This window comes from Amycolatopsis sp. NPDC023774 (assembly GCF_040639695.1).
Taxonomy (GTDB): Bacteria; Actinomycetota; Actinomycetes; order Mycobacteriales; family Pseudonocardiaceae; genus Amycolatopsis.
The window spans coordinates 110285-220492 of sequence record NZ_JBFAAJ010000009.1 but is presented as its reverse complement, the minus strand read 5'-3'; the positions used below and the strand labels follow the sequence as shown (position 1 = coordinate 220492).

The 110208-nt window shown below is 70.5% G+C and carries 116 protein-coding genes and 11 pseudogenes (1 of these 127 running past the window's edge); 46 read left to right on the top strand and 81 right to left on the bottom strand.

What is annotated here, in order from left to right; all coding sequences use genetic code 11:
* The 5 genes from AB0F91_RS21480 to AB0F91_RS21460 form a co-directional block, all read right to left on the bottom strand.
* On the bottom strand, window positions 1-1668 hold the 5' portion of the coding sequence (locus tag AB0F91_RS21480; RefSeq protein WP_360599690.1) for a molybdopterin cofactor-binding domain-containing protein. 663 nt of this gene lie to the left of the window's left edge; the window shows 1668 of its 2331 coding nt (coding positions 1-1668); its start codon is at window positions 1666-1668; its stop codon lies off the left edge, out of view.
* A 165-nt stretch (window positions 1669-1833) separates the two neighbouring features.
* Window positions 1834-3033: a helix-turn-helix domain-containing protein gene (locus AB0F91_RS21475; protein ID WP_360599688.1), complete on the bottom strand. Its 1200-nt coding sequence runs from the start codon at window positions 3031-3033 to the stop codon at window positions 1834-1836.
* A 372-nt stretch (window positions 3034-3405) separates the two neighbouring features.
* Window positions 3406-4734, bottom strand: coding sequence for a protein kinase (locus AB0F91_RS21470; protein ID WP_360599686.1), 1329 nt, complete (start codon window positions 4732-4734; stop codon window positions 3406-3408).
* Window positions 4718-5110, bottom strand: a complete 393-nt coding sequence (locus tag AB0F91_RS21465) for a CocE/NonD family hydrolase (protein WP_360599751.1) — start codon at window positions 5108-5110, stop codon at window positions 4718-4720. The genes AB0F91_RS21470 and AB0F91_RS21465 overlap by 17 nt, the downstream gene beginning before the upstream one ends.
* 333 nt (window positions 5111-5443) lie before the next feature.
* Window positions 5444-6052 (bottom strand): TetR/AcrR family transcriptional regulator, encoded by a 609-nt coding sequence (locus AB0F91_RS21460; RefSeq protein WP_360599684.1) that lies wholly within the window; start codon window positions 6050-6052, stop codon window positions 5444-5446.
* 168 nt (window positions 6053-6220) lie between these two features.
* Here AB0F91_RS21460 and AB0F91_RS21455 point away from each other — a divergent pair, with 168 nt between their 5' ends.
* Window positions 6221-6763 (top strand): hypothetical protein, encoded by a 543-nt coding sequence (locus AB0F91_RS21455; protein ID WP_360599682.1) that lies wholly within the window; start codon window positions 6221-6223, stop codon window positions 6761-6763.
* A 30-nt stretch (window positions 6764-6793) separates the two neighbouring features.
* Window positions 6794-8254: an amidase family protein gene (locus AB0F91_RS21450; RefSeq protein WP_360599680.1), complete on the top strand. Its 1461-nt coding sequence runs from the start codon at window positions 6794-6796 to the stop codon at window positions 8252-8254.
* Window positions 8255-8879: 625 nt separating this feature from the next.
* On the opposite strand, the gene AB0F91_RS21445 is transcribed toward AB0F91_RS21450, so the two are convergent.
* The 4 genes from AB0F91_RS21445 to AB0F91_RS21430 all read right to left on the bottom strand — a co-directional run bounded on the left by AB0F91_RS21445 (window position 8880) and on the right by AB0F91_RS21430 (window position 11839).
* Window positions 8880-9179, bottom strand: coding sequence for a hypothetical protein (locus AB0F91_RS21445; RefSeq protein ID WP_360599678.1), 300 nt, complete (start codon window positions 9177-9179; stop codon window positions 8880-8882).
* A gap of 147 nt (window positions 9180-9326) precedes the next feature.
* A complete protein-coding gene (locus tag AB0F91_RS21440) occupies window positions 9327-10313 on the bottom strand; it encodes a zinc-binding alcohol dehydrogenase family protein (RefSeq protein WP_360599676.1) in 987 nt (328 codons plus the stop codon).
* A 522-nt stretch (window positions 10314-10835) separates the two neighbouring features.
* A complete protein-coding gene (locus tag AB0F91_RS21435) occupies window positions 10836-11282 on the bottom strand; it encodes a DUF5994 family protein (RefSeq protein ID WP_360599674.1) in 447 nt (148 codons plus the stop codon).
* A 77-nt stretch (window positions 11283-11359) separates the two neighbouring features.
* The gene (locus AB0F91_RS21430; RefSeq protein ID WP_360599672.1) at window positions 11360-11839 is read right to left on the bottom strand and encodes a DUF5994 family protein; all 480 of its coding nucleotides are present in this window, start codon (window positions 11837-11839) and stop codon (window positions 11360-11362) included.
* Between the two features lie 250 nt (window positions 11840-12089).
* Between AB0F91_RS21430 and AB0F91_RS21425 the strand changes: the two genes are divergently transcribed.
* The 5 genes from AB0F91_RS21425 (at window position 12090) to AB0F91_RS21405 (ending at window position 16517) form a co-directional block, all read left to right on the top strand.
* The gene (locus AB0F91_RS21425) at window positions 12090-12530 is read left to right on the top strand and encodes a DUF5994 family protein (protein ID WP_360599670.1); all 441 of its coding nucleotides are present in this window, start codon (window positions 12090-12092) and stop codon (window positions 12528-12530) included.
* A gap of 156 nt (window positions 12531-12686) precedes the next feature.
* Entirely contained in the window at window positions 12687-13541 is an 855-nt protein-coding gene (locus AB0F91_RS21420; RefSeq protein WP_360599668.1) for an SDR family oxidoreductase, read from the top strand.
* Window positions 13542-13576: 35 nt separating this feature from the next.
* Window positions 13577-14545: an acyl-CoA dehydrogenase family protein gene (locus AB0F91_RS21415; RefSeq protein WP_360599666.1), complete on the top strand. Its 969-nt coding sequence runs from the start codon at window positions 13577-13579 to the stop codon at window positions 14543-14545.
* A complete protein-coding gene (locus AB0F91_RS21410; protein WP_360599664.1) occupies window positions 14542-15819 on the top strand; it encodes a bifunctional PIG-L family deacetylase/class I SAM-dependent methyltransferase in 1278 nt (425 codons plus the stop codon). The genes AB0F91_RS21415 and AB0F91_RS21410 overlap by 4 nt, the downstream gene beginning before the upstream one ends.
* Window positions 15816-16517, top strand: a complete 702-nt coding sequence (locus AB0F91_RS21405) for a glycosyltransferase family 2 protein (protein ID WP_360599661.1) — start codon at window positions 15816-15818, stop codon at window positions 16515-16517. Before AB0F91_RS21410 ends, AB0F91_RS21405 begins: the two co-directional genes overlap by 4 nt.
* 61 nt (window positions 16518-16578) lie before the next feature.
* Here AB0F91_RS21405 and AB0F91_RS21400 read toward each other — a convergent pair whose 3' ends face one another.
* From AB0F91_RS21400 to AB0F91_RS21370, 7 genes are all read right to left on the bottom strand, one after another.
* On the bottom strand, window positions 16579-17730 hold the full coding sequence (locus AB0F91_RS21400; protein ID WP_360599659.1) for a N(5)-(carboxyethyl)ornithine synthase: 1152 nt from the start codon (window positions 17728-17730) through the stop codon (window positions 16579-16581).
* A 428-nt stretch (window positions 17731-18158) separates the two neighbouring features.
* On the bottom strand, window positions 18159-19148 hold the full coding sequence (locus AB0F91_RS21395; RefSeq protein ID WP_360599657.1) for an acyl-CoA desaturase: 990 nt from the start codon (window positions 19146-19148) through the stop codon (window positions 18159-18161).
* A 324-nt stretch (window positions 19149-19472) separates the two neighbouring features.
* Window positions 19473-19901: an ATP-binding protein gene (locus AB0F91_RS21390; protein ID WP_360599655.1), complete on the bottom strand. Its 429-nt coding sequence runs from the start codon at window positions 19899-19901 to the stop codon at window positions 19473-19475.
* An 88-nt stretch (window positions 19902-19989) separates the two neighbouring features.
* Window positions 19990-20370: an STAS domain-containing protein gene (locus tag AB0F91_RS21385; protein WP_360599653.1), complete on the bottom strand. Its 381-nt coding sequence runs from the start codon at window positions 20368-20370 to the stop codon at window positions 19990-19992.
* 82 nt (window positions 20371-20452) lie between these two features.
* Window positions 20453-20818, bottom strand: coding sequence for an STAS domain-containing protein (locus AB0F91_RS21380; RefSeq protein WP_360599651.1), 366 nt, complete (start codon window positions 20816-20818; stop codon window positions 20453-20455).
* A complete protein-coding gene (locus tag AB0F91_RS21375; RefSeq protein ID WP_360599649.1) occupies window positions 20815-22062 on the bottom strand; it encodes a SpoIIE family protein phosphatase in 1248 nt (415 codons plus the stop codon). The genes AB0F91_RS21380 and AB0F91_RS21375 overlap by 4 nt, the downstream gene beginning before the upstream one ends.
* Complete coding sequence (locus tag AB0F91_RS21370) at window positions 22062-22859, bottom strand: alpha/beta hydrolase (protein ID WP_360599647.1); 798 nt, start codon at window positions 22857-22859, stop codon at window positions 22062-22064. The genes AB0F91_RS21375 and AB0F91_RS21370 overlap by 1 nt, the downstream gene beginning before the upstream one ends.
* A 622-nt stretch (window positions 22860-23481) precedes the next feature.
* Here AB0F91_RS21370 and AB0F91_RS21365 point away from each other — a divergent pair.
* Window positions 23482-23691, top strand: coding sequence for a hypothetical protein (locus AB0F91_RS21365; RefSeq protein ID WP_360599645.1), 210 nt, complete (start codon window positions 23482-23484; stop codon window positions 23689-23691).
* Window positions 23692-24135: 444 nt separating this feature from the next.
* Window positions 24136-24354 (top strand): annotated as a pseudogene (locus AB0F91_RS21360) (choline dehydrogenase); the annotation flags it as partial.
* 252 nt (window positions 24355-24606) lie between these two features.
* Here AB0F91_RS21360 and AB0F91_RS21355 read toward each other — a convergent pair.
* On the bottom strand, window positions 24607-25812 hold the full coding sequence (locus AB0F91_RS21355; protein ID WP_360599643.1) for a beta-ketoacyl-[acyl-carrier-protein] synthase family protein: 1206 nt from the start codon (window positions 25810-25812) through the stop codon (window positions 24607-24609).
* Window positions 25813-26002: 190 nt separating this feature from the next.
* Between AB0F91_RS21355 and AB0F91_RS21350 the strand changes: the two genes are divergently transcribed.
* Window positions 26003-27055, top strand: a complete 1053-nt coding sequence (locus tag AB0F91_RS21350) for an LLM class F420-dependent oxidoreductase (protein WP_360599641.1) — start codon at window positions 26003-26005, stop codon at window positions 27053-27055.
* A gap of 120 nt (window positions 27056-27175) precedes the next feature.
* On the opposite strand, the gene AB0F91_RS21345 is transcribed toward AB0F91_RS21350, so the two are convergent.
* Complete coding sequence (locus AB0F91_RS21345) at window positions 27176-27727, bottom strand: AMP-binding protein (protein ID WP_360599638.1); 552 nt, start codon at window positions 27725-27727, stop codon at window positions 27176-27178.
* 105 nt (window positions 27728-27832) lie between these two features.
* Between AB0F91_RS21345 and AB0F91_RS21340 the strand changes: the two genes are divergently transcribed.
* The gene (locus AB0F91_RS21340) at window positions 27833-28357 is read left to right on the top strand and encodes a helix-turn-helix domain-containing protein (RefSeq protein ID WP_360599636.1); all 525 of its coding nucleotides are present in this window, start codon (window positions 27833-27835) and stop codon (window positions 28355-28357) included.
* 126 nt (window positions 28358-28483) lie between these two features.
* Here the strand turns inward: AB0F91_RS21340 and AB0F91_RS21335 are convergent, their stop codons facing one another.
* Window positions 28484-29164 carry an alpha/beta hydrolase fold domain-containing protein gene (locus AB0F91_RS21335; RefSeq protein WP_360599633.1) on the bottom strand — a complete coding sequence of 227 codons (681 nt, stop codon included), beginning with the start codon at window positions 29162-29164 and terminating at the stop codon, window positions 28484-28486.
* Window positions 29165-29298: 134 nt separating this feature from the next.
* Between AB0F91_RS21335 and AB0F91_RS21330 the strand changes: the two genes are divergently transcribed.
* Together AB0F91_RS21330 and AB0F91_RS21325 are read left to right on the top strand one after the other, a co-directional pair.
* Window positions 29299-29526, top strand: a complete 228-nt coding sequence (locus AB0F91_RS21330; protein ID WP_360599631.1) for a hypothetical protein — start codon at window positions 29299-29301, stop codon at window positions 29524-29526.
* Complete coding sequence (locus AB0F91_RS21325) at window positions 29526-29693, top strand: hypothetical protein (RefSeq protein WP_360599629.1); 168 nt, start codon at window positions 29526-29528, stop codon at window positions 29691-29693. The genes AB0F91_RS21330 and AB0F91_RS21325 overlap by 1 nt, the downstream gene beginning before the upstream one ends.
* Here AB0F91_RS21325 and AB0F91_RS21320 read toward each other — a convergent pair.
* The 7 genes from AB0F91_RS21320 to AB0F91_RS21290 are packed head-to-tail and all read right to left on the bottom strand — an operon-like array spanning window position 29665 to window position 35903.
* Window positions 29665-30552: an alpha/beta fold hydrolase gene (locus AB0F91_RS21320; protein WP_360599626.1), complete on the bottom strand. Its 888-nt coding sequence runs from the start codon at window positions 30550-30552 to the stop codon at window positions 29665-29667. The genes AB0F91_RS21325 and AB0F91_RS21320 overlap by 29 nt on opposite strands.
* A complete protein-coding gene (locus AB0F91_RS21315) occupies window positions 30549-31265 on the bottom strand; it encodes an alpha/beta hydrolase (RefSeq protein ID WP_360599624.1) in 717 nt (238 codons plus the stop codon). Before AB0F91_RS21315 ends, AB0F91_RS21320 begins: the two co-directional genes overlap by 4 nt.
* 34 nt (window positions 31266-31299) lie before the next feature.
* The gene (locus tag AB0F91_RS21310) at window positions 31300-32082 is read right to left on the bottom strand and encodes an ABC transporter ATP-binding protein (RefSeq protein ID WP_360599622.1); all 783 of its coding nucleotides are present in this window, start codon (window positions 32080-32082) and stop codon (window positions 31300-31302) included.
* A complete protein-coding gene (locus AB0F91_RS21305; protein ID WP_360599620.1) occupies window positions 32079-32852 on the bottom strand; it encodes an ABC transporter ATP-binding protein in 774 nt (257 codons plus the stop codon). Before AB0F91_RS21305 ends, AB0F91_RS21310 begins: the two co-directional genes overlap by 4 nt.
* Window positions 32849-33832 (bottom strand): branched-chain amino acid ABC transporter permease, encoded by a 984-nt coding sequence (locus AB0F91_RS21300; RefSeq protein ID WP_360599618.1) that lies wholly within the window; start codon window positions 33830-33832, stop codon window positions 32849-32851. Before AB0F91_RS21300 ends, AB0F91_RS21305 begins: the two co-directional genes overlap by 4 nt.
* Window positions 33829-34707: a branched-chain amino acid ABC transporter permease gene (locus AB0F91_RS21295; RefSeq protein ID WP_360599616.1), complete on the bottom strand. Its 879-nt coding sequence runs from the start codon at window positions 34705-34707 to the stop codon at window positions 33829-33831. Before AB0F91_RS21295 ends, AB0F91_RS21300 begins: the two co-directional genes overlap by 4 nt.
* 8 nt (window positions 34708-34715) lie before the next feature.
* Complete coding sequence (locus AB0F91_RS21290) at window positions 34716-35903, bottom strand: ABC transporter substrate-binding protein (protein WP_360599613.1); 1188 nt, start codon at window positions 35901-35903, stop codon at window positions 34716-34718.
* Window positions 35904-36149: 246 nt separating this feature from the next.
* Between AB0F91_RS21290 and AB0F91_RS21285 the strand changes: the two genes are divergently transcribed.
* Window positions 36150-36944, top strand: coding sequence for an IclR family transcriptional regulator (locus tag AB0F91_RS21285; RefSeq protein ID WP_360599611.1), 795 nt, complete (start codon window positions 36150-36152; stop codon window positions 36942-36944).
* Here AB0F91_RS21285 and AB0F91_RS21280 read toward each other — a convergent pair.
* From AB0F91_RS21280 to AB0F91_RS21235, 10 genes are all read right to left on the bottom strand, one after another.
* Entirely contained in the window at window positions 36941-37657 is a 717-nt protein-coding gene (locus AB0F91_RS21280; protein WP_360599609.1) for a class II aldolase/adducin family protein, read from the bottom strand. The genes AB0F91_RS21285 and AB0F91_RS21280 overlap by 4 nt on opposite strands.
* Entirely contained in the window at window positions 37654-38880 is a 1227-nt protein-coding gene (locus AB0F91_RS21275) for an FAD-dependent oxidoreductase (protein ID WP_360599607.1), read from the bottom strand. The genes AB0F91_RS21280 and AB0F91_RS21275 overlap by 4 nt, the downstream gene beginning before the upstream one ends.
* Window positions 38877-39074 (bottom strand): ferredoxin, encoded by a 198-nt coding sequence (locus AB0F91_RS21270; protein WP_360599605.1) that lies wholly within the window; start codon window positions 39072-39074, stop codon window positions 38877-38879. Before AB0F91_RS21270 ends, AB0F91_RS21275 begins: the two co-directional genes overlap by 4 nt.
* A gap of 20 nt (window positions 39075-39094) precedes the next feature.
* A complete protein-coding gene (hcaB, locus tag AB0F91_RS21265) occupies window positions 39095-39898 on the bottom strand; it encodes a 3-(cis-5,6-dihydroxycyclohexa-1,3-dien-1-yl)propanoate dehydrogenase (protein WP_360599603.1) in 804 nt (267 codons plus the stop codon).
* Complete coding sequence (locus AB0F91_RS21260; protein ID WP_360599601.1) at window positions 39895-40221, bottom strand: hypothetical protein; 327 nt, start codon at window positions 40219-40221, stop codon at window positions 39895-39897. The genes hcaB and AB0F91_RS21260 overlap by 4 nt, the downstream gene beginning before the upstream one ends.
* On the bottom strand, window positions 40218-40799 hold the full coding sequence (locus AB0F91_RS21255) for a 3-phenylpropionate/cinnamic acid dioxygenase subunit beta (RefSeq protein WP_360599598.1): 582 nt from the start codon (window positions 40797-40799) through the stop codon (window positions 40218-40220). Before AB0F91_RS21255 ends, AB0F91_RS21260 begins: the two co-directional genes overlap by 4 nt.
* Window positions 40796-42187: a Rieske 2Fe-2S domain-containing protein gene (locus AB0F91_RS21250; protein WP_360599596.1), complete on the bottom strand. Its 1392-nt coding sequence runs from the start codon at window positions 42185-42187 to the stop codon at window positions 40796-40798. The genes AB0F91_RS21255 and AB0F91_RS21250 overlap by 4 nt, the downstream gene beginning before the upstream one ends.
* 1376 nt (window positions 42188-43563) lie before the next feature.
* The gene (locus AB0F91_RS21245) at window positions 43564-44412 is read right to left on the bottom strand and encodes an NAD-dependent epimerase/dehydratase family protein (RefSeq protein ID WP_360599594.1); all 849 of its coding nucleotides are present in this window, start codon (window positions 44410-44412) and stop codon (window positions 43564-43566) included.
* A gap of 100 nt (window positions 44413-44512) precedes the next feature.
* On the bottom strand, window positions 44513-45424 hold the full coding sequence (locus tag AB0F91_RS21240; RefSeq protein ID WP_360599592.1) for an alpha/beta fold hydrolase: 912 nt from the start codon (window positions 45422-45424) through the stop codon (window positions 44513-44515).
* Between the two features lie 44 nt (window positions 45425-45468).
* Window positions 45469-46110, bottom strand: coding sequence for a hypothetical protein (locus AB0F91_RS21235; protein WP_360599590.1), 642 nt, complete (start codon window positions 46108-46110; stop codon window positions 45469-45471).
* A gap of 150 nt (window positions 46111-46260) precedes the next feature.
* Between AB0F91_RS21235 and AB0F91_RS21230 the strand changes: the two genes are divergently transcribed.
* Together AB0F91_RS21230 and AB0F91_RS21225 are read left to right on the top strand one after the other, a co-directional pair.
* Complete coding sequence (locus AB0F91_RS21230; RefSeq protein ID WP_360599587.1) at window positions 46261-47487, top strand: maleylpyruvate isomerase family mycothiol-dependent enzyme; 1227 nt, start codon at window positions 46261-46263, stop codon at window positions 47485-47487.
* 204 nt (window positions 47488-47691) lie between these two features.
* A complete protein-coding gene (locus AB0F91_RS21225) occupies window positions 47692-48030 on the top strand; it encodes a hypothetical protein (protein WP_360599585.1) in 339 nt (112 codons plus the stop codon).
* A gap of 12 nt (window positions 48031-48042) precedes the next feature.
* Here the strand turns inward: AB0F91_RS21225 and AB0F91_RS21220 are convergent, their stop codons facing one another.
* Complete coding sequence (locus AB0F91_RS21220) at window positions 48043-49257, bottom strand: MFS transporter (RefSeq protein WP_360599583.1); 1215 nt, start codon at window positions 49255-49257, stop codon at window positions 48043-48045.
* 211 nt (window positions 49258-49468) lie between these two features.
* Complete coding sequence (locus AB0F91_RS21215; protein WP_360599581.1) at window positions 49469-49825, bottom strand: hypothetical protein; 357 nt, start codon at window positions 49823-49825, stop codon at window positions 49469-49471.
* A 175-nt stretch (window positions 49826-50000) separates the two neighbouring features.
* Between AB0F91_RS21215 and AB0F91_RS21210 the strand changes: the two genes are divergently transcribed.
* Window positions 50001-50159 (top strand): hypothetical protein, encoded by a 159-nt coding sequence (locus tag AB0F91_RS21210; RefSeq protein WP_360599579.1) that lies wholly within the window; start codon window positions 50001-50003, stop codon window positions 50157-50159.
* Between the two features lie 8 nt (window positions 50160-50167).
* On the opposite strand, the gene AB0F91_RS21205 is transcribed toward AB0F91_RS21210, so the two are convergent.
* Entirely contained in the window at window positions 50168-50323 is a 156-nt protein-coding gene (locus AB0F91_RS21205) for a helix-turn-helix domain-containing protein (protein ID WP_360599577.1), read from the bottom strand.
* Window positions 50324-50474: 151 nt separating this feature from the next.
* On the opposite strand from AB0F91_RS21205, the gene AB0F91_RS21200 reads away from it, so the two are divergent.
* The gene (locus AB0F91_RS21200) at window positions 50475-50759 is read left to right on the top strand and encodes a hypothetical protein (protein WP_360599575.1); all 285 of its coding nucleotides are present in this window, start codon (window positions 50475-50477) and stop codon (window positions 50757-50759) included.
* A 123-nt stretch (window positions 50760-50882) separates the two neighbouring features.
* Here AB0F91_RS21200 and AB0F91_RS21195 read toward each other — a convergent pair whose 3' ends face one another.
* Together AB0F91_RS21195 and AB0F91_RS21190 are read right to left on the bottom strand one after the other, a co-directional pair.
* Complete coding sequence (locus tag AB0F91_RS21195) at window positions 50883-51017, bottom strand: hypothetical protein (RefSeq protein ID WP_360599573.1); 135 nt, start codon at window positions 51015-51017, stop codon at window positions 50883-50885.
* A 1458-nt stretch (window positions 51018-52475) separates the two neighbouring features.
* Window positions 52476-53343: pseudogene (locus tag AB0F91_RS21190) on the bottom strand (alpha/beta fold hydrolase).
* Window positions 53344-53427: 84 nt separating this feature from the next.
* On the opposite strand from AB0F91_RS21190, the gene AB0F91_RS21185 reads away from it, so the two are divergent.
* The 3 genes from AB0F91_RS21185 to AB0F91_RS21175 are packed head-to-tail and all read left to right on the top strand — an operon-like array spanning window position 53428 to window position 55342.
* On the top strand, window positions 53428-53928 hold the full coding sequence (locus AB0F91_RS21185) for a CGNR zinc finger domain-containing protein (protein WP_360599571.1): 501 nt from the start codon (window positions 53428-53430) through the stop codon (window positions 53926-53928).
* A 24-nt stretch (window positions 53929-53952) separates the two neighbouring features.
* Window positions 53953-54519: a cupin domain-containing protein gene (locus tag AB0F91_RS21180; RefSeq protein WP_360599569.1), complete on the top strand. Its 567-nt coding sequence runs from the start codon at window positions 53953-53955 to the stop codon at window positions 54517-54519.
* A 10-nt stretch (window positions 54520-54529) separates the two neighbouring features.
* Window positions 54530-55342 carry an MOSC N-terminal beta barrel domain-containing protein gene (locus AB0F91_RS21175; RefSeq protein WP_360599567.1) on the top strand — a complete coding sequence of 271 codons (813 nt, stop codon included), beginning with the start codon at window positions 54530-54532 and terminating at the stop codon, window positions 55340-55342.
* Here AB0F91_RS21175 and AB0F91_RS21170 read toward each other — a convergent pair.
* Window positions 55329-56033 carry a nitroreductase family protein gene (locus AB0F91_RS21170; RefSeq protein WP_360599565.1) on the bottom strand — a complete coding sequence of 235 codons (705 nt, stop codon included), beginning with the start codon at window positions 56031-56033 and terminating at the stop codon, window positions 55329-55331. The genes AB0F91_RS21175 and AB0F91_RS21170 overlap by 14 nt on opposite strands.
* A gap of 71 nt (window positions 56034-56104) precedes the next feature.
* On the opposite strand from AB0F91_RS21170, the gene AB0F91_RS21165 reads away from it, so the two are divergent.
* Window positions 56105-56884 (top strand): LysR family transcriptional regulator, encoded by a 780-nt coding sequence (locus AB0F91_RS21165; protein WP_360599563.1) that lies wholly within the window; start codon window positions 56105-56107, stop codon window positions 56882-56884.
* Window positions 56885-57465: 581 nt separating this feature from the next.
* Here AB0F91_RS21165 and AB0F91_RS21160 read toward each other — a convergent pair.
* Complete coding sequence (locus AB0F91_RS21160; RefSeq protein ID WP_360599561.1) at window positions 57466-58182, bottom strand: SDR family oxidoreductase; 717 nt, start codon at window positions 58180-58182, stop codon at window positions 57466-57468.
* A gap of 376 nt (window positions 58183-58558) precedes the next feature.
* Here AB0F91_RS21160 and AB0F91_RS21155 point away from each other — a divergent pair, with 376 nt between their 5' ends.
* Window positions 58559-59275 carry an SDR family oxidoreductase gene (locus AB0F91_RS21155; RefSeq protein WP_360599559.1) on the top strand — a complete coding sequence of 239 codons (717 nt, stop codon included), beginning with the start codon at window positions 58559-58561 and terminating at the stop codon, window positions 59273-59275.
* Window positions 59276-59340: 65 nt separating this feature from the next.
* On the opposite strand, the gene AB0F91_RS21150 is transcribed toward AB0F91_RS21155, so the two are convergent.
* Complete coding sequence (locus AB0F91_RS21150) at window positions 59341-60330, bottom strand: cytochrome P450 (protein WP_360599557.1); 990 nt, start codon at window positions 60328-60330, stop codon at window positions 59341-59343.
* A gap of 459 nt (window positions 60331-60789) precedes the next feature.
* Window positions 60790-61686: a LysR family transcriptional regulator gene (locus AB0F91_RS21145; protein WP_360599555.1), complete on the bottom strand. Its 897-nt coding sequence runs from the start codon at window positions 61684-61686 to the stop codon at window positions 60790-60792.
* A 136-nt stretch (window positions 61687-61822) separates the two neighbouring features.
* On the opposite strand from AB0F91_RS21145, the pseudogene AB0F91_RS21140 reads away from it, so the two are divergent.
* Together AB0F91_RS21140 and AB0F91_RS21135 are read left to right on the top strand one after the other, a co-directional pair.
* Window positions 61823-62113 (top strand): annotated as a pseudogene (locus tag AB0F91_RS21140) (hypothetical protein); the annotation flags it as partial.
* A 163-nt stretch (window positions 62114-62276) separates the two neighbouring features.
* Window positions 62277-62426 carry a hypothetical protein gene (locus tag AB0F91_RS21135; RefSeq protein WP_360599757.1) on the top strand — a complete coding sequence of 50 codons (150 nt, stop codon included), beginning with the start codon at window positions 62277-62279 and terminating at the stop codon, window positions 62424-62426.
* Window position 62427: 1 nt separating this feature from the next.
* Here AB0F91_RS21135 and AB0F91_RS21130 read toward each other — a convergent pair whose 3' ends face one another.
* From AB0F91_RS21130 to gcvH, 3 genes are all read right to left on the bottom strand, one after another.
* Window positions 62428-62646 (bottom strand): hypothetical protein, encoded by a 219-nt coding sequence (locus tag AB0F91_RS21130; protein WP_360599755.1) that lies wholly within the window; start codon window positions 62644-62646, stop codon window positions 62428-62430.
* 116 nt (window positions 62647-62762) lie between these two features.
* Window positions 62763-64109, bottom strand: a complete 1347-nt coding sequence (locus AB0F91_RS21125) for an MFS transporter (RefSeq protein WP_360599553.1) — start codon at window positions 64107-64109, stop codon at window positions 62763-62765.
* 468 nt (window positions 64110-64577) lie between these two features.
* The gene (gene gcvH / locus AB0F91_RS21120) at window positions 64578-64958 is read right to left on the bottom strand and encodes a glycine cleavage system protein GcvH (RefSeq protein WP_360599551.1); all 381 of its coding nucleotides are present in this window, start codon (window positions 64956-64958) and stop codon (window positions 64578-64580) included.
* 275 nt (window positions 64959-65233) lie between these two features.
* Here gcvH and AB0F91_RS21115 point away from each other — a divergent pair.
* Window positions 65234-65815 (top strand): annotated as a pseudogene (locus AB0F91_RS21115) (hypothetical protein); the annotation flags it as partial.
* Here AB0F91_RS21115 and AB0F91_RS21110 read toward each other — a convergent pair.
* From AB0F91_RS21110 to AB0F91_RS21100, 3 genes are all read right to left on the bottom strand, one after another.
* Window positions 65736-66335 (bottom strand): PQQ-binding-like beta-propeller repeat protein, encoded by a 600-nt coding sequence (locus AB0F91_RS21110; protein ID WP_360599749.1) that lies wholly within the window; start codon window positions 66333-66335, stop codon window positions 65736-65738. The pseudogene AB0F91_RS21115 and the gene AB0F91_RS21110 sit on opposite strands and share 80 nt — an antisense overlap.
* A 232-nt stretch (window positions 66336-66567) precedes the next feature.
* Entirely contained in the window at window positions 66568-66789 is a 222-nt protein-coding gene (locus AB0F91_RS21105) for a hypothetical protein (protein ID WP_360599549.1), read from the bottom strand.
* Window positions 66786-67388 (bottom strand): sigma-70 family RNA polymerase sigma factor, encoded by a 603-nt coding sequence (locus AB0F91_RS21100; protein ID WP_360599547.1) that lies wholly within the window; start codon window positions 67386-67388, stop codon window positions 66786-66788. Before AB0F91_RS21100 ends, AB0F91_RS21105 begins: the two co-directional genes overlap by 4 nt.
* A gap of 126 nt (window positions 67389-67514) precedes the next feature.
* On the opposite strand from AB0F91_RS21100, the gene AB0F91_RS21095 reads away from it, so the two are divergent.
* The 3 genes from AB0F91_RS21095 to AB0F91_RS21085 all read left to right on the top strand — a co-directional run bounded on the left by AB0F91_RS21095 (window position 67515) and on the right by AB0F91_RS21085 (window position 69191).
* The gene (locus AB0F91_RS21095) at window positions 67515-68264 is read left to right on the top strand and encodes an SDR family oxidoreductase (RefSeq protein ID WP_360599545.1); all 750 of its coding nucleotides are present in this window, start codon (window positions 67515-67517) and stop codon (window positions 68262-68264) included.
* Between the two features lie 37 nt (window positions 68265-68301).
* Window positions 68302-68775, top strand: coding sequence for a peroxiredoxin family protein (locus AB0F91_RS21090; protein ID WP_360599543.1), 474 nt, complete (start codon window positions 68302-68304; stop codon window positions 68773-68775).
* 89 nt (window positions 68776-68864) lie between these two features.
* Window positions 68865-69191: a hypothetical protein gene (locus AB0F91_RS21085; RefSeq protein WP_360599541.1), complete on the top strand. Its 327-nt coding sequence runs from the start codon at window positions 68865-68867 to the stop codon at window positions 69189-69191.
* 376 nt (window positions 69192-69567) lie between these two features.
* Here the strand turns inward: AB0F91_RS21085 and AB0F91_RS21080 are convergent, their stop codons facing one another.
* The 10 genes and pseudogenes from AB0F91_RS21080 to AB0F91_RS21035 form a co-directional block, all read right to left on the bottom strand.
* Window positions 69568-70596, bottom strand: a complete 1029-nt coding sequence (locus AB0F91_RS21080; protein WP_360599539.1) for a beta-propeller fold lactonase family protein — start codon at window positions 70594-70596, stop codon at window positions 69568-69570.
* A 170-nt stretch (window positions 70597-70766) separates the two neighbouring features.
* Window positions 70767-72536, bottom strand: a complete 1770-nt coding sequence (gene gcl, locus AB0F91_RS21075; RefSeq protein WP_360599747.1) for a glyoxylate carboligase — start codon at window positions 72534-72536, stop codon at window positions 70767-70769.
* Window positions 72524-73066, bottom strand: coding sequence for an NAD-binding protein (locus AB0F91_RS21070; protein WP_360599745.1), 543 nt, complete (start codon window positions 73064-73066; stop codon window positions 72524-72526). Before AB0F91_RS21070 ends, gcl begins: the two co-directional genes overlap by 13 nt.
* 43 nt (window positions 73067-73109) lie before the next feature.
* Window positions 73110-73412, bottom strand: a pseudogene (locus tag AB0F91_RS21065) (NAD(P)-binding domain-containing protein); the annotation flags it as partial.
* Window positions 73413-73555: 143 nt separating this feature from the next.
* Window positions 73556-73822: a hypothetical protein gene (locus tag AB0F91_RS21060; protein WP_360599537.1), complete on the bottom strand. Its 267-nt coding sequence runs from the start codon at window positions 73820-73822 to the stop codon at window positions 73556-73558.
* A pseudogene (locus AB0F91_RS21055) lies at window positions 73819-75220 on the bottom strand (FAD-linked oxidase C-terminal domain-containing protein). Before AB0F91_RS21055 ends, AB0F91_RS21060 begins: the two are co-directional and overlap by 4 nt.
* Before the next feature lie 226 nt (window positions 75221-75446).
* Window positions 75447-76193 carry a haloacid dehalogenase type II gene (locus tag AB0F91_RS21050; protein ID WP_360599535.1) on the bottom strand — a complete coding sequence of 249 codons (747 nt, stop codon included), beginning with the start codon at window positions 76191-76193 and terminating at the stop codon, window positions 75447-75449.
* 28 nt (window positions 76194-76221) lie between these two features.
* Window positions 76222-76710 (bottom strand): winged helix-turn-helix domain-containing protein, encoded by a 489-nt coding sequence (locus tag AB0F91_RS21045; protein WP_360599533.1) that lies wholly within the window; start codon window positions 76708-76710, stop codon window positions 76222-76224.
* A 55-nt stretch (window positions 76711-76765) separates the two neighbouring features.
* Window positions 76766-77434, bottom strand: coding sequence for a GntR family transcriptional regulator (locus AB0F91_RS21040; protein ID WP_360599531.1), 669 nt, complete (start codon window positions 77432-77434; stop codon window positions 76766-76768).
* A 49-nt stretch (window positions 77435-77483) separates the two neighbouring features.
* Window positions 77484-77702, bottom strand: a pseudogene (locus tag AB0F91_RS21035) (helix-turn-helix domain-containing protein); the annotation flags it as partial.
* Between the two features lie 95 nt (window positions 77703-77797).
* Between AB0F91_RS21035 and AB0F91_RS21030 the strand changes: the two are divergent.
* On the top strand, window positions 77798-78280 hold the full coding sequence (locus AB0F91_RS21030; RefSeq protein WP_360599529.1) for a hypothetical protein: 483 nt from the start codon (window positions 77798-77800) through the stop codon (window positions 78278-78280).
* A 237-nt stretch (window positions 78281-78517) separates the two neighbouring features.
* Here AB0F91_RS21030 and AB0F91_RS21025 read toward each other — a convergent pair whose 3' ends face one another.
* The 4 genes and pseudogenes from AB0F91_RS21025 to AB0F91_RS21010 all read right to left on the bottom strand — a co-directional run.
* Window positions 78518-78823, bottom strand: a complete 306-nt coding sequence (locus AB0F91_RS21025; RefSeq protein WP_360599527.1) for an ANTAR domain-containing protein — start codon at window positions 78821-78823, stop codon at window positions 78518-78520.
* A 59-nt stretch (window positions 78824-78882) separates the two neighbouring features.
* A complete protein-coding gene (locus AB0F91_RS21020) occupies window positions 78883-79329 on the bottom strand; it encodes an ATP-binding protein (RefSeq protein ID WP_360599525.1) in 447 nt (148 codons plus the stop codon).
* A gap of 549 nt (window positions 79330-79878) precedes the next feature.
* Window positions 79879-80010, bottom strand: a complete 132-nt coding sequence (locus AB0F91_RS21015; RefSeq protein WP_360599743.1) for a helix-turn-helix domain-containing protein — start codon at window positions 80008-80010, stop codon at window positions 79879-79881.
* Between the two features lie 943 nt (window positions 80011-80953).
* Window positions 80954-81316 (bottom strand): annotated as a pseudogene (locus tag AB0F91_RS21010) (PucR family transcriptional regulator ligand-binding domain-containing protein); the annotation flags it as partial.
* Window positions 81317-81412: 96 nt separating this feature from the next.
* Here AB0F91_RS21010 and AB0F91_RS21005 point away from each other — a divergent pair.
* The 6 genes and pseudogenes from AB0F91_RS21005 to AB0F91_RS20980 all read left to right on the top strand — a co-directional run bounded on the left by AB0F91_RS21005 (window position 81413) and on the right by AB0F91_RS20980 (window position 87560).
* The gene (locus AB0F91_RS21005) at window positions 81413-82273 is read left to right on the top strand and encodes a 5-oxoprolinase subunit PxpA (RefSeq protein ID WP_360599523.1); all 861 of its coding nucleotides are present in this window, start codon (window positions 81413-81415) and stop codon (window positions 82271-82273) included.
* Window positions 82180-82386: a biotin/lipoyl-containing protein gene (locus tag AB0F91_RS21000; protein ID WP_360599741.1), complete on the top strand. Its 207-nt coding sequence runs from the start codon at window positions 82180-82182 to the stop codon at window positions 82384-82386. The genes AB0F91_RS21005 and AB0F91_RS21000 overlap by 94 nt, the downstream gene beginning before the upstream one ends.
* Window positions 82386-83741: an acetyl-CoA carboxylase biotin carboxylase subunit gene (locus AB0F91_RS20995; protein ID WP_360599521.1), complete on the top strand. Its 1356-nt coding sequence runs from the start codon at window positions 82386-82388 to the stop codon at window positions 83739-83741. Before AB0F91_RS21000 ends, AB0F91_RS20995 begins: the two co-directional genes overlap by 1 nt.
* Entirely contained in the window at window positions 83738-84877 is a 1140-nt protein-coding gene (locus AB0F91_RS20990; protein WP_360599519.1) for a carboxyltransferase domain-containing protein, read from the top strand. The genes AB0F91_RS20995 and AB0F91_RS20990 overlap by 4 nt, the downstream gene beginning before the upstream one ends.
* A pseudogene (locus tag AB0F91_RS20985) lies at window positions 84763-85598 on the top strand (biotin-dependent carboxyltransferase family protein). Before AB0F91_RS20990 ends, AB0F91_RS20985 begins: the two are co-directional and overlap by 115 nt.
* 582 nt (window positions 85599-86180) lie before the next feature.
* Window positions 86181-87560, top strand: a complete 1380-nt coding sequence (locus AB0F91_RS20980) for an MFS transporter (RefSeq protein WP_360599517.1) — start codon at window positions 86181-86183, stop codon at window positions 87558-87560.
* Here the strand turns inward: AB0F91_RS20980 and AB0F91_RS20975 are convergent.
* Window positions 87532-88215 (bottom strand): TetR/AcrR family transcriptional regulator C-terminal domain-containing protein, encoded by a 684-nt coding sequence (locus AB0F91_RS20975; RefSeq protein WP_360599515.1) that lies wholly within the window; start codon window positions 88213-88215, stop codon window positions 87532-87534. The two genes, AB0F91_RS20980 and AB0F91_RS20975, sit on opposite strands and share 29 nt — an antisense overlap.
* A 74-nt stretch (window positions 88216-88289) precedes the next feature.
* Here AB0F91_RS20975 and AB0F91_RS20970 point away from each other — a divergent pair, with 74 nt between their 5' ends.
* Window positions 88290-89414 carry an NAD(P)/FAD-dependent oxidoreductase gene (locus tag AB0F91_RS20970; RefSeq protein WP_360599513.1) on the top strand — a complete coding sequence of 375 codons (1125 nt, stop codon included), beginning with the start codon at window positions 88290-88292 and terminating at the stop codon, window positions 89412-89414.
* 110 nt (window positions 89415-89524) lie between these two features.
* Window positions 89525-89620: pseudogene (locus AB0F91_RS20965) on the top strand (IS5/IS1182 family transposase); the annotation flags it as partial.
* 36 nt (window positions 89621-89656) lie between these two features.
* On the opposite strand, the gene AB0F91_RS20960 reads toward AB0F91_RS20965, so the two are convergent.
* The 5 genes from AB0F91_RS20960 to AB0F91_RS20940 form a co-directional block, all read right to left on the bottom strand.
* The gene (locus AB0F91_RS20960) at window positions 89657-90328 is read right to left on the bottom strand and encodes an NAD(P)-binding domain-containing protein (RefSeq protein WP_360599511.1); all 672 of its coding nucleotides are present in this window, start codon (window positions 90326-90328) and stop codon (window positions 89657-89659) included.
* Window positions 90325-91362 (bottom strand): LLM class flavin-dependent oxidoreductase, encoded by a 1038-nt coding sequence (locus AB0F91_RS20955; protein WP_360599509.1) that lies wholly within the window; start codon window positions 91360-91362, stop codon window positions 90325-90327. The genes AB0F91_RS20960 and AB0F91_RS20955 overlap by 4 nt, the downstream gene beginning before the upstream one ends.
* Window positions 91355-91969 (bottom strand): LLM class flavin-dependent oxidoreductase, encoded by a 615-nt coding sequence (locus AB0F91_RS20950; protein ID WP_360599507.1) that lies wholly within the window; start codon window positions 91967-91969, stop codon window positions 91355-91357. Before AB0F91_RS20950 ends, AB0F91_RS20955 begins: the two co-directional genes overlap by 8 nt.
* Window positions 91948-92205 carry an LLM class flavin-dependent oxidoreductase gene (locus tag AB0F91_RS20945; RefSeq protein WP_360599505.1) on the bottom strand — a complete coding sequence of 86 codons (258 nt, stop codon included), beginning with the start codon at window positions 92203-92205 and terminating at the stop codon, window positions 91948-91950. The genes AB0F91_RS20950 and AB0F91_RS20945 overlap by 22 nt, the downstream gene beginning before the upstream one ends.
* A gap of 609 nt (window positions 92206-92814) precedes the next feature.
* Window positions 92815-92943 (bottom strand): hypothetical protein, encoded by a 129-nt coding sequence (locus AB0F91_RS20940; RefSeq protein WP_360599503.1) that lies wholly within the window; start codon window positions 92941-92943, stop codon window positions 92815-92817.
* A gap of 191 nt (window positions 92944-93134) precedes the next feature.
* Here AB0F91_RS20940 and AB0F91_RS20935 point away from each other — a divergent pair, with 191 nt between their 5' ends.
* Window positions 93135-93974, top strand: a complete 840-nt coding sequence (locus AB0F91_RS20935; RefSeq protein ID WP_360599501.1) for an LLM class F420-dependent oxidoreductase — start codon at window positions 93135-93137, stop codon at window positions 93972-93974.
* A gap of 151 nt (window positions 93975-94125) precedes the next feature.
* Window positions 94126-94497, top strand: a complete 372-nt coding sequence (locus tag AB0F91_RS20930) for an ankyrin repeat domain-containing protein (RefSeq protein WP_360599499.1) — start codon at window positions 94126-94128, stop codon at window positions 94495-94497.
* A gap of 54 nt (window positions 94498-94551) precedes the next feature.
* On the opposite strand, the gene AB0F91_RS20925 is transcribed toward AB0F91_RS20930, so the two are convergent.
* Both AB0F91_RS20925 and AB0F91_RS20920 read right to left on the bottom strand, forming a co-directional pair.
* Window positions 94552-96018, bottom strand: coding sequence for a catalase (locus tag AB0F91_RS20925; RefSeq protein WP_360599497.1), 1467 nt, complete (start codon window positions 96016-96018; stop codon window positions 94552-94554).
* A gap of 25 nt (window positions 96019-96043) precedes the next feature.
* Window positions 96044-96463, bottom strand: a complete 420-nt coding sequence (locus AB0F91_RS20920) for a Fur family transcriptional regulator (protein ID WP_360599495.1) — start codon at window positions 96461-96463, stop codon at window positions 96044-96046.
* 511 nt (window positions 96464-96974) lie between these two features.
* On the opposite strand from AB0F91_RS20920, the gene AB0F91_RS20915 reads away from it, so the two are divergent.
* The 3 genes from AB0F91_RS20915 (at window position 96975) to AB0F91_RS20905 (ending at window position 100078) form a co-directional block, all read left to right on the top strand.
* Window positions 96975-97556, top strand: a complete 582-nt coding sequence (locus tag AB0F91_RS20915) for an SDR family NAD(P)-dependent oxidoreductase (RefSeq protein WP_360599493.1) — start codon at window positions 96975-96977, stop codon at window positions 97554-97556.
* Complete coding sequence (locus AB0F91_RS20910) at window positions 97553-98383, top strand: SDR family NAD(P)-dependent oxidoreductase (protein ID WP_360599491.1); 831 nt, start codon at window positions 97553-97555, stop codon at window positions 98381-98383. Before AB0F91_RS20915 ends, AB0F91_RS20910 begins: the two co-directional genes overlap by 4 nt.
* A gap of 198 nt (window positions 98384-98581) precedes the next feature.
* Window positions 98582-100078: a trypsin-like serine protease gene (locus AB0F91_RS20905; protein ID WP_360599489.1), complete on the top strand. Its 1497-nt coding sequence runs from the start codon at window positions 98582-98584 to the stop codon at window positions 100076-100078.
* A gap of 38 nt (window positions 100079-100116) precedes the next feature.
* Here the strand turns inward: AB0F91_RS20905 and AB0F91_RS20900 are convergent, their stop codons facing one another.
* From AB0F91_RS20900 to AB0F91_RS20890, 3 genes are all read right to left on the bottom strand, one after another.
* A complete protein-coding gene (locus AB0F91_RS20900; protein ID WP_360599487.1) occupies window positions 100117-100401 on the bottom strand; it encodes a hypothetical protein in 285 nt (94 codons plus the stop codon).
* Between the two features lie 812 nt (window positions 100402-101213).
* Window positions 101214-102068, bottom strand: a complete 855-nt coding sequence (locus AB0F91_RS20895) for an LLM class flavin-dependent oxidoreductase (protein ID WP_360599485.1) — start codon at window positions 102066-102068, stop codon at window positions 101214-101216.
* Window positions 102068-102964, bottom strand: coding sequence for an SDR family oxidoreductase (locus tag AB0F91_RS20890; RefSeq protein ID WP_360599483.1), 897 nt, complete (start codon window positions 102962-102964; stop codon window positions 102068-102070). Before AB0F91_RS20890 ends, AB0F91_RS20895 begins: the two co-directional genes overlap by 1 nt.
* A gap of 126 nt (window positions 102965-103090) precedes the next feature.
* Between AB0F91_RS20890 and AB0F91_RS20885 the strand changes: the two genes are divergently transcribed.
* Both AB0F91_RS20885 and AB0F91_RS20880 read left to right on the top strand, forming a co-directional pair.
* Window positions 103091-103978: a LysR family transcriptional regulator gene (locus AB0F91_RS20885; protein ID WP_360599480.1), complete on the top strand. Its 888-nt coding sequence runs from the start codon at window positions 103091-103093 to the stop codon at window positions 103976-103978.
* A gap of 94 nt (window positions 103979-104072) precedes the next feature.
* Window positions 104073-104360 (top strand): hypothetical protein, encoded by a 288-nt coding sequence (locus AB0F91_RS20880; RefSeq protein WP_360599478.1) that lies wholly within the window; start codon window positions 104073-104075, stop codon window positions 104358-104360.
* Between the two features lie 854 nt (window positions 104361-105214).
* Here the strand turns inward: AB0F91_RS20880 and AB0F91_RS20875 are convergent.
* The 5 genes from AB0F91_RS20875 to AB0F91_RS20855 all read right to left on the bottom strand — a co-directional run bounded on the left by AB0F91_RS20875 (window position 105215) and on the right by AB0F91_RS20855 (window position 109595).
* Window positions 105215-105637: a DUF5709 domain-containing protein gene (locus AB0F91_RS20875; RefSeq protein ID WP_360599476.1), complete on the bottom strand. Its 423-nt coding sequence runs from the start codon at window positions 105635-105637 to the stop codon at window positions 105215-105217.
* 77 nt (window positions 105638-105714) lie between these two features.
* Window positions 105715-107358, bottom strand: coding sequence for a RecQ family ATP-dependent DNA helicase (locus tag AB0F91_RS20870; protein WP_360599474.1), 1644 nt, complete (start codon window positions 107356-107358; stop codon window positions 105715-105717).
* 400 nt (window positions 107359-107758) lie between these two features.
* On the bottom strand, window positions 107759-108106 hold the full coding sequence (locus tag AB0F91_RS20865; RefSeq protein WP_360599472.1) for a UBP-type zinc finger domain-containing protein: 348 nt from the start codon (window positions 108104-108106) through the stop codon (window positions 107759-107761).
* Window positions 108107-108148: 42 nt separating this feature from the next.
* Complete coding sequence (locus AB0F91_RS20860) at window positions 108149-108790, bottom strand: DNA-3-methyladenine glycosylase 2 family protein (RefSeq protein ID WP_360599470.1); 642 nt, start codon at window positions 108788-108790, stop codon at window positions 108149-108151.
* A gap of 31 nt (window positions 108791-108821) precedes the next feature.
* Window positions 108822-109595, bottom strand: a complete 774-nt coding sequence (locus tag AB0F91_RS20855; protein WP_360599468.1) for an SDR family oxidoreductase — start codon at window positions 109593-109595, stop codon at window positions 108822-108824.
* Window positions 109596-109735: 140 nt separating this feature from the next.
* On the opposite strand from AB0F91_RS20855, the pseudogene AB0F91_RS20850 reads away from it, so the two are divergent.
* A pseudogene (locus tag AB0F91_RS20850) lies at window positions 109736-110054 on the top strand (hypothetical protein); the annotation flags it as partial.
* Window positions 110055-110208: the final 154 nt, after the last annotated feature.

Sequence of the window (110208 nt, the reverse complement as noted above, 5' to 3'; positions counted from 1 at the left end):
CTGGTCGACCACGAGCTCTTCAGCCGTGACCACGTTCGGCGAGTAGATGTTGCGCATGCTGCCGGTGTTGAACTTCAGCGGAATCTCGTTGAGCAATTGCGTGGTCACGCCGAAGTTGTAGGGAGAAGACTGCGTCAGCTCGAAGATCGACTCCGCGAAGCTCAGGTTGCCGGCGATCGGCAGCTTCGCCGCGGTCGAGGTGAGCATCTCGCCGAGACCGTGGCTGAACTCCGTCTGCACGCTGGTGTGCCGCTGTTCGAAACTGACCACGTTGCCGAGCGCGTAGGTGGCGCGCACCCGCGAAACGCACATCGGGTGCACGCGGCCCTGCCGAAAGTCGTCGGTGCGCGACCACATGAGCTTGACCGCTTTGCCCATCTTCTTCGACGCCTCGGCGGCTTCGAGCGCCGCGTCGTGGAACAGGTGCCGGCCGAACGAGCCACCGCCCTGGGTCACGTGCACGGTAACGGCGCTCTGGGGCAGACCCACCGCCTGCGCGATCTGCTGCTGCGCGACGATCGGCACCTTCAAGCACGACCAAATCTCGGCGCGGTCCGATCGGACGTCGGCGATGGCAGAACCGGTCTCGAGCGGGCTGTTGCTGGCGAACGCGAAGGTGAACTCCGCGTCGAGCGACTTCGTCAGCACGCCCGGCACAGCCAGCGGCAGCTGCGCGGCCTTGAGCTTCTTCAGCACGGTCGCGTCGGATTCACCGTCGACGGTGCCAGGACCCCACGTCACCTTCAACGCGCGGATGGCGTCGATGCACTGCCCGAACGTCTCGGCCCGCACGGCCACGCCGTGGGAGATCGCCGCGATGTCGGTGACGCCCGGCATCGCCTTGACGTCGGCCTCGTTCTGGATCGAGCGAACCGTGCCGTTGATCGTGGGCGGCCGGGCGACCATCGTCGGCAGCGCGCCGGGGACGTCGTGGTCGAGGGTGTACTTCTTGCGCCCGGTCACCGCCTCGTAGGCGTCGATGCGGTTCTGCGCGGTGCCGAGCACCTTGAAGTCCGCCCGCGACTTGAGCTTTGCCGTGGCGCTGGTGGTCCTCACGGCGGCAGCAGCCCTCGCGAGCGAGCCGTACGGCGCCTGCTTGCCGCTGGTGTGGTGGACCACCCCGTCGGCGGTGCGCAGCTCCGACTCGGGGACTCCCCACTGCGCGGCAGCCGCCGCGACCAGCCGAGCCCGGGCGATCGCCGAGACGGTGCGGACCGGGGTGAAGATGCTCCGCATCGAGTTGGAGCCGCCGGTGAGCTGGTTCATCAGCAGTTCCGGGCGGGCGTCGGCCAGCGTGACGTCGACCTTCGACAGCGGAATGTCGAGCTCTTCGGCCACCATCATCGCCACCGCGGTGGTCATGCCCTGACCCACCTCGGTCCGCGGCACCGCGAACGACGCGCGCCCGTCCGTCCCGATCTGGACGGTGATCAGGCCGGACGTGGGTGCGGCGGCGAGGTTCTGCAGGTCGCCGAGGTCGAAGAGGTCCTCGGGTTGCGGGAGGGAAGGGAGTGCGGCATCGGCCTCCTGCGGCGCCAGTCCGGTCTGGGCGATCTGCGCGGCGACGGCGAGCGTCGGCGCCGCCAGCACGAAGCCGAGGAAACGGCGCCGGTCGATGTGCCGCGGCGCATCCGGAGCGGGCCGGGCGTCGTGGTCCTGCTGTGCCATGGGCGGCGGGTTCCTCTCGAACGACAGTGTCAGAGAAGTGATCAGGGAATGCGGGGGGTGTTCGGATTGGGCCGCAGTGTTACACACCTTCCTTGGCCACAGCTATGACCTGCGTGCCTACTTTTGGCGTAGTGCCGTTGGGCGATGTGCACATCGAGCCTGGAGTCACGACCGCCTCCGCAGCGGCAGAACCGGGAGCGCGCGCACGACGAGGGCCAGCTCGATCGGGATTTCGCCACCCGGCAGGCAGCGCCCGGTCAGCGCTTCGATCCGGCGCACGCGGTTGAGCACCGTGTTGCGGTGGCAGTGCAGCACCTGCGCCGCTCGGGTGGCCGATCCGCCGGTCTCCACCCAGGAGGCGAGCGTCTGCACGAGGATCCGCCGCTCCTCATCGGGCAGGTCCAGCAGTCCGCACAGCCACTGCTGCATCAGGGAGCCGGTGAGCTCCGGAGAACTGAGCAGCAACGCTTCCGGCAACCGTTGGGCGAGGCAGACGACTGCCGGCTTGTCGTGCGGGACGGTCCGCAGCGCGAGCACCGCTTGCCGGTAGGCGGTGTGCACTTCAGCCAGTCCATCGACCACCAGCGAGACACCCGCCGACCCGCGGACGACGGTGAGGGTCTTCATCAGAACCGCGGTGTCACGCCCCGGCAGAGACACCAAGCCCACGAGTGCGTCCGCGCGAACCTGCCAGGCCGACCGGATGCCCGTTTCGTCGAGTTTGCGCCCGAGTGTCTCGGTGAGGTCGCTCGTCGCGAACCGACCCTCAGCCGCGACGGCCGCGTAGGGGCCCTCCACCGGCAGCCGGATGATCCGGCTCGCCTCATACGCGAACGCCGCGTCGGAAGCCCGGCCTTGCAGCAGGCCCTCCCACAGAGCGGCGCGGCGCTGTTCGTCGGCGCGGACCAGGGCCCGCTCGGCTGCGTGGTAGGCGGCCGCGACCTGGGACGAGATCGCGTCCACCAGCTCCCAGACGCGGGTCGCGAGGTCGAGCAGATCGTCGGTGTCCGCTTCGTCCTCCGCGCGGGCCTGCGCGATCAGCGCCTGCCAGACCATCCGTCCGCCGATGCGGAACGACCGCAGCAGGTCGTCCAGCGGCAGCCGCTGGTGCGCCCGCCGCTGCCCGGTCGCCCGTGCCGCGTCGTAGAACTGCGCGACGCGCTCCGCATCGTCGCCGTCCTGGCTGACCAGCTGCAGCACGCGCTCGAGGTTGTCGTGGCACGACTTCCACAGGTCGTCTTCGGGTACGACGTTGAGCTGCCGGTAGCCCGGGTTCTGCTCGTTGATGACGCGGACAAGTTCATCGGTCAGGTCGTCGACCCTGGCCAGCACACTGCTGGCCAGCATGTGCGCCGCAGCAGGCATGTCCGGCCGCCCCCTCCACACTGGATCCACCACTGCCACTGCTCGTGAACCGCTCGACGGCCCGACCCCGACACCCGCCGACAATCCCGGCGCCTGGGTTGCGGAGTCCGCGTCGACTGGTTCCCAGGGAGTATCGGCCAGCGGTTCCCCCGCCGCAGATCCGGTACCCCGTCAGCGGCGGTGTCCACGAACGCGACGGCGGGCGTAGAGCGCCAGGATTCCGGCGTCGGCGACCACGTGGTCGCGAGGGTGCGCCGCTCGGACAGGCCGTCTCCTCATTCGCCGCCGCGAAGTCGATCGCGCCGTCAGGAACGCCTGTCCGCGCGTCGATTTCGTCATGCGGGGGAGGTGGCGGACGGTTTGTCGGCGCGGTTAGCGGTGTCCGGGTGGCTTCGCCGGTCCGGCCGGCTCGTTCGGGTGGTGCTTTTCCTTCTTCGGCCCGGGGTTCGGCGGCCGGATCGGAGGCGGAGCGGCCGGTGCGTTGCGGGCGACCTGCGTGACGGGCTGTGCGGCCGCCCGCAAGGTGGCCGCGGCCGAGTGCGGCACGCTGACCGGGGCAGGAGGCGGTGTCTGGGAACCGGGAGCGGGCGGAGGCGTCGCCGCTTGCTGGGAACCGCCGAAGTGGAGGGGCACCACGATGGCGGCGGCGCCGACGACGAGAGCCGCCACCGCTGCCGCGCGTCGTCCCTGCCGGTGACGAGGCGGAGTCGTCGCCGGCGGATCGGGCACGTGCCGAGTCGATCCGGCGATGGACCCGCCGGGCCGGGTCTGCCCGGCGGTGGGCGCGTCGGAGACCGGCCAGATCGGCTCCGTGTCGCTGCGCCCTGTCCCGGTCGAACCCGTCGCGGCCACCGAAACCGCCGGCCGCGTCAGGTCTGAGTGGACCGCCGCCGCGGTAGGGCGGGCTCCCGGCTCGCGGGCGGTCATGCGGTCGAGCAGGTCCGACAGCCCGGCCGGCAGCCCGGCCGGAATGCGCGGCCGGCGGGTCAGCCGTGCCACCGCGGCCTCGACCATGGTGCCGGGGTACTCGAGCTTGCCGGTCAGGCATTCGAGGAGGATCAGGCCCAGCGCGTAGACGTCCGCCGCCGGCCCGACCGGGTCGCCCACCACCTGCTCGGGCGCCATGTAGGCAGCGGTGCCGACCACGGTGCCGGTCGCGGTGACTCGGGTGACGTCGAGCGCGTGGGCGATGCCGAAGTCGGCGATGAGCGGCCCGCGCTCGCCGAGCAGGATGTTCGCGGGTTTGAGGTCCCGATGGGTCACCCCCGCGGCGTGGAGGTGCACCAGCGCGTCGGCCAGCCGGATCGCCATCGCGGCCACCTCCTCGGCACCCAAGGGGCCGCCGAGGAGGCGCTGCGCGAGGTTCTCCCCTGCCACGAACTCCGTGACCAGGTACATCCGGCCCTCTTCGGATCCGCTGTCGAGTAGCGCGACGACCCCCGGGTGGTCCACGCCTGCGTGGATCCCGACCTCCCGCAGCCGCCGGCGCTGCTCCTCGGCGACGGCGTCGCGGTTGAAGACCTTGATGGCGACCTCGCGGCCGAGACGCCGGTCATGACCTCGGTAGACCCGGGCCGTCGCGCCGACGCCGAGGAGACCGCCGACCTCGTAGCGATCACCAAAGACCGGCCCGCTCTCGCCCGGCCGGTCATCCAGCGTGAACCGCGGACGTGTCGAGTGGTCGTCACGCAGTGGATCCACGATGGCTGCCCCCGTTCCTCGGTACTCGGGCCCGGGTACCCGGCAGTAGCCCTTCCCGAAACGGCAAAACAGCCTCTCGCCGCGGAGCAGCCTTGGGCACGGCCGGACGCCGCGGTCGCGATGTCCTCGAACTGGCCGCGGAGCATTCCACGGCTCCACGGGCCCACGACCATCCAGACGTTCTCGGGGCGGGCGCGGAAGTCTGCACCATGGCGTTGCGGTACTGGTCCAGCCAGCCGCCGACATCGAGAAGCGGGACATCCAGCCGGTCCCAGCGCACCCGCACGCTGCGCTCGCGCCAGTAGTCGTCGTAGAGCGGGTGCTGGGGGTAAGTCTCGAGGGTCGCCGGGGCCGTGTCCCTCTGCCAGCCGCGGATCCGGTTGTTGCCGGTCCCCGCCGCCGAGGTAGACCGTGTCCTCGTACCAGTCGCTCAGCGCCTGGGTCGCGATCACCGTGGTGAGGTGTTCCGGCTGGCGCACAGCGGCCCGGATGGTGGTGTGCGAGCCGAGCCAACCTGTGCCGGGGCTCTGATCGACAGCTCGGTGACCCCGCGCACGCGCAAACGTGCGGGCTGGCTGCTGCGCCCCGACGGCCGGCTCGACCCGGACACACCCCAGCCCACACCCCAGCCTGCCCAGTAAGGCCGACGTCGACCGGCCCGGACGACGCCGTGTGGCGAGAAGCCGACAACTTCAACCGTAGACCGACCTCAAGCGGGTCCGGCCGCCGCGTCGATCAGCGTTTTGGCGAGTTCCTGGGCGTCTTCGAACGGGCGGGTGTCGTTGAGCGAGGTCGAGAGCGCGCGAGCGCCCTCGAACAGCACGGCGAGCTGCCGGCCCAGGATTTCGGGCTCGCGCGCGCCCGCCTCGGCGGCGGCCTTGATCAGACGCGCGGCGAGTTCCCTCTTGTGACGCTCGACCAATGCCGCGGCTTCGGGCATCGTCCCGGCGGCTTCGACGGCGGCGTTGTGCAGCGGACAACCGCGCACGACTGTTGCCGAAGCAGGGCCGGCCGGACGTTCGGCGAACAGCTCCAGGAGCCGCTCGCGCGCGCCGAGGTCGCTGCGTTCCAGCGCGGTCTCGGCGAGGAGCTCCTCGTCTGACTCGATCCACTGCAAATACGCGCTGACCAGCGCTTCCTTGCTCGGAAAGTGCTGGTAGAACGTCCGCGTGGACACGTGCGCCACGTCTGTCAGCTTCGCGATGCCGGTGGCGTGTATGCCGTCGCTCGCGAACAGTTCGGCCGCAGCACGCAGGATGCGCTGACGCGCCCCACGCCCGCCCGCGGGGGCAGCGACCGTCACCTCACTGGTTCCCATGCCGCAAGTATAGCGATCGTTTTACATTTCGCCGACCGCCTGCTAGCTTCAAGTACAGCGGTCGCTTTACTTCGTGCATCCCGCACCGCTACGGACCGCGCACGGTCGGACGGACGCGACCCGAGTCCGCGCTTCTTCACTCGTAGCCAAGAGAGGAACGAAAACCCGATGTCCACTGAGCACTTCAGTTCGGTTCGCCACGAGGTCGTCCGGTGGTCGATCGACACCGGCGCATCCTTTGAGGACTTTCGTGACCGGTACGAAGCCGCGGTGCCGGCGCTGGACATGGACCGGATGGCGCAGCTGCGCGCCGGGCACGCGAGCTGGGACACCGTGCTCGCCGCCGCCGCGGAGAACGCACCGCACGGGTTCATGCGGTTCTGGGGCACCGATGTCGGCGAGCTCATGCAGCTCGCAGGCAATCCCGGGGCTTGTGTCACCTACCTGATGGGAAACCACACGATCGCCGAGCGCATGTACCGGCACGACCCGGCGGTGATGCTCTACGCCCCCCTGCGAACGACGATTCACCGAGATCAGCACTGCCGCACGCGGTTCTCCATCGACCAGCCCAGCACCCGGTTCGCCAGCTTCGACATCCCGGACATCACGTCCGTCGGACTGGAACTGGACCGCAAGGTCGCCGATCTCCTGCGAGTTCTTGATGTTCCGGTGCCTTCCACCCTCTCCCACACCCGGCCGGCGAACTGATGGTCGATTTCGAGGTCAAGAAAGGCAGTCATGCGAAACGATCAATTACCGGCCGACGCGGCGCCGGCATCAGAGACCCACGAGCTGGCCGAACTCGGCGTGGCGGCAGCGGCCGCGGCAATTCGCAACGGCGACATCACCGCCGAGTCATACGCGGCCGCACTTCTGCGGAACGCTCGACAGTACGCCGATCTCAATTCCTTCATCACGATCGATGAATCCGCTGTGCTGGCCGCGGCCGCAGACGCGGACGCGGCGCGGGCCGCGGGTGTGAGCACTCCCCTCCTCGGCGTCCCGCTCGGGGTAAAGGACAGCTACACCACACGTGGGGTTCGCACCACGCTCGGCGTGGGGACCCTGGCGGGTCACACGCCAACCGAAGACGCGGAGGTCGTCGCCACCCTCAAAGAAGCCGGCGGCATCGTCTTCGGCAAGAACAACCTCGTCGAAATGTCCTTCGGCCTGACCGGAAACAACAAGCCCTTCGGGCAGGTGAAGAACCCCTACGGCCGCGACCACGTGCCAGGAGGGTCTTCGAGTGGCGCCGGCGCGTCCGTCGCGGCTCGGATCGTCCCCGCGGCATTGGGCGGCGACACGGTCGGCTCCATCAGGGTTCCCGCCGCACTGTCCGGCGTGGTGGGTTTCAAGCCGACCACGGGCCGATGGCCAGGTGGCGGTGTCGCGCCGATTTCGCACACTCTCGACACGGCAGGCGTCCTTGCGCGCAACGTCGAGGACTGCGCGCTGGTCGATCAAATCGTCACCAAGAACGCAGCCGCTCCCCCGCCTGATCGCACCGACCTCAAAGGGGTGAGATTCGCCTACGCTCCCCGGCACTACCTGAGTTTGCTCGACCCCGACGTCGAAGCGCATTTCAGCCTGGCCCTCCAGCGCCTGCGGGACGCCGGCGCCGAGGTCACTGAAATCGACCTCGGCGAGGACTTCTCCCCGTTGGCGGATCGGCTGACGTGGAACCTCTTCTTCCGTGAGACGCGGCAAGCGGTTTCAGAATTCCTCCACCGGAACAACTTCCCGGTGTCGTTCGAGGAGATCTACCAAGAGCTCAAGCCGCAGCTCAAAGAAACGTGGCGCAATCTCGTCCTGCCGAGCGGGCCAGGCTACCTTTCCCAGGAGGCCTACGAGGCGACGCTGTCCGTCGACCGCCCGGAACTTCAGCGCCGCCTCGGCGAGGTGTTCACCCATCGCGGGTTCGACGCACTGCTCTTTCCGACAACGCCCTGCACCGCACCGCTGATCGAACACCGGTCGTTCACGATCTCGGGCGAGCAGGTCAACGAGCTGATCCTCGCGAAGAACACCGTTCCCACCAGCGGAGCAGGGTTACCGGGCATCAGCATCCCCATGGGCCTGGCCGAAAACGGCCTGCCCACCGGCCTCGAGATCGACGGCCCACACGGCCAGGACAGCAGAGTCCTCGACCTGGCAGGCCGCGTCGAGGCCATCGTCGGGACGCTGCCCGCGCCGGCGTGAAGCACCGCGCGGACGTGGCACCCGCGCCTGTCGCCGGGACAAACCGGCGAGCCGACCTGCCTTCCTCGGCCGCGGCTCGTGGAAAGCGCCTCGGACCGGCGCGGGCCGTGGCGCTGGAGCCAACGCTCGACCGCTGTGGTCAGCGGCAGCCGAGCGCGGTCTGGCGAACCGGCTGCCGCTGGGACCACGGGTTTGGTCCAGGGCTGCTCCACGCGCGGTCATCCGGAGCCACGGAGCGCGGACCCATTCGGTGTCCCCGGACAGGTGCGCGTCCGCGGCATCCAGCACCACGGGGTCGGGTCACCCGGACCAGCCTCGCCTTCGCGCGGGAGAGCGTTGTTTCCCGTGCCGGCCTCTCCCGCGACAAGGCAGGAGACTTGCTGGGAGCGAGGGCTTGTCGCCACGCGTGCACGGGGTTGACGACCTTCGCGTCGCCGGCGCTTCGGCCATTCCGTCCGTTTCGTCGGGCCGACACCATCGCGATGGGTCTACGTCATCGCGGGACGAGCCATGGAGCTCCTTCGGGTGGACCGCCCGTACCTCGTCGGCCTCGGGCCGTGGTGGCCGCGACGTCACGATTTCGTAAGAGGCGACGGCCCGGATGAAATAGCCAAAATAATTATGGTCATGTCGTCCGCTCAGTGACGACCTCAGGGACTTCGGTGAAACTCAGCTTCACGATTGCACCGGCCGGCATCTGCGCACTCGCCGCGACTTCCTTCCCTCCGCCGGTCAAGCAAGCCCTCCCCCGTTCACCGACCAGCAGCGGCAACAGATCGTCGGCCGGTTCACGACGGCGATCACCCACGACGACACCGGACACCACAACGGAAAGACCCTCGATCAGGACATCGTCAACGTGCTGACGATCAGCCGCGGCGGCAAGGTATCCGCCGTCGACGCCGACCTCGGTGACGGCAAGCAATTCGACGCCTACTTCTCCTGATCCCCACCCGGCTCTTCCAGCTCGATGCGATGCCGGGACCGGGAGCGTCCAGACGCTCCGATGCACCAAGGCGACGCCCCCGACGATCCTCAGAAGATCGTCGGGGGCGTCCCCACGAAAGCTCGATCAGATCGAGATCAGAACCCGACCGAACGGATCCCCTTCCATCAGGTGGCGCTGAGCCTCGGCCGCCTGCGCCAAGGGGAAGATCCTGTCGACGACGGGCGCGATCTCCTTGGCGGCGACCAGGTCGAGCAGGCGCGCGTTCGCGGTGTTGACCTGCGCCGGGCTGAACAGGGCGAACCGGAAGCCGTGCACGTGCGCGTTCTTCCAGATGAGGTCCGTGACGTCGATCGCAGCGCGGGTTCCGGCGGCGTAGCCGATGCTGATCAAGGTGCCGTCCACCGCGAGTGCGGAGAGCGCCTCACCGGTCACCGGCCCGGCCACGCCGTCGAGCACCACGTCCACGCCTTTGCCTTCGGTGATCCGGTGGACGCCGTCTCGCAGCGACTCCGTCGACAGGTCGATCACCTCGAACCCGGCTTCCCGCCCGCGCGCCGCCTTGGCGGAACTGGTGGCCGTGGTGATCGCCTTTCGCGCGCCGAGGACGCGGGCGACGTCGACGCCGCCCTGTCCGACCGCACCACCGACACCGGGGGCGAGCACGGTCTGCCCGGGCCGGAAGTTCGCGAGTTCGGTCAACGCGAGGTACGCGGTGAGGTGACCGGCACCGGCAGTCAGAGCGGCGGCGGCGACATCGTCGACTTGATCCGGCACCGGTACGAGGTGCTCCGGGGCCACGGCGACGTACTCGGCCCAGGACCCGTCCGCACCGACGCCGTAGCGGCCACCACTGAGCACCACCCGGCTCCCAGCGGGCAATGCCGCACCACCGGGCACCTCCAGTACCCCGACCCCGAAACAGCCAGGCCGCAGGGGCAAGGCCTTGACAGCAGCAGCCGGCAGTTTCCCTCGCCGAACCGTGTCGTCGAGCGGGTTCACCCCCGCGTACGTGATCCGGACGAGAGCCTGCCCGGGGCCGGGCTCCGGAGCGGGGACGTCGACCTGCTTCAGCACGTCGTAGTCACCGAAGCGGTCGAACTGCAGGGCCACGCATGGGCACCTCATTCGGTCGGGAAGTCGCCGTGCACCACAGCCATCGGCTGTCGACCCTCGCTGTGGTGGTCCGGCCACCGAGGCCGGCGACATAACCGTAACACTTTAACTTATTACGGAGCGAGTGGTCTGAAAGCCGGCCTCAGGTCACCACCGGGGGTGCTCCATGCGCGCCACGCCGGATGGGCCGTGGCGCCCGAGCGACGGTCGAGACCGGCGGACGCCGGTGCACCGAGGACGTCCGTCGCGCGCAGGCATTCGGCGAACTCTTCCGCTTGACGCTGCTGACCTCCCGGCGCCACGCCATGGAACAGGTCCTCGAACGTAGTCGGCGCCGAGGCGAGACCCCGCTCGGCCGCCATCGACGCCCTTACGGCGCGATGTACCACCGTCTGCCGATGGGCCCGGAGACGATCGACGGGCCGAACGTGCGGTCTCTTGTGGACACTGTTTTCGACGGCCTCACCACCGGCCGAGCCCCGCTGGACCGGCTCCGGGCGAGAGCGCGCCGGCACGTGTTCACACCGTGGAGCCACCTTCGGATTCCCAGCGGCGGATGTCGTTCTCGGCAAGGGGAGGAGCCAGGCCCGCGCCGTCCAGGATCGCCTCCGGGCGGGTTGCGTCGTTCTGGTCCGAGGCGGCCGACATCGCGCGCTCGACGATGGCCGGCGTCGTTCCGGCGGGAACGACGAGCAGGGTCAGGCGGCGCATCAGGCTGCCGGTCACGTGCACGATGTGGCGATCCTGCGACCGGAACCCCTCCAGCCGGATGATCATGCCGCGGTTCACCATTCTGGTTCGCGTCACCGTCCACGCCGACGAGGGGAACGCCACCCGCCACACCTGTCCGATCCGCTCGGCGAGCGCGGCCGCGAGTTCCGGGACCTCGGCTGCCAGATCCGTCGACCGCGGCCACCAGGCGCCGTCGACGCAGCCCGCGACGGAGAGCGCGGGCTTGAGCCGCACCCGGGGGCGGTCAGGCGGCCTGTGCGGTGGGTCGGACACGGGACCTCCGATCGTGCTCAGGACGGCCGGTGGGTACCTCAGGACAGGGTGGGGTCAACCAGGTCGATGACACCGGTGTCGCTCAAGATGAAGTGGGCGGAGCCCGTGCTGTCCGGGGCGGACGCCGCGATCAGCGCGCGTTCCGCGGCCGCGGGGTCGGCGTCCGGCGGGATCACCAACAGGGTCAGGTGGTGCAGGCGGGGTCCGACGACCACCACCGTGTGCTGCTGGAGCCCGAAGAATCCGGCGAGCCGCACCAGATCGGGGCCGTGGGCGAGCCGGGCGGGCGCGAGGTCCCACGCGGCCGGGTTGAACCCGATGCGTTCCACTCGACCGCGTCCGGCGGCGACCGCCGCGACGAGGGCACTGAACTCCCTCACCGGATCCCGCGACCGCGGCCACCAGGCGCCGTCGAAACAGCCCTTTGCCGCGCCCGGTTCCTTCAATCGCAGCCGATTTCCGGTCGCGAGCGAGCCGATCACCGTTCCCGCCGCACCGCGGTCCGATTCGAACTTCATGGTCGCACTCCTGTCCGGCTCGCTTCGTGCGATGGCCGCTGCCGCGGATTCCGGGCGGTGCGCCGTCCTAGGCCGACAGAATCGAATCGGTGATTTCGCGGGCCAGTACGTTCAGCGTACGCCGATTGCGCCGGCTTCCGGGTAGCCTGGTGATACCAGGGGCGAAACAGTATTCGGCCGTTCGCCGGTGCCACCTCTGGCGCACTGACGATCCCCGGCCCCGTCGAGGGCCGGAGGCGGGAGCGCCGGAATGGCGACCGTGATTCAGCGGGAAGCAGAACAACTCCACGAGCCCCGGCTGCGGGTGAAAAAGACCGGCGCCGAACGCGGCCAGGTCGACGGCGGCTGGTGGCCGCGGTCGACGGACCTGGAAGCGGAACTGCCCTCGCTGGCGGCGGCGCTCGAACTGTGGGTGGGACCGGTCACGCGGGTGTCCTACCACCTGGACACCTGGGGCCCGGCGACCCGCAAGGTCTATCTCGGCGACCGGATCGTGCCACTCGAGGGCTTTCGATTCACGAACCCGCACACGATCACAGCGATCGGCTCGAACGCACGCCAAGTCATCCTGCTGGTGGTGCCCCCGGAGACTCCGCGGGAAGCGGCCCATGCCGCGCTGCGCGCGGCCGCCGGCGAAGAGTCCCCCACCGCCACGTCGGAAATCCTGGCCGGCGAGGGTGTCCGACGGTAGGAGATCGCCTCTGGTGCAGGAGCACCCCGAAGTTGCGCAGACCATTGTACCGGTTACCCGCTTGCGGCCGGGCGAAACCCGCTGCGCCGGGCTTTGGAAGGGGGCGCGCGGGGGTAACCGGTGAGCGCAAGGACCCTGACCGCACAGGAGAAGCGCATGCCCGACGAACAGCGTCCGCCCCAGCAGCAGGAGCCGCCCGGGGTTACCGAGGAGATGGAGCCGCGCCCGCGTGACACGATGGACGGCTACGAGGGCAGCGGGCTCCTCGCGGGTAGGCGCGCCCTGGTCACCGGCGGCGACTCGGGCATCGGCCGGGCCGTGGCGATCGCGTTCGCCAAGGAGGGCGCGGACGTCGCCATCGCCTACCTCGAAGAGGACGACGACGCGAAGTACACCGCGAGCCGCGTCGAAGCCGAAGGACGCAAGTGCGTGCTGCTGCCCGGCGATCTGGCCGCCGCGCAGCATTGTCGCGACGTGGTGGCCCGCACCGTCGAGCAGCTCGGTGGTCTCGACCTGCTCGTGAACAACGCCGCCGTGCAGTGGCCCGTCGACGCGCCGGAGGACCTCACCGACGAGCAGTGGCTGCGCACGTTCGACGTCAACATGCACAGCTACTTTCGCGTGACCGCCGCCGCGCTGCCACACCTGGGCGAGGGCTCGTCGATCATCAACACCGGTTCGGTCAACGGCTTGCGCGGCAACAAGTCCCTCATCGACTACTCGGCCACCAAGGGTGCGATCCACGCGTGGACGTACTCGATGGCCCAGGCGCTGGCCGACCGCGGCGTGCGCGTGAACTGCGTCGCGCCGGGTCCGGTGTGGACACCGCTGATCCCGTCGACGTTCCCACCGGAGCAGGTGCAGGAGTTCGGCTCGCAGGCGCCGTTCGGCCGCGCCGCGCACCCCGACGAACTCGCCCCGTCCTACGTGCTCCTCGCCGCCGACCGGCTCTCCTCGTACTACAGCGGGGAAGTCCTCGCCGCGCTGGGCGGCGAGACGACCCCCGGCTGAGCCGAACCCGACCGATCGGCAGACAGGACCTCGTGATGACTTCCTTGCTGAGTGCTGAGCCGCTCCCGGAACCGCTCCCGGTGCCCCGGACCGTCGAGTGGGTGGCCGCTGAGCTGCGCGCGCTGCTGGCGAACGGCGCGCTGGAACTGCCCGTGCCCGGCCACGGCGGGCTCGCGCGGCGCTGGTCGGCTCTCGCCGCGTACGGGCGGCGCGACCTCGCCTTGGCGCGGCTGGCCGAAGGGCACACCGACGCCGTCGCGATCCTCGCCGAGGCGGGACGCAAGCCGGAACCCGGTGCGCTGTACGGGGTCTGGGCCGCGAAGTCCGGAGGAACCGGCGCGGCTCTCGACGGCGGCCGGCTCTCCGGGACGGTCCGGTTCTGCTCCGGGCTGACCACACTCGACCGGGCGCTCGTCGCCGCGGGGGACCGGCTCGTGGAGGTCGACCTCACCGCGGCAGGCGTGGCGCGCCACCCGGAAGCGTGGCAGGCACTGGGAATGGACGCCTCCGACAGCGGCGACGTCGTCTTCGGCTCGGTTCCCGTCGCGTCCGACTCGGTCATCGGGCCCCCGGGCTGGTACGTCGAGCGGCCCGGGTTCGTCTTCGGTGGCACGGGAGTCGCCGCCGTCTGGCTGGGCGGTGCGGCCGGTGTCCTCGACGTGGTCCGCGACGTGCTGCGGGAGAAAGCCGACGAACACCAGCTCGCGCATTTCGGCGCGCTGCACACCGCGATCGCGGCGGCCGACGCCCTGCTCACGGCGACCGCGGGTGTGCTCGAGGACGCGCCGGATCCCGCATTGCTCCACGACACCTGCCGCGCGAGCGTGGAGCACGCCGCCCGGGAGGTGCTCGACCGCGCGCCCCGCATCACCGGCCCCGCGCCGATGTGCCGCGACCGCGGGTTCGCCCAGCGCCTGGCCGACCTGCAGGTCTTCGTGCGCCAGCACCACGGCGAGCGGGACCTCGCCGCGCTGGGCCGCCGCGTGCTGGAGGTGACGCCGTGAAGCCGTTCGTACCGGAGAGCGAATGGACGCGGGAGTACGAGCCGTGGCCGGACGACGACTTCCGCCGCGTGCTCGTGGTCGCCGCGCACCCCGACGACGAAACGCTCGGCGCCGGTGGGCTGGTGCAGCACCTGCACACCGCCGGCGCGGCGGTGACGCTCGTCGTGGTCACCGACGGCGAAGCCGCGTTCCCCGCCGCCGACGCCGCCGAACGCCGCCGGCTGGCGAGCGTCCGCCGCAAGGAACTGGCGCGCGCGCTCGCGGCACAGGGACTGTCCGAAGTGGAACCGATCTGGCTCGGCCTGCCGGACTCGGGCCTGGCCGAGCGCACTGCGGAGCTCACGGATGCGCTGCGCGAGCACGCCGCCGACCGCGACCTGTGCCTGATGCCGTGGCCGGACGACCCGCACCCGGACCACCGGGCGGCGGGGCGGGCCGCGGTGGCCGCCGCGCCCGTGACCGCGCACTGCTGGGCCTACCCGATCTGGTTGTGGCACTGGGGCCGGCCGGACTCGCCGGACGTCCCGTGGCACCTCGCCCGCGCGTACTCGCTCAGCGTCGCCGAGCGGGCGGCCAAGGCCACCGCCGTCCGCGAGTTCGTCTCACAGCTGAAACCCGGCCCCCGTGGCGAAGACCCCATCCTGCCGCCCGAAGTGCTCGCCCATTTCGACCGGCCGCACGAGACCCTCTTGCGCGTGCCACCGGCCCGCTCGGCGCCCGTCGGCCGGTTCGCTGAGCTCTACGATCGGGCGGCCGACCCGTGGCAGGTCGCCACCAGCTGGTACGAACGCCGCAAACGCGGACTGCTGCTCGCCGCGCTGCCCCGCGAGCACTACGGCACCGTCGTCGAACCGGCCTGCGGCACCGGCGCCCTGACGCGCGAACTCGCGGACCGGTGCGACCGGCTGCTGGCCTCCGACCCGGTGCCGGAAGCCGTGCGGCGCACGCGGGAGGCCACAGCCGGGCTGTCCACAGCGGACGTCCACGAGGGCGCCGTGCCGGACGTGCTGCCCGCGGGGCCGGTCGACCTCGTCGTGTTCGGCGAGCTGCTGTACTACCTGGACGACGCCGACCTCACCGCCACGATCGACCGCGCCGTGGCCTCCCTCGCGCCCGGCGGCGAGATCGCGGCCGTGCACTGGCGACACTGGGCACCGGAAGCACCGCGCGACGGCCGGGAGGTCCACCGGCGGCTGGCGGGGCACCCGGGGCTCGAGACCGTGGTGGAGCACGTCGACGAGGAGTTCCTGCTGCACGTGCTGAGGCGCCGGTGATCGCCGCTGTCGCCGTGGTCGTCCCCGCCCGGGACGAAGCCACGACCCTGCCGCGCTGCCTCGACGCCGTCCACCGTGCCTTGGCGCAACTGCCGGCCGGGACGGCCCGTACCGTGGTCGTCGTCGCCGACCGCTGCACCGACGCCACCGCGGCGCTCGCCCGCCGCCACGGCGCCCACGTCACGACGAACACCCGGCTCACCACCATCGGCGCCGTGCGCGACCTCGGCTGCCGAACGGCCCTCCGAGCGCTGCCCGGCTACTCGGCCTCCGAGGTGCTGCTGCTCAACACCGACGCCGACACCGAGGTGACCCCGCTGTGGGCGGCCCGGCACCTCGACCGTGCCCGCCTCGGCTGGCACGCGTGCGCCGGCCCGGCGCACCTGTTCGCGCCGTTCCCCGGCACCAGCACGGCGGCGGCCCGCTACCGCGACGTCGTGGCGGGCGGCGAACCCAATGTCTACGGCGCCAACCTCGCCGTCCGCGCCGACGCCTACCGCGGCGTCGGCGGCTTCGGCCCGATCGCCACCGGCGAAGACCACGCGTTGTGGCACCGCCTCGGCGCGGCCGGGTATCAGCGGTGCCACGAACCGGCCGCACGCGTGTTCACCAGCCCCCGGTTGCACGGCCGCGCGCCTGGCGGGCTGGCCGCATTGCTCCACGCGCTCGCGCACGACACCGGTCGTCAGGCGCCGTGAAGGCCTGGCTTCGCCGCCCGGAGCGCTGGTTTCTCCGGGCGGTGAAGCCACGTCGCCGGGCTCAGAGGTGGTGGTGCGGGTATTCCGGTGACCGGTGCTGGAAGGACAGGATCGCGGGGTTTTCGACCGTGCCGTCGCGGATCTCGACGGCGCGCCGGACCGTGGGGTGGTCGTCCCACGTGGCGGGGCCCGAAAGGACCGAGCGCAGGTGCGGCAGCAGGGCTTCGCTGATCTCCCAGGTCGCCGAGTTCCACAGGTAGGACGGGCTGTGGTCGACGGAGTAATAGGTGATGCCGTCACCGACCGCGAAGGTCGGCGCGGCGAACGTCGTGGGCCGTGCCCAGCTGAAGCCCATGCCTTCGTCGCACGAAACGTCGACGATGAGGCTGCCCGCGGTGAACGCGGCGAGGTCGTCCTCGATGAGGAAGGTCAGCGGCGCGTCGGTGTCCTGCAGCACGCAGTTGACGACGATGTCGTGCTCGGCGAGGAACCCGGCGAGCGGCACCCGGCCCCTCGGGGTGAGCGCGTGGCTGCGGCGGAGATCGCCCGGGTTGGTCACGTCGTGGTCGATGTGCACCATCGTCGCGGAGTGGATCGGCGAGCCGACCGCGCTGAGGCCACGAGCGGTAAGGACGTCGACGTCGTGGACCCCGTGGGCGTTCAGCGCCGTCACCGAGCCGCGCGCCGTCGCGCCGAAACCGATCACCACCGCCCGCAGCCGCCGGCCGAAGTCGCCGGTCGACCCGATCAGCTGCAGGCCGTGCACCACCGAGCAGTAACCGGCCAGCTCGTTGTTCTTGTGGAACACGTGCAGGCCGAACGAGCCGTCACGGCGCCAGTGGTTCATCGCCTCGAAGGCGATCACCGTCAGCCGCCGGTCGATGGCCAGCTGGGTCAGCTCGGCGTCCTGCACGCAGTGGGGCCAGCCCCACAGCACCTGGCCGTCCCGCAGTTCGGCGACGTCGTCGGCCAGCGGCTTGGCCAGCAGGACGACGTCGCACTCGGCGATGAGCTGCTCGCGCGAGCGCAGCCCCGCGACGCTGCCGGCCAGTCGCTCGTCGGGCACGCCGAAGGGTTCGCCGTAGCCGTGTTCGAGGTAGATGGTTTTCCGGAGATCGGCGTCGATCCGGTCGAGGTGGTGCGGGTGGATCGGCAACCGACGTTCGTTCTCTTTCCGTGAACGCGCGATGACGCCGAGACTGAGCTGGTGCACCTGGAGCCCCTTTGCTAGGACCCAGTCCTAACACACTCGGCGCACGCGCCGTACCTCGCCAGGCTCGGTCGGTGCGCGGGTACAGGGTTTCGCGGACGATGAGCAGCGCCGCGGCGGCGATGGGAACGACGACGGTGATCGAAACCAGCGCCGCGCAGGGGACGCCGACGATCAGCAGCCACGCCGGCGTCAGCACCCGGCGATCACGGAGATGGCCAGATCGCCGAGCAGCACGTCGGGAAGCCACCGAGGGCCAGGAGCCGCACCGGCCCGTAGACCACCGCCGCAGCCGCCATGCCGAGCAGGAACAGCGACCGGCGGTGGAGTGGAGTTCCCTTGGCCCCCCACGGTTGTGCGGTAGTCCGAGCTCGGGCGGCTGCGAGGTCAACCCGAGCTGATGAAACCGGGGTTGGGTCCGGCAGGCAGGGTCATCGCGGGCCGGGCACTCCGCGTTCGAGCCCCGGCGCGTAGCCCGGGTTGAGCTTGCGGACCAGGCGTTCGGGCTTCGGCCAGCGGACGTCGGTGGCCCAGCCGGCCTTCTCGAACAGCCAGATGATCCGGGCCGAGATGTCCAGCTGGCCACGGCGGACACCGTGGCGGGCACCGGTCGGATCGGCGTGGTGGGAGTTGTGCCACGACTCGCCCATGGACGCGATGGCCAACGGCCAGAAGTTCGCCGACTTGTCACGCGCGGCGTAGGGCCGGTCGCCGATCAGGTGGCACAGCGAGTTCACCGACCAGGTCACGTGGTGCAGCACCGCGACGCGCACCAGGCTCGCCCAGAAGAACGCCGTCAGCGCGCCCCACCAGGACATCGTGGCGAGACCGCCGATGAGGGCGGGCGCCAGGAGCGTGAGCACGGTCAACGCCGGGAACCAGCGGTCCACGCGGGCGAGGTCGCGGTCGGCGAGCAGGTCGGGGGCGAAACGCCGGGCGTTGGTCCGCCGGCGGTCGAACAGCCAGCCCATGTGCGCGTACCAGAACCCCTTGGCGAGCGCGGCCGGTGTGGTGCCGTAGCGCCACGGGGAGTGCGGATCGCCTTCGCGGTCGGCGTAAGCGTGGTGGCGGCGGTGGTCGGCGACCCAGCCGATCACCGGCCCCTGCATCGCCATGCTCCCGGTCACCGCGAGCGCGATCCGCAGCGCGCGAACGGCCTTGAACGCGCCGTGCGTGAAGTACCGGTGGAACCCGATCGTCACGCCGAGACAGGTGAGCACGTAGAACCCGGCGGCCAGGCCGAGGTCGACCCAGCCCAGGCCCCACCCCCACGCGAACGGCACCGCCGCGGCCAGCGCCAGCAACGGCACGACGGCGAACAGCTTCACCAGGAAGTTCTCGGTCCGGGTCTTTTCTCCCGACAGCATCGGCTCCGCGGGTTTTCGCGTGTCGGGGCCAGGACGGGTGAGGGTATGGGTCATGCGATCGCTCACTTCTCGGAGACGGACGGTGGTCGCCGAGGTTCCGGGGCGATTACCACCAAGGTATCCCGGGTAGGGCGGGGCGAAACCGCCGGTTGGTCACACCTGCGTCACGGTCCGGGCCATGCCGCGGATTGTCCACATCGGATTGCCGGGGAAGCGGTACCGGAACTCGGCCAGGATCCTCATGAAGAACACCGCGGCGGCCTCACCGGGCCGCTCCTCACTCGACTGTCCAGTGTGGACTGAGCGGTATCGTGGACATCCGGTCGTATCGCTGGATGCACGCGGCCCGTCCTCACACAACGCCGCACCCGCGGTGATCTAAGTGGGGTCGGGGTGCAGGCGCCAGGTCATGGTCACGGTGGTGCCGGAGTCGGTGCGGACGATCGTGGCGTCGTCGGACAAGATCCGGATGAGAGCCAGCCCGCGGCCCCGCGACGGGTCGGGTGCGGCCGGCGAGCGCGCCCAGCGGCCGAAGTCGGTGACCGTGACGCGGATCAGCCCGGGCTGGTGCTGGGCGCGCAGCTCGACGTCGCCGGCAGCGCCGGCCGGGTAGGCGTGCTCGGCGGTGTTGATCAGTGCCTCGTAGGCGGCCAGTGCGATGTCGCCCACGAGGTCGGCCGGCGGGTGGTGCGCCGCGATCCACCGGGTGAGCTTGTGGCGCACCTTGGTCACGTCACCGGTGCGCGCCGGCGACGTGACCCGCAGCTCGGGGGTGACGGGCGCCCCGGAATCGCCGGCCGGAGCCATGTGCGCCACCTCGCCTTTTTCCTGATCGGGTTGGCCTGGACGTCATGGCTCGGGATACCCGCGCACGGCACTCTCAAGCACCGGATGCTCACCCGGCGGCCAGAGCTTCCTCCACCGAGGGGTACGTCGCGAGCTGTCGGTCGAGGCCGACCAGCTTCAGCGTGCGGGCGACGTAATGCTCGACCGCGAGGCGCAGGCTGGTCTGCTCGGCGGCCCTCAGGTGCGCGTCGACCAGGGCCGCGATCGCGCCCGAGCCGAAGAACTCCACGGCGGTGAGGTCGATCACCAGCACCTCGGGGCCGTCTTCGACCGCCTTGTGGATCGAGGTCCGCAGCTCGGGAGTGCTCACCGCGTCGAACTCGCCCTGCGCGGTCAGCACCACGGCGGATCCGGCGCGGCGCAGGCTGATGGTCGTTTCCGCCGCGAACGAGCGGGGGTCTTGTCCTGAGTTCGGATCTGATACCGGCATGCTTCGATACTCGTCCGCCCACCGCCGGTCCGCACAGCCACCGGTGTCGCGACGTGCCGCGCGGGACGGGCGGGGCACGCGGTCACTGGCCGGAAGCGCTTGACGCCCAAGCCTTGCGGGCGTCCTCGGTGGTGGGGTAGCTCTTGAAAAGCTCGGCCAGCCCGACGAGGCCGAGCGTGCGGGCCAGGTCGCCGGGCACCGCGGCCAATGCGATCGCCGCGCCGGACGCGACAGCCACGTTGCGAGCCGCGATCAGGACCGAGACGCCGCTGGAATCGCAGAACTGCAACCCGCTCAGGTCGACGAGCAGCTGATGCCCGGCTGACAGGGCGAGGAGCCGGATCGCTTCGAGGGCGTCGGGCGCGGTCGCGGCGTCGAGCTCCCCGCTGAGCTCGAGCACAGGGCCCGACGCGGTGTCGCGGGTGGTGACGGCGAACTCGATGGTCACGGCTCCTCGTCTCCGGTGTGCGGAATGCTCAGGGCGAGCAGGGCGGTGTCGTCGTCGACGCCTTCGGCGAAGCCGGCGAGCAGGTCGGAGATCGCGGCCACCACCGTCGTCGCCGTGGCCGGGGCGAGGGTCGAGGCGAAGTCGCGCAGCTGTTCCTCGCTGTAGCGGACGCGGTCCCGCGTGCGGGCTTCGGTCAGGCCGTCGGAGTACAGCACCAGTGTGTCCCCGGGCCCGAGGTGGCGCTCGACGGCGACGAACCGCGCGTCGGGCAGCGCGCCGACCAGCTGGCCACCGGGCGTTTCGAGCAGCTCGGCTGCGCCGTCGTGGCGGATCAGCAGCGCGGGCGGGTGCCCGCCGCCGGCGAGGGTGACGGTGGCGCCCCCGGCGTCGGGCACGAGCAGCCCGTGGACGACGGTGCAGTACCGCGGGTCGGTGCTGTGGTACTCGTGGTTGAGCACGGTGTTGAGATTGCCCAGCACCGTGACCGGATCCGGGTCGTAGACCGCGGCCGCGCGCAAGGTGTAGCGAGCCAGCGAGGTCACCGCGGCGGCCTCCGCGCCCTTGCCCGACACATCGCCGAGGAAGAACCCCCAGGTGCCGCCGGTCAGTGGGAACAGATCGTAGAAGTCGCCGCCGACCTCGTCGGCCGAGGCGGGGTAGTAGTACGCGGCAACGTCCATCCCGGGCACGGCTGGCAGCACCGGCGGCAGCAACGACCGCTGCAGCGTCCTGGCCAGGCGCTGCACGCGGTCGCGCTCGCGCTCGGCCTCCTGGCGGGCCCGCAGCAGTTCCTGCTCGTAGGCACGACGATCACGCGCGTCGAAGACGGTGGTGCGGATCAGCTGGCCTTCGCCGCCCGAACCGGTTTTCACCCTGGACGTGACCAGCACCGGCAACCGTGTCCCGTCGGCGCCCTTGAGCTCGAGGGCGATGCCGCCGAGCTCGCCGTGCATGCGCAGCGACGGCGCGAAGTGCGTCTCGTGGTACAGCCGGCCACCGACAGTGAGCAGGTCGGCGAACCGGCGGCGCCCCACCAGTTCCTCGCGCCGGTAGCCGAGCCAGCCGAGCAGCGTGGTGTTGACCTTGGCGATCGTGCCGTCCATCAACGTGGACAGGTAGCCACACGGCGCGTGCTCGTAGAGGTCCTCGGCACTGTCCTCCAACAGCGCGGAGAACGACGCGGCCAGCGCCTCGGGGTGTTCTCCCGCCGACCCGCCGCCGGCGTCGCCGGTCTCGCCCATCATCAGCCGGCCGCGAACGCCGTGATCGCGGCCGCGGTCGCCTCGGGCGCGCTCAGCTGCGGGCAGTGGCCGGTCGCGTCGAGAGTCACCAGCACGCTGTCCGCGATCCGCTCGTGGACGTAGCGCCCGACCTCGGGCGGCGCGATAGCGTCCTCGGCGCACTGCAGCACCGCCGTGGGCACCGCGACCGTCGGCAGGTCCGCGCGGTTGTCGGACAGGAACGTGGCCTGCGCAAAGACCCGGGCGATCGCCGGGTCGGTGCGGCAGAAGCTGTCCTTGAGCTCCTCGCCGAGCTCGGGCCGCTCCGGGTTGCCCATGATCACCGGCGCCATCGCGCCAGACCAGCCGAGGTAGTTCGCGTCGAGCGAGTCGAGCAGCTCGTCGATGTCGGCGCGGCTGAACCCGCCGCGGTAGTCGCCGTCGTCGAGATACCGCGGCGACGGCGTCAGCAGCACCAGCTTCGCGAACCGTGCCGGCTCGCGGTTGGCGGCCAGCACCGCGACCATCGCGCTCACCGAGTGCCCGACCAGCACCACTTCACGCAGCTCGAGCTCCGCGCAGACGTCGAGCACGTCCTGCGCGTACCCCTCCAGCCGGGAATACCGCGGCTCCGACCACGCCGACAGGTCCGACTTTCCCGAGCCGACGTAGTCGAACAGCACCACGCGGAACCGCTCGGCCAGCGCCGGCACGACGAGCCGCCACAGGTTCTGGTCACACCCGAACCCATGTGCGAGCAGCACTGTGGGCCCGTCTTCCCGGCCGGTCACGGTCACGTTGTTCCTGGTGCGCACATCCACCGGACCATCCTGTCACCGATCCCCGAGCGTAGCCGGATCGCATGCGGCTGAGCCGGACCTGCCGGGCCCGAGGCCGTCACGGTCGCGCCCACTGCGCCATCCGGTCCTCGCCGAGGCGGGTGCGCAGGGCGGGGTCCGTGCCGGCGAGGCCGCGGGCCCGGCGCCCGGCACGGGACGACGACCTCGCCGACGTGTCCGTTTGGCCGGACCAGGCGCGTGGTCTCGGCCAGCTCCTCGAACGGGTAGACCACCGACCCGGCTGGACGGTGGCGCCGGAGGAGATGAGGCGTCTAGTTTCGCCGGCTTCCCGCAGATTGCCGCCGTGGCTGCCGATGACGCGGTTCAGCTTCATCTCCAGGTGGCGGGTGTCGTGGAAGTGCCCCCCTCTGCCGGGAGTGACGGTGAAGCTCGTGCCGAGGACGCCTTCGAAATCCGCGTGTGGTGCCGCGCGTGGCCCTAAGCTACCTGGAGCGTCCGGACCTCGACGAGGTCGCGTTCGACACCGAAAGCTGCTGCTGTCCCGGCGACGCCGTCGCGTTCGCCGGCGGGACCGGCCCACGGCCTGCGCTACCGCCGCCGGCCAGCGGAGGACTTCAGGCTCTCTACCGGCACGTTCGGCCGGGTGGAGGTCGTCCGCACCGCGCTGTTCTCGGCCGCGCCCATCCTCGCGGACGCCGTGATCACCGGCGAGGACCGCGTCGAGGTGGGCGCACTGGAGTGGCTCAACGCGGCCGAGACCGCCCGGGTGCTCGACGCCGTCCCGTCGCCGGAGGGAGAGGTCGTGCACTCGTCCGTCCTCGCCGCTCACCTGGGCGCGCCTTGGCGAAGCTGAACCGTGTCGCCGGTTCGGCCTCCCGGGTCCGGCGGCCGCTGGTGCCGACCCGCCCGGCTGATCCGGACGCGGGAGAGATCACGGACCAGGGCTGCGTGTGCCAGCGGCGGGTGCTCGCCGCGCGAGCTGCGCTGGTTTCCCGGGTCTGCGCGAATCCGTTGCCGGCCACGTTGGTCACGCCGTCGTCGGTGAGGTAGGGCGTTACTGGTCAACGTGCGTGCCGCGATCGGCAACCCGCAGCGGCGCCCGCTTGCGAGCGTGGCGGCGAACACCGTTGTGCCAGCAGGAGGACACCAGGACATCGACCGCCGACGCCCCGGCCGAGCGCACGTCCGGGATGTTCATCGGGGAGGCCTGGTCGGAGGCGGCGGCGACGTTCGAAGACCGGCGCCGGACCTGCCGCCGCTGTTCCTGCACCTCGTCTACCCGGCCGAGGGCTACGCGATGCCGGAACACGGCTACCCGACCGCCGCCGGTCTCGTCGCGCCGAAATCACGCGGCACGCTGCGCTTGGCCCCGGCCGATCCGGAGGCGCCCGCCCACCGGCCCGTCGGGACCTACCACCACCAGGTCGGCACGTGCCCGATGAGCGTCGAAGAGCTGGCCGTGGTCGACGCGCGGCCGGCGGGTCCGCGGGGGCTGCCGGTGGCCGACGGGTCGGCCATGCCGGTGGTGACGTCGGCCAACACGAACGCGCCGTCGATCATGATCGGCGAGACGGCGGCGGACCTGATCACGGGCCGGCTCGCCCCGTGTCCTCATGGGACGGACGCCCGCAGCTCCGGCGCCGCGCGGTCGCGGCCCTCGCGCACCACCGTGCTGATGTCGTACAAGACGCAGAACCAGGACGGTGACGTTCGGCGGAGCACCGCCGCGCGCGTCCTGGCGTTCCGCCGGCCCGAGGCCTTGCACCGGTCAGGCGACCGGCGAGAACACGAGGCTGCCGTTGTGCCCGCCGAAGCCGAAGCTGTTGGAGAGCACGGGTCCCGGCGTCCACGGCGTCGGCGCGCGGGGCACGTCGATGTCCAGCGCTGGGTCCTGTGTGGACAGGCCGAGCGTCGGCGGGACCAGCTCGTGCGCCATCGTCAGCGCCACGGCGACGGCCTCCACCGCGCCGGCCGAGCCGAACGAGTGCCCGGTGGCACCCTTGATGCTGGTCACCAGCGGCCGGGAGGCGCCGAAGACGCGGCGGATGGCGTGGGCCTCGGCAGCGTCGTTGAGGGCCGTCGAGGTGCCGTGGGCGTTGATGTGGGTGATGTCCTGCGGCGTGTAGCCGGCGTCCTCGATCGCCATCCGCATGCAGCGCTCGGCGCCGGCACCGTTCGGGGCGGGCGCGGTGACGTGGTAGGCGTCGGCGGTCGAGGCGGTGCCGTCGATGGTCAAGTAGATGCTCGCGCCGCGTTCGAGAGCGAGCTCCAGCGGCTCGAGCACGAGGATGCCGGCCGCTTCCGACGCGGCGAGGCCGTCTCTGTCCACATCGAACGGACGCGAGATCCCACTGCGGCTGAGCGCGCGCATGTTGGTGAACCCGGCCACGCACACGGGCGTGAGGCTCGAGTCGCTGCCGCCCGCGAGCACGAGGTCGGCGGCGCCCGAGGCGATGAGCTTGGCGCCCGCGGCGATCGCGTCGGTGCCGGCCGCGCAGGCCGTGGTGATCACCGACGCGCTGCCCTGGAAGCCGTAGCGGATGCTGAGCGCGGCGGCGCCGGCGTTCGGCATCGTCATGGGCACGGTGTGTGGCGACACCCTGCGCTCGCCCTGCGCGGCCAGGACCGCGGCCTGCGACTCCAGAGTGGACACGCCACCGATGCCCGTACCGAGCGAGACGGCGGCGCGTTCGGCGTCCGGCACGGTCACCGTCGGCTCGATCTCGCCGGTCAGCAGCCCCGCGTCCGCCAGCGCCTCGTCGGCGGCCGCGACCGCCATCTGCGTCGCGAGGTCCGCCGTGCGCGCCACCTTGTGCGACATCCAGCGCCGCGGGTCGAAGCCGCTGAGCCGCCGCACGTTCGCCGCGGCGGCCGGACGCGACAGCCCGTCCCAGAACTCCTTCACGCCGATGCCGGCCGGCGACACGACACCGATCCCGGTCACCGCGACGCGCCGGTTGAGGGCTGGCTTCATGCACGTGCTCCTTCGGAAGAAATGCCCACCATCTGGCTAGGCTTTTGCGCAGTCAGGTGTAGTCTACGGGACGATCACTCCGGAGCCACACCGATCGAACCAAGTCACCCCGGTGGTTGACGAGTGAGTTGCATTGCGCAACTCTGAGAGCACGCAGCAACTTCACCGGAGCAGGAAAGCAGGCGGGGCCGTGCTTGTCGGCATCTACAACGAGTACAGCGCGAAAGGCAGCTTCCGCGACCTGGCCGGCGACGTCGTCGCGTACGAACGCGCCGGCGCGGACATCGCCTACGTGGCCGAGGTCTACACGTTCGACGCGGTGAGCCAACTCGGCGCGCTCGCCGCGCTCACGAGCACCATCCGCATCGGCTCGGCGATCCTGCCGATCTACACGCGCACACCTTCGCTGGTCGCGATGACCGCCGCCGGCCTGGACCACGTGAGCGAGGGCCGGTTCATCCTCGGCCTCGGCGCTTCGGGACCGCAGGTGATCGAAGGGTTCCACGGCGTGCCGTACAAGGCGCCGCTCGGGCGCACCCGCGAGGTCGTCGAGATCTGCCGCCAGGTCTGGCGGCGCGAACGCGTCGTGCACCAGGGCGAGCACTATCGCATCCCGCTGCCCGAGGACGAGGGCACCGGCCTCGGCAAGCCGCTCAAGCTGATCAACACGCCGGTGCGCAGCCGGATCCCGATCCTGATCGCCTCCATCGGGCCCCAGAACGTCGCCATGACCGCGGAGCTCGCCGACATCTGGCAGCCGTTCTTCTTCCTGCCGGAGAAGGCGAAGGACGTCTGGGGCCAGTCGCTGGCCGACGGCGCCGCGAAGCGCGCCGACGACCTGGCCCCACTGCAGATCGAGGCTCAGGCGGTCTTCCGCATCACCGACGACCCCCGGCCGATGCTGGACGCGATGCGCCCGACGCTCGCCCTGTACATCGGCGGCATGGGCGCGAAGGGCCGCAACTTCTACAACGACCTCGTGCGCCGCTACGGCTTCGAGGCCGAGGCGGAGAAGATCCAGGACCTCTACCTGGCCGGCAAGAAGCAGGAGGCGGAAGCGGCGGTCCCGGAAGAGCTGCTCCGCTCGATCTCGTTGATCGGCCCCGAAAGCCACATCCGCGAGCGCATCGCCGCGTACCGGGAAGCCGGAGTCACCACGCTCACCATCACCCCCGCCGGCGCGAACCGGGACGAGCGGGCCGGCGTGGTCGAACAGTTCCGCGCGCTGGTGGACGAGAGCTGACGCGAGCCCGGTCGAAACGGGTCTCATCCGCGGCGGCGGCGCTTTCCACGGCCCGCACCGGAGTCCGGCGGGAGCCAAGGCGGGCCCAGGTCTCGGACGGCAGGTCGTCGAACGCCGTCTTCACGCGAGCACGGCGGACAGGTCACTCTTGCCCAGAAGGTGAACGGTGCCGCCGCAACCCAGCGCGCTGGCCGTCACGCTCTGGCCGACGACGTGGCGGCTCGGCTGGAAGCCGAGCACGAGCGCGCGATTCTCACGGCCGGGCATGAACTCGCGCCACAGCTCAAGGGAGACGCGCTCGGAGTGCGTGGCGCCCTTGGGCGTACCGGTGCTGCCCGAAGTGTAGCTGAGCATCGCTAGCGGATCGGCGTCCGCGGGATCGGCGGTGTCAAGCGGTGCGGCCGGGAGCGCGGAGTCGCGTTCGGCGACGACGGGCAGGACGTTGAGCACGACGTCGCTGCCGGCTTCGGAAAGGCGTGCCTTCGCGGCTGCGACGCTGTCGCGGTGACCGTCGAGCTCGGTGGTGCAGTCGAAGGCCACGAGCCGGAGCACCGAGGGGCTCGCGACGAGGTCGACCGTCGTGCCGAAGTGCTCCGAGCTCGCGCCGAACACCTTGACTCCGGTCTCCTCGACGATGGTCTTGAGGTTGCCCGCGGTGGCCCCGGCCCGCACAGCACGGAGACAGCGCCAAGCCGGGCGCCGGCTGACTTTCCAACGGAATAGCCAGCACGCTGGCAGCCTGACTATGGTCAGAGCTAGACAGGTACAGTGACTGTCATGGCACACACACAGGAGCCCGAGGCGGACCGTCCCGTGGTGACGCGCGTCGGCCGGTTCGTCGACCGCGACGCGTGGACTGCCGAAGGCTGGTGCAAGATCGAGCGGGCGCTGGAGCTCGTCGGCACCCGGTCGGCGATGATCCTGCTGCGCGAGGCGTTCTACGGGGGCCGGCGCTTCGACGAGCTGACCCGGCGCACCGGCCTGAGCGACGCGGTTGCGGCGAAGCGGCTCAAGCAGCTTGTCGACGACGGCTTGCTGCGCCAGCAGCCCTACCGCGAGCCCGGGACGCGCACCCGCCACGAGTACGTGCTGACCGAGCTGGGGCGTTCGCTGTTCCCCGTAGTGGTCGCGATGATGAACTGGGGCGCCACTTTGGCGGGTCCGGCCGGCGGCGTCGAGCTGGTGCACGCCGGCTGCGGTGAACTGCTCCGCGCCGCCGTGCGCTGCACGGCCGGCCACGACGTCACCCTGGAAGAGACCGAGGCACAGATTGCCCGCGCCAAGCGGGCGCGGCGGGCTTAGCCTTTCCCGGTTGTCGCAAGTGGACTGGCTCGGTGCGGTCAGGGGACCACTCGCCGACGCCCAGCCGGGGCAGGTCTTCGGACGCCGCCACCACTCGCCGGCCAAACCTCAGGGACCCCTCGCCGCTCAGAGGACACGGCGAAACGCACCGATCGAGTCGGCCGTCAACCACCGCGAGACCTGGGCGGTGGCGACGAACGTGGCCCCGTGGCACGTACCTGGGTACAGGTGCAGCTCCACGGAGACGTTGGCCTGGGCCAGGCGGCGCGCGTACGGCAGGGCTTCGTCGCGCAGCGGATCGAACTGGCTCGCCGTGACGTGGGCCGGCGGCAAGCCCGCCGGGTCCGTCCGCCCGCGCGGGCGCCGCATACGGCGACACGTCCGGTCCACCGGGGAGAAAGCCGAGCCCCGCTGGACATTCCGCCGATGCCAGACCGGAGTGTCCACACAGGTCCGCATCGATTCGGTCAGCAGCCGGTCGGCCAGTTCCGGAATCCCGAGCGCCTGGAACACCAACGCCGGCCCGCCCCGGTCCCGCGCGGGCAACGCAACCGTCGTGGCCAGACCACCGCCGGCGCTCTGCCCGCACACCGCGATCCGCACCGGATCGGCCCCGAGCTCGCCGACGGACTCCGCCGGCCACACCACCGCCGCACAGCAGTCGTCGAGCGCGGCGAGGCACGGGTGCTCGGGCGCGAGCCGGCAGCCGGCAGCCGGCAGCCGGCAGCCGGCAGCCGGCGGAAACGACCACCGCGCCCACCGAGCGGGCGAGCGCGGCGGCCCCGCCGTGTTCGGTGTCCAGCCCACCGGCGACGAACCCGCCGGATTGGAGCTGCAGGATCGCCTGCAACAGCCCGTTCTCACCGACAACGGCGTGGACCTGTGGCCGATCGCCCGCTCGCTCATCAGCTGGGGCGACGACTTCTCCTCACCCGGCCGGGGTGAAGCGCGCGCTGCGCCACGACGCGGACGGCGCGCTGCTCGACCACGACGGCCGGTGCGCGAAGTGCGGCGAGCTCGTCGCGGTCGGCGACACCCGCATCGAACCCGGCCCCGGCTTCCGGCCGACCGGCGCCGAGGCCGACCCGGTGTCCGCGGCGCTCAACGCGGCTGCTGCTCGAGCCGATCTCGGCGTCGCGGACCACGCCGGCCGGCTGACTACCAGCTGATGGGCGACGCCAGGAACGGCTTGTCCTCCGGCGATCTCCCGGCCGCCCTGCGCCTGCTGCCGACCGGTCTCCCGCCGGCGCCCGTCGAGGACGCCGTGCCGGACCTGCCGGCCGAGGACGCGTGCGACCGGGGCGTGCTCAGGAAACCCGGTCCAGCCACCCGATGACCAGCTCCGCCAGCACTTCGCTGTTGTCCTCGCTCATCAGCATGTGCCCGTTGCCGGTGTGCTCCGGATCGTCGAGGAACCGGTACGTGACCTCGGCGCCGTGAGCGGTCAGCCATTCGGCGGTGGCGCCGTCGGCCGGGCGCGGGTGGTCGGTGTCCCGGTCCCCGGTGAGCACCAGCACGGGCTTGCCGTCGAAGCGGCCGCTCCCCCGCAGTTGGCTGCCGCGGACGTTCTGGCGCTGCGCCAGCAGCCCCGCGGGGATGGGGCCGAGCTGCCGGCTGTACGTCGCCACCGCGCCGGCCGGAAACCGCGTGCTGGCACCGATCATCTTCGCCCGGGCGAAGGCGTCGTTCGGCCACCACAGGCCGCGCTTCGGCAGCCGCCACCGAAGGGCCAGGCCCTGGATCTCGACGTCGTCCTCGGTCTCGTCCAGCACGGTCGGCTCCGGCTGGATGTCGCCGGGCGGACCGGGCGCGAGCGCGACCAGCGCGGCGATCCGGTCCCCGTGCGTGGCCAGCAGGCGGAACCCGAACGGCCCCGACATCGAGTGCACGACCAGCACCACCGGCTCGTCCTGCGCCTCGAGCAGCGCGCCCAGCGCCGCACAGACGACCTCGCCCGTGACCTCGTCGGGCGGCAGCGACGTACTGCGCCCGGTGCCGGGCCAGTCCGGCACCAGCACCCGGTAGCCGTGTTCGGCAAAGGCTTGGGCCCAGCCCGGGCGACCGTCCGGAGTGGACAGGTAACACGCACCGGTCACGCTGCCGCCGTGCACGAGGACGACGCTGCGCGCCGGGGCGTGGTCAGGCCGCAGCTCGTCGTAGTACAGCGGCGCCAGGAAACCGGTGCGGTGCCTCACGCGGTGGCCTCCAGCAACGCCTTCGCGATCTCGGCCGGGTGCGTGAGCATGGCCTCGTGGCTGCCGGAACACTCGACGATCCGCGCATCGGCCAGTCGGGTGGCGGACCGCTCGTAGGCCGTCTTCGGCACGGCCTGGTCCTGCGGCAGGAAGACGTAGCTGCTGGGCAAGCCCGAGGTGAAGAACCGGGACAGCCGGACCGGCTCGGTGAGCCAGCCCAGCGGGCTCGGCGCGATCCGCGCGGCGACGCTCGCGGCCAGCGCTTCGTCGGCGTCCTGCATGAACGCCCCCAGGAACATCTCGGGCGGCAGGGTGACGGAGTTGTCGGTGCTCTGCTCGGCCAGTGCGGTGACCGCGCCGACGAGCTCGTCCGGCAGGAGGTCGTTGATGCACTCACCGTCCGCCGGCACCCACGCGTCCACGAACACGGTGCGCTCCACGCGTTCGGGTCGCTGTTGCGCGACGAGCTGGATCACCGGGCCGCCACCGCTGGGGCCCACCAGGACGAACCGGTCGAATCCGGGTCGCTCGATCCGATCGATCAGGTCCTCGACCATGGTGGTCAGCGTGACGCCGGAACGGTCGACGGCGCCGTCCTCGTGGGCGAGCAGGGTCGGGGTGAACACGTCGTGGCCGGCGGCGTGCAGCTGTTCGGCCATGCCGTCCCACGCCCAGCCGCCCTGCCACCCGCCGTGGACGAGCACGATCTTCATGGCGCCCCTCCCTGAGCTTCTACTGTGGACAGTCTCAGGCAGTCTCCAGCGGTTCGCGCAACCCGGCGGGCAGCGCACGGGCGTGCCCCACGGAGACGGCGTCGCGGGCGGTGCCTAGGTAGTGGCGGCTCACGTCGTCGTCGGCGAGCAGAGCCGCCGCGGTGTCGGTGCGGGTGATGGTGCCGTTCTCCATCACCACGCCGTGGTCGGCGATGCCGAGCGCGGCGGCGGCGTTCTGCTCGGCGAGCAGAATCGTCACGCCGTCGCGCGCGAGCTGCTGCAGCACCCCGAGGATTTCGGTGACCAACAAGGGCGCGATGCCCAGCGACGGTTCGTCGAGCAACAGCACCTTCGGCTCCCGCACGAGCGCACGCGCGATGGCCAGCATCTGCTGCTGGCCGCCGGACAGCAGCCCGGACTGGCGGGTGGCGAACTCACGCAGGATCGGGAACAGGCCGTAGGCCCGCTCCAGCCGTTCGGTCACCCCGGTGCCGCGCACCCCGGTGCCGTGCAGTCCGACCTGCAGGTTCTCGGCCACGGTGAGGTCGCCGAACAGCTGCCGCCCGGCCGGGACAAGGCACACGCCGCGGCGCGCCACCTCGTGCGCGGCGAGCCCGGCGACCGGTTCGCCGCCCAGCGTGACCTCCCCCGCGGCCGGCCGGTGCAGGCCGGCGAGGCACTTGAGCAGCGTGGTCTTGCCCGCGCCGTTGGCGCCGATCATCGCGACCATCGTGCCGTCGGGGACTTCACAGGACACGTCGTGCAGCACGCGGGTGGAACCGTAGCGGGCCTCGAGGCCGCGGACGGTGAGTTTCATGGCTTCACTCCCAGGTAGGCCTCGATCACGGCCGGGTCGGCCTGCACGCGCTGGGGCACGTCGTCGGCGATCACGCGCCCGGCGTCGAGGACGGTGACGTGGTCGCTCACGGTCATGACCAGCTCGATGTTGTGCTCGATCACCACCAGCGAGATACCCCCCGCGCACACGGCCCGCAGCGCGGCCGCGAGCTCGCCGGTCTCCGTGTCGTCGAGCCCGGCCGCCGGTTCGTCCAGCAGCAGCAACGTCGGTCCGCCCGCGAGTCCGCGGGCGACCTCGACCAGCCGCTGGGCACCGGCGGGCAGCTCGCCCGCGAGGCTGTCGGCGAACGCGCCGAGCTCCAGGAACTCCAGCAGCTCGTCGGCGCGGCGGCCGAGCGCGCGTTCCTCGCGGCGGGTGCGCGGCAGCCGCAGGCCGTCGGAGAGGAAGCGCGCGCGGGTGAAGCGGTAGCCGCCGAGCATCACGTTCTCGCGCACGGTCAGCGTGCCGACCAGCCGCGCGGACTGGAAGGTGCGTGCGAGGCCGAGCGTGGGCAGCCGGTGTGGGCGGATGCCGGTGATGTCGCGCCCGGCGAACTCGACCCGGCCGGCGTCGGGCGCGGTGAACCCGGTCATGAGGTCGAGCAGCGTGGTCTTGCCGGCACCGTTGGGGCCGATGATCGCGCGCACGGTGCCGGGGGCGACGGTGAAGCTCACGTCGTCGACCGCGGTCACGCCGCCGAAGCGGCGGGTCAGGCCGTGCACGGCCAGCAGCGGGGTCTCGGTGGTCATCGCTGCACCGCTTTCTTGACCGCGCCCCAGATCCCGCGCGGCAGGTAGGTGATCACGAGGATGAGCACGACCCCGGCCACGAACGGCGACCAGGACGCGAAGCTCTGCCCCACCTCCGGCAGCCCTTGGATCACGAGCGCGCCCAGCAGCGGCCCGACAATCGTGCGCGCGCCACCGAGCGCGAGCATGATCACGATGCTCAGCGCCACCGTGACCCCGACGACTTCGGGCGAGATGAACCGCAGGTAGAACGCGTAGAGGCTGCCGCCGAGCGAGGCGTAAACGGCCGAGACCACGAACGCGCTGGTCTTGTAGCGGGCCGCGTTGATGCCGAGCATCGTCGCGGCGGCCGGGTCGGCGGCGATGGCCGACAGCGCGCGCCCGGTCTGGGAACGCTGCAGGTTGCCGACGAACCACGCGCCGAGCCCGCACACCACGAGCAGCAGGTAGTAGTTGGCCTGGTCGCTGAAGACGTCGAACGTGCCCAGGCGCAGGCTCGGCACGCCGACCAGGCCCGAAGGCCCGCCGGTGAACCCGGTGAGCCCGGACGCGAGCGACTCCGTGATCACGGCCAGCCCCAGCGTCGCGAGCGCGAGGTAGTAGCCGCGCAGCCGCAGGAACACGGTGCCCAGCCCGGCCGCCACCGCCGCGGACACCACGGCCATCACGATCATCGCCACCAGCGTCGGCCAGTGCCAGCGCAGCGTGAGCAGGCCCGCGCCGTAGCCACCGATCGCCATGAACAGCGTCTGTCCCAACGAGACCTGGCCCGCGTAACCCATGAGCAGGTTGAGCCCGAGCACGATGAGGAAGAAGATCCCGGCGATCACGAGCAGGCCCAGCCAGCCCGGGACCAGCAACGGCAGCACGAGGGCGACGACCACCGCGACGGCTGCGATGACCAGCCGCTGCGGTGCCCGTTGCGACCGAGGCTGAGGCGTCCTTGTGAGAGGAGGGGTGGTCTGTTCCTTCGTGGTCATCGGCGCACCTCGCTCGTCTTGCCCAGCAGCCCGGTCGGTCGCACGAGCAGGAGCACGATGAGCACGGCCATCGCGATCACCTGCGCGAGGTCACCGCTGGTGTAGCGGCTGAAAAGTCCTTGCAGCAGGCCGAGAACGAGGCCGCCGACCACGGCACCGGCCGTGCTGCCGAGGCCACCCGCGACCGCCGCGATGAATCCGGCGACCGCGTACGGGGTCACCGTGGAGAACTGCAGGAACGTCGCGGGGATCACCGTGGTGCCGGCCAACGCCGCCATCGCACCGGCGAGGCTGAACGCGATCAGCCGGATGCGCCCGACGTTGATCCCTTGCAGCGCCGCGGCTTCCGGGTTGCTGGCCGTGGCGCGCATCGTCAGCCCGAGGCTCGTGCGCTGCACCAGGAACCACAGCGCGGCCACCGTCACCACGAGCGCGCCGATGATCCACAGGTACTGCGAGACGATGCGGACACCGCCGATCGTGATCGCGGTGTCGCCGCTGAAGGGCTGCATCGTGTACGGCAGGTTGCCCCACACGAGCAGCAGCAGCCCACCGATCGCCTGCAGCAGACCGACGGTGACCAGCAGCATCCGGTCCGGCGTCGCGCGGGCCGCGGCCGGCGCCATCACCAGCCGCTCCACCACCGCCATGAGCACCGCGAAGAGCGGCACCACGATCACCACGGTGGCCAGCGGCGGTACCCCCAGCCACTGCTGGATCGACACGGCCAGCAGCGCCGCGAGCACCACGAACCCGCCCTGGGCGAGGTTGATGATGCGGCTGATCGAGTAGACGAGCGAGACGCCCAGCGCGATCAGCGCGTAGACGCCCCCGTCGGCGAGGCCGCCGATGAGGACCTGGATCAGTCCGGACATGGCCGTGCTCATCTCCCCACGAAGGTCAGCCGGCCACCGGTCGCGCGCACGATGCCGACGTCGTCGGCGCCGATCCCGCGGTGGTTGTCCCGGGCGAACGAATAAGTGCCGACGACACCCGAGACCCCACGCAGGCTCTCCAGTGCGTCACGGGCTCCGGCCACGTTGCCGTGCGCCTTCTCCAGTGCCTGCGCGACGAGCAGCACCCCGTCGTAGGCGACGCCGGGACCGAAGTCGGGGTCGGCGCCGTAGCGGGCGCGGAACTCGTCGTGGTAGCCGCGTTCCAGCTGTTGCACCTGGGTGCTGGTGTTCTGCTGCTGCCACCAGAAGTCGCGCGTCGCCGGGATGAGCAGCGTGTCCGGCGTGTAGTCGGCGATGCGGCGCAGGAACGCGTACGTGAGGTTGCCGTCGGTGGTCGCGACCGGAAGCTTGAGTCCCATCTGGTCGATGCCCTTGAACGCGACACCCGCGGCCGCGCCGCTGCTCCACACCACCAGCGCCTGCGGCTTGCCCGAGGTGGTGGCCTGCAGCTGCGACGTCACCGACACGGCGGTGGGGCTGTAGCTGGCCTGTCCCACCACGGAAACGCCGGTGTGCGCGGCGGCCGACTGGATCGCGTGCGCGCCGTCGAGGCCGCTCGCGTCGGTGGTGTAGATGAGCCCGACACGGGTGATGCTCTGGCTCTTCCAGTACGCCAGCAGCCGCTCGGCGAGCGTGTCGGTCGGCGCGCTGGCCGACCATTGGTACGAGCCCGGTTTCGGCTTCACCCCGGGGGAAAGGCAGTAGTCGATCAGCTGCGCGCTGGAGGCCAGCGGGATCACGGCCTGGCACGGACCCGACAGCGACGGCCCGACGAGCGCGTCGACGCTGCCGAGCATCTTGCGCGTCTGCAGCACGGCCTGCGCGGGATTGCTCTGGTCGTCGGCGGTGCGCAGCCGCAGGGGCTTGCCGTTGACGCCGCCGCGCGCGTTGATCTGGTCGACCGCCAGCTGCGCGCCTTGCAGCTCGCCGACGCCGAGCTGGCTGCCGGTGCCGGTCTGGCTGGTGATGAGGCCCAGGGTGTAGGCGGAGGCGTCCGAAGCGGCTGAGGCGGAGCAGCCGGCCGTGGCGAGTGCGAGAGCCGCGAACACGACGCCGAGGCGGCGCCGTGGCGGGGACGGTCTCGGCGGTGGGGAGAACTGAACAGCAATGGTCATGGTTCACCAGTCTTCTGCGATGAAGAAGTGGGCTCTGTCTAACAGAGGTTGACAAGCGGGTCAAGGCACAGGTTCGCCGTGCGTTCCCAGCGTTTCGAAACGGTTGCGGACCGCGTTTTCCGCAGCTCGCAAAGCCGAGTTGTTCTCGAGATCTTGACTGCGGGGCAGGGGTTCCCGGCACGGACCGCCCGCAGCGCGGCGATCACCGGGACCCGCCGGGTTCGCCGCTTGCCGTACGATTCTGCTATGAAGAAGCCCGCTCTCGACCCCTCCGACGCGCACTCGCCCGCACCGCAGTACCCGATCGACTCGGTCGACAAGGCGCTTCGGATTCTCCTGCTGCTGGGGGATCGCCCCGAGCTGCGGATGACGGACGTCGCCGAGTACCTGGGCGTCGCCTCCTCCACCGCGCACCGCCTGCTGGCGATGCTGCAGTACCGCGGTTTCATCCGGCAGGACGCGCGAACGAAGACCTACCGGCCGGGCACCTCGCTCACGGCCGTCGCCTTTGCGATCCTGCAGCGGTTCGACGTGCGCGAGACACTGCGGCCGTTCCTCGAGAAGCTCAACACCGAGTTCGCCGAGACCGTGCACCTCGCGATCCTCGACGGCACCACCGTGCGGTTCATCGAGGCCATCGAAAGCCCGCGCGCGGTCCGGGTGGCCTCGCGGCTGGGCCAGGCGATGCCCGCCAACTGCACCTCGACCGGCAAGGCGCTGCTCGCCGAGCTGTCCACCGAGGACCTGCACCGGATGTACCCGGACGAGGAGCTGGAGACCCTCACCCCCAACTCGATCAGCACTCGCGGCGAGCTGGAGCTCGAGATCGACAGCGTCCGCCGGCACGGATACGCGACCAGCAGCGAGGAGAGCGAGGAAGGTGTGGCGTCGGTCGCCGTCGCCTTCCCCGCCGGGAACCTCCCCGCACGGCTCGCGCTGAACGTCTCGCTGCCGGTCGGGCGGTTGTCGCGCGCCGAGGTCCGGCAGATCGGCGAACGTCTCAAGGAGACGGTCGCCGAAGCCACGCCGCTGCTGCATTAGCCGAGCCGGGCTAGCTCGTGGCGCCAGGCCACGCCCTCGTTGAAGGCCGGCCCCAGGTCGGGCAGCTCCGCCAAGTCCTCCGGCGGCAGGTCGGCGAGCCGGCCGCCGGCGCTCACCACGTCCAGCGCCATCCGCGCGAGCGTGTCCACGGACAGCGCGCGCAGCACCGCTTCCTGCACCGAGCCACCGCTGCTCGTGAGGCCGTGCCCGCGCAGCAGAACAACCGGCCGGCCGCCCATCGCCACCACCATTTCCTTCGCCAGCGTGCGGTTGCGGACCAGGACGCCACGCGGGTACACAGGCACACCGCCGGCCGCGAGCTTCGCGCCGGGAATGTCGTAGGCGCCCACGATGGGCCGGATCGCGAGCCCCGCCAGGTCCGCCGCGACGACCGAAGGCGGGTGCGCGTGCACCACGGCCTTCACCTCGGGATCGGTGCGCAGCACCTCGGTGTGCAGGGGCAGCTCGTTCGGGACCGACCAGCCGTCGAGCTCGCCGGCCGCCGCGGCCGCGCCGTCGAGGTCGACCAGCCGGATGTCCTCGGGTGTCGTCCACGCCAGCCCCCGCTCCTGGTTCCCGCGGCAGCGGACGAGCAGACGTTCGTCGTCGATGCGCAGGGAAACGTGGCCGAGGAACCCTTCCGCCAGCCCGCGGGCGGCGAGCACGCGGCAGGCGTCGGAGACGAGCCGCCGTTCCCGCTTGAACTCGGTCATGCCGCGCTCACCGGTGCGATCAGCTTGTCCAGCACGGAAAGTCCTTCCTCGTAGGGGGTTCCGGCGGTGATCAGCCGGCGCGCGGCGACGAGCAGCTTCGGCCAGTTCACCGTGACGGCCGCGGAAAGCCGGCCGGTTTCGTCGCGGTAGAGCGCCGCGAACCGCGGTGGGTCGACGGCGGGATCGCCCGCCAGCTCGAAGCCGGTCGCTCGGTTCGGCCGTCCGGCGATCTGGATCTTCCAGTCGTACTGGTCGCTCCACGCGTATTCGGTGGGCCGGTACTGCACCGGCTCCTCGGGGTGGACGACGTTGTGCGCCACGCACGCCGCCTGCTCGACCGCGTTGGTCCAGTGCTCGACGCGCACGTGCTCGCCGTGGCCGGCGTGAAACCAGCGGGCGACGTCGCCGACGCCGAAGATCTCCGGGTGCCCGGCGGCCCGGCAGAACTCGTCGCACACGAGTCCGTTGTCCAGCTCCAGCCCCGAATCGGCGAGCCACTCGACCGCCGGCACCGCGCCGATGCCGACGACCACCGTGCCCGCGGGCAGCACCGTCCCGTCGGTGAGCGTGATCTCCAGCGCGCCCACTCGGCCGGACACCGCCTTGACGCCGGTGCCGAACCGCGTCTCGACGCCGTGGCGCCGGTGCACGTCGCCGACCAGCCGGCCCACCTCGTCGCCGAGCACGCGCGCGATCGGCGCGGGCAGCGGGTCGACGACGGTGACCGCGCGGCCGGCGGCGTGAGCGGTGGCCGCGACCTCAGCGCCGATGAACCCGCCGCCGACGACCACGAGCGGCCCCGGTTCCGCGAGCGCGGCGCGCAGGCCCGTGCCGTCGGTGAAGGTCCGGAGCACGTGGACCCCGGATTCGGCGGCCCACGGCGACGGCCGCGCGGTGGCGCCGCTGGCGATCACCAGGGTGTCGTAGCCGAGGTTGGTCCCGTCGGCCAGCTTGACGGTGCGCGCGACCGGGTCGAGGCCGGTCGCGGCGACGCCGAGCCGCAGCTCGATGCGGTCGGCGGCGGCTTCCTCCTCCGTGAGCAGCGCGAGCCGGTCGTGTTCCCATGCACCGGCGAGGAACTGCTTGGACAGCGGCGGTTTGTCGTAGGGCAGGTGCGGCTCGGCTCCGACGAGGACGATCCGGCCGTCGTGACCCTGCGCCCGCAGCGCCTGCGCGGTGCGGACGCCACCCACCGACGCACCGACAATCACGACCGTGCTCATCCGTCGACCACCCCCAGTGCCTTGACCGGGCAGCTGCGCGCGGCCGCTTCGACGCGGGCGCGGTCGGCCTCGGGGATGGTTTCGGTCAGCAGGACGACTTTGCCGTCGTCGTCGATGTCGTAGACGTCGGCGGCGGTGGTGAGGCAGTTGCCGTATCCCTGGCAGAGGTCGGTGTCGGCGGTGAGCTTGGCCATCGGGTCTTTCCGTTTCGGGTTCAGGATCGTTTGCGGGGCGCGGAAACGCCGATGCCGCCGTCGGGGTGGACGGCCTGACCGGTGATGCCGCGAGCGCGGTCGGAGGCGAGGAACACGTAGCTCCACGCGTGGTCCTCGCCGCTGAGCGCCACGTGCAGCGGCACGCGGGCGGCGAGTTCCTCGGCCCGCCGCGGCGCGTCGCCGAGGCTGCGTTCGGCGGTGCCGAGGCTGGGCAGGCCGCGCAGGTCGGTGCCCAGGGTTCCGCCAGGGGCGACGGCGTTCACGCGGATCTCCGGCGCGAGATCGTGCGCGAGCGCGGTGACGAGCCCGCGCACCGCGAACTTCGACGACAGGTACAGCACGCCACCGCGGCCCGGGTAGTACGACGACGTCGACTCGGTCAGCAGCACCACGCCGTGACCCGAGCGCTTCAGCTCCGGCAGCGCGGCCTTCACCGAGTGGAGGTGGCTTTTGACGTTGGTGCGGAACATCTCGTCGAACGCGTCGTCGAGCACGTCGGCGTCGAGGTCCTCGATGCTGCGGTAGAAGTCGAAGACACCGACGCAGTTGACGAGCACGTCGAGACCGCCGAACGCGGTGACGGCGGCGGCGACCGCCGTGTCGTTGGCCGCTCGCGTGGTGGCGTCGCCGACCGTGACGGGCACGTCCGGCACCTCGGCTTCGAGGGCGGCCGCCTTGCCCGCGTCGCGTTCGAGCACGGCGACGCGGGCGCCTTCCGAGCGGAACGCGTCGACCACGGCCCGCCCGATGCCCGAACCGGCGCCGACGACGAGCGCGCGGCGGCCCTCCAGCCAGCCGGTCACGAGGCCTCCCCCGAGTCTGTGGATTCGGCCGCCACGAGCGGGCCGAAGGGGTGGCCGATCATGGCGGAGAACGTCTCGGTGTTCTGCCAGGTCAGCGCCTCCAGCTCCAGCGGGCACAACGACACCCACTGGCCTGACTTCGGCGACTCGATCAGCAGCCGGGCGCCGTTTCGCGTGTCGACCCGCCGCACCAGGATCTCGGCGAACTCGTTGCCGAGCCGGATCACCTCGCCCGTGGTGTGGGCGACCAGTTCGTCGTGTTCGGCGGCAGCCGCGGCCGCCGCGCGGGCGTCCTCGGCCTCGCCTTCCCAGGAGAGGTTCACAGGAAGATCGCCAGGTTCTGCATGCGGATCACCGAATCGTCGACGAGGATCGTGCGCCGCGCGAGCTGCCAGCCCTCGGGCGTGCGGCGCAGCAGGTCCTCACGGCCGGCCGAGACGATCGAGCCGGACAGCACGTCGCCGCGGCTGCGGAACAGCAGCGTCGCCGATTCGACGACGAGGTGGTTGTCGTCTTCGGTCGCGAAGGTGCGCACGTTGGACAGGTGGTGGCGCAGCCGTGAGGGCGGGTCCTCGGTCCAGGCGTGTTCGGTCATGAACCGCGCGACGCGCCGCGACAGCGAATACTTGTCCTCGTCGAAGTGCGCCATACCCGGCGCGGTGTCGAACCCCGCGCCGAGCGCGGTGGTCACGCGCACCGGCATGAGGTAGTGGATGTCCTCGGTGAGCGTGGTCAGCCACTGCTCGTAGTCCTGGGCGTCGAGCAGCCACGCTTCGTCGACGAGCCACTGGTGCGCCTGGAGGTGGCGGGCGTCGTCGAACGGCAGCGGCCGGCCGGTGCGCTGGACGCGGGACGCGTGGGCGCCGAGGACGGACCGGCTGGAGTGCGTTTCGGTGGTCATGCCTGCACCGCCTCGGCGGTCTCGGCCGGCGCGCCGACCTCGAGGGCCGTGGCCGATTTCGTCGGCTGTTCGAGGTAGTCGGCCCAGCGGTTGAGCAGCTCGCGCTGGTTGTACTCGCCGTAGCCGGTGTGTGCGACGCCCGGGCCGTGGAACTGCTCCGGGGTGAGCGCGGGGACGACCTCGGTGTCGTCTTCGAGGATCCCCATACGGCTGTTGAGCTTCAGGCGCCGCGCCATCGAGCCGGCGGCGGTGTTGGTGAGCGAGACCCAGTTCTCGACGTCGTCCTGCTCGAACATGCCGGTGGAGCCGAAGCACATGAGGTAAGCCTTGTAGGACAAGGCTTTGTACTCCGCGGGCGCCTCGGCGTCGACCGCGAACCAGGACAGCACCTCGGTCTCGTTCTCGCTGATCGGCTGCCACTGCCGGATGGAGATGAACGGCAGCACGTCGTCGGAATCCGCGACGCGCGGCCAGTTGTGCACGAACGACAGGTTCGGGAACACCGACGCGGCGGAGATCATGAAGCCGTCCTCGCCGATCACCTGCTGCTGGGCCTGGGAGAACGTGGTCTTCATGCGGTCGACCATCTCCTGCGGGTAGCCCACGTACCGCGTGCGCTCGTCGAACCCGCCCGGCGGCAGCTTGTAGGTGGTCCCGCCGCCGTTGCCGGCCCAGTAAGTGGCGCCGTCCTTGCGCTTCTCCGCCTTCGGCTCGCGGAACAGGCCGATCTCCACGACCGACGTGTGCGTCTGCGGCGTGTGGTACATGTCGCCGGCGAAGTTCTCCGCGCCGATCTTCCAGTTGGCCTTGACGCGCCAGCGCTGTGGGCCGCGCAGCTCGATGCCGCTGGGGCTCTGCTTGGTGTAGAAGTCCAGGTAGAAGCGAAAGTCGCCGAGGAAGTCCACCAGCGGCGGGGCTTCGGGGTCGAGCGAGATGAAGATCATCCCGTTGTAGGTGTCGAGGTTCGGCGCCGGCAGCAACCGCTGGCCCTTGCGCTTGAACCCGGCCTCACCGCCGTAGGCCTCCTGGTGGAACGGCAGCCCGACGATCCGGCCGTCGTTGCGGTAGGACCAGCCGTGGTAGGGGCAGCGGAAGTGCGAGGCGTTGCCCATCTCCGCACGGCAGACCTGCATCCCGCGGTGCAGACACATGTTGAAGTGCGCCCGGATCTCGCCCTTCTCGTCGCGCGTGACGATGAACGAGTCGTCCAGCACACGGCGCACCACGTAGTCGCCGGGCTTGGCGATCTCCGACTCGTGAGCCACGAACAGCCACGCCCGGCCGAAGACGCGCTCCCTCTCCAGCTCGAAGATCTCCCGGTCGTTGTAGATGTGCGCCGGGATCATCCCGCGCCGCACGTCGGACAGGGTGCCGGACTGATCCGTCATCGTCGACTCTCCTCAAACCGCGAACTCTGTAGAGCAGAACTAATCTCTGAACAGTAGAGCAGACGCAGAGATCGGGCGTCAATCGCCGGGTCGACCCCGATGTGCGAGCCGTAACACGCCGAAGAGCGCCGCCGAAGACAGCTCGGCGGCGCTCGCGGATGGGCGGGTCGGTTACTCGGGCTTGCGGGACCGGCTCGCGAAGAAGGCCAGGAGGTGTGCCACGAACCACTGCGCGTGCTCGATGTCGGACAGGTGGCCGCGTTCGGCGTACCCGCGCAGCTGGGCGTCGGGGATGCGCGCTCGTCCGCGTACCCGGGCTCACGCAGGGGTCCTCGGCGCCGGCGATCACGAGCATCGGCACTCGGAAGCGTTCGCAGGCGATCGGGTCCTGCTTGCCGAAGCGCTCGCCGCCGTGGTCCGGCGCCAGCGGCTTCGGCGGCCGCAGCCGAGTGGACGCGGCGCACTCCCACGCGCCGGGCTCGAGGCTCATCCGGTGCCGTCGGCGCACGTACCCGGGATCGTCGGCCCAGCGGCCGGAGTACCTCGCCGTGCGCAGGACCTTCGCCATCCCGTCCTCGGTGAGGTCGTCCTCTGGATGGTGGCGCGGGCGTCGTTGAACGATGGTGCGGACGCCCAGCGGTCGACGCTGGACCGGGTGGAGTTCGTGCGGGGGGTCGATCGCCGGGGAGCAGGCGCTGGGGTGGTCTTGCGAATGGCACTGGAGTGTGAGCCCCCGCCGGCGTGAGATCCGGGTCCGTCGCGTGCTCGCCACGTACACCCGGACCGCGGCCTCCACCGCCGCCGGCAACCCGGTCCGGGCCGTCCGGCCGCGCGGAGGTGCGGAGGTGGGAGGTGCGGCTGGGACCGGCGATGGAGTCGCTGCGCCGGGCGCCCGGAGCCACGATCGGCAGCGTTGCGTTCGCGAGCGGGTTTCGGTCGGCGACGAGTTTCGGGGCGGCCGTCCAAGCAGCGCTCCGGGATGACGCCGGGTGAGCCGCGCGAGCACGGTCGGCACAAGGTTCACCGAACTGATCGAAAACGCAGTGACTTGGGTCGGGTCGCGGCTGCACGCAACGGCATCGGACCAGAACTCGACCAGCTGCTGCTCCCCCGCCCGCTGCACGACCGCGCCCCCGCGGAACCCCCGCCGGCTCGGCGAACCGGACACGCAACGCACCGTGGTTGTCCCGCACGTACGCGCCCCAGGGCCCCGTCGGATCCTCCACCGGCGACCGCGTCCGTCTCCTGCACCTCGTACGACCCCACGGCCCTGCCCACCTCCGGTATCCCCGTCGACGCGTTCGGCCCAGGCCCAGCCGATCACGTTGTGCCCGGCGGTGGTCCCGCCGCGCAAGAACACCGCCGGGTCGCGGGGATCAGCCCTGGGCGAAGACCGCCAGCGGGTCGGTGTGCCGCGGCTGCCAGCCCAGCTCACGCTGGGCCTTGGCGGGCGTGAGCTGCTGGTCGAGGGCGAACGCGTCAGCGATCGGGCCCATCTCGGCCTGTGCCTGTTCCAGCGAGATCGACGTGGTCTTGCCCGCAAGGCCCGCGGCGTGGGCGCACGCCTCGGCGACCTGCTTCGCGGTCGGGTTGACCCCGCCGACGCCCACGTAGACCGAGCCGGCTGGCGCGGAGAGGGCGGCAACGTAGAGCGGGGCGAGGTCGTCGATGTGGACGAGCGCCCAGTGGTTGGCGCCGTCGCCGATGTAGGGGATGGCGCCGTTCTTCTTGCCCGGCTGGACGAAGAAGATGTCGATCAGGCGGTTGTCACCGCCGTAGAGCAGGCCGGGCTGCACGATCACGGGGCGCCCGCCGTGGGCCAGCACTGCGTCCTCCACCGGCTTGCGCCACGCGACCGCGGCGGGCGGGTTCCAGGGCGCGGTCTCGTCGACGACGCCGTCGGTGTCGCCGTAGACCCAGGTGCCGCCGGTGTGCACGTAGGCGCCGGCGCCGACGCCGTCCTGCATCGCCGTGGCCGCCGCGAGGTCCTCGTCGCCGGATTCGGCCTGCGCAAGGTGGATCACGGCCTCGGCTCGGGCCGCGGAGTCCTTCAGCACGGCCAGATCGGTGAGGCCGCCGCGGACGGCCGTGGCGCCGGCCGCCACGACGGCCGCCTCCGCACGGTCACTGCGGGCGAGCGCCTCGACGGTGTACCCCTGCTTCACCAGCTCGGCGATCGTGGCCTGTCCGATGTAGCCGGATCCGCCGGTCAAGAAGACCCTCATGACAACTCCCTTTTGCTTACTCTGGATACAGAACAACTGTGCGTCCGGGCCGGGGCGTACGTCCAAGACCTCTTCCGGTCGCTGTGATACCTTCCGGACATCACCGCGCGGCGAGGTGGCGAGCGAACCAGTCCCGTGCCGCCTGCGAAGCGACCTTGAAGCCCTCGCCCGTGTACGCGTCGAAATGGCCGCCCGGCAGGAAAACGATGTCCTTCGGCTCGGCCGCGCTGCAGTACGCGACCGCCGCGAGGTTGCCGCCCGTCAGGCCGTCCTCGCTGCCGACGATCATCAGCAACGGCGTCGGCGTGACCTCCGGCAGGTACTTCGCCGGCTCGTAGCAGTAGAAGTTGTCGAGGCTGCGCAGCGTGACCTCGTTGGGCCAGCTGGGATCCAGCTCGGCCCGCGCGTGCGTGAACCACTCGTACGAGTCCCGCGTCGGCAGCCCGACGAGCTGACCCGGGTCGGTGCCGATGACCGGGATCGTCGCGGCGGCTTCCCCGCGAGCACGGGCCCGGCGGTCGGCCGTGAACACGTCCGGCCCGACGACCTGGTTGTCGACCCGCGCGAGGTTCGCGTAGGTCGCGCGGCCGCTGACGAACGGCGCCTGCGTCACCACGGCCTTCACGCGCCGGTCCATCGCCGCGACGACATAGGCGTGCGCGCCGGAGAAGCTGGTGCCCCACACGCCCACGCGATCCGGGTCCACCTCGGGCCGGTTCTGCGCATGGGTGATGGCGTGCCGGTAGTCGCCGACCTGGACCCAGGGGTCGATCTCGTGCCGGGGCTGGCCCGGGGCCGCTTCCGAATCACCCCAGCCGCGGTTGTCGTACAGCAGCACCGACAGGCCGCCGGCGGCGAAGACCTCGGCGAACCGGTCCAGGTACATGCGCTTGGTCGAGCTCCAGCCGTGGGCCATGACCACACACGGCGCGGGCCCGGTGACACCTTCGGCCTCGTAGAACCAGCCGCGCAGCAACGCTCCTTCGGCATCGAACTCGATGTCGTGACGCATGGGTGCCTCCTCGAACACTGATGACTTGAGAAAAGCCTTGATGGTCAACGGATCTGCTCGCCGACGAAAGCTGCGATGTCCTCGATCTCCCGGCCCCGGACGTCGTGGCCCAGACGGGAGTAGACGTGGCTCTCGACGGTGGAGTGCCCAGCCAGCCACCGCTCCGTCCGGGCGAGCGCGGCGGCCGGAATGACACCGTCCTCCCGGCCCCGGCCCCAGAAGACGGGCGGTCGGGTGGTGCTCAGGACGTCGTCGCCGGGCTGCTCGTCGCGCACGACGAAACCCGCCAGGTTCACGCCGTACGCGAAGCGCCCAGGCGCGTGCCGCATCAGCTGGTGGACCATGGCGCCGCCCTGGGAGAAGCCGAGCAGCCCGATCGACGGCGCGTCGATCGTCTCCAGCCACGCCAGGACATCGAGCGTCGCCGCGTTGGCCACGCGAGGCTGAGGATCACCGATCGGGTTGCCCCGGCTGGGAAACCACGCGTAACCGCCGGCCTCCGGAATGCGGGCCCGCACGGACGCGACCACGACCTCCGCCGGCAGCTGCGGCGTGATCAGCCGGTGCAGGTGCGTCTCGTCGTAGCTCCAACCGTGCAGCATCACCAGCAACGGCCGCGAGCCGCGCGCACTCTCCACTTCGGACCACAGCACCGCACCGCGGTCCATCCCGGGTTCCCTGCTCATCTCGCTCCCGTCGTCGATCACCTCGACTGTGCGCCGGGCGCGCGAGCCGCGTCCAAGACCTGTTCCGCGCGCTGTGATACCTCGCGGGTACCACCGCAGGTCCGTGGGCTTGAAATTCACCGCCGGCGACTGACACTGAGTGGGCGGCAGGTGACCGCGGCGACGGGACTGTCCACGTCGAGCCTCTACAACTCGTTCGGCACGAAGATCGAGACCTACCCCGAAGCCGTCGACGAGTACCTCGTGCGCATGCAGGACGTCCTCGCGCCGCTGCACCAGGGCGAGCGCGGCAGCGAAGACGTGCTCGAAGCGTGGTCCCTCCTGGCATCCGTCCCGACGGGCACCGGCGTCGACCGGTCGTTCTCGCACCTGCTCAGCGCGGTCGCCGACCCCGCCTCGCGAGGCGCGTGGCCGCGGGTGAAGGTGTGCGATAACGACACCTGCTACACGGCGTTCTTCGACAAGACGCGCAACTCCTCGGCGGCTGTTCTGCAGCACGACCCGCAGCGGCCAGATGGTGACGCGCGCGTACCGCGGGCGGAAAAGGAGGGGCCACCCGGTGCTCAGCGGAACACCGCCGTCCGTTCGGGAGTTGAGCGTGGCATGAGCCAACTCGTGGACCGCACGATCACCGCCCTGCGCACCGAGCACGACACGCTCGCCGCCCTCGTCCGCACCCTCACCGACGAGCAGCTGGCCACCACCAGCGGCGCCGCCGAATGGACCGTCGCGCAAGCCCTGTCCCACCTCGGCAGTGGCGCCGAGATCGGCCGCGCGCCGATCGCGCGGGCCGCTGGCGAGACCGTGGCGGCCGAGGACAACCCGACGATCTGGGCCCGCTGGGACGCTTCGGCGCCGCGCGCACAGGCCGAAGGTTTCCTGGCGCACAATGCCCGCTGGCTCGAGGCCGTCGAAGTCCTCACGCCCGACCAGCGCTCGTCGCTGATCGTCGACCTCGGCTTCCTGCCCGAGCCGGTCTCGCTGCTGACCGCCCTGGGCATGCGCCTCAACGAGGTGGCCAACCACTCGTGGGACGTGCGGGTGGCCTTCGACCCCCACGCCGGTGTGGCGGCCTCCTCGGCCGAGGTGCTTGTCGAGCTCTTGGCCGGCCCGGTCGGCTTCATGCTGAACTTCCTCGCGAAGCCGGCCGAGCTCGGGAAGCCGGCGTCCGTCGCCATCCCGGGCGCCGGCCTGGTGATCGACGAAGCCGTCACCGTGGTCGACCACCTCGAGTCGCCTTCGGCCACGTTCAACGGTCCGGCCGAAGCGTTCGTCCGTCTGGTCAGCGGCAGGCTCAAGGCCCCGTACGACCACGGCGTGACCGTCGACGGCGCCCTCTCGCTCGACGACCTGCGCCGGGTGTTCCCCGGGTTCTGACCCAAGCGTCAGCGGGCTGACCGGTTTCGCGCACGGTCAGCCCGTTTTCTGTCCCTCCGGCGGCAACCTGCGCACCTGAGCGGTTCTGGGGTTGTGCGGTCTGCCGCACGAGGTGCGCGAATTCGCACGGGTGCTGGTGGCGTTGCGACAAAGTGTGATCGGTTGAGGACAGTGGCAGTCGACGAACCACCGACGATCCGCGTCTTGCGGTGGGGATCGTGGCTGCAGGTCCCCGCCGCCCTGGTCGCGGCGGGCTACGGGGTGGCCGAGCTCGGGGGACAGCAGCGGTTGGTGGAGCGCGTTCCTCGTCGCGGGCGGCGTGCTCGACGTGGTCGGCGCGGCGACGTTCGCGGCGTGCGCTGTCGCACCGGCGGGGGTGGGCGGTGGGTTCTGCGCGCGATGACCGCGGTCGCGTGGCTGATCGCGATCGAGGGAATCGTGCTGATGCTCAACGGGCACTTCTTCGCCACCTCGTCGTTGCTGCTCGCGGCGGCACAGCTACGTGTGGCGAGACACGACGCCGAGGAGTGGTTCGACGCCTGAGCCGTCCGGCGATCACGTCCGCTCGGCGACTCTTCGCACCCGGTGCGCCGTTCTCGGGATCCACGCCCACAGCGCCCCGGCCGCGGCGAAGCCGACCAGTCCACTGGCGACGATCCCCAGCCCGAGCCCGGCCAGCGCGGTCACCCCGGCCAGCAGCAGCGGGCCGAGGCCGGAACCGACGTCGGCCAGCTCGTTCCAGATGCCGATGTGCGTCGGGCGGCCGAGGGTCGGTGAGACGTCGGCGCCGAGCGTCATCACGATGCCCGAACCGAGGCCGTTGCCGAACCCCATCACCATCGCCACGAGGGCAAGCAGAACCGGCCCGTGCGTCAACGGCATGAGGACGAAGGAAGCACCGAGCACGAACGTGCAAGGCACCGCGACCCACCGCCGGCCGCGGCGGTCCATCACCTTGCCCGCCGGGTAGAAGACCAGCGCGTCGATCGCGCCGGCGAACCCGTAGATCACCGAGCTGACCGTGGGCGACAGGCCGAGGTGGGCCGCCCACAGGGGAACGACGGTCTGGCGCGTCTGCCGGATCCCCGACAGCAGCAGGATGCCGACGCCGAGCGTCGCGTACACCCGCCACTTCTGCTTGACCATCCCCCACGTCGTGATCGCCGCCGCGGCCACGCGCTGTTCCTCGATCGTCTCCAGATCCGGCACGCGGTACACCACGATCCCGGCGGCGAGCACCGCGACGAGGCTCAGGTAGTACGCGCCGGCCTGGCCCCAGACCTGCATCGCCGCGGCTCCGGCGAACGGACCCAGAAACAGCCCGACGCGCATCGTCCCGCCGAGCGTCGACAACGCCCGCGCCCGCATGTGCAGCGGCACCGCTTCGGTCAGGTACGACTGGCGCGCAAGGCTGTACACCGCGCTCGCGGCGCCGATCAGCAGCACGCCGGCGCCGTAGACGACCAGCGCTGCCTGCCCCGAACCGATGTCGACCAGGCACAGCACGAGCCCGACGGCCGTGGCCCCGGCCGCCACCAGCATCGACTTCCGCTCACCGACCCGGGTGGCGAGGACGCCCGCCGGGATGTTCGTGATCAGCGAGCCGATGCCGAGCAACGCCCCGATCAACGCCGCCACCGACGTCGTGGCCCCGCGGTCGATCGCGCTCAGCGCCACGACCGGCAGCATCGACCCCTCCGCCAGCCCGAACAACGCGGCGGGCCCGTACACCGCGACGGCCACCGACCGCAGCCGGAACTCCTCAGCCATGCCCGGCCACCGCCGCGATCAACAGGTCCCGGTCACGGCCAGGACCGTTCGCCCTGCGAGCGCGAAAGTGCCACAGAGCGACACGACTCGGTATTTCGGCGGCGAGAATTCCTGTGCTCACCAGCCGATCTTCGCAAGCCCGGCCCGCTCACCGGCCCGCTCGTGGCGAGTCCCACACCGGTCGCGAACCGCGTGGAGGACAACTTCCGCCTCAGAACCACACAATTCTCCTCGAACGGACTTTCCGCCTGGTCGGCGCCCTCACCGGCCCCGCGCACCGCCACGCCGCCGAGGACGAGAGGAGCGGACGGGGCCGGCAGAACTCGTGGATGTCCACAATGGCCTCGGCGGACGGCCGCGGTGCTTCCCGGGGAACGTTGTGGCCGATCCCGGTGCAGGTCCGCTGTTCGTCCTTGCCGGTGAACTTGTCGCGGTAGGCCTTGCTGTGGGCCGGGCGCTTTCGAAGTCGCTGCCGATCGTGATCGTCGGGACGCCGATCTTCGGCGCCGTAGGTCGCGTCGTCGAAGATCCACTTCGGCCGGCGGTGCCAGGGGCTGTTTGCCGGCATCCAGCTTGTTGGTGCCGGAGCCGTTCACCGCCACCACCGCCTTGACCCGCTCCGGCCACGGGGCCGCGATGACGTCGGCGGTGCGCACTCCCTGTCGTCCCTGCTCGCCGCGGCCGGGTACCACGCCTCCGCGCGGTTCCTGCGCGGCTACGGTCCGACGACATTCCGGTCGAAAGTGACCGTCCGCAATGGACAGCAGGCGGCCGTCGCGCTCGACATCGTGACCATGATGGACGCCCGGTACCTCGACGAGGTGATCCTCGGCGACTACGCGGTCGCCGTAGTGATGCCGGGCTCGGGCCTGAAATATCAGTCGGTGGACCGGTGGGAGTAGCAATGGCCTCAGCGTCGTCCGGCGAACCGTCCCCGGCTCACACCCAGCATCCGGTTGAAGTGCCGGGTCAAGTGCGACTGGTCGTAGAACCCGACCTCGGTGGCGACCGCCGCGGCCGGCACGCCGGCCAGCAGCAGCCGCCGCGCCAGCTGCGCCGTGCCCACCACCCTCCCCGTCGGCCGCCTCGGGGACATCTCGGGCCGCGCTCCTGGCCACAGCGACGGCGAACTGCTTCGTCTCCCGAGCGCCCGGAACGTAACGAAGGAGACGAATGCCGCGATCGAGTGATCGTCCCGCGGATCCGAGGAGCAGTCTGTGTCACCACGCGCCATCGTCGCCATCACCAGCACCGCGGCTATCGTCGTCGGGGTGTTCCTCGCGGTCCGCGGCCTCACCGGAGGCCCGGACTTCGTGACCCCGTCCGGCGCGGCGTGTGACCCCGCGATCGCCTGGCAGGACTACTCCTTCGGCGACTGCTTGCCCGTGGAACGGCACAGCCCCACGTTTGCCCTACTCCTCGCACACGTCGGGCTTCTCGGACTTATCCACGCGCGCCTGATCATGACGCGGACGCCGAAGAGGAAGCTCAGCGTGCGGTGACGCGCTCCAGGAAGCCGACCTCTGCGGCGTCCCGTGTCGGCGAAGCTTGCGCCGCCCTCGTAGACGTCGCACTGACCGCCCGGCACACGGTGCAGAACAGGTTGGCCGGGACCAGCCGCGCGGCTATCTTGGTTCGTCACCCGCCGCCCACTCGCCTGCGATGCCCGGCTTGTCGAGGTCGGCCCATTCGGCGGCCGGCGTCGAGATCATGCTCCACCGGTAGCCCGGCGGAGAAGACAGAAGGTCAGCGATTGCCACGCGTCTCGGTGGACAACGCGCAGCGATCCCTCGCCACCACGGCCTGCTCACCGTCGGGCGGTCCGTCGCCGATGGCGCCGGCACCCCGCGTGTGATGACGGACGAACAAGCGACGCCGGCCCACCGCCAGTTCGACAGCGCCAACATGGCACGCCACAGCTTCGCCATCATGGCGGAGGTCGTGGTGGAAACCGAACCCGACGCGCTCCACTGACCGCCTTTGACCTGGCTTGGCCGCAGTCACAGCAGTCGCCGGAGCGCGTTCGTTCGCCGCGACCGGTGAATGGGCTGCCGACGCCCCACGCCACGTACTGGCCCTGCTCGACACCAGTCTTGACCCGCGTCAGGGCCGACTCCATCGCCCTTGACGAAGCCACGGTGCGTCGAGTCGCCAGCCGCCTCAACGGCGCGAAATCCTCGACGAGCTGATCAGCACCTGGCTCCCCGCACGACACCCCACAGCCCCAGATCCGACACACTGCCCGCCGCGATCACGGTCGATGGCAAATCCCCGCGCGGGACCTTCGGCCGCGCCGGCGTGCACCTGCTCGCCGCCATCACCCACGAGAACGCCAACGTGCTGGGTCAACGCCGAGTCCCGCCCGGGGCCAGTGAGAGCACGTGGTTCCCACAACCGCTCGACACCCTCGACCTGGCCGGGAAAGTGATCACAGCCGGCGCCTTGCACACCACCGCCGAGCACGCCCGCGTCCGCACTTCCGCGGCGCGTACTACGTGTTCACCGTCAAGCAGAACCAGCACCGCCTCCGCGGCCTGCTCGACACCCTGCCGGGCACGACCTCCCGCCCACATCACCGAGGACCGCCGACACGACCGCAGCGAACGACACACCACCCAGATGACACCCCTCGGTGAGTACCTCGGCTACCCACGACCGATTTTCCGCACGCCACCCCCGCGTTCCTCGTCGAGCGCCACACCGCCCACCACACCAGCCGACGCCGCGCCCGCATACGCCGCCTCGAGAACAAACTTCACTGCGTCCGCGATGTCACGTTCACCGAAGACGCATCCCCATCCCGCACCGGTACCGCCCCCGCGTCGTACTCAGCTTGCGCGACGTCCCCACCAGCGCACTACGCACAGCCGCACACACCGACATCGCCGCCGGAATACGCCACCTGACCCGAGACACCAACCGACGACTCCCCTGCTCGGGATCCCCCTGAACACCACAAACGACTCTGCCGGAAGCCTGCCTCGGGAGGGCGGGGGCTGTCTTTCCGGCGGGGTGTTCTGCCTACGACTGGGCAAAGTTCCTTGTGGGTAAAGGCTTCGGCGCACAAGCCGACGCGGGCCGGCGGCCGGAGCGCGGGCTCCGGGCGCAGGCCCGCCGGGGCCGCGGGCCCTGCGCGACGGGGATGGCGTCGCGAAAGGCCGGGCCGCCCTGGAAGAAAGCCGGTGGCGGCGGGAGAAATCGCCCGCCGCAGGGCAAACTCAGCGCGACGAAGGCACCCGGCCCAGGAAGTCGCGGATGCGGGCAGCGACCTCGTCTCCCGCGCTTTCCAGGAGGAAGTGGCCGCCGTCGAGGAGGTGGATCTCGGCGTTGGGCACGTCGGCGGCGAAGGCGGTGGCGCCGTCCGGGCCGAAGATCGGGTCGTTCTTGCCCCAGACCGCGAGGACGGGCGGCTGGGTCTTGCGCAGGTACTCGTGCAGCGCGGGGTACAGCGGCGAGTTGGTGGCGTAGTCGCGGAACAGCGCGAGCTGGATCTCGTCGTTTCCCGGGCGCGAAAGCAGGGCGAAGTCGTGGTTCCAGGTGTCGGGGCTGACGAGGGTCTCGTCGGGGACGCCGGTGACGTACTGCCACTTCGTCAGGTCGAGGCTGAGCGCGCCGCGGATACCGGCCTCGGTTTCGGCGTTCTGCTCGGCCTGGTAGTCCCACACGACCTTCCAGAAACCCTCGACGAAACCGGCGTCGTAGCCGTTGCCGTTCTGGGTGATGATCGCGGTGATGGCGTCGGGGTCCGCGAGCGCGAGGCGCCAGCCGATGGGGGCGCCGTAGTCCTGCACGTAGATCGCGTAGCGGGTGACGTCGAGCTGGCGCAGCAGGCCGGCCGTGAGGTCCGTCAGCGCGTCGAAGGTGTAGTCGAACTCGTCGGCCGAGGGCGCACAGGCCGAATCCGAGGTGGTCGGGCGCGATCACGTGGTAGCGGCCGGCCAGCGCCGGGATCAGGTTCCGGAACATGAACGAGCTGGTCGGGAAGCCGTGCAGCAGCACGACCACGGGGGCGTCGGCGGGCCCGGCCTCGCGGTAGAAGAGCTGCCGGCCGTCGACAGTGGCGTAACGGTGGTGAACAGCGGTCATGATGCCTAACTCCTATCTCACCTTTTGTTGGTTAGGACCTCTGCCTAACTTGTCAACCCCGAGTTTGCCGGTTAGCCTGTACTCGTGACCGACGAGAAGCTGCTGCTCGACCTGCTGAACACCACCCCGGTGCTCGACGGGGCGCCGCACGACGAGCTCGCCGACGCCGACCTGGGCCGCGAGTGGCTCGCCGCCCACGGGCAGCCGACGTCCACGCAGGAGTGGCGCGCGCTGGTCGACGTGCGCGCGGCGCTGCAGGACGTCGTGCGCGGCGACGCGCAGCCGGAAGCCTTGGCCCCCTTCGTCGAGGGCCTGAGCTACCGCGCGGTCTTCGACGACGGCGGCATCAGGTGGGACCTCGATACCGCGTCCGGCCGCGCGGCCGCCTCGCGCGCGGTGCTGGCCTGGGACACGCTGCGCCACGCGAGCCCGGGTCGGCTGCGGCCGTGCGCGAACCCGGAGTGCCGGCTGTTCCTCATCGACCACAGCAAGCCGAACACCGCCCGCTGGTGCTCGATGGCCGTGTGCGGCAACCGCATGAAGGCCCGCCGTCACTACCAGCGCACCCGTCAGGCCGGCGCGTGAGCGGCCGCCACGTGGTGTCCGACCATGGGTGACGGCAGCGACATCGAGGGCCTGGTCGCGCGCAAACTCCAGCAGCTGCACACGGATCGCGGCCGCACGCTCACCCACCTCGCGGAGCTCACGGGGATCTCCGTCGCCCACCTGTCGCGCTTCGAGCGCGGGGAACGGCAGCCCTCGATCGGCAGCCTCCTGCAGCTCGCGCGCACGTACGGCATCTCGATCGGCAAGCTGGCGGCCGACCAGCCCGACGAGGACTACGACCTCGTCCGCGCCGGCCACGGCGTGGCGCACGAGAACTCCGAGGGGCGCTACGAAGTGCGCGCCACCCTCGCGGTGGTCGGGCTCGAACCGCCGCCCGGCACCAAAACCGGCGCGGCGCACCACACCGGCGAGGAATGGCGCCACCTCCGCCGCGGCGCCGTCGTGCTGCTCCCGGGCGACGAGGAGATCGCGCTCAAGGCGGGCGACTCCATCCAGCTCGACTCCGGTCGCACGCACCGGCCGCACAACACATCCACCCGCGCCGCGCGGGTGCTCGCGTCGACCACTTCGGCCGTCCACCATCCCGTGTCCGGTCCCGATCACCCCTGAGGAGGCAGACGTGCGTGTAGTCGCGTTGCGGCGTTACCCGGTGAAATCCATGCTCGGCGAGGAAGTCGCCGAAGCCCGGGTCGGCGCCGCCGGCCTCGACGGCGACCGCACGCTCGCCGTGATCGACTCCGACACCGGCTTCGTCGCGACGGCGAAGCACCCGCGCCTGTGGCGCAGGCTCCTGGAGCTCGCAGCCGAGACCGACGGCCGCGTGTTCATCACCTTTCCCGACGGCACCAAACTCGCCGCCGACGACCCCGCAGCCGGCTCGCGCCTGGCGGACCTGCTGGGCCGCGCGATCACGGTGTCCGGGATCCGTCCCGACGGCGCGTCCGTGGAGCGCCCGGCGCCGGAAGACGTGCTCGACAACGGCGTGAGCGCCGTGGTTCCGGCGCAAACCCTGCAGATCGGCCAGGGCACGCCCGGCCACAACTTCGTGGACCACTCCCCGATCCACCTCATCAGCACGGCGACGCTGGACCATCTCGACACCGAGGCCATCCGGTACCGGCCGAACCTCGTCATCGCGACCCCGCCCGGCACCGGCGCGTTCGTCGAGAACCACTGGCTGGGCAAGGAAATCCAGGTCGGCGATTCCGGCACCGGCGCGCGGCTGCGGGTCACGCTGCCCACGCCGCGATGCGCCGTGCCGTCCCTCGCTCACGGCACGCTGCCGCGCAACCCGCAGGCAGTGCGGGCGGTGATGGCGGATAACCGCGTCGACGTCGCCGGGCTCGGCAAGGCCATGCCGTGCGCGGGCGCGTACGCCGAGGTCGTGCGGCCGGGCACGGTCCACCTGGACGACCCGGTCACCCTGACCTGAAAGCTCGGTCGCCGACGAGCACCAGGGCGTCCGACAGCGGTTTTCGCGTGAGGTCCGGGACCTCGCAGTCGTCGGCCGGATAACCCACCGGGAAGAGGATGTACGGCCGCTCGGTCGCCGGGCGGTGCAACACCCGGCTGAGGAACGCCATCGGGTTCGGCGTGTGCGTCAACGTCGTGAGCCCCATCGAATGCAGCGCGGCGATGAAGAATCCACAGGCGATCCCGACGCTCTCGGACGCGTAGTAGGTCTTCTGCAGCTGTCCGTTCGGCAGCACTCGGTGTTTCTGTGCGAACACGATCACGAGCCAGGGTGCGGCTTCCAGGAACTCCTTGTGTTGGTCCGTTTCCAGCGGCGCCAGTGCGGCACGCCAGTCGGGGATGTCCCGCTCGTGGTAAAAACGTTGCTCTGCCTGTTCGGCGGCCACGCGGACTTGGCGTTTAACTGCCAGATCCTGTGTGGCGACGAACGTCCACGGTTGCTGGTGCGCGCCGCTCGGTGCGGTGTTCGCCGCGCGCACCGCGAGCTCGATCGACTCGACCGGCACGGGGTCAGGCGAGAACCAGCGCACCGACCGCCGCCGAGCCAGCTGCCGGTGGAACTCGGCGCCTCGGCGCAGCCCCTCGTCGACGGGCAGCCGCGGCGGGGTGTACGGCACGAACGGATATCGATGCTTCCGCGTCTGAGTCACGCCGGCAACACTGCCAACCAGCGTTTACCAAGTCCAGCTTGAAGATCTGAGCCGAGTTATATGCTGAGCTCATGAATCTGCCGAACGTGACGATCCGGCAGCTCGAATACCTGATCGCCGTCGCCGAAACGGGCTCGCTCACGACCGCGGCCGCGCGCTGCCACGTCTCGCAGGCCGCCATCTCGCTGGCCCTCACCGAGGTGGAACGCGCGCTCGGCCTGCGGCTGGTGATCCGGTCACCGCGGCGGGGTGCTTCGCTCACCGCAGCCGGCAAGCAGGTGCTCGCCGACGCGCGGCGGGTGGTCGGGGCCCTGAGCGATCTCGGCGTCGAAGCCCGGGGCCTGGGCCAGGACGTGAGCGGCACGCTGGTCGTCGGGTGCTACGGCCCGATCGCGCCCTTCCACCTGCCGGCGGCGATCACGACGTTCGAAAACGATCATCCGGACGTCTCGGTGCAGTTCGTCGAGGGCAGCCTGCCCGAAATCCAGGACCAGCTGCTCGACGGGCGGTGCGAGATCGCATTCCTTTACGAACAGGACATCTATCCCGCGATCACCTTCCGGACCTTGTACGACCAGCAGCCCGCGATCCTCCTGCCGGGCGACCACCGGCTGGCCGATCGCGAGTCGCTGTCGCTCGAGGAGCTGGCCGACGAGCCCTTCATCCTGCTCGACGTGCCCCCGAGCGAGCGCTACTTCCGCGCCGTGTTCGAGTCCGCACAGCTGGCGATGGTGCCCGCGCACCGGGCGCGAAGTTTCGAACTCGCGCGGTCGCTCGTCGCGCGCGGTCTCGGCTACTCGATGACCGTTCAGCAACCCGCGCTGTCGCATTCTACGAAGGTTTGGCAGTAGCCGCACTTCCGTTGCGCGAAAAAGCACCCGCCACGCCCGTCGTCATGGGCTGGCCGGCCGGCGGACCACTGACGCATCGGGCGCAGGCGTTCCTCGACCACTGCGAACGGCTGTTCGCGCAAGGCCGCTGATCTCGAGGTCCTGGCCTCGGTGGTCCGGCCGCACCGTCTCAGCTTCTCAGCCTCTGCGTGCCGACGCGAACGCCCGATCCAGACCCGTCTTGGCCCCGCCCCGGCCGAGCGTGTGGTGCAGCTGTCTGCCGTCGACGTACACCCCGAGCTTGTTCGCGTAGAAACCGGCCCGGCGTGTGCAGGAGAACCGCGTCCTCGCTGTCCGCGATCCATTCCCCCGCGAACCGCACCCGCAGCCTGCGCCGCAGAGGTTCGCGGTACGACAAGCGATCCGGCAACGCGTCGGGTACCAGGAACTTGCCCCGCAACACCTCCGGCGGCGCAGCGAGCAACCACGGCAACGGCATCACGAACCTCCCTTCATCGTCTAATCCCCGCGGCGCGAGCGGGCCAAACCCAGCTGGTCGCCCGCACCACCGTGGGTCCTCGTTCTGTCCGCCGAGGACAGCGTCAGACCAGCGCCTCGCCACCGTCGACGCCCAGCGACACCCCGGTCACAAACCCGTTGGTGAGCGCGAAGAGCACGGCGTCGGCGATGTCTTCCGAGGTCCCGATCCGGCGCACGGGGTTGCTCGCCGAACGCTGCGCGAAGAGCGCGGCCTTCTTCTCGTCGCCCAAAGCGTCGTACGCGCCGGTGTCGATCGTGCCCGGCGAGACGGCGTTGACGCGGATCGGCGCGAGCTCTACCGCGAGCGCCTTGGTCAGCGAGTCGACCGCACCGTTGGTGGCGGCGACCGCCAGCATCCCGATCGACGGCTTGCGGGCCGTCGCGCCGGAGAAGATCACCATCGAGCCGTCGACCGGCATCTTCGGAGCCAGGTGCTTGGCCAGCAGAATCGGGCCGATGACCTTGGTCTCGAACGAAAGCGCGATCGTGTCCTGCGCCAGGTCGCCGACCAGGCCGCGGGCGCGGGCCGACGCGGTGGACACGACGTGGTCGACCTGCCCGAGGCGCTCGGCGAGCGCGGCCACGCTGGCCTCGTCGGTCAAGTCGACCGTTTCGACCGAAACACCCGGATCGTCGTACGCGCCCTTGAGCTTCTCCTCGTCGCGACCGGCGACGACGACCTCCGCCCCGGCGGCACGCAGCGCGAGCACCACTGCGCGAGCGATGCCGCTGCCGCGGCCGATGACGAGAATCTTGCGACCCTTGAGGGATTCGGACATGAGTGTGTCTCCTTTGAACAATCTCCCGAGGAAGCGTAGGCCGGGGCTTCGGCCCGGTTCATGAAAGTTTTCTGTCCGTGAGCGAGAGCCGGCGAATGTTTCGCGTGGCTTTGCCGGGCTCCGGCCGCCTTGGCCGTCCTCGTCGCACCCGTCCCACCCTAACGCATAGATAGAAGTTATACCCATTAGCCACAAGGACGCAAGGTGGAATCTTTCAATCACTTGTGCGCTCAAGTTCGACGACCTGGAACCCACCTAATGGGTTCCAACGACCTATGCGCTAAACCTCGCCTGACCTGTCATAACATCGACGGCTCCCCGGCGCGCCCGGACCTACGGTGGAGAGTCCACAGAGGATCACGCGGGAGGGCCGGTCGTGGAGACAGCGCTGCAAAATCGCACGGTTCTGGTCATCGGACGGCCGAGTGGCATCGCGCGGGCGGTCACGCTCGCCGCGCGCGCCGAGGGTGCCCGGACAGTGGTCGCGGGCCGCGACAAGGCCAAGCTGGAGCAGGCCTACGACGACGAGGGCATTCGCGCCGAAGCGGTCGACGTCACGGTCGACGAGTCCATCGCAGCACTGGCCGAACGCCTGGGCTCGGTCGACCACCTCGTCACCACGGCGTCGTCGCGAGCCCGCGGACTCCTCGCGGACCTGGACCGCGACGCGCTTCGCCGCTCGTTCGACACCAAGGTCATCGGGCCCGTCATGCTGGCCAAGCATTTCGCCCCGCACCTCGCCGAATACGGTTCCTTCACCCTTTTTTCCGGCGTGGCCGCGTTCAAGCCCGCGGTCGGCTTCCTGGGCGTCGCCATCACCAACGGCGCGGCCGACTTCCTCACGCGCTCGCTGTCACTGGAGCTCGCGCCGATCCGCGTGAACGCCATCTCCCCGGGCGTCATCGACACCGGCATCTGGGACGCCATGGGCGAAGAAGGCAAAGCCGCCTACTTCGAGCACTTCCGCACGCACAACCCGGCCCGGCGCCTCGGCACCGTCGACGACATCGCGTCGGCCGTGCTGTTCGCGATGACCAACCCGTTCCTCACCGGCGTGACCCTGCGCGTCGACGGCGGCGAACCGCTGACCTGAGGCGAAAACACGAGCACCGCGATTGGCCTCGATTCCGCTCGGAATCGAGGCCACCGCCGCCGGCTTCAGACCGACGCGTCGCGTCCCAGCCGCACCCGCAGCTGCGCGTGACCGTTGGACAGGAACGAGCTCATCGGCACCAGCCGCGTCGACGGCTCCGCGAACGCCGAATCCGGGAACCGCTCGAACAGCATCCGCAACGCCGTCGTCGCCTCGAGCCGCGCCAGCGGGGCACCGAGGCAGTGGTGGGTTCCGTGCCCGAACGCCAGGTGCTGCTTCACCTCGCGCGTGATGTCGAACTCTCCCGCGCTCTCGCCGTACTCCGCCTCGTCACGGCCGGCCGCGGCGTAGGCGGCGAGAATCGCATCCCCCTCGGGGATCACGACGTCACCCAGGTCGATGTCCGTCACCGCGTACCGCAGCGGCAGGTAGGCCACGGGGGCTTGCCACCGCAGGGTTTCCTCGACGACGTCGCTCCAGGTGCGTTCGCCGGACCGCACGAGCGCCAGCTGCTCCGGGTGCGTGAGCATCGCCGTCACGGCCTGGTCCAGCAGGTTGACGGTCGTCTCGTGCCCGGCGGTCAGCATGAGGATGAGCGTGTCGACGACCTCGGCGTCGGTGAGCCGGCCGAAGCGGTCGGAGTCGGCCTGGATGATCGCGCTCGTCACGTCGTCACCGGGCTGCGCGCGCTTCTGCGCGGCCAGGCCCGTGAGGATCCGGTACATGTCCTCGGCGTTGGCCTGCGCGGCCTCGGGGGTGGTCGTGGTGTCGAAGACGGTGTCCACCACCTTGCGCAGGCCGGCGCGCTGCGAGTCGTCCACCCCGAACAGCTGGCAGATGACCTCCACCGGCAGCTGATACGCGAAAGCCGCTCGCAGGTCGACGACACCGTTCGCCCGGCCCAGCGAGGCCACCTCGTCGAGCAACGTCGCCGTGATGCGTTCGACCCACGGCTTGAGCTCCAACGTCCGCTTGGCGGTGAAGCCCGACGCGACCAGCGAGCGCAGCCGCCGGTGCTCGCTTCCGTAGGCGGTGAACATGTTCTGCACCGACACCCAGATCCGCAGCGGCCAATCGGCGGCGATGCGGTCTTCCTTCCACGCGGCCCAGTGTTGCCCGGACCCTTGGACACTCTGCTGTCGGTCAGCAGGGATTTCAGCGTGCCGGCGTGGCCGACCGCCCAGGCGCGGACCCCGCCCGGCAGCTCCACCAGCACCGCCGAGCCGCCTTCGCGCAACCGCGCGCCCTCCGCTTGGATGTCGGTCCCGTCGACGTCGAGTACATAAGCCTGCATTTGATCCACGTACGCGCTTCTTCCGTGATCGGGGGAACGCGCGCCGGACCGCGACCGCACGAAGTCGCGGGATTCCTTGCGGAAGAAGAGAGTCCGGTGCCGATCCGCGCCCGCGAACCCACCTCGCGTTCCCGGCCGAGAACCAGGTCGACCGCCACGGTAGCCGCGTCAGGTGGCTCGAAACCCGCGACGCCGAGGCCGAAAGAATGCCGTCACACTCTCAGTTCGCGCGAGCCGGCCGGCCACCCGGCAGCCCGCGCCGGCGCAGATCGCCCACGAACAGCTCGACCAGCGCGTCCGACGGCGCCGCGACCACCACCACGATCTCCCGCTCCACCAAGGGATCCAGCCGCCGCACCACACCCGGCGGGCGAGCCGGCAGCGCCGATACGGGCACGATCGTCACGCCCATGCCCGCGGCCGCGAGCTGTGCGGCCGTGCGCGGGCTCCTGGTGCGCAGCACGGGATCCAGTACCACGCCGTGTTCCGCGGCCAGCTGGTCGAGCCAAATCGACAGCCCGTTGTCGCTCACGAAGTGGACGAACGGCTCCGCCGCGAGATCCGCGAACGGCACCGACAGGCGTTCGGCGAACGGGTGGCCCGCCGGCGCGACGACCACCACCTCCTCCTCGCCGAGCACTTCGAGGTGCTCACCCGTCTCGGACGGCCGCGGCCCCACGGCGACGTCGACCTCGCCCGAGCACACGAGATCCACCATCCGGTCGGAACTCGTGTGCTCGCTGAGCTCGATGAGCACCTCGGCCCGGCGCGCCCGCCAGTGCCGCAGCACCGGCACGAGCAGCCACGCCGTCATCGTTTCCGCGCAGGCGATCCGCAGCCGCCCCGCGCCGCCGGAGCCGATCTGCCGGCCCACGCGCACCGCGCGTTCGGACGCCTTCAACGCCACCCGCGCCTCTTCCGCAACCGCGTGGCCCGCGGCGGTCACGCGCACGCCGCGGCCCATCTTCTGCACCATCGGGGTGCCGATCTCGCGTTCGAGGGAGGCGAGCTGGTGTGACAGCGCGGGCTGCGACATCTGCAACGAGGCCGCGGCACGCGTCACCGAGCCCTCTTCCACGAGGGCGACCAGACATTCCAGGGCGCGCAGCGTTGTCATTCGGAAAATCTAACAAGGTCCTCCGGAAATTTCATGTGACGTGGTTATTTCCGCACGCCGGGAAAACGCGCCCCCAGTAGTTTGACGCCATCGGGAAGGAGCAGGAGTGCCAACGCCGGTGTCGGTCAACGTCGGAATGCCCCCAGTACGTCCAGTGGAACGGCAGGATCGTCCAACACGGGCATCTGCCGGACGCAGCCGCGGGTCACGTGCTTTCGAGCCGGCATACGCCGAAACGAGCCGGAGTTATGCCGCCGCTGCTGGTGCCCTACGGGCGGCCGGGCTCTCCTTCAGCGTCATCCGCGAGCGGCATGTCACGCCCGGCGACGAGATCACGCGGACGGAGTGCGGGCCGCACGAGATGACCGTCGCCGACGTCGACGCGCTGCTCTACACCCCCCACCGCGCCACCGAAGCGCTTGAATCCGCCGTCGACATCCCCGCGCTGAGCCCCGGCCGGTGCCAGTCGTTCCGGGACCTGCTCAGCCCGGCCGAGAAGCCCGCGGATCCTGGTTGGACCGGGCGCGCAGCGGGCTCACGGTGGCACGACAAACGGCAAAAGCCTGGTGGAGCCGGCCGAACCCTGTGGCGTGCCGACGCGCTGGGCCTGCCACACCTGCGACACCCCGCTGCTCGCCGGCACGACGACGTACGAACCGGCGCCGCTCGAGCTGCCCCCGGCCGCGCGGATCGTCGTCTGCTGCGCCCGGCCGGAGACCGACGCCGTCCTCAACCACTAACTCACCGCCCGCGCAGGCGCGGGGACACCAGTCCCGCGATTGAGCACCCCACCAGGATCACGCCCAGCACGGCCACGACGACTTCCAGCGCGGGCTGGTTGACGCTGGAGGTGGTGAGCACCAGCACAGCCTGAACGGCCAGCGCGAGACCGATGAGGAGCCAGAGCACGCACAGCCCCGCGGTTCGCGGGATCACGTGCCACCGAGTGCCAGCCGACATGAGACCTTCCCTTCGTCCGGGTCGGCACCTGGCTACCCGGCGGCCTCGCCGGGTGAACCGGCCCCACGCCGATCTTGATCGCACGGGCCGATTTCGTGACCCGAACGGACAACGGTTCAGGGGGCGGGCCGCGTCGCGAAGCCGGCCGAGACGAGCGCGAGCACGACCACCGCGGCGAGCACGCTCAACGCGATCGGCAGCCGGGCCGTGAACGCCGCCGTGTTCAGAATCGCGCCCAGCACCGACACCGCCATCAGCGCGCCCGACTGCCGGCTCGTGTTCTGCACGCCGGACGCGACACCCGACTGGTGCACCGGCACGCTCGGCACCAGCAGCGAGGTGAGCGCGGAGAACGCGATCGTGCTCGACACCCCGACCAGCAGCAGGCCGGCCGCGACCGGTGCGTACGCCGTGGCCCCGGTGAAGATCAGCAGCACCGAGACGCCGCACGCGCAGCACGCGAACCCGGTCAGCAGGGCCACGGGGTTGCCGAACCTCCGGGACAACGGCCGGTAGATCACGAGCGAGCCGATCGTCGACCCGACGGTGAGCGGCAGGAGCGCGATCCCGGCCTCGCCCGCCGACCAGCCGCGCACCTGCTGGAAGTACAGCGACATCACGAAAAGCGTGCCGTAGAAGAGGAACCCCATGAACGCCGCGCTCGCCACCGCGACCGAGCGCACCCGGACCGAGAAGAAGCCCCGTGGCAGCATCGGCTGTGCGACCCGGTGCTCCACCAGCCAGAACGCGACCGCGGACACCACGCCGCCCGCCAGCAGGCCGAGGCTGAGCGGTGAGCTCCAGCCCGCGCTGCCGCTCACGATCACGCCCGCGGTGATCAGCCCGAGCGCGGCCACGGCCGTGAGCTGCCCGGCGTGGTCGACCTTGCGCTCGTGCCGCGGCGCCTCCGTGATCCCCGCCCGCGCCAGCAGGATCGCGGCGACGCCGATCGGCAGGTTGATCAGGAAGATGCTGCGCCAGCCGAACGCGTCGATCAGCAGCCCGCCGACCATCGGCCCCACCGCGGTGGAGATCGCGCCGGTGGACACCCACACGGCCGTGGCGCGGGCGCGTTCGCCGTCGTCGGAAAACAGCGTGCGGATCAGCGCGAGCGTCGCCGGCAGCAGGGCCGCCGCGCCCACGCCCTGGACCACGCGCGCCGCGATGAGCACGTGCACCGACGGCGCGAGCGAGCAGGCCAGCGAGGCGGCGGTGAAGATCGTGGTGCCCCACAGGAAACACCTTCGCAGACCCCAGCGGTCGCCCAGCGCGCCCGCCGTGAGCAGCAGGGCGGCGAGGCACAGCGTGTACGCGTTGATCACCCACTGGACCGAGGCCAGGGACGTTTTGAGGTCGTCGCGTAGCGCGGGCACCGCGATGTTGAGCACGCTGCCGTCGAGGATGATCGCGAAATACCCCAGGCAGATACCGGTGAAGCCCACGGTCCGGGCCGGTGCGGCCATGTCGGGGCTCCTTTCGCGGGTCTTCCTGGAGAAGGTAGCCGCCGCGACCGAACACGCGCGGCATGACGCGGCGCATTCCTTAATCCAATGACAAGGATTCCGGATGCGAATTCGTCGGCGGCGCGGAACTAGAATGCCGGCTGCGGTTACCTGTCGGGCGAGACATTCGGCGGCCGTGCTCAAGATGTGGCGAATGTTCGCGTGGAGCGGGTCAGCGGTGGACTCAGACCTCACCCGCTGCTCCACGATGGTCGAGCCGGCCGCCGGTCCGGAAGCGACGGTGGCGCCGGACCGCGCGACGCCGGGCGGCGCTCGCCAATCCCCTTCTCCTGGGCCGCACGGCGAACCTCACCCGCTGGCGCGTCGCGGAAGTGCCGGCGGCCAAACGGGCACGGCACCGCCCACGGCCTCGCGACGCTCTCCGGTGCCCTCGCCGACGGTTCGGAACGGCTGCCTCGCCCGCCTGGGTCAGTCCTCGGTGAAGTTCCGGTAGTCCTGCGCGCCCAGCAGCTTCGCCTCCCCGGCCCGCATGTCGAGGGTGACGAGCCAGCCGTCACCGTACGGGTCGTCGTTGACGATCTCCGGGCTGTCGGCGAGCAGGCCGTTGACCGCGGTGACCACCCCCGACACCGGCGCGTAGACCTCGGCCACGCTCTTCGTCGACTCGACCTCGCCGAACGGCTCACCCGCCACGACCTCCGCACCGACCGCAGGCAGGAACACGGAGATGATGTCGCCCAGCTCTTCCAGCGCGAAGTCGCTGATGCCGATCCGTGCGGAGCCGTCCGGCAGCCGCCGGACCCACTGGTGGGTGACCGTGTACTCGACCTCGGGGTCCACTTCGGCCATTTCGGGTCCACACCTTTCGCCGGCGGACGAACTGCGGTTCACTGCTGTTCGCCGGACGAGCGTAGATCGTCCCCGGCCGCCGCGACGGTGCCGTCGCATGAGTCTTTCCGAACCTCGGCCACCGAAGAACGAATGACACCGACCGGCACGGGTGATCGCCGCGCGTGATGAAGCTTTCGTCAATGGCGCGCCAACGCGTCCGGGGCATGCTGGACGAGGACCAGGAGTACGCCCGCACCGGCTCCGGATGACGAGACAGGCAAGGAAAAAGCACCATGGAACACGTCGCGGTCCGGCCCCGGTCCCACGACTCGGGAGCCCACCCCGTCGCGCTCCGGCCGCAGGTCGCCCAGGAGGTTTCGGTCCGGGTGGAAGCCACGGACACCCTCAGCGCCACGGGTCTGCGGCTGGTCCTCGAAAGCCACGCCGGCCTCGTGCGGGCGCGTCCGGGCTCGCGTCCCGACGTCGTCGTCTTCTCGACACCGCACGTGACCGCCGCGGCTGTGGCGCAGTTGCGGGCACTGCGATCCTCGGGTGCCCCGGTCGTGCTGCTCACCGCCGGCGTCGAGGAAGCCGCGCTGCTCACCCTGATCGAGCACGGGGTCGTGGCCATCGTGAACCGCAAGTCCGCCGACGGCGCCGAGCTCGCGGCCGCGGTGTCGGCCGCCGCGCGCCAGCACAGCGTGATGCCGCAGGACCTGCTCGGGAAACTCATCGGCCTGGTCCGGCGGATGCAGCGCGAAACGCTCGAGCCCCTGGGCGTGAACAGCGCCGACCTCACCGAGCGCGAGGTCGAGGTGCTGCGGCTCCTGGCGGACGGGGCGGAAACCGCCGAGATCGCCCGGAAGCCGACCTATTCGGAAAGCACGCCTGGTCGTCGACGGCGATCAAGGACGAGCCGGCGGTGGTGTAGACGCGGCCTCGACCATCGGTGACCACCGAGCCGTAGGAGGTCGCTCCGGTGGCGACGGTCCAGATGGCGCGGCCGGCCGTGGCGTCCACTGCGGACACCGTGCCATCGCCGGTCCCGACGTAGACCCGGTTCCCGTCGATGGAGGCCGGAGACGTCACCCGAACCGAGAACGCCTTGGTCCACAGTGGCCGGCCGCTCGGGGACAACGCGATCAGGTCCTCGCCGCTCGGGAGGAGGATCGTGCCGTTCGGGAGGACGACGGGCGAGATCGACAGGTCGCCGCCCGTCGGGTTCTTCGTGTCGTAGATCCATTTGTCGTGCCCGTCGGCGGGATCGAGGGCGTGGAGTACACCGGCGTTCGAGGCGATGAACACCGTGCCGTCCGCGCCGACCACCGGGCCCGGGGTCGTGGCGCCCTCGAGGCGACGTTGCCAGCGGATGGTGCCGCGCGTCGGCCCCGACACCGCCGAAGCGCCCGAGTGCCGGGCGTCGTGCAACGCCGAAGGCCACGGTGTCCACGTCGCGACACCGGCCGCCGCCTGGGGGAACACGAACGGCGGCGCGGCCGGAGTCACCGGAGCGGCGCAGGCGACGAGGAGCAACGCACCGGCAGCAAGGACACAAAGTCGGAACACCACGTCCCTGAAGCTACAAGCGCCAGGCCCGCCCGAGGGGCACCTCGGTCATTACGAACCCCTAACCGGCACCGTCCTCAATGGCCAGGAGCAAGCCTTCGAGGTCTTCCTTGCAGGGTCCGCAGGCGCGCAGGTGCGCGGCGATGCGTGGGTGGAACCGGGCCGCGTCCTCACCTCGCCGGAGCAACTCCGCGTAGACGTGCAACAGCTCCATCGCCTCACCGCACCCACCGTCGCGCGGATCGGTGTCGAGGAATCGCTCCAACGCACTCAAGTCGCTCACGCTCGTCCTCCCGGCTCGTCCAGGTGCCCCTCGGCGACGAGCCGGGCGCGCAGCTTGCGCCGGGCGTCGAAGAGGGTTTTGTAGATCGCGTTGCGGTTCGTGCCGAGCTCGGCCACGAGCGCGTCGAGCGGCACCCCGTTGAGGACCAGCGCCACGAACACCCGCCGCTGCCGCTCGCTGAGCACCTCGTGCACGGCCTTGTGCAGGCCGAGCACCAAATCGTGCCACTCCGCCTGCTGCTCGGGCACGAGCCCGAAGCGGTCCGGGACCGCGTTCCAGTCCTCGATGTCCCACCCTTCGGGCGACGTGCGCCGGAAGTGGCGGCCGAGCGTCGCGGACACCTCGAACACCACGAACTTGTACGCCCACGTGGTGAACCGGCTCTCCCCGCGGAACTCCCCCAGCTTGGCGAGCACGGCCACGACGGCGTCGGTCGCCGCCTGCTGAGCGAGATCGTCGACGTCTCCACCGACCCCCCGGCGCCCGCACTCGGCGCGCGCGATCCGCAGCAGGCCGGCGTACAGCCGCGCGACCGCCGCGTCACGCGCGGGCGCGCCGACCGCCAGCGCTCGCACCCACTCGGCTGACTCCGGATCCACGTCCGCAGACATTACCTCGCCGAAATCTCGGGCGAACCGGGTAAGAACCGGCGGCCGCGGGACGCATACACAGTGTACGACGTCGATCCGTCCCGCAGATCGGCAACGAAACGGACAGGAGACTGAGTGTCCTTCCACGGCAGGACAGCGCTGGTGACCGGTGCCGGACGCGGCATCGGACGGGAGATCGCCCTGGGCCTGGCCCGCGGCGGCGCCCGCGTGGCGGTGCTCGCGCGATCAGCCGACCAGGTCACCGAGACCGCGGAGCTGATCCGGCGGCAGGGCGGCGAGGCTTGGGCACTCCCCGCCGACGTCGCCGACAAAGCCGCACGCGAGCAAGCCCTCGAGAAGATCCCTGGCCCCGTGGACATCCTCGTCAACAACGCCGCTGTGGTCGAACCACTCGGCCCGAGCACCCGCGTCGACCCCGAAGAATGGACCACGGCGCTGCTGGTCAACGTCGTCGCCGTGTCGGCGCTGACGTTCGCCTCGCTGCCGGCCATGGTGGAGCGCGGATGGGGCCGGATCGTCAACGTGTCCAGCGGGATCGTCGCCACCCCGGGCGGCATGGTGGGCGGCAACGCCTACGTCACGGGCAAGGCCGCGCTCGAGGCCCACACGCTGAACCTGGCGGCGGAACTGGCGGGCAGCGGCGTCACCGCGAACGTCTACCGCCCCGGTTCCGTCGACACCGCCATGCAGGCGTGGATCCGTTCCCGCGACGAACGCGACATCCCGGCTCTGCACCGGCGCTTCCACGACAACCACCGCAACGGCCGGCTCTTCACCCCCGAAGCCTCCGCCTCGGCGCTGCCGGCCCGTCTGGGCGGCACCGCCACGGGCGAGATCTGGGACGTCGCCGGCATCCCGGCCTGATCCCGAAACCAGGAACCCTCACCAGAAAGGTCTTGTCATGCCCCTGCTCCAGCCTGGAGACAGCTTCCCCGACCTGTCGCTGACCACTGTGGACGGCACCGTTCACCCCTTGCCCGCCGAGCTGGCCGGGCACTTCGCCGTGGTGCTGTTCTACCGCGGCAGTTGGTGCCCGTACTGCAACGCCCAGCTGCGGGCGTTCCAGCGCGCTGCCGACACGTTGGCGGAGCTCGACGTCAAGGTCGTCGCACTGTCCGTCGACGACGAAGCGACCACCAAGGACCTGGTGGCCAAGCACAAGCTCGCCTTCCCCGTCGGCCACAGCGCCGATGCCCGCGCGCTCCACGACGCAACCGGCGCGTTCGTGAACGAGGACCCGCTCTATGTCCAGTCCACGGGCTTCCTGCTCGACCCAGCGGGCAAGGTCCTGGTGAGCGTCTACTCCAGTGGCGCCATCGGACGGCTCGTGCCCGAGGACGTGATCGGCATGATCCGCTACCTGCGCGAGCACTAGGCAGCGCGGCCGTCAGCCGACGGTAAGGGATCTTTGCCGTGACGCGGGGCACACTGCGAACATTGGTCAGCCAGCCAAGGAGCGTTGTCATGCAAAGGTCACCGGAATCCGCCCGTACGCCGCACCTGAGCCGCAAGTCCTGGGCCATCCCGGCCGCGGCGGCGGGGTCCGCCCTGTTCGTCGCGGCCGGCGCGCGCGTCGCCGCTATCTTCGCCGAGTCCATGATGAGCGGCGTCGCTCTCATCGGCTCGTGGCTGATCCTCACGCTGGGCCTGGCGTACGCGGGCACCAGGCTGCGGCCGGGACTCGGGGCCGCGCTGTTCGTCGGGTTTGCCGTGGGTGTCCTCGCCGTCGCGTTCTTCGGCGGGATGCACATGCTCACCTGGGATCTACCGAATTCCTTACCGCAGCGGTGAAAGTGCCGTCGTGGCCACGAACGAGTGGCCACGAGGACAGCGTGGTCCGGGCTGAAGAGCTACACCCCACCCCGCACCACCGATCGCTCCGCCGGTGGACCGCCTTCGGTCCCGGCCTCGATGGCCCACGACGTCCTGGCTGTCACCGGACTCGGCAACGGCCCGCGCCGGGCAAACCGCTCGGCTTCGCCAACCCGCTGATCTACCAGAAGTACCGCGGCCGGCTGTTTCGCGACCCGAACGGACGACACCACCACCGGCGTCGGCACCCCGACCGCCGCGTACCTCGCGTCGTTCGCGCGCAGGTGACCGGTGCCGGCCCCGGAAGCGGCAGCCGGGGCCGGCACCGGTCAGCTCGCCGGCAGGGTGATGCTCGTCAGGTCGGGCTGACGGCCCCCGTGAGCACCGGCGGCCGCGGGGTGCCCACCGAACCGTCGGCGGCCAGCGGGTAGCTCGTGACGCTGCCGTCGCCGTCGGTGTTGAAGTTGGCGTTGTAGAGGCTGCGGCCGTCGTGGGACAGCGCGATGCCCTCGACGCCGTTGCCGCCGGTCGCCACGGCCGGGCCTGCCTGGCTGACGCCGGTGGGCGTCACCGTGAACGTGGTGATGTGGCCGGGGCCGGTGCCGTTCGCGAAGTTGGCGACGTACGCGCGGTCGCCTTTTGCGGTGAGGACGATGCCGCGGGGTTCGTCGGCCGGGTTGGACACGGTGCTGACCAGCGTGGGCCGGGAATCCTTGCCCAGGTTGAGGAAGCTAATGGTGTCGGCCAGCGAATTGGTGACGAGCACGTGTGAGCTGTCCGGGGTGATGGCGGCGAAGAACGCGCCCTTGCCTGTGGCGAGGGTAGTCACCCACGTGCGGCTGCCGTCGGTGGCGATGGTGAACGTCGAGACGTCACCGGAAGCGCTGTTGGCCGTGACGAATGTGCGGCCGTCGGGTGCGACCGCCAGCGCCGTCGTGCCACGTCCGTGGGCGGGGATCGTGGCGACGCCGTGTGGCAGGCCATCGGCCGAAACGCGGTAGTGCGAAACGGTCCCGTCGCCGCCGTTGCCGAAATTGGCCGTGTAGAGGTTCTCGCCGTCTGGGCTCAGCGCGATGCCCGACGGCGTCACGGGTTCCGGCGCCGGGCCGTGCGCGGCGGGGAACGCGGTCAGGCGCCCGTCGGCTTCGATTCGGAACGGAGTGACGTCCCGCGTGCCCCAGTTGCCGACGTAGAGCCATTTTCCGTCGTGCGAACGGATCGACGCCTGCGGGTGGGTGCCACCCTTGCCCACCGGCAGTGAAATCGCCGGCGTCTTCAGGGAACCGACGTCGTTGAGACCGAACTCGGCGGCGGTGTCGGAAGCCCAGTTGGTGACGTACACCGCGTGGGGCCCGGGGCCGCGGGCGGCTCGTCCGACGAACAAGCTGAGAGCCCGACCGCGACCACGGCCGCGAGACCGCCGGCCACCACACGTTTCCCCATGAAATGTTCCTTCGTCTTGGCCCGGCTTGGCAAAACCAGACTAATCGGCGACGAAGGCCGGACAGTAGTTTCCGATTCCTTACGGCATCGGAACCCTCCACTTCGGACGCGTCAGTGCGTGAGCGCGGTCGGCGCGTCTGCCGGGCGCTCGGCCAGCGGCTCGAACTCGTTCACTCCCCCGAGGTCCGCGCCCATCGAGATGTTCGTGACCCGCTCCAGGATCACCTCGACGATCACCGGCACACGGTACTCGGCCGCCAGCTGCCGCGCCTTTTCGAGCCCCGCCCGCAGATCCTCTGGCCGGCGCACGCGAAGGGCCTTGCAGCCCAGGCCCTCGGCCACCTTGACGTGGTCCACACCGTACCCGGCCGTCTCGGGCGAGTTCACGTTCTCGAACCCGAGCTGCACGCAGTAGTCCATGTCGAACGCCCGCTGCGCCTGCCGGATCAGGCCGAGATAGGAGTTGTTGACCAGCACGTGGACGTACGGGCGGTTGAACTGCGCGCCGACGGCCAGCTCCTCGATCATGAACTGGAAGTCGTAATCGCCGCTGATCGCCACGACCTCGGTATCGGGGTCCGCGGTGGCCACGCCCAGCGCGGCCGGGACCGTCCAGCCGAGCGGCCCGGCCTGTCCACAGTTGATCCAGTGCCGCGGTCGGTACACATGCAGGAACTGCGCCGCGGCGATCTGCGAAAGCCCGATGGCCGAGACGTAGCGGGTCTCCTTCCCGAAGACCTGGTTCATCTCTTCGTAGACCCGCTGCGGTTTGATCGGCACCTCGTCGAAGTGCGTCTTGCGTTCCATCGTGGACTTGCGGCGCGCGCAATCCCCGGCCCACGCCGAACGATCGGGCAGCGTCCCGGCCTCCCTCCGCTCCCGGGCAGCCGCGACGAACTGCTCCAGCGCGGCCTTCGCATCGGACACGATCCCGAAGTGCGGCGCGAACACCCGGCCGATCTGCGTCGGCTCGATGTCGACGTGGACGAACGTGCGCTCGCCGCGGTAGACGTCGAGGTCACCCGTGTGCCGGTTGGCCCAGCGGTTGCCGATGCCCAGCACGCAGTCGGCTTCGAGCATGGTGGCGTTGGCGCCGCGATGGCTCGTCTGGATCCCCGCCATGCCGGCCATCAGGGGGTGGTCGTCGGGGATGGTGCCCCAGCCCATGAGCGTGGGGATCACGGGAATGTCGGTCAGCTCGGCGAACTCGACCAGCAGGTCGGCCGCGTCGGCGTTGATGATCCCGCCGCCGGCCACGATCACCGGCCGCTCCGCCGCGCCCACGAGGTCCAGTGCCCGGTCGACCTGGGCGCGCGTCGCCGCCGGTTTCGCGACGGGCAGGGGCTCGTAGGAGTCGATGTCGAAGTCGATCTCGGCCAGCTGCACATCGATCGGCAGGTCGATCAGCACCGGGCCGGGCCGGCCGGTGCGCATGAGCCAGAACGCCTTCTGGAACGTGCCCGGCACCTGCGCCGGCTCCATCACCGTCACCGCCCACTTGGTGACCGGGGTCGCGATGGCCGAGATGTCGACGGCCTGGAAGTCTTCCTTGTGCAGCTTGGCCACCGGTGCCTGCCCGGTGATGCACAGGATCGGGATCGAGTCCGCGCTGGCGGAGTACAGGCCGGTGATCATGTCGGTGCCCGCCGGGCCCGAGGTCCCGATGCACACGCCGATGTTCCCCGGCTGGGTGCGCGTGTAGCCCTCGGCCATGTGCGAGGCGCCTTCGACGTGGCGCGCCAGCGTGTGCGCGACTTTCCCGTCGCGGCGCAACGCGGCGTAGAACGGGTTGATGGCGGCGCCGGGCAACCCGAAGGCGTTCGTGATTCCTTCGCGGCGCAGCACTGCGACGGCGGCGTCGGCTGCGGTCATTCTGGGCATGAGTCCACTCCTGACAAGTGAAGGTCCTGCTGGGTCCGGCCGGCGAGCTCTTCGGTGAGCTTGAACAGGCCGGAATGGTCGAGCCCGCCGTCGCCGCGAGCGACGAGGGAGGCGATCAGCTGGGCGACCGCACTGCCGAGAGGGATCGCCACCCCGGCCTCCCGTGCGGCCGCGGTGACGATGCCCATGTCCTTGTGGTGCAAGGAGAGGCGGAAACCGGGGGTGAAGTCGCGCTTGAGCATGGTGTCCGACTTGCGGTCCAGGACGGTGCTGCCGGCCAGCCCGCCACCGAGCACCTCGACGGCGACCACCGGGTCCACCTCGGACGCCTCGGCGAGCACGAGCGCCTCGGCGAGGAGCTGCAGGTGTCCGGCGACCATGAGCTGGTTGGCCGCTTTGACGGTCTGGCCCGCGCCGTGCGGGCCGACGTGCACGATGGTGCGCCCGACGGCTTCCAGCACCGGCTTGGCGAAGGCGAAGTCTTCGGCGTCGCCACCGACCATGATGGACAGCACTACCCTCGACGGCACCGGCCTCACCACCGGACACCGGCGCGTCGAGTACCCGCACGCCCACTTTCGCGCCGGCTTCGGCGACCGCGCGAGCCGTCGCCGGCTCGATGGTGCTCATGTCGATGACCAGCTGGCCGGGGTGCGAGTTCTCGAAGATGCCGTCGTCGCCCATCGCGACGGCCACCACGTCCGGCGAGTCCGGCACCATGGTGATCACGACGTCCGAGCCCTTGACCGCCTCGGCGATGCTCGATGCACCACGGCCACCCGCGGCGACCAGCGCGTCGACCCGCTTCGCGCTGCGGTTGTAGCCGACGACGTCGTACCCGGCCTTGACCAGGTTCCCGGCCATCGGCAGGCCCATGATGCCCAGGCCGATGAAACCCACCGTGCTCATGTGAACTCTCCTGCGAAGATAGACGCGGTGAATCAACGCCGAGGCACTCGGCGCCGGCGAAATGGTGGTGAAGAGATGCTGTTGTGAGCAACGATGCTGGGAAACGCCGATCAGGAAAGCGTCTCGAGTGGATCGACGTCGCGAATGGACGCGTCGAGCAGCTGGATCGGGTGTACGCCCGGGATCCCCTCGTCGAGGAACCGGCGGATCTGCAGCAGGCACTCGGCGTTCGCGGTGGCCACCACGGCCGGCGCACCCCACTCCGAAGCGGTCCCCGCACCGGTCACGAGCAGCCGGTGGTGACTGCCCCGGGTGTCCGCCACCGCGGCACGTACTTCCTCCACAGTGGACGGCGAGAACGTGGTCTCCTGAGTCACGCCCCCCACATCCGCTCGATCAAGCCGGCGGCTTCGAGGGGGTGCGGCTTGTAGACACCCGGCCGTTCCCCGCACAGCCGAGGAGTCGGCCGCAGCTTGCCCGGCTTGCAGATCCCCGAGGGGTCGTACGCCTGCCGCAGCCGCGCCATCGTGGCCAGGTCGTCCTCGCCGAACTGCCGCGGCATCGAACGCCTTGTCCGTCCCGATCCCGTGCTCCCCGGACAACGAGCCACCCAGGTCCACGCACAACTCGGCGATGGCCCGCGAGAGCGCCTCCGCCCGTTCGTGCTCGCCGGCGGCCTCGCTGTAGAGCACCAGCGGGTGCAGATTCCCCGCGCCCACGTGGAAGACGTTCGCCACGCGCAGCCCGGCCTCCGCGGCCAGTTCGGAAATCCGCGTCAACGCCGTCGCCAGCCGGGTGCGCGGGACGACCCCGTCCTGCACGAAGTAGTTCGGGCTGATCCGCCCGACCGCGGCGAACGCGGCCTCGCGGCCCTTCCACACCAGCGCCCGTTTCTCGGCACTCGCGGGAATGCGCGGCTTCGTCGCCCCGAACTCCTCGCACAGCTGCTTCACCTGGGCGAACTGCGCGTCGACCTCCGCCCGCGGCCCGTCGAACTCCACCACGAGGGCCGCGGCCGCGTCCCGCGAGCAGCCGGCGTCGACTGCGGCTTCCACCGCCTCGATGGCCAGCGCGTCCATCAGCTCGACCGCCGCCAGCACGATCCCGGCCTCGATCACGGCGCTCACCGTGTCGCCCGCCTGCTCGACGGACGGGAAGTCGGCCACGAGCGTCTTCACCGCGTCCGGCTGGGCCGGCAGTTTCACGGTGATGCGCGTGGCGACGCCGAGCGTGCCTTCGGAGCCGATGAACGCGCCGAGCAGGTCGTACCCGCCCAGCTGCGGGCTGTCACCGCCGAGAACCGTGGTCGAGCCGTCCGGCAGCACGACCTCGGCCGAGTGGATGTTGTGGACGGTGAAGCCGTACTTGAGGCGGTGCGCGCCGCCGGAGTTCTCCGCGACGTTGCCACCGACCGTGCACACCTGCTGCGATGACGGGTCGGGCGCGCAGTACAGCCCGTACGGCGCCGCCGCCCGGCTGATGTCCACATTGGTCACTCCGGGCTCGACGATCGCCCGCCGGTTCACCACGTCGATCTCGACGACGGACCTCAGCCGCTGCAGCGAGATCACGACCCCGTCGGCCACCGGCAGCGCGCCGCCGGACAACCCGCTGCCGGCGCCGCGGGCGACGAACGGCACGTCGTGCTTCGCGCAGACCCACACCGCCGCGGCGACCGCCTCCGCCGTGGCCGGCACGAGCACCAGCGACGGGACGACGTGGAAGCCGGTCAGCCCGTCGCATTCGTAGAACCGCAAGGCGACCGGGTCGGACATCACCGCGTCCGCAACCACGGCTTCCACGAACTCGGCGTGCAAGCGCTGCGGCACCGTCGCCACCTCCACCAGGTCGTCCAGACCTCTCCCGGTTCGCGGAGGAGGTCTGGAACATGACTGAGATACAAGTCGTAGCCCGACCAACGCTAACTCTCAGCCTACCGAGTCACAAGGTCTGAACGCCAGAAATTTCCACCAAGTGCAATTCACCTTCCGTATCGTGAAATTAGCGGTCGGCTGCCGCCCCCTTCGCCGCAGCGCGCAGCCGGGCCGCGAGGTCGGCAAAACTCCCCGCGCTGAGGTCGCAGTCCGTGGCCTCGGCGGTGTCGGCGGGCCGGTCGGGGCCCTTTTCCCGCGGTCGCTCCACGAAGGCCGTGCGGAACCCCGCGTCGCGAGCGCCGTGGATGTCCCACGTGTGGGCGGCGACCATGAGGATGTGGCGGGGCTCGACGTCGAGCAGCTTCGCCGCGTTGGTGTACGCGCGGCGATCCGGCTTGTACGCGCCCACGTTCTCCGCCGACAGGATCGCGTCGAACCCGAGGCCGGCGCCCTTCACCACGTGGGTGAGCTGGGCGAACCCGCCGTTGGACAGCGCGACCACCACGAAGTCACGCCGCAGCTCGGCCAGCCCCTCGGCCGCGTCCGGCCACGGCGGCAGCGCGTACCAGGCCCGGACCATGCGCTCGCGCGCCTCGGCGCCGAACTTCCCGGCGACGCCGAACACCTCCAGGCACTCGTCGAGCGCCTCGCGGTGCACGGCGTCGAGGTTCGCCCAAGCGCGCTCGCCGCGGTTGATCTGCCCCACCGCGGGCAGGTACCGCTCGCGCCACGCGGCCACGAGCGCGGGACAGTCGAACTCGGTCTCGTGCTGCTCGGCGATCGCGCCCACGCCGTCGATCACGCCGCTGCGCCAGTCCACAGTGGTCCCGAAGACGTCGACGGCGACCACCGCCACCTCGCTGACATCGAACATCTCGCTCCGTTCTCCGTTGAAGCAACACTTACGCCGGGTCGACACCCAGCCGACCGCGCAGCTCGCGCCGCCCGGCCTCGGTGAGGTCGACGGCACGGCTCGCCTCCAGGAGATCGATCCAGCCCAGTTCGAGCAGCCGGCTCTTCACCGCGGCGCCGAGGCTGCCTGCGAGGTGGTCGTAACGAACCCTGGCCTCGCGCAGCTTGCGCCCGCGCGTCGCCTGCCGCAACGACTTCGCCGGCCCGGGCCGCGCGAGCAGCAACAGGCCCTCGATCGCTTCGGCGACCGGGCTCGCGAGCCGGTACAGCCGTTGGCGGCCGGACACCTCGACGACGACCAGGCCGCCGTCCTGCAGCTTGCGCAGGTGGGTGCTCGCCAGCGACGCCGAGATGCCGATCTCCGCCATCAACGCCGAAACCGGCTGCGGCCGTCCGTCGAGGAGCAGCAGGAGCATCGCGGCGCGGTTTCGGTCGGACAGAAGGAATCCGATCCGGGCGAGATCCGCGTCACCTGCCATGCAGCCACGATAGCCCCGGAACGGTTGAGCCCCGGTTGAACAATGGCCGGGGTCGTTACAGCCCCGCGTCCTCCGTGACGCCCAGGACCCGGCGGGTGCTGGACAAGTGCACCCTGACCGCCTCGCACGCGCGTTCGCCGTCGCCGGCGCGAACGGCTTCCGCGATTTCCTGGTGTTCCTCGAGGATCACGTCGAGCCGGTTCCGCGCTCCGGTGCGGCCGTTCACGGTGGACTCGCCGACCATCCGCATCTGCCGGTCCCGCAGGGAGCCGTACACCGAGCGGAGCATCGGGTTCTCGGCCGCGTCGATCAGCACGGTGTGGAACGCGCGATCGGCTTCCAGGAACTCGCCGAGGCCGCCCGCCGCCTGCTGCTTGGCCCGATGCTCCGCCATGCCCGCGAAGACAGCTTCGCGCACCTCCGGTCCCGCGGCCGCGACCTTGCCGGCCGCGAACTGCTCCAGCACGAGCCGCGCCTCCAGCACCGCGCGGACCTCATCGGGCGAAACCGGCACGACCAGCGCACCACGCTGCGGGTACAGCCGCAGCAGCCCCTCGCCTTCCAGCCGCAGGAACGCCTCGCGCACCGGCGTCCGGGACATGCCGAGCGCTTCGGCGACCTCGCCCTCGCTGATCAGCTCGCCGCCCGGGAACCCGCCGGAGAGCACCTGCTCCTTGACGTGCGCGAGCGCGCGGTTGTTCGCACCGAAGCGCTCGCTCGCCATCGATCCCCCGTGAAGTCGGAAGAAATCCCAGTCGTACCTTAGCGGCCGGTCAGCTCGGGGCGAGCGCGGCGCGGAAGGTGGTCCGGTAGCTGGCCGCGGTGGTGCCGACCTGGCGTTCGAAGTGGCGGCGCAGGGTCTCCGCGGAGCCGAACCCCACCATCGCGGCGATTTCGGAGCTGCGGCGATCGGTGCTTTCGAGCAGCACCCTCGCACTCGCGACACGTTCGCCGTTGGTCCAGTCGAACACGGTCGGCCCGGCGGCGTGACCGAACTTCCGCGAGCCCGCCGCGGGTGGGCGGCTCGTGGAGGTGCTCCGGCAGCCACGCCAGGAACGACCCGAGCGCGGGCTCGCCCGCGATCCGGATGGAGTTCTTCAGGATCTGCGCCTGCGCGCCGCCGCGGGTCCGGCACCAGCAGCCGGCCGACGTCGCCGGCGCAAGCCTGGCCCAGGACTTCGGGCAGGAGATGCAGCGCCAGATCGGCGGCCGGGAAGCTCCCGCCCGAGGTGGGCACCGCACCGTCGTCGAGGTGGAGACAGCCGGGTTCGAGGCGTACGTCGGGGGACTCGCGGCGGAACTCCGCGGTGAACAGCCAGTGCGTGGTGGCGCGGCGTCCGTCCAGCGGCCCGGCCCTGGCCAGCAGGAACGCACGGCCGCAGCACGCCACCATCCGCGCGCCGTTCCCGGCCGGCGCCCCGCAGGCTGCGCTCGCCCGGCCGGTGAATCCTCGACGCCGGGCACCATCACCGTGTCGGCCGGCAGCGTCTCCAGCGGCGCGAGCTCGCCGAAGCCCACGTCCGGGGAGAGCACCTGCCGGGGCTGCCCGGCACAGACCACCACCTCGTAGGCGCTCTCGGCGTTCCGGTGAGCTCGGCGATCGCGGGCATCCGCGGCCCGAACACCTAGTGCCCCACCGTGACGTTCGAGCGCCGCGGAGTCGGGCACCACCAGCACCGCGATCACGTGCTTGGCGCCGCCACGCGAGGTGATGGGCCTTGGCGGGTGCACGCGTTCTCGGTAGCGAGCATGCCTTGAACATTCACTTCATTGCCGTTGCAGCTCGCCTGGTCGTTCCTGCCGAGACTCAGCTCTCGGCGCCGAAGCTGCTGCCCAGGACGCCGGCCCGCAGCTCGGCGAGCACGGCGTCGGCGATCTCGGCCGGCAACTCGGGCTTCGCGCCCGCGCCGCTCGCGACGACCACCGTGGCGACGTCGTGCAGTTTCACGTTCGTGTGCTGGGAGACCTCACGCAAGGCCTCAAAGGCCTCGTCCTCGGTCCAGCTCCGCACCAGCATGCCCTTGGCCTGCTCGATCACCGGGCGCGTCGCGAGCGCCGCCTCCAGCTGCTCCACCTTGGCAGCCTGCTCCACCGGCTCCAGATCAGAACTCACGGGAAAATTCCACCACAAGATGGTGGGGCCACACCACTTCCGGCCGCGGCCGGCCACCTTCACGAACCGGTGTCGTTGCCCGGCACCAGTGCGAGCTCGGCCCACACGGTCTTCCCGGTCGCCGTGACCCGCTGGCCCCACGCGACGCTCAAGGCGGCGATGAGGTGCAGGCCGCGGCCGCCCTCGTTGTCCGGCGGCCGCGGCGCCGCGCGGACCGGGGTGCTGTCGTCGACCTCGATGCGGACCAGGCCGGGCGACCGCAGCAGCCGCACGCACTGCGGCGGCCCGCCGTGGGACAGCGCGTTGGTGGCCAGCTCGTCGACCACCTGCACGACGTCGATCAGCACGTCGGCATCGACGTCGCGCAGGTGCTCGCGCGTCCAGCACCGCACCTCGTGCAGCTCACCGCCGGCACCGGTCAGTGGCAGCGCCGTCATCGCCGAGTCCGGCTCGGGCGCACAGGACAATCCACCAGCGGTCAGCGCTCCTTCTCCGAACTTCGGCATGATCCGGCGTCCTCATACCCCGATCCGAAGGAGTTGAAGCATCGCCAGGCCGGAGGGCCCGTCGGCGCGCCCGTCACCGACGTTGGCGAAGGCGGTGTCCGCCCGGTGACGCCGGATGGTCGAAAACGAACTTCGGCCGATGAACCTCCACCGCGCCAAGGCCGCACGCTCTTTCCCGCACGGCACAAACACCGGGCTCGCTCGGCGGGTCCGGTGTATCCACGGTGCGCTGGCCTACTCGCTGTCGAGCGTGTCGACGTTGGTCGCCTTCACTGCGGCGACAGCCTGGTCCGCACCGGGTTCGTCGGCGCGGGAGCGCTGCTGCTCGGCGCCGAACCGCTGTCGCTGCCGGCGCCACAGGCGGCCAAGGCCAGCGCGGCGACGGGTCGATTCGGCAATCCTTCCGCAGAGAGTTTTCGAATCCGCAACCAATCCTTACGGAGGGTCAGCTTCCGGCATCCGCCGGAACCGCGGGAATTCGGCAGCTACAGCGGTCTGCCCACCGGCGATCGGTCAAGCTGTGCACTCAGCACAAACAGGACCTGCGGGTCACGCGAGCCGCAGCGCCATGAGCAGTGTAGCGCGGACGCGGCCGTCCTGCAGGTCGAGCCCGAGAAGTTCCCGGATCCGCTTGAGGCGGTAAGCGAGCGTGTTGCGGTGGATGAACAGCTCCGCGCAGATCGCGGGCGTCGCGCCGCTGTGGCGCAGGTAGGCCTCGAGCGTGGTGAGCAGCGTGCGGTCGTCGGAGCGCGACAGGGGCGCGACCAGGCGCTGGGCCAGACTGATCGCGCCGGGGGTGGCGCAGGGTGTCGATCACCGCGTCGAAGTCCAGGCTCGGCGCCGCGCGCACTCCCGCCTCTCCCAGCGCGCGACGGCACATTCGCAGGACGAGGCCCAGTGCCGCGGCGTTCTCGGCCGTGGCGACGACCGCCGACACCGACCGCGCGGGCCCGACCGCGGCCCGCGCCGACGTCACGAGGTGGTCGGGATCGAGGGCCTCGCTCTGCAGCAGGATCGTCGACAGATCCGGCTCCTCGACGAAGCGCATCGAGGAGAACTCGCCCGCGAGGATCACGCGGGCGCGCCACGAAACCGACCGCAGGTACGTCGTCGACATCCCGGCCTCGGCCTGCAGCACGACCACGCCCGTGCGCTGGTGGGGCTCCAACTCGGCGTCGCGGGCCAGCGCGATCAGCTCGGCGGTGGGCACGGCGTCGTTGCCGTACACGGCTTCGGTCAGCCGCCCGGCGTTGCGTGAGTGCGCGACCCCGGCCGAGCCGAGTGTGGTGCTCAGCTGCATGGATACCACAGCGGCGACGGGCGCGAGCAGCGTCCGGATCGCCGGCTGGGCCACGGTCTCCTCCACGACCAGCCGGAAGCGATCGCGGTTGTTGCCCGGCAGCGTGAACTCGGTGCGGGCCGCGAACCCGCCCTCGTCGCCGGCCCAGAGCAGCGTCGCGCCGGTCGAGTCCTGAATGGACACTCGCGCGCCCGCGGCCTCGCTGATCCGGTGCAGCACGTCCTGCATCGTGCCCTGGTCGGCGGCGATGCGCGTGCAGTCGTCGGCCAGCTCGGAGCCGCGCCGCAGGGCTTCGTAGCGTTCGGCCGAAAGCCGGTCCTGCACGTCGCGCTGCACCAGCACGAACGGCACCTCGTCCGGCACCACCAGCAGCGGCACGCCGTGGTTGCGGCACGCCACCACCAGGCCCTCGGGCAGCGTCGCGTGCGCCGGCCCGAGGCCGAAGGCGAGCGCGGCGATGGGGACGTTGGCGAGGCGTTCGACGTAGGCGTCCCAGATCCGGACGTCGGTGACGTTCAGCGCCATCCCGGACGTCAGCATCACCGCGCCCGGCGTGAGGAACGGCGACGGGTCGATCGATTCGGTCGGCGCGCACCACGTGATCGGCCGCGCCAGCGCACCGGGCGGCCCCGCGACGCGGATTTCGATGCGGCGCTGGGGATCTTCGAGCAGGTCGGAGACGCGCACCCGTCAAGGCTAGAGCACTGAGCACAATCACAGCCGATCGATTAGGTCACTTTGACCAATGTGCCGGGCACCACACGGTGCCTAGGGTTGCCAAGCATGACCGCGACCCTGAATTCCGACATGGGCGAAGGACTCGGCCTGCACAGCTTCGGCAACGACGAAGCACTGCTCGATCTCGTCGACGTGATCAACCTGGCCTGCGGGTTCCACGCGGGCGACCCGGACGTCATGGACGCGACCGTCGCCGCGGCCGTCGGGCACGACGTGCGGATCGGCGCGCACCCGGGCCTGCCGGACCTCACCGGCTTCGGACGGCGGCGCATGGTCCTGACCGCCGAGGAGGTCGAGTCGATCATGCTCTACCAGGTCGGCGCTCTCACGGCGTTCCTCACCAAGCACGGCGCCGCGCTCAACCACGTCAAACCCCACGGCGCGCTCTACGGGATGCTCGCCGGCGATCCGGAGCTGATGGCCGGCGCGGCGCGCGTGGCCAAGCTGTACGGCGTGCCGTTCTTCGGCATTCCCGGCAGCGCCCACGAAACGGTGTGCGCCGAGCTCGGCGTGGACTTCGTCGCCGAGCTCTACGTCGATCTCGACTGCGACGGCGACGGGAACCTGATCATCCTGCGCCGCCCCGCCCGCACCGATCCCTCGGCGGCGGCCGACCGCGTCTCGCGGGCGCTGGCGGGAAAGCCGGTGCTCGCCGTCGACGGCACCGAGCTCGACCTGCGCTTCGACAGCGTCTGCGTGCACTCCGACGCCCCCAACTCCCCCGGGCGTGGCCGCGGCCGTCCGCGCCGTGCTCGACCGTCAACGCTGAGGAAGGCAGGTCCGTGTCCGACATCCTCTCCCCGCTCCCGGGCATCTTCTACACCCGGCCCGGGCCCGACAAGGAACCGTTCGTGCAGCCCGGCGACCACATCGAGGCCGGCGCCGCGGTCGGCATCGTCGAGGTGATGAAGCAGTTCACCGAGATCCGCTCGGAAAACGCGGGCACGGTCGTGTCGATCAACGTCGCGGACGGCGGCACCGTCACGCCGGGCGAAGTCCTCGTCGTGGTGGACGACTAGTGCGCAAGCTGCTCATCGCCAACCGTGGCGAGATCGCCGTGCGGATCCTGCGCACAGCCCACGCCCTGGGCCTGGCGACCGTCGTGGTGTGCAGCGAGGCCGATCGCGACTCGCTCGCGGCGCGGACGGCGGGTGAGGCCGTGGTCATCGGTCCGCCACCGGCGCGGGACAGTTACCTCAACGGCGCTGCCGTGGTACAGGCGGCGTTGGACACCGGCGCCGACGCCGTCCACCCCGGGTTCGGTTTCCTTTCGGAGAACGCGGAGTTCGCGCAGCTCGTGCTCGATGCCGGGCTGACGTGGGTGGGTCCGTCCCCGTCCGCGATCCGGCTGATGGGTGACAAGGTGGCCGCGCGGGAAGCGGCGCGGCGGGCCGGGGTGCCGGTGCTCGCCGGGTCCGACGGGCCGCTCGATGTCGCGGCCGACCCGCTGGCGGTCGCGCGCAAGGTCGGATTTCCGTTGGTGCTCAAGGCTTCCGCGGGTGGCGGCGGGCGCGGCATCCGGCTCGTCGCCGATCCCGCGGAGTTCCTCGGCGCGCTCGACCTCACGCGGTCGGAGGCGCGGGCGAGCTTCGGCGACGACACGATGTATCTGGAGCGCTTCGTCGAACGCGCCCGGCACGTCGAGGTGCAGGTGCTCGGCGACGGCTCGCGCGTGATCCACCTCGGTGACCGCGACTGCTCCATGCAGCGGCGTTCGCAGAAGGTGCTCGAAGAGGCGCCGGCGCCGGACCTGCCGGACGAGGTGCGTGAACGGATCCGCAGTTCGTCGGTGGATCTGGCAAAGGCGTGCTCTTACCGCGGCGTGGGCACGGTGGAGTTCCTCTACGACCCGGTGCGCCAGGAGGCCGCGTTCATCGAGATGAACACTCGGCTGCAGGTGGAGCACCCCGTGACGGAGCTCGTGACCGGCATCGACCTGGTCGAGCAGCAGTTGCGGATCGCGCGGGGTGAGGGGCTGGGGCTCGCGCAGGCGGACGTGACGTTCACCGGGCATGCGTTCGAGTCGCGGATCAACGCCGAGGACCCGGATCGCGGTTTCCTGCCCAGTCCCGGGACGATCTCGGCGCTGACGTGGCCTTCGGGTCCCGGCGGGCGCGTGGACAGCGGGGTGGCCGCGGGCGACGCGGTGGCGCCGTACTACGACTCGATGATCGCGAAGCTGATCGTGCACGGTCCTGATCGGACAGCCGCGATCGCGCGGATGGCGGAAGCGTTGCGTGGCGTGGCAATCACCGGCATCGCAACGACGGTCGGGTTGCAGCTGGACCTGTTCGCCCGGCCCGAGCTGGCCGCGGTGCAGCACCACACGAAGTTCATCGAGACGACTCCCGGACTGCTCAAGGAGACGGCGTGAGCGCACCGCAGACCCTGCCCGCCACGGCCCGCTACACCTGGGGCGGCGACGAGTTCCTGTTCGTGGAGATCGCCGAGGAGATGAGCCTGCCGGGCAACCTGCGGGCGATGGGCATCGCACGGGGGCTGGCCGGGCTGGCGCTCGACGGGGTCGTCGACATCTGCCCGGCCAACGCATCGCTGCTCATCCGCTTCGACCCGGACGTGCTGGAGCCGGCGTCGCTGGAGAGCACGGTGCGCGAGCTGGAAGCGCGGACGCGTTCGGAAACGAACACCGTGTTGTCGACGCGGATCGTGGAGGTGCCGGTGTGGTACGACGATCCGTACACGCGTGAGGTCGTGGGGCGGTTCCGCGAGGGCTACCACCAGGATCCGACCGGCACCGATCTGGACTACGCGGCGCGGGTGAACGGGCTTGCCGACGCGGCGGAGTTCATCCACCGGCACCACACGCAGCCGTGGATCGTGTCGATGGTGGGGTTCGTCGCGGGGTTGCCGTTCTTGTTCCAGTTGGTGGAACGGGAACACCAGCTGGAAGTGCCGAAGTACCTGAGCCCGCGCACGGACACCCCGAAACTCACCGTGGGCCACGGCGGGTGCTTCGCCTGCATCTACTCCGTGCGCGGCGCGGGCGGCTACCAGATGTTCGGCATCGCGGCGGCGCCGATCTTCGATCCCGCACAGAAACTGGCGGATTTCGCAGAGTCCATGGTGTTTTTCCGACCCGGCGACATCGTGAAGTTCACCCCGGTCTCCGAGCAGGAGTATCGCCGGATCGAGGCCGGCACGTTCCGCTACCGCCGTCCCGGTCGAGTTCGACACCGAGCAGGCCATCGCCGACCCCGAGGCCTACAACGCCACCCTGCTGGAGGTGCTCCGTGGCGAGTGAGCGCGCGATCGAGATCAGCCAGCCCGGGCTGGCGACCACCGTCCAGGACCGCGGGCGGATCGGGTACTACGCCCTCGGCATTCCCCAGGGCGGAGCGCTGGACCAGTACTCGGCGGAGCTGGCCAACCCGCTGGTGGGCAACGTCGACGGTGAGGCGCTGCTGGAGTGCACCTACCTGGGGCCGGCTTTACGCGCGTTGGCTCCGCTCGACGTCGCGGTCACCGGCGCTCCGGTGCCGGTGCAGGTGAACGGCGTCGAGCGTCCACAGTGGACCCGCCTGTCCCTGGCGGAGGGCGACGAGCTGTCGTTCGGCTACATCGGCGGCGGCTCCCGGTACTACCTGGCTTTCTCCGGCGGGATCGACGTCCCTTCCGTGCTGGGCAGCCGCTCGACGTACCTGCTCGGCGCCCTCGGCGGCTTCCAGGGCCGCAAACTGGCGGCGGGTGACGTGGTGCCGATCGGCGCGCCGCGCGCGTTGCCTCCCGGTTCCGTGGTCGATCCCGAACACCGCCCGGTGTTTTCGGCACACCAGGATGTTCGCGTGCTGCTGGGCCTCTACGACCACCGTCTGACCGAACGCGGCCTCGCGAACCTCGTCGAGGAGGAATGGACCCTCACCCCGGTCGCCGACCGCGCCGGCCTGCGCTACGACGGCCCCGGCGTGGAATGGCGCGACCGCGTGCAGCCCTTCGGCGCCGGCTCCGACCCGTCCAACATCGTGGACGCCGGCTACGCCGTCGGCTCCATCCAGATCCCGGGCGGCACGCAGCCATCGTCCTGCACCGCGACGCCGTCTCCGGCGGCGGCTACGCCATGGTCGCCACCGTCATCAGCGCCGACATGGACCTCGTCGCCCGCGCCGCCCCCGGCACGAAAACCCACTTCCGCCAGGTCGACCTCGCCACCGCCCTGCTGGCGCGCAAGGACCGCACCCAACGGCTGTCCGCCGCGCTCGCTTCCCTCACCTGACCCCGCACGGGCAGCTCCGCTCCGCCACGGCCGGGCCTCACCCGGCCCGCTCCCACGGCTCAGACCCGACCACACCCACCGCGGCAGCCGGCACCACCACGCCGCGCGCTGTCGCTGTCGACCCCGCCATCGCGTCCTTTCCGAGCCGGCCACCCCCTCCCCGCCGACCGCGGTAGCCCCAACCACCCCGCCGTTCACCGTCACCGTCAACCTGACTCGCAAGCGACCCCACCACTCACGAGCACTTCGCCCTGCACCCGTCCCCCACCGCGCCGTCCACAGGCGCCTGCTCAGCCAAAGCCCCCACCGCCGCAACGGATGCGTCACACCGCTGCCGTCGCGAACGCAGCTCACCCGTGGGTGGCCACACCGGTTCTCGCGGCCCGCGGCAGTCGCGGAGAGCGCGCAACCGGGCCGTTCTTCACCGTGCGCGGCACAACTGCGGCCGGACCACTCGGCCGAACCCGCGCAGCGGTGCACGGCCGAACCGCGCCGCTGCCCGCCGCGCCGGCCTGTCTGAGCCGATGTGATCCCCATCGCGACCAGCCGACCAGCCCCGCCGGGCCAGTAGGGTCGAGGGCCATGGGGTTTCGGCGGGGGTTGGCGCTGCTGGTGGCCGCCACGTTCTTCATGGAGATCATCGACGCCACGATCATCGCGCCGGCCGCGCCGCTCATGGCGGCCGACCTCGGGGTGAGCTCGGTGGCCGTCAACGTGACCATCACGGCCTACGTCCTCACCCTCGGCGTCCTCATCCCGATCAGCGGCTGGCTCACCGACCGCTTCGGCGCGCGCCGCGTGTTCGCGACCGCACTGATCCTGTTCACACTTTCGTCCTTGGCGTGCGCACTCGCACCAAACCTTGTACTGCTGACAACAGCCCGTGTTGTGCAGGGCGTCGGCGGCGCGATGATGGTCCCCGTCGGACGGCTGGTGGTCCTGCGCGCCACGCCCAAGACAGACCTGGTCAAAGCAGTCGCCTACCTGACGTGGCCCGCGTTGCTCGCGCCCGTGGTGGCGCCCGTCGCCGGCGGGTTGCTGGCGCAGTACGCGTCGTGGCGGTGGATCTTCGTGATCAACCTGCCCCTGGGCATCGCCGCGCTGGCCGTGGCGTGGGCGATCGTGCCCGACCTGCGCGCGGAGCGGCGGGCGCCGTTCGACCGCGGCGGGTTCGGGTGGGTGGCCGTCGGCACCGCCGCGCTGGTCGTCGCGCTCGAAGGTCTCGGCTCGGGGTTCGGCCCGACCACGGCTGTGGCGTTGGTCGTGGCCGTCGTCGGGCTCGGCTGGGCGATCAGGCACCTGCTGCGCGCGTCGAATCCCCTGCTGGACCTGAGAATCCTCCGCATCACGACCTACCGCATCACCGCCGCCACCGGCTCGGTCTACCGCGGCGTGATCACCGCCATCCCCTTCGTGCTCCCGCTGCTCTTCCAGCTCGGCTTCGGCTGGACGCCCGCGCGCGCCGGCCTGGTGGTCATCGCGCTGTTCGTGGGCAACGTCGGCATCAAACCCGCCACCACCCCGCTCATGCGCCGCTTCGGCATCCGCACGGTGTTGCTCGGGTCGATCGTCGTCGGCGCCGCCTGCCTCGTCGGCCTGGCCTTCGTGCAGGCCGGCACCTCGCTGTCCGTGCTGCTCGCCCTGCTCCTCGTCAGCGGCATCTCCCGTTCCACCGGCTTCACGGCCTACAACAGCGTCGCCTTCGCCGACGTCGACGAGCCCCTGATGAACCACGCCAACACCCTGCTCTCGACGCTGCAGGAACTCGGCGCGGGCCTGGGCGTGGCCATCGGCGCCCTGCTCATCCGCGCCGGCGGCCTGGTCGCCACCGACGCGCCCGGCCCGTTCCGCGTGGCGCTGGCGCTGCTGGCCGTCCTGCTGGCGATCCCGCTCGTCGCCGCGATCCGGTTGCCCCGCCACGCCGGTAACGCCGTCACCGGGCGCGGATCCCGGCGAGGATGAGGTCGATCCCGGTGAGGAACTGCTCGCGATCGTCGTGCTCGCGCGCCTGGCGGGCGACGGCCCGGGTGAACGGGTAGTCGTCCGGGTCGAGCTCTTCCCACGCCGACGACATCGCGTCGAGGAACTCCGCCCGGTCCACCGCTGACCCGGCGACGCGGGCGTTCGAAGCGTTCTGCGCGGCGGAGCCGAGGATGTAGTGCATCAGCGCCGACGCCACGGTGAACCAGCTGTCCTCGGGCACGCCCAGCGCACCGACGTGCCGGCCGATGCCCTCGAAGATCCGCAGTGGCACCGGTTTCGTCGGACCGTGCGACAGCTGCAACGACACCTGCGTGGCGAGCCACGGGTGTTCGGCGATCGCGTTGAACAGGCCCAGCGCGACGCCGCGGATCTCGTCCCGCGGTGAGCCCGCGGCCTGTGCGGGCTCGGCCAGCGCGGCGGCGACCACGGCGTCGGTCGCGGCCTCGAGCAGCTCGCCCTTGTTAGCCACGTGCCAGTAGATCGCCCCGGGCCCGGTGGCGAGGCGCTGGCTCAGCGCCCGGAACGTCAGCCCGCCTTCGCCGGACGCGTCGAGCAGCTCGACGGCGGCCTCGGTGATGCGCTCGCGGGAGAGCGCCTCTGTCCGCCGCTGAGCTCGGCGGGTCCGCGCAACCATGCGTCCATCTTGACACATCTGGAATGTCGTTCCAACATTGGAACAATATTCCATACCGGTTCGGAGGAGTCACCGTGAACACCGTCACGATCATCGGCGCGGGCCTCGGCGGCCTCACCCTCGCCCGCGTGCTGCACGTCCACGGCATCCCGGCCACCGTCTACGAAGCCGAGCCGTCCCCGACGTCCCGCGCCCAGGGCGGCATGCTCGACATCCACGACTACAACGGCCAGCTCGGCATCGAAGCCGCCGAACTCATGGACGAGTTCCGCGGTTTGATCCTCGAAGGCCGCCAACAGATGCGGGTCCTCGATCCCGACGGGACGGTCCTGCTCGACCGAGCCGACGACGGCACCGGAGGCCGGCCCGAAGTCCAACGCGGGCAGCTGCGGCAGCTGCTGCTCGACTCGCTTCCCGCCGGCACGGTTCGCTGGGGCGCCAAGGTCGCCGACGCCCGCGCTGTGGGCGAGGGCCGCCACGAGGTGACCTTCACCGATGGCAGCGTTGTCGTGAGCGCTCTGCTGGTCGGCGCCGACGGCGCGTGGTCACGCGTGCGGCCGTTGCCGTCGGGTGCGGTTCCCGAGTACGCCGGCACCTCGTTCGTCGAGGTCTACCTCTACAACGCCGACACCCGCCACACCGAGGCCGCGAAAGCCGTCGGCGGCGGGTCGCTCATCGCCCCGGCGCCCGGCCGCGAGATCCACGCGCACCGGGAAAGCGGCGACACGATGCACACCTACGTCGTCCTCACCCGGCCGCAGGAGTGGTTCGCCGCCATCGACTTCACCGACGCCGACGCGACGGCCGCACGCATCGCCCGAGAATTCGACGGCTGGGCCCCGGAACTCACCGCCCTCATCACCGACGGCGACACCGCCCCCTTGCTACGACCCCACTTCACGCTGCCCCACGACCACCGCTGGGACCGCACACCGGGCGTCACCCTCGTCGGCGACGCCGCCCACCTCATGCCCCCCAACGGCGAAGGCGCCAACCTCGCCATGCTCGACGCCGCCCGGCTCGGCCAAGCCCTCGCCGCCCACCCGGGCGATGTCGAGGCCGCCCTGTCCGAATACGAACAAGAAATGTTTTCGCGCAGCCAGGCCGTCGCCCTCGAGGGCGCCGAAATGCAGGAACTCTTCGCGGGCGGCACCTCGGCCCGCGACCTCGTGGCCATGTTCACCGGCGCCGCCGAGTGAGCACCGGTTCCGCGGACTGCGCCGCCGCGGCACGCCAAAGCCGCAGCCGAGTCGTCGGCGCAACCAACGCCAGCGCCGCGCGGCCAAAGGTTCCTGCGTAGCGACCACCGGCCTTCGACGCCGAGGTCTACAAGCAGCGCAACGTGGTCGAACGCTGCTTCGATCGGCTCAAACAATTCCGTGACTTGGCGACCCGCTACGCCAAACGCGGCGCCTGCTACCAACGTCCTGGCCAAATACACCTAGTGCGAGTCCGCCAGCCGCTCGCTGAGGGCGCGACCGCGTTCCGACTGCGGGAACCGCTCCAGCATCGCCCTCAGCTCGGCGGCCTCGACGTTCGCCCCGAACGTCTCCGCGCCCAGCTCCAGTCGCACGCCCTCGGCCAGGCCACCGGCCGCCACGGGTTCGAAGCCGAGTGCGTCGACCACAGTGGACACTTCTGCCACGTCCGCGGGGTCGTCGCCGACGATGGCGATGGCCTTGCGGCCGGGCGTTCCGGCGGGGCGGGAATCGTCTTCCAAGTCGTGGTAACCCATGTGGTTGAACGCCTTCACGACGCGCGCGCCGGGCAGGAACTTCTGCACCGTTTCGCTCGTGGAGAGTTCCAGGTCGGCGCGGTGACCGTCCACTTCCCACCAATGGTTCATGGCGTCGATCACGAGCTTGCCGTCCAGCTCCGCCACCGGGATGCTGCGGTACTTGCCCAGCGGCAGCGCCAGGATCACGACGTCTGCCGAAGCGGCCTCGGCCGACGTCGTGGCGACGGCGCCCGGCGCGAGGACGTCCACGGTGAGCGCGATCTTCTCCGGCGCGCCCGAGCCCGCGATGAGCACGCGGTAGCCGGCCGCCACCGCGAGCCGCGCGAGGCCCGTGCCGACCTTGCCCGCGCCGAGGATGCCCAGCGTCTCTGTCATTTCCCCTCCGCCAGCAGGTCCCGGACCAGCGGGATCACCTTCGTGCCGTACAGCTCCACCGCGTGCATGCGCGCGCTCGCCGGCTGCGAACCGCTGGAGTAGATGAGGTCGAACCGGCCGATGTCCAGGTCCTTCACCGCGCCGGCGATCTTGCGCGCGACCGTTTCCGGTGCGCCGATGTACATCGAGCCGTGGTCGATTTCGCTGTCGTACTCGGCGCGCCGGATCGGCGGCCAGCCGCGCAGCCGGCCGATGCGGTCGCGGATCACGCGGTAGCGCGGCCAGAACAGTTCGCGCGCTTCCTCGTCGGTGTCGGCGATGAAGCCGGGCGAGTGCATGCCGACGGGGTGCGCGGTCGTGCCGAACTCGGCGGCGGCGCGGCGATAGAGGTCCACGTACGGCGCGAACCGCTTCGCCGGGCCGCCGATGATCGCGAGCATCAGCGGCAGTCCGTAGTGAGCGGTGCGGATCACCGACTGCGGTGACCCGCCCACGCCGACCCAGGTCGTGAGGCGGCCCGACTCCGTCTTGGGGAAGACGTCGGCCGCGTCCAGTGCCGGGCGGAGTGTTCCGCTCCACGTCACGGGCTTCTCGTCGAGTAACCGAACGAACAGGTCGATCTTCTCTTCGAACAACGTGTCGTAGTCGGAAAGGTCATATCCGAACAGCGGGAACGACTCGGTGAACGAACCACGTCCGAGAATGATCTCCGCGCGGCCGTGGGAGAGCGCGTCGACGGTCGCGAACTGTTGGAAAACGCGCACGGGATCGTCGGAACTCAACACGGTCACCCCCGAGGAGAGGTGGATCCGCGACGTGCGCGTGGCGATGCCCGCCAGCACCGTCTCCGGAGTCGTGATCGAGTACTCCGGCCGGTGGTGCTCGCCGAGCGCGATCACGTCCACGCCGATCTCGTCGGCGAGCACGGCCTCGTCGAGCACGTGCCGGATCGCGGCGGCGTAGGACATCGGCGCGCCGGCGTCGTCCTCCGGAACGTCGCCGAAGGTGTCGAGGCCGAAAACCAGGTCAGACATGGGAAGGCGCCTTCGTGAGCCGTTCGCGAACCCGCGGTGCGACCTCGCGGCCGAACAGCCCGATCGACCGGGCGCGAGCTTCGCGGGGCAGGTTCATGATGTCGTACTTCAGGTCGAAACGGTCGAAGCGCAGCTCATGCGCCACGGTCGCGATCTTGCGCGCGACGGTGTCCGGGGAGCCGACGAACAACGCACCGCCCTCGATCTCCGCCAGGTAGCAGCAGCGGTCCGGCTTGGAGAAGCCGCGCTCGGCCGCGAGCTTCGCGACCACCGGCTGCCAGTACTCCCACCACGTCTCGACGGCTTCGGAGTCGGTGTCCGCGATCAGGCCGAGCGAGTGCTGTCCGACGGGCAACACCGGTTGTTCGAATTGCGCCAAAGCGCGGTGGTAAAGCTGCGCGTGCCCAGCGAAGCGTTGCGGCCGGCCACCGACGATCGCCAGCATCAGCGGCAGCCCGTACTTCGCGGCACACACGACGGAATCCGGGCTGCCGCCCACCCCGATCCACGTCGGGATCCCGCCCGGGCGCATCCGCGGGTGCAGCATCTGGTCCACCAGCGGCGTACGCACGGTGCTCGACCACGTCACGGACTCCTCGCGTTGCATGCGCATGAACATTCGAGTTTCTCTTCGAACAGGTGCTCGTAGTCGGCGAGGTCGTATCCGAACAACGGGAACGACTCCGTCGCCGACGCCCGCCCGAGCACCAGCTGTGCGCGGCCGTCGGAGACGGCGTCCACGGTGGAGAAGTCGTAGTAGAGCCGGACGGGGTCGTTGGTGCTCAGGGCCGTGACGGAGGTGCCGAGCTTGATGCGCTCGGTCGCCGTCGCGACGGCCGCCAAGAGCAAAGTTCAGCCCGAACTCGAAGCCGGGGTTCTTCGTCATGCCACCAGGATGCGTCGGCGCGGGGGACGCCTGCCGCTCCCTCTCATGGAGACCTTCAGCAATCGGCTTTGATGCCGGCGGGTGATCTTGTCGGCGGCCGTACGCAGGGTGCGCGGCTCCGTTTCGGACAGCACGTCGTACACCAGGTCGGGCGCGCGCTCGACGTGACCGGGCGCGGACTCGAGCACGTGCGCGTAGCCGGCCGAGCTGCGCGGCTACCCGCAGCTGCTTTTCCAGCGCGGTCGGCAGCCGGTGCAGCAGGCACGTGAACGAGCGCCACGTCAGCAGCTCGTCGGAGTCGAGCCACCGCGGGGTGGCCTGCCGGTGTGCGCCGACTACGAGCTCGTCGACCTGGCCGAGTTCCCGCTGCCCTACCTGAATGAGGCCCTGCCCCCTCGGCCAGTGCGCCGGCGAGCACACCAAGGCGTGGGCCGCGAAGATCGACTCCTACGACCCTACGCGGAGTGGCACAAAAAGGCCGCGGCCATCGTCCCCTATAGGTCACTGGGCGGCAGTGAAATACCGGCGCGGTGCCCACTGGCGAAAGCCTCAGTCGCCGATCGCCTTCAACTGTCGGACCACGCCTCCAGCTGAGTGAACAGCGTGTTGGCCGCATCGTCGTGCAGGGCGGCCGGGGTGAAGAACGCGAAGTTCTCGAAGTCCGTGAACAGCGAGAAGGACAGCTGCCGGCGCACGTGGCGCGGTGCTCACTGTCCATAAGGCACTCACCGGCCGACGCGGAAGTCCTCGATCTCCGGCACTTCCGCCGGCACACTGGATCCACGCGCCGCCCGACCTTCGCCCGTTCAGGTCCAACCGTGACCGGGCACGAAGAGGCGGCGGTGGTGTTGGCAGCTGGGGCTACTCCAGGTTTACGCTCACGAGCATGCGATTCGCCATCAAGACTTCACCCCAGAACACCGTCTGGGAGGACATGCTCGCGGTCTGGCAGGCGGCCGACGAGATCGAGCTGTTCGAATCCGGCTGGACGTTCGACCACTTCTATCCCATTTTCTCCGATTCGACCGGCCCCTGCTTGGAGGGCTGGGTCACGCTGACCGCGCTCGCTCAGGCCACCAAGCGGCTGCGCCTGGGCACGCTCGTCAGCGGGATGCACTACCGCCACCCCGCGCTGCTCGCGAACATGGCCGCGACGCTCGACATCGTGTCCGGTGGACGCCTGGAGATCGGCATCGGCGCCGGCTGGAACGAGGAGGAGTCCGGCGCGTACGGCATGGAACTGGGCACCATCAAGGAACGCAGCGACCGTTTCGAGGAAGGCTGCGAGGTCCTGATCGGCCTGCTCACGCAGGAAACCACCACCTTCAAGGGCACGCACTACCAGCTCACCGACGCCCGCAACGAACCCAAGGGCGTCCAGAAGCCCCACCCGCCCATCTGCATCGGCGGCAGTGGCGAAAAGCGCACCCTGCGTACGGCCGCGAAGTACGCCGACCATTGGAACTTCACCGGCGGCACGCCCGAACAGTTCGCCCACAAGCGCGACGTCCTGCACCGCCACTGCGCCGACATCGGCCGCGACCCGAGCGAGATCACGCTGTCCTCGCACGTGCGTCTCGAGCCCGACCTGGACTACGCCGCGGTCGCCAAGCAGGCCGAAGGCCTCGGCGAGGCCGGCCTCGACCTGGCGATCGTCTACTTGCCGCCGCCCCACACCCCCGCAGTGCTGGAGCCGCTGGCGAAGGCGCTCGAACCGCTGCGCTGATCTTTCACCGGGGCCGCGCACGCAGTTGTGCGCGGCCCGCAGCGGGAGGTCAGGGCATCGGAATACCGGACCGGTACCACTCGACCTTTGAATGTTTTCGGTGGAAAACCGAGAATCCGAGCACCCCCTTGACCGGTGCTAAAATTCCGCCATGCCTTCTGCCGAAAACGAAGACCTCCGGAAACGAGCCCGTACCGTCATGGCGGACCTCGCGCGTGCAGGCAACACCAAAGAGCTCGCGGAGTTCATCGAGCACGGCCTGGACGTCAACTCTCTCGACGAGGCCGGCAATTCACTCCTCATGCTCGCCGCCTACCACGGGCGGGGCGAGACTGTCGGCTACCTGCTGCAGCACGGCGCGGATCCCGATATCTGCAACGCGCGCAACCAGTCGCCGATCGCGGGCGCGTTGTTCAAGGGCGAAACGGAAATCGTGGCGGCGTTGAAAAAGGCGGGGGCCGATCTGGACGCCGGCACGCCGAGCGCGCGGGAAGCCGCGAAAATGTTCGGGCAGAACCTCTAGAAAAACCGCGCCCCCGTCGCGGCAATGGCGACGGGGGCAACGGTCACAAAGCACTTACAGGGCGCCCAGGGCCTCACAAGCCTTCTGCACACCCTCACCGTAGGCCGGGTCGGCCTTGGTGCAGTTGTCGATGTGCCGCAGGACGGTTTCCTTGCGCGCACCCTTGATCGCGCGCGCCGTGTTCTCGAACAGGCGCTGCTGTTCGTCCGCGGGCAGCAGGCGGAACAGGTTGCCCGGCTGGGTGAAGTAGTCGTCGTCGTCTTCGCGGAAGTTGAAGTGGTCCGCGGTTGAGCCGACAGCCTGCGCCGGGTCGGCGTAGGCGGGCTGCTCCTGCCAGCGGCCGAAGTTGTTCGGCTCCACGCCCGGGACGCCGCCCTGGTTGCCGTCGACTCGCATGGCGCCGTCGCGGTGGTAGGTGTTGACCACCTTGGCGCCGCGCGGGTAGTTGACCGGGATCTGGTGGTGGTTCACGCCGACGCGGTAGCGGGCGGCGTCACCGTAGGAGAACAGGCGGCCCTGCAGCATCTTGTCGGGGCTGAACGAGATGCCGGGGATCAGGTTGGCCGGGGTGAAGGCGGCCTGCTCCACGTCCTGGAAGTAGTTGTCCGGGTTGCGGTTGAGCTCGAATTCGCCGACCTCGATCAGCGGGTAGTCCTTCTTGCTCCACACCTTCGTCAGGTCGAACGGGTGGAAGCGGTAGGTCGCCGCGTCAGCCTCAGGCATGACCTGCACGAACAGTTTCCACTTCGGGAAGTCGCCGCGCTCGATGGCGTCGAAGAGGTCGCGCTGGTTCGACTCGCGGTCGGCGGCGATGACGGCGCCGGCTTCCTCATCGGTCAGGTTCTCGATGCCCTGCTGGGTGCGGAAGTGGAACTTGACCCAGTTCCGCTCGCCCGCCGCGTTGATGAAGCTGTAGGTGTGCGAGCCGAAGCCGTGCATGTGCCGGTACGACTTGGGGATGCCGCGGTCGGTCATGATGATCGTGACCTGGTGCAGCGCCTCGGGGAGGTTCGTCCAGTAACCCCAGTTGTTCTCCGGGTCACGCAAGTTGGTGCGCGGGTCACGCTTCACCGCACGGTTGAGATCGGGGAACTTCAGCGGGTCGCGGTGGAAGAAGACCGGCGTGTTGTTGCCGACGACGTCCCAGTTGCCCTCTTCGGTGTAGAAACGCACGGCGAAACCGCGGATGTCACGCTCGGCGTCGGCCGCGCCGCGCTCACCCGCGACGCTCGAGAACCGCGCGAACATCTCGCACTCGTTGCCGACCTTGGCGAAGATCGCGGCCTTCGTGTACTGCGAAATGTCATGCGTGACGCGGAAAGTGCCCCACGCGCCGGAGCCCTTGGCGTGCATGCGCCGCTCCGGGATGACCTCGCGGTCGAAGTGCGCCAGCTTCTCGATGAGCCACAGGTCCTGCAGCAGCACCGGACCGCGCGGGCCGGCGGTAATGCTGTTCTGGTTGTCCACGACCGGCGCACCCGCCGCCGTCGTCAGCGGTTTGGTGTTCTCCTCGAAAGCCACTTCATCTCCTTCAGGTGGTGGACAGTCAGTCTTCGTTGCAGGAAGGGCAAAGGCCCCAGTACGTCACTTCGGCCTCGTCGACGACGAACCCGTTGGTGCTCGCGGGTGCGAGACAAGGTCGCTCCCCCACGGTGCAGTCGACGTCGGCGACCGCACCGCAGCGGCGGCACACCACGTGGTGGTGGTTGTCACCCGTGCGCACCTCGAACCGCGCCGGCGACCCGGCCGGCTCGATACGCCGCACGAGCCCCGCCTCCCCCAACGCGGCGAGGATGTCGTACACCGCCTGCGTCGACACCGCGCCGAGCTCGGAACGCACCGCCCGGACCACCGCCTCGACGTCCGTGTGCGGCCGCTGCGCCACCGCGTGCAGCACAGCGGTCCGCTGCTTGGTGACTCGCAGTGAGACACCCCGCAGACGCTCCGCAGGATCAGTGGCCGGCATGAGGGCATCAGACCATGTTTTCTGGAACAAGTCCAGACTAGGGACGGGACACGTTCAAGTGAATCGAACCGCTCACCGGACCGGGAGCATGCGACTTCGGCAACGCCTTGACCAGGGAGGACCGCGCGCCGGTGAGCAACAGTTGGCGTTCTGACGACGCGCACCTGGCCGGATACGCAACTCCAGTGAGATGGTAGTCACAGAATTTGATCACCGATGAGGCTTGAGCGGGCGTGCTCGCGCATGAGTACACAAAGTGATGACCGTGCTGACGGTGTGTGCGCTCGTCGGGCGGCCGCACCCGCCACCAGCGGCGCCGCCCTACTCCCCGGTCATCCGCTGTTTGGCGATCTCCGTCGCCCAGGTCAGGAACGCCACAGGAACAGGGCCTCGGTGCGGGTGGATCGTCACCCTCGCCTCGGTCCACGAACTGCCTCGCGGCAGCAACACGATGAGCACAGGCTCGGTTTCGCGCCAGGCTGGGTCGCGGAATTCGATCTGGCGAGCCCCCGTGGCGACCGAGTCGATGTCGATCAGCTCGATTTCGCTGCCCTTGATCGGACACTTCCTCCTCGCCACCGCGTTACACCCCGCGCTGGCCGCCGACGGTTCCGCCCGCGTGGTGGTGGTCAGCTCGAGCGGGCACCAGCTCTCGCCGGTGGTGTTCGACGACGTGAACTTCGCCTTCCGCCGCTACGATCCGTGGCTCGCGTACGGACAGTCCAAAACGGCCAACGTGCTGTTCGCCGTCGAGGCCACGCGTCGCTGGGCCCGGGACGGCATCACGGCGAACGCCGTGATGCCGGGCGGAATCTTCACCAACCTGCAGCGGCACACCAACGGCCGCGGCAGCGGAACCGTCCCGCCCGAGTTGATGAAGACCCCGGAACGGGGTGCGGCGACGTCCGTTCTGGTCGCCACGTCACCACTGCTCGAGGGCATCGGCGGACGGTACTTCGTGGACTGTGCGGAGACACCGACCATCGACCGGCGAGGGGAAGCGCCCCCGCTGCACGGGGTCGCGCGCTACGCCCTCGACCCCGGCGGTGCGGCGCGGCTGTGGGAGCTCACGGAAGCCCTGGTGCGAGCATGACCGTCGCAGTGGTCACCGGCGCGACGCAAGGGCTGGGCCTTGCGCTCGTCGAGGGCCTCACCCACCGCCTGTCCACTCAGGACACCGTTTACCTCACGGGCCGCGATCCCGGCCGGGTCGGCGAGGCCGTGGAGTCGCTGCCCGCGGACGGGGCGACTGTCCGAGGTGAACTGCTCGACGTGGCCGATCCCGCGTCCGTCACCCGGCTCGCCGCGGTGCTGAGCGATCGCCAGGGCGGCGTCGACGTCGTGTTCGGCAACGCCGTGATGCGCGTCGGCCCCGACGACGAGCCGGGGGAGATCGTCGGCCCTTACACGGACGTCAACAACTTCGGTACGACAAGGGTGTTGCGGGCGTTCGCCCCGCTGCTGAGGGACGGCGGCAAGCTGATCGTCGTCGCCAGCTCGCTCGGCACGCTGCACCACCTGGCTCCCGTGCTGCACGATCGCTTCGACGGTTTGGCCTCGCTGGACGACGTCGACAAGGCCGTCGCGAACTGGCGCGACGCGGTCGCCGACGGCAGCGCCCGTGCCGGTGCGTGGCCCGGGTTCGTGAACATCCCGTCGAAGATCGCCCAGGTGGCGGCGGTGCGCGCGCTCGCCGCGGTGCGCCGGGCGGGCGACGCGGAGCGCGGGATCCTGCTCGCGGCGGTGTGCCCGGGGATGATGAACACGCCGACGTCGGCGCTGTGGTGGGACGTCAGATCGGCGCCCACTCCGGCCGCGGCGGCGGTGCCGCTCCTCGACCTCGCCCTGTCGCCCACGGACCCCGACCACTACGGCCAGTTGATCCGCTGCGGAGCCGTGCTGCCGTGGGCACCTGGCTGACTTGGTCGCAAAGCGCTCGTGTGGGTGAAGAGCACGGCGGATGGGCGCTGGTGGAGGTAGGACCGGACCGGTCGCGTCGTGTCGGTGCTGGAGTAGTGCTGAGGGCTGTCACAGGATCGTGACGTTCCGGTCGAGGTGCGCGCACACAGGGTGAGCAATCTGAGCGGGTTCTGTGATCCACAGGTGAGAGGGAGACCGTTGGAACTCCGAAGTGTGCTGGCCGTCGTGGCGGCCGCGTTGTCCGTGACCGTGCTGGGTGTTGCTCCGGCATCAGCAATTGTCGGCGGAGTCCCGTCTCCGCGTGCGTATCCGTTCACCGGGTCGCTGAACCGGCCGGCCGACTCGCCCCGGCCCGACGGGCACGTGTGCGGGGTGACGCTGATCGCGCCGCAGTGGGTGGTGACGGCGTCGCACTGCGCGCGCAACGATCTCGAGACCCAGGTCGGCTACCCGCACGACTGGTCGGTGCGGCTGGGGTCGGTGAGCGCGTCGTCCGGCGGTCAGGTGATCGCGGTCGAGAAGTTCGTGCGACGTTCGAACGGCACCCTCCCGAACATCTTCGGCAAGGACATCGCGCTGCTGAAGCTGGCGCACCCGGCGAAGGCCGCGCCGATCAAGATCAGCGCGAAGGCCCCGGCGCCCGGAATCGGCGCGCGCATCATGGGCTGGGGCATGATCTGCGACCAGGCCGCGCCGCAGTGTTACCCCGACCACCTGCGCGAGGCCGACACTGTGGTCCAACCGACATCGACCTGTCAGGTTTCGCTCAGCGACCTGTGCATCGGCGCACTCGACGGCAAGGTGGGCCCCACCAACATGGACTCCGGTGGCCCGGCGCTCGTGAAGGAAGGCGGCGCTTGGACGTTGGCGGGTGTCGTCAGCGGGGGCGACAACGGGCCGGGGATCTACACGAACGTGCCCGCCTACGCGGACTGGGTGCGCGAGACCATCGCGGAACGCCACCCGACGCTCGAGGGTGCCGTCAACCTGGGCACGTGCGCGGGGTCGTTGGTCCGCAAGGCCGGCGCTCGCCCGGACGACCCCGGCCTGCTGCTGACCAACGGCCACTGCATCGCCGGCGACCACCCCGCCGTGGACTCGGCGGTGACGGAGCGCGCGGAGGCCCGCGACGCCGCGGTGCTGTCCGCGTCCGGCGGGATCAAGACGACCCTGCACACCACCAAGCTGTTGTACGCCACCATGACCGGCACCGACGTCGCTCTGTACCAAGTGGACAAGACCTACGCGCAGCTCGTCGCCGCCGGCGCGAAGGTCTTCGAACTCGGCACGCGCGAGCCCCAGCAGGCCGACCAGCTCGACGTGCTGTCGGGCACCCACGGGAAGACCTGGGCCTGTTCGGTCGCGAACATCGTCCCGGAACTCCGCGAAGGCGGCTACACGCAGCACAACGCGATCCAGTACAGCGAAGACTGCACCCCCGGCAGCGGCGACTCCGGCTCGCCCGTGCTCGACCCGCACACCGGCCACGTCGTGGGTATCCACAACACGTCCAACGACCTGAGCAAGGTGTGCGCCGTGAACAATCCGTGCGAGGTTGATGAGAACGGCGTGGTCACCGTCCACATGGGCCGTTCTTATGGACAGCAGACCGCCGGGATTCCGGCTTGCCTCGGGGCCGGGTCGACGGTGGATCTCTCGTTGGCGGGGTGTGAGTTGACGAAGCCGAAGGCTTGAGTCGACGGGGTGATCCCGGGCCTGTCGGCGGCCCGGGGTCACTCCCATTTCGCAGCAGTGAGATCCCTGCATTCGACGGTCACGGAACCGTGCCGCAACGCGATCTCGTGGGAACACCCGGTGTCGGTCGGCAGGATTTCGTCGAGGAGGACCGCGCCGAGCAGGTCCCGGGTGGATTCGGTGGAGAACGACAGGCCGGTGACGTTCTCGTACTCGATCGTCAGCCCGGACTCGTGTTTCCACCGGTTGGGCTCGAACCTGATCTTCAACGATTCGTTGGCTTCCGGACCGGCGACGATCGCAGAGATCGTCAGGTCCTTCACGCAGGTCGTGCTCGACGCCGGCCACTACGACTTCTACGGCATGCGTTTGCCCAGAAGACTCATCGCCGTCGCCTTACTGGTGGCGGCCGCCGCGGGGTGTTCGGCTGCCGCGGCGAACGGACCTGTCGCGACATCGAGGCCGGTGCCGGATAAAGACGGCAACGCCATTTCGTACACCTGCTAGTACATCCATCAGCCACGATCTGGTCCGACACGACCAGTGCACAAGGTCGGGTTCGAGGAAAAACGCCATGCAGTGGCCCAGAGGACTTGTCGCCATCGCCTTCGTGGGGGCCGGTCGCCGCGGGATGCGCTGCCGGCGGCGCGGCGACCACAGTGGACCGACCCACGACGACGTCGTTCGCGGCGGCGGTATCGCCGGAGCGGCTCAGTGCGGCGTGTCCGTTCCTGGCCTCGAGCGAAGTCCAGCAGGCGCTCGCGGACCGCAACAGCTTCGAAAGCACCGAGGAAGAACCGGAAACGCCGAGCCGTGTCGCGCTGTACGCCTGCTCGTATCACCGCGCCCTCGACTCGCATGCCACTCTGGTGGAGCTGGCCATCGGTGATGCGCCGGGGCTCGACGCGCCGGAGGCTGCGTTTCGGGGTTCGGCCCGAGGCTGCGCCGACGAGCCGAAGCCGTTCACCGACGAAGCCGTCTACTGCACCACAGCCAGAGGCCCCACCACCATCACCATCGCCAAACGGAGTCACGGCCGGATCCGAGTCGCCCAGCTGGGATTCCTCCGCGCTGCCAGCGACGCGTTTCCGACGGCTACACCGCGCCGGCGAAAACCGTCGCCGGGAGGTGGTGATCAGCTCAGCGCCGGGGCCAGCGACACGAGGTGGTCGATGTCCGGGCCGAATTCCGTACCCTCCGGGGAAAGCAGGGTGACGTGGTCGGCGCCGGCGTCGAGGTGGGCTTGGACGGCGGCGGCGACGTGGTCCGGGCCGTCCACCGCGACGAGGGTCCGGACGAGGTCGTCAGCCAGCTCGGTCGGATAGCCGAGGTCCGAGAGTGTTGCGCGGAAGGCGTTGCGGCTGAGCCAGTTCGCGACGGTTTGGCGGGCCGTCTCGAAAGAGTCCGCGATCGATTGAGCCACGACGAGGAGTTTGTCCGGGCCCAACACCCGCCGGGCGAGAGCCGTGTGCTGCGGGGGCAGGCCGGCGGGGAGCGCACCGTCGGCGAGGTCGGCGGCGAGGGAGAGCATCTTGGGCCTGTTGGCGCCCAGGAGGAGCGGGTACGGAGCGTCCGGGGCCGGTGGCCAGGTCTCCGCCGCCATGCCTTCCACGTAGGACCGCATCGTGGTCAGCGGCGTCCCGAAAGGGCGGTCCACACTCGACGCTTGCTGCGAATACCCGACACCGAGACCAAGCGTGAACCGGCCCGGGAAAGCCTGCGCCAGAAAGGAAGCGGCGGCGTGCGCGGTCTGGGGCGCCCGGGCCCAGATGTTGGCTACGCAGGTGCCGAACGACAGTGACTCGGTGGCGCCGAGGAGCACCGCCAGCTGAGCGCGGGCGTCTTTGCCGATGACCTCGTTCGTCCACGCCGCGTGGTAGCCGGCGCGTTCCAGGCGACGGACGGCGGCGCGCTGGTCGTCGGCCGAAGGGGTGCTGTTGACGGTGACCGGCAGACAGACACCGACCGGGCCGGCTTCGAACGTCGCCATCAGAGGGCGAAGTAGTGGCCGGCGTCCAGATCGGACAGCAAACCGGGATGTTCTGGGCGCCAGTCGAACTGGCCCTGGGTTCGGGCGCTCGAGGCCGGCATGTCCGCGGCGAAAATCGGGCCCAGCCAGCCGAAGTGCTCGGACACCTGATCGGCCGGGACGGACTCGGCCGGCAGGCCGAGGTGCTTGCCGATGCGCTCGGCGATCTCACGGACGGGGATGCCCTCGTCGCCGACGGCATGCAGGCGCGTGCCCGCCGGGGCGTGTTCGAGGGCCAAGCGGTAGAGGCGCGCGGCGTCCAGGCAGTGGACGGCGGGCCAGCGGTTGGCGCCATCGCCGGGGTAGGCCGAAACCCCGCGCGTGCGGGCGGTATCGATGAGCAGGGGCACGAAGCCGTGGCGGTCCTCGTCGCTGTGGACCGACCGCGGCAAGCGCACGACGGAGCCGCGGACTCCCCGCGTTGCCAACGAAACCACGATCTCTTCGGACGCGAACCGACCGGCCGCGAGGCTGCCGCCTTCGGGGATGGTGTCCTCGGTCGCCACGCCGTCGGGGATGGCCGGGGTGCCGGAGCTGATCACGAACGGTCGGTTGGTGCCGGCCAGGGCTTTCCCGATCGTCTCGATCGCCAGGCGGTCGGTGCCGACGGAGCGCTCGAAGTCGCTGAAGTCGTGGACGAACGCGGTGTGGATCACACCCTCGGCCGCGGCGGCGCCGGTGCGCAGGCTGTCGAGGTCTTCGAGGCTGCCGCGGTGGGCCTCGGCGCCGGCCGCGGTCAGCTTGGCGGCCGACGCCTCGGAGCGGGCCAGGCCGAGCACCTGGTGGCCGGCGCCGAGCAGCTCGCGCACGACCGCGGTGCCGATGAACCCGGTCGCGCCGGTGACAAACACACGCATGGTGTTGCTCCTCAAACCAAGGGATGTTCTGGTCCTTCCACCCTGCCGTCGGAGCCCGCACACCGGCCAATGAAACCTTCGTATTGCGCAATACGCTTCGGGCATCACCGCAGGTAGAGTTGCCACATGTCCGAACACCCGGTCGACCTCGATCTCCGGCTGGTGCACTGCTTCACGGTCGTCGCCGAGCACAAGCACTTCGGCCGCGCGGCCGACGCCTTGCACGTGACACAGCCTTCGCTGAGCCGTCAGATCCGCCGTCTCGAGCAGCAGCTCGGCGCGCGGCTGCTGGACCGCACGCCGCAGGGCAGCCGGCTCACCGAGGCGGGTGAGGTGTTCTTGCCGCAGGCGAAGGCGTTGCTGCGCACCGCGGCCCAGACCATCGCGCGCACACGGGCGGCCGCGCAGCCCAGCCGCCTGGCCGTCGGGTACGCGGGCGGGCTCATCGTCACGCCGGCCGTGCGGGAGATGCGCCACCGGCACCCGGACGCCGACGTGCAGACACTGCACGTCGCGTTCGACGACGTGTCGGCTTCGCTGCTGGAGCACCGCGTCGACGTCGTGGTGAGCCGGCTGCCATTCGCGACCGAGGGGCTGCACGTGACGGTGCTCTACGACCAGCCTCGTGTGGTTGTTCTCCCACTGGATCACCGGCTGGCGGGCAAGGAATCGGTGAGCATCAACGACATCGCCGACGAACCGCTGCCCCGCATGCGCGATTCCGATCCGGCGTGGAGTGCGTACTGGCGCATCGAGCCGCGCCCCGACGGCCGGGCGGCACCGGACGGGCCGGTGATCGAAGCGCTGGAGGACAAGTTCGAGCTCGTCGCGTCCGGTCAAGCCGTGGCCATCTCCGCAGGCCACGACGTGCGCTTCCTGCGTCCCGACCTGACGTCGGTGGTGCTGGAGGACGTCGAACCGGCGCACGTCGTACTCGCCACGCGCGCCGATGACCGCAGCCGCCTCGTCGCCGCTTTCCGGAAGTACGCGCAAACGCACCTCACGGGCCACTAAAGTGAACGGGAGTTGAACGAAAGGGTTGCCACCGTGCGCTGACTCCCCGCTCTCGCGACCCGACCCCCGTTCCTGCGCACCCCGAGGGACCCCGATGAGCACCGAGAACGACACCGTGCGGCAGTGGCGAGCGCCGAAAACGGTGGCAGAACTGACGGCCGGCCCAGCTTGGACCGTCGAGCGCAGCGCCACGACCGGCCAGTGGAGCACGGCGGAGTGGCACCACGGGCCCTGGCAGATCGGCCTCACGCCGGTGCGCCACGGCGTGGTCGCAGCCATGCTGTGGTCACAGGACAAGCTCGTGGAACACACGCGCGGCGGCGAGGCCACGGTCTGTGCGAAGGTGACCGGCTGGCTGGAGGAGATCGCGCGGAACGCGTGACTCGGGAGGCCGAGCGGCTGCTGCGCCACTGCACGCCTGATGCCGGCTCTCGAGGATGTCGGGCCGGGCGGGAACGTCGACGGCAGGCCCTCAGGGCCAGCGGCGCTGTCTTCAGCGGCGCTGTCTTCAGCGGCGCTGTCTTCAGCGGCGCCTCGCGCAGGTTCGCTCCCGGTACGCGGGATCCAGCCGAGCGGCGGCGTGAGCGGCGCAACTCCACGAGGCAGTAGCGCCGTCTTTCCTGTGCGGGGCCCGTCGCTCGCGGCTCCCGGAACCGACCGAACGGCGCGGCATCCCTCGCCGGCTCGCTCCCGGCACGCAGACCCCACGAACAGCGCCGTCAAGGGCGCAACATCAGCGAAGCAGCCGCGCACTCCCCTGCGGCGCGGGCCAGTCCGCTCGGGCTCACGGAATCCAACCCGAACGGCGCGGTGAAGGTCGGAAACTCAGCGAGACAGTTGCGGCGTCTCCCCGGCATCCCTGCCGGCTCGCTCCCGGCACGCGGAACCCGGCCGAGGACCGCCGTCAGCGGTGGAACCTCAGCAAAGCAGTCGCGCCGTCTTCACTGCAGCCCGGGCCGGTTCGCTCGCGGCACGTGGGGAAGCCGATCAAACGGCGCGGTGAACGGCGGATTTTCAGTGAGGCAGGTGCGCCGTCTCCTGTCCGACCGGCGCCAGTTCGCTCCCAGTGTGGGGAACCTGACCGACCGGCGCCGAGACCGCTGCGAAGTGACCACACGGCCCCGCGCCGCGCGCTCATCCGAGGTCCGGGCCGCCGCGCTGCGCGGACCGTGTCAGGCCGAGGAGGTGGTGCGGGAAGCCCCGCACCACCCTGGCCTCAACCGTGCTCGGCGGTTTTCAGTAGTCCTCGGGGTCGTCGACCACGTGGACGGCGGCTTCCTCCGCGGAGGCGGCGCCGCCGTCGATGCCGACGTCGGAGGCGTACAGCTCGTCGTCGGAGTCTTCGCCTGAACCCTCGTCGGCGGCGACGAGGCGGCCCGCGCGGGAGTCGCCGAGCTCGTCGTCGATGAGTTCGCCGTCGGTGTCCTCGCTGTCGCCGAGGTCGTCGCCCTCCTCGGGCTGCACGTCGGGCACCTCGCGGGCGAGGCGGCCCTCCCAGCTTTCGCCCTCACGCTCTTCCTCGGGCGTGGTGCCGAACTCGTCGACCTCGTACGGCTTCTCCGGCGGCGAGTAGCCCTCGTCGTACGGATCGCCGTCCTCGAGGGTGTCTTCAGGGTCGAGCACGCCGGTGTCGGCGTTGTCCTCGATGTCGTCGTCCACGGACGGCTCCTCTCTCCGGGCGCATCCAGTCTCGCGCCCGAGTCGGGAAGTTACCAGGTGGCCCCGCGCGGGCTTGTTCAGCGCGGCTGGAGGATGCCGGACGAGATCGTCGACGCGGTGAGGTGCTTGTAGCCCACGCTGGGAAAGTAAACGAGCAACTCGTGTTCGTCATGGGACAACAGTTGTCCGTCTCCCCACAGGCGGTGGTGCACGGGGGCACCACCGGCGACATCGGCGCGCTGGTGTTCGGTGGTGCGAGCCGCACGGTCGTTGTCGCAGTTTTCACACGGGGGCGGGTAGTTTTCACCGAAGTACGCGAGAAGCTCCGCACGGCGGCACCGCGTGCTTTCGGCGTACCCGCGCGCGGCCTCGATCCGGCTGGAGAGCACGGCCTGCCTGCGCCGGTCGAGGCTCACGAGCTGGTCGGCGAGCTCGGCCGGTGGTGCGAGTTCTTGTTCGCATTCCACCACCCGGTGGTGCCCCGACCCCGTGACGCCGACGAAACCCAGCTCCGCCAGCTCGTTGACCACCCGCTCGACGGCGTGCGCGGGCACCCCGGCGGCGGCGGTCAGGTCGGTGAGCGTCGCTTCCCGAGGCGAGTTCTCGACCGCGTCGACGACCAGGTGCACGGTCTCCTCGCCCAGGTGCGTGCGAGCGGCGAGCAGGCGCGGGATGCGGATGGTGCGCGGGTCGTGCACGAGGACGGCCACGGCGGGCTCACCGTCGCGGCCGGCGCGGCCGATCTCCTGGTAGTAGTCGTCGATGCTCGCGGGCACACCGGCGTGCACGACCGTGCGGATGTCGGGCTTGTCGATCCCCATCCCGAACGCGCTCGTGGCCACGACGACGTCCAGCTTCCCCGCGAAGAAGTCGTCCTGCACCTGCGCGCGGGCGGCCGCCGCCATGCCGCCGTGGTAGGGCGCGGCGCGGAAGGCGTCGAGGCGCAGGCGCTCAGCGAGGGACTCGCAGCGGGCGTGGGTGAGCGCGTAGACGAGCGCCGGGGTGTCGTGCTGGATGAGGACGTCGACGCACCGGTCGTCGACGGCCCGCGCCTCCGGTTTGCTGGGCTGCGTCGGGCGCATCGAGAGCGAGATGTTGGGCCGGTCGAAGTCGGCGACCACCACGTGCGTCTCGCGCATCCCCAGCCGGCGCGTGATGTCCGCCTGCACCGGCGGCGACGCCGTGGCCGTCAACGCGAGGATCGGCGGCCTGCCGAACTCCGCGATCGCGTCGGTCAGCCGCAGATACTCGGGACGGAACTCCTGTCCCCATTCGCTCACGAGATGTGCTTCATCCACCACGAACAACGTGACATTGGTGATCGCCGCACGCGTCTCGGCGTTCGTGAGCTGCTCGGGGCTCAGGAAGACGAAGTCCAGCTCGCCCGTCTCCAGCCGCGCCAGCGTCTCACGGCGCTCATGGACCCTCTGACTGGAGTTGAGCAGCTCGGCGTTGATGGTGCGGTCGCCGTAAGGGCGTCCCGCGATGGACCGCAACTGGTCGCGCTGCAGCGCGATGAGCGGCGAGATGACCAGCGTCAGCCCACCCCGGGCAAGGCCGGCGACCTGGTAGATGGCACTTTTCCCGCTGCCCGTGGGCAGCACCGCCAACGTGTCCTGCCCCGCCGCGACCGCGTCGGCCGCCTGAACCTGGGAGGGCCGAAGTGCGAAATCGAAGAGCGCACCCGCGACGTCGGCGGGATTCGGACGTGAGCTGGTCATGGTGTCGAAGGTACTGCCGGCCGGTTGATTCCCGTACGGCCCGGTCAGGAGCCCGTACGTCGGGGCGGCTGCTCGCCGTGCCGGTGGAGCTTGCCGACCTGCTCCGCCCAGAAGACCTGCCGATCGTCTGCGGGCCGTGGAACGGAGAGCGATCGCGGCGCGCCCCGGTCGAAATCGAAGCCTCGTGTGTCCGTCCATCAGAGCTGAGTTGAACTCCGTGTACGAGGTGGTGCGGCCCACCATCGCGCGCTCGACCAAGAAACCTTTGCCGACCTCGGCTTGCCGGCCCGACGTCACCGAGCAGTCGCTGAGCGGCGAGGTATCGCAACACTGCTCAATCGAAGCATCACCCTGGCGCCGGCTGCCCGGAAGTCACCACGACCGGGCAGCCCGGAACCGGTCAGTGAAGCTGCTTGGCCCAGTCCGCCGGCAGGCGGTCGGCCGGGCCGGGAGCGGTCTGCGTGAGCGGGTGGTGCGTCGGGGCGGCCAGCTCGGGGCCGCGTTCGTACATCACTTCCTCGGCGTAGTCCCAGAACCACTCCTCGCCCGGCTCGAAGCTGCGTACGATGCGGTGGCCGGACGAGGCGGCGTGCGCACTGGCGTGCTGGCCGGGCGACGAGTCGCAGCAGCCGATGTGGCCGCACTGCGCACAGCGGCGCAGGTGGAACCACCAGCCCTGCGGACTGGCCGCATCGCAGTCGACGCAGCCGTTGCCGCTCGGCGCCACTGCGGGGTCGACACCCTCCACGTGTTTCTCCTTTGCGCGAAAAGTCCTGTGGCCCCAGCTTAATCACAACCGCGGCGCCTGCTCGGCCAGTTGCCAGAGGTACAGGCAGGCCAGCGTGCGGTACGGCCGCCACGGCTCGGCCAGGCGCGTGAGCTCCGCCGGCGTCGGCCGGGCGGCCAGCCCGTAGGCCCGCTCGACGCTGCGGCGCAGCTCAAGGTCACCGGTCGGCAGCACGTCAGGGCGGTGCAGGTGGAACATCAGGAACATCTGCGCGGTCCACAAACCGATGCCCTTGACCACGTCGAGCTGCGCGATGACCTCGTCGTCGGGCAGCTCGTTCAGCACGTCGAGGTCGAGGCGGCCCGCCAGGATGCAGTCGGCGAGCGAACGCAGCGACACCGTCTTCGCGCGGGACAACCCGGCGGCCGGGCGCAGCTGCTCGGGGTCGTCGGCCAACAGCTCCTCCGGCGTCGGCAACCGGCCGCCGAAGCGGTCCTTCAGCTTGCGGAAGATGGCCCGCGACGCGTGGATCGAGATGTTCTGGCTGACGATCGCGCGCACGAGCACGCCGTAGTTGTCCTTCGGGATGTCCGGGTCGCCGGCCAGCGCCGGGTCGGGCGGCAGCCTGGGCGCCGGCCCGACGATCTCGTCCATGACCCGGCCGAGGACCGGGTCGGCGTGGCGCAGGTGCTGCTCGGGTGTCATCAGCGGGATGTTACCCCAGGTCAGGCGGCGTCTAGATCGTCTGCGTCATGCCGCCGTCGAGGATGATGTCGGCGCCCGTGAGGTTGCCGACGCGGCCACTGGCCAGGAATGTGACCAGGTCCGCGACCTCCTCCGGCCGCGTGAACCGGCCGGTCACCGAGTCGGCGGCCGCCTTCGCCGCGACGTTGCCGGGCTCCGCGCCCACAGCGCCCCCGACCGTCTCGGCGACGCCGCCCTTGCCCAGCCACAGGTCCGTGGCGACCGGGCCCGGGCTGACCGTGTTCACGCGGACGCCGCGCGCACCGACTTCCTTCGACAGGGACTTGAAAAAGCTGAGGCACGCCGCCTTCGCCGCGCTGTAGTCGATCACCAGCGGGTCCGGCAAGGTCGCGTTGACCGAGCACACCGTGACGATCGCGCCGGTCCGCGCCAGCAACGACGGCAGCGCCGCCCGGGTGGTGCGCACGGCCGACATGAAGTCGAGGTTCAATGTCGCCAGCCAATCTTCGTCCGTGACGGACGCGAAGCCGTCGGGCCGGGGCCGCACGGCGCCGACGTTGTTGACCAGGATGTCGATCCCCCCGACGCGCGCCACGGCGTCGGCGACCACTCGCGCCGCGCCGTCCGGCGTGCCGAGGTCGACCGCCACGGTCTCGACGGGCAGTTCCTTGAGATCCCCGTCGACGTTGCGCGCCGCCGCGACGACCTGAACGCCCTCCTCGACCAACGCCCGCGTCACCGCCAGCCCGATCCCGCGGCTCGCGCCGGTGACGAGCGCCGTCTTGCCACGCAACAGCAGGTCCATCGGAGACTCCCTCGAGCGTCGGTCACACCTCTCGGGAGAAGCCTAGGCGGGGTGTCTCGTGACCCGGCGACGGGCTGACTGGTTCAGTAGCTGATCATGTTGTCGTGGTGCGGGTGGCCGGCAGTGGGCATCGCCCCTGGGTTCTGCCGGTCGCGACTTAGTAGCGGACGAACCTGACGATGCGCCAGATCGGCCGCTGTTCGAGGTTTCACACTCCGCAGCGCACCGGGGGAAGCGACACGATCGGCCCGCTGCTGGCGCTGGCGCCGGTCCGCAAACCCCGTGACGGCAGCGAGTTGCCGGGCTGGAAGGATGACCTCAACGCCACCCACCGCAAGGTCCGTGCCCGCGTCGAGCACGTTCTGTCTCGGATGAAGAACTTCACGATCCTCCGCGAGCACGCTCACCGACACGGTGTCGGGAATCGCGAACCTGCACAGTATCCTTCTCCACACCTGATCGCACCACCAGCCCCACCAGTTTCGAGACAGCCCTTCGGCGGGGTGCCGAGCCGAGCGCGAACGCGGCCGAATACTCGGCTGCAATCGTTCACCACAAGAATGGCAACGGCAATTCGTGTCAGTTCGCGCGCAAAGGCGCGGTGGAACGGCGG

What these genes read in the sequence shown, in the direction of transcription:
- AB0F91_RS21475 (WP_360599688.1), bottom strand. Translation starts at nt 3,033, where the DNA reads ATGCCTGCTGCGGCGCACATGCTGGCCAGCAGTGTGCTGGCCAGGGTC.
- AB0F91_RS21460 (WP_360599684.1), bottom strand. Translation starts at nt 6,052, where the DNA reads ATGGGAACCAGTGAGGTGACGGTCGCTGCCCCCGCGGGCGGGCGTGGG.
- AB0F91_RS21455 (WP_360599682.1), top strand. Translation starts at nt 6,221, where the DNA reads ATGTCCACTGAGCACTTCAGTTCGGTTCGCCACGAGGTCGTCCGGTGG.
- AB0F91_RS21450 (WP_360599680.1), top strand. Translation starts at nt 6,794, where the DNA reads ATGCGAAACGATCAATTACCGGCCGACGCGGCGCCGGCATCAGAGACC.
- AB0F91_RS21430 (WP_360599672.1), bottom strand. Translation starts at nt 11,839, where the DNA reads ATGAAGTTCGAATCGGACCGCGGTGCGGCGGGAACGGTGATCGGCTCG.
- AB0F91_RS21425 (WP_360599670.1), top strand. Translation starts at nt 12,090, where the DNA reads ATGGCGACCGTGATTCAGCGGGAAGCAGAACAACTCCACGAGCCCCGG.
- AB0F91_RS21420 (WP_360599668.1), top strand. Translation starts at nt 12,687, where the DNA reads ATGCCCGACGAACAGCGTCCGCCCCAGCAGCAGGAGCCGCCCGGGGTT.
- AB0F91_RS21415 (WP_360599666.1), top strand. Translation starts at nt 13,577, where the DNA reads ATGACTTCCTTGCTGAGTGCTGAGCCGCTCCCGGAACCGCTCCCGGTG.
- AB0F91_RS21395 (WP_360599657.1), bottom strand. Translation starts at nt 19,148, where the DNA reads ATGACCCATACCCTCACCCGTCCTGGCCCCGACACGCGAAAACCCGCG.
- AB0F91_RS21390 (WP_360599655.1), bottom strand. Translation starts at nt 19,901, where the DNA reads ATGGCTCCGGCCGGCGATTCCGGGGCGCCCGTCACCCCCGAGCTGCGG.
- AB0F91_RS21385 (WP_360599653.1), bottom strand. Translation starts at nt 20,370, where the DNA reads ATGCCGGTATCAGATCCGAACTCAGGACAAGACCCCCGCTCGTTCGCG.
- AB0F91_RS21375 (WP_360599649.1), bottom strand. Translation starts at nt 22,062, where the DNA reads ATGATGGGCGAGACCGGCGACGCCGGCGGCGGGTCGGCGGGAGAACAC.
- AB0F91_RS21355 (WP_360599643.1), bottom strand. Translation starts at nt 25,812, where the DNA reads ATGAAGCCAGCCCTCAACCGGCGCGTCGCGGTGACCGGGATCGGTGTC.
- AB0F91_RS21340 (WP_360599636.1), top strand. Translation starts at nt 27,833, where the DNA reads ATGGCACACACACAGGAGCCCGAGGCGGACCGTCCCGTGGTGACGCGC.
- AB0F91_RS21325 (WP_360599629.1), top strand. Translation starts at nt 29,526, where the DNA reads ATGGGCGACGCCAGGAACGGCTTGTCCTCCGGCGATCTCCCGGCCGCC.
- AB0F91_RS21315 (WP_360599624.1), bottom strand. Translation starts at nt 31,265, where the DNA reads ATGAAGATCGTGCTCGTCCACGGCGGGTGGCAGGGCGGCTGGGCGTGG.
- AB0F91_RS21310 (WP_360599622.1), bottom strand. Translation starts at nt 32,082, where the DNA reads ATGAAACTCACCGTCCGCGGCCTCGAGGCCCGCTACGGTTCCACCCGC.
- AB0F91_RS21305 (WP_360599620.1), bottom strand. Translation starts at nt 32,852, where the DNA reads ATGACCACCGAGACCCCGCTGCTGGCCGTGCACGGCCTGACCCGCCGC.
- AB0F91_RS21300 (WP_360599618.1), bottom strand. Translation starts at nt 33,832, where the DNA reads ATGACCACGAAGGAACAGACCACCCCTCCTCTCACAAGGACGCCTCAG.
- AB0F91_RS21295 (WP_360599616.1), bottom strand. Translation starts at nt 34,707, where the DNA reads ATGTCCGGACTGATCCAGGTCCTCATCGGCGGCCTCGCCGACGGGGGC.
- AB0F91_RS21290 (WP_360599613.1), bottom strand. Translation starts at nt 35,903, where the DNA reads ATGACCATTGCTGTTCAGTTCTCCCCACCGCCGAGACCGTCCCCGCCA.
- AB0F91_RS21285 (WP_360599611.1), top strand. Translation starts at nt 36,150, where the DNA reads ATGAAGAAGCCCGCTCTCGACCCCTCCGACGCGCACTCGCCCGCACCG.
- AB0F91_RS21280 (WP_360599609.1), bottom strand. Translation starts at nt 37,657, where the DNA reads ATGACCGAGTTCAAGCGGGAACGGCGGCTCGTCTCCGACGCCTGCCGC.
- AB0F91_RS21275 (WP_360599607.1), bottom strand. Translation starts at nt 38,880, where the DNA reads ATGAGCACGGTCGTGATTGTCGGTGCGTCGGTGGGTGGCGTCCGCACC.
- AB0F91_RS21270 (WP_360599605.1), bottom strand. Translation starts at nt 39,074, where the DNA reads ATGGCCAAGCTCACCGCCGACACCGACCTCTGCCAGGGATACGGCAAC.
- AB0F91_RS21255 (WP_360599598.1), bottom strand. Translation starts at nt 40,799, where the DNA reads ATGACCACCGAAACGCACTCCAGCCGGTCCGTCCTCGGCGCCCACGCG.
- AB0F91_RS21250 (WP_360599596.1), bottom strand. Translation starts at nt 42,187, where the DNA reads ATGACGGATCAGTCCGGCACCCTGTCCGACGTGCGGCGCGGGATGATC.
- AB0F91_RS21245 (WP_360599594.1), bottom strand. Translation starts at nt 44,412, where the DNA reads ATGAGGGTCTTCTTGACCGGCGGATCCGGCTACATCGGACAGGCCACG.
- AB0F91_RS21240 (WP_360599592.1), bottom strand. Translation starts at nt 45,424, where the DNA reads ATGCGTCACGACATCGAGTTCGATGCCGAAGGAGCGTTGCTGCGCGGC.
- AB0F91_RS21235 (WP_360599590.1), bottom strand. Translation starts at nt 46,110, where the DNA reads ATGAGCAGGGAACCCGGGATGGACCGCGGTGCGGTGCTGTGGTCCGAA.
- AB0F91_RS21220 (WP_360599583.1), bottom strand. Translation starts at nt 49,257, where the DNA reads ATGGCTGAGGAGTTCCGGCTGCGGTCGGTGGCCGTCGCGGTGTACGGG.
- AB0F91_RS21215 (WP_360599581.1), bottom strand. Translation starts at nt 49,825, where the DNA reads ATGCCGGCAAACAGCCCCTGGCACCGCCGGCCGAAGTGGATCTTCGAC.
- AB0F91_RS21180 (WP_360599569.1), top strand. Translation starts at nt 53,953, where the DNA reads ATGGGTGACGGCAGCGACATCGAGGGCCTGGTCGCGCGCAAACTCCAG.
- AB0F91_RS21165 (WP_360599563.1), top strand. Translation starts at nt 56,105, where the DNA reads ATGAATCTGCCGAACGTGACGATCCGGCAGCTCGAATACCTGATCGCC.
- AB0F91_RS21160 (WP_360599561.1), bottom strand. Translation starts at nt 58,182, where the DNA reads ATGTCCGAATCCCTCAAGGGTCGCAAGATTCTCGTCATCGGCCGCGGC.
- AB0F91_RS21145 (WP_360599555.1), bottom strand. Translation starts at nt 61,686, where the DNA reads ATGACAACGCTGCGCGCCCTGGAATGTCTGGTCGCCCTCGTGGAAGAG.
- AB0F91_RS21130 (WP_360599755.1), bottom strand. Translation starts at nt 62,646, where the DNA reads ATGTCGGCTGGCACTCGGTGGCACGTGATCCCGCGAACCGCGGGGCTG.
- AB0F91_RS21125 (WP_360599553.1), bottom strand. Translation starts at nt 64,109, where the DNA reads ATGGCCGCACCGGCCCGGACCGTGGGCTTCACCGGTATCTGCCTGGGG.
- gcvH (WP_360599551.1), bottom strand. Translation starts at nt 64,958, where the DNA reads ATGGCCGAAGTGGACCCCGAGGTCGAGTACACGGTCACCCACCAGTGG.
- AB0F91_RS21090 (WP_360599543.1), top strand. Translation starts at nt 68,302, where the DNA reads ATGCCCCTGCTCCAGCCTGGAGACAGCTTCCCCGACCTGTCGCTGACC.
- AB0F91_RS21085 (WP_360599541.1), top strand. Translation starts at nt 68,865, where the DNA reads ATGCAAAGGTCACCGGAATCCGCCCGTACGCCGCACCTGAGCCGCAAG.
- gcl (WP_360599747.1), bottom strand. Translation starts at nt 72,536, where the DNA reads ATGCCCAGAATGACCGCAGCCGACGCCGCCGTCGCAGTGCTGCGCCGC.
- AB0F91_RS21050 (WP_360599535.1), bottom strand. Translation starts at nt 76,193, where the DNA reads ATGTTCGATGTCAGCGAGGTGGCGGTGGTCGCCGTCGACGTCTTCGGG.
- AB0F91_RS21045 (WP_360599533.1), bottom strand. Translation starts at nt 76,710, where the DNA reads ATGGCAGGTGACGCGGATCTCGCCCGGATCGGATTCCTTCTGTCCGAC.
- AB0F91_RS21040 (WP_360599531.1), bottom strand. Translation starts at nt 77,434, where the DNA reads ATGGCGAGCGAGCGCTTCGGTGCGAACAACCGCGCGCTCGCGCACGTC.
- AB0F91_RS21030 (WP_360599529.1), top strand. Translation starts at nt 77,798, where the DNA reads ATGGAGTTCTTCAGGATCTGCGCCTGCGCGCCGCCGCGGGTCCGGCAC.
- AB0F91_RS21020 (WP_360599525.1), bottom strand. Translation starts at nt 79,329, where the DNA reads ATGCCGAAGTTCGGAGAAGGAGCGCTGACCGCTGGTGGATTGTCCTGT.
- AB0F91_RS21005 (WP_360599523.1), top strand. Translation starts at nt 81,413, where the DNA reads ATGACCGCGACCCTGAATTCCGACATGGGCGAAGGACTCGGCCTGCAC.
- AB0F91_RS20980 (WP_360599517.1), top strand. Translation starts at nt 86,181, where the DNA reads ATGGGGTTTCGGCGGGGGTTGGCGCTGCTGGTGGCCGCCACGTTCTTC.
- AB0F91_RS20975 (WP_360599515.1), bottom strand. Translation starts at nt 88,215, where the DNA reads ATGGTTGCGCGGACCCGCCGAGCTCAGCGGCGGACAGAGGCGCTCTCC.
- AB0F91_RS20960 (WP_360599511.1), bottom strand. Translation starts at nt 90,328, where the DNA reads ATGACAGAGACGCTGGGCATCCTCGGCGCGGGCAAGGTCGGCACGGGC.
- AB0F91_RS20955 (WP_360599509.1), bottom strand. Translation starts at nt 91,362, where the DNA reads ATGTCTGACCTGGTTTTCGGCCTCGACACCTTCGGCGACGTTCCGGAG.
- AB0F91_RS20950 (WP_360599507.1), bottom strand. Translation starts at nt 91,969, where the DNA reads ATGCAACGCGAGGAGTCCGTGACGTGGTCGAGCACCGTGCGTACGCCG.
- AB0F91_RS20935 (WP_360599501.1), top strand. Translation starts at nt 93,135, where the DNA reads ATGCGATTCGCCATCAAGACTTCACCCCAGAACACCGTCTGGGAGGAC.
- AB0F91_RS20930 (WP_360599499.1), top strand. Translation starts at nt 94,126, where the DNA reads ATGCCTTCTGCCGAAAACGAAGACCTCCGGAAACGAGCCCGTACCGTC.
- AB0F91_RS20920 (WP_360599495.1), bottom strand. Translation starts at nt 96,463, where the DNA reads ATGCCGGCCACTGATCCTGCGGAGCGTCTGCGGGGTGTCTCACTGCGA.
- AB0F91_RS20910 (WP_360599491.1), top strand. Translation starts at nt 97,553, where the DNA reads ATGACCGTCGCAGTGGTCACCGGCGCGACGCAAGGGCTGGGCCTTGCG.
- AB0F91_RS20895 (WP_360599485.1), bottom strand. Translation starts at nt 102,068, where the DNA reads ATGGCGACGTTCGAAGCCGGCCCGGTCGGTGTCTGTCTGCCGGTCACC.
- AB0F91_RS20890 (WP_360599483.1), bottom strand. Translation starts at nt 102,964, where the DNA reads ATGCGTGTGTTTGTCACCGGCGCGACCGGGTTCATCGGCACCGCGGTC.
- AB0F91_RS20885 (WP_360599480.1), top strand. Translation starts at nt 103,091, where the DNA reads ATGTCCGAACACCCGGTCGACCTCGATCTCCGGCTGGTGCACTGCTTC.
- AB0F91_RS20880 (WP_360599478.1), top strand. Translation starts at nt 104,073, where the DNA reads ATGAGCACCGAGAACGACACCGTGCGGCAGTGGCGAGCGCCGAAAACG.
- AB0F91_RS20870 (WP_360599474.1), bottom strand. Translation starts at nt 107,358, where the DNA reads ATGACCAGCTCACGTCCGAATCCCGCCGACGTCGCGGGTGCGCTCTTC.
- AB0F91_RS20860 (WP_360599470.1), bottom strand. Translation starts at nt 108,790, where the DNA reads ATGACACCCGAGCAGCACCTGCGCCACGCCGACCCGGTCCTCGGCCGG.
- AB0F91_RS20855 (WP_360599468.1), bottom strand. Translation starts at nt 109,595, where the DNA reads ATGGACCTGCTGTTGCGTGGCAAGACGGCGCTCGTCACCGGCGCGAGC.